Annotated in this window: 91 protein-coding genes, 1 tRNA gene and 3 pseudogenes (2 of these 95 cut by a window edge); 67 read left to right on the forward strand and 28 right to left on the reverse strand. The window is 53.3% G+C overall.

Annotation, left to right across the window (positions count from 1 at the left end; all coding sequences use genetic code 11):
* On the forward strand, positions 1-458 hold the final stretch of the coding sequence (locus ACP3TC_RS02110) for a chloride channel protein (protein ID WP_426817417.1). 1243 nt of this gene lie to the left of the window's left edge; 458 of the gene's 1701 nt are visible here — the last part of the coding sequence; its start codon lies beyond the left edge, outside the window; the stop codon is at positions 456-458.
* A gap of 19 nt (positions 459-477) precedes the next feature.
* Here the strand turns inward: ACP3TC_RS02110 and ACP3TC_RS02115 are convergent, their stop codons facing one another.
* Positions 478-981: a M48 metallopeptidase family protein gene (locus tag ACP3TC_RS02115; RefSeq protein ID WP_313853884.1), complete on the reverse strand. Its 504-nt coding sequence runs from the start codon at positions 979-981 to the stop codon at positions 478-480.
* A gap of 99 nt (positions 982-1080) precedes the next feature.
* On the opposite strand from ACP3TC_RS02115, the gene rlmG reads away from it, so the two are divergent.
* Positions 1081-2208, forward strand: coding sequence for a 23S rRNA (guanine(1835)-N(2))-methyltransferase RlmG (rlmG, locus tag ACP3TC_RS02120; protein ID WP_313853882.1), 1128 nt, complete (start codon positions 1081-1083; stop codon positions 2206-2208).
* 30 nt (positions 2209-2238) lie between these two features.
* On the opposite strand, the gene ACP3TC_RS02125 is transcribed toward rlmG, so the two are convergent.
* Positions 2239-4260 (reverse strand): FAD-dependent oxidoreductase, encoded by a 2022-nt coding sequence (locus tag ACP3TC_RS02125; protein ID WP_426817418.1) that lies wholly within the window; start codon positions 4258-4260, stop codon positions 2239-2241.
* 290 nt (positions 4261-4550) lie between these two features.
* Here ACP3TC_RS02125 and idnD point away from each other — a divergent pair, with 290 nt between their 5' ends.
* The 3 genes from idnD to ACP3TC_RS02140 are packed head-to-tail and all read left to right on the forward strand — an operon-like array spanning position 4551 to position 7725.
* Positions 4551-5582 (forward strand): L-idonate 5-dehydrogenase, encoded by a 1032-nt coding sequence (idnD, locus tag ACP3TC_RS02130; RefSeq protein ID WP_426817419.1) that lies wholly within the window; start codon positions 4551-4553, stop codon positions 5580-5582.
* A 13-nt stretch (positions 5583-5595) separates the two neighbouring features.
* The gene (gene idnO, locus ACP3TC_RS02135) at positions 5596-6360 is read left to right on the forward strand and encodes a gluconate 5-dehydrogenase (protein WP_313853876.1); all 765 of its coding nucleotides are present in this window, start codon (positions 5596-5598) and stop codon (positions 6358-6360) included.
* A 45-nt stretch (positions 6361-6405) separates the two neighbouring features.
* Complete coding sequence (locus tag ACP3TC_RS02140) at positions 6406-7725, forward strand: gluconate:H+ symporter (RefSeq protein ID WP_313853874.1); 1320 nt, start codon at positions 6406-6408, stop codon at positions 7723-7725.
* 45 nt (positions 7726-7770) lie between these two features.
* Here the strand turns inward: ACP3TC_RS02140 and ACP3TC_RS02145 are convergent, their stop codons facing one another.
* The 8 genes from ACP3TC_RS02145 to galB all read right to left on the reverse strand — a co-directional run bounded on the left by ACP3TC_RS02145 (position 7771) and on the right by galB (position 15297).
* Positions 7771-9093, reverse strand: a complete 1323-nt coding sequence (locus ACP3TC_RS02145; protein WP_390902420.1) for a c-type cytochrome — start codon at positions 9091-9093, stop codon at positions 7771-7773.
* 11 nt (positions 9094-9104) lie between these two features.
* Entirely contained in the window at positions 9105-10706 is a 1602-nt protein-coding gene (locus ACP3TC_RS02150) for a GMC family oxidoreductase (RefSeq protein WP_313853873.1), read from the reverse strand.
* Positions 10699-11229: a sugar dehydrogenase complex small subunit gene (locus tag ACP3TC_RS02155; RefSeq protein WP_313853872.1), complete on the reverse strand. Its 531-nt coding sequence runs from the start codon at positions 11227-11229 to the stop codon at positions 10699-10701. Before ACP3TC_RS02155 ends, ACP3TC_RS02150 begins: the two co-directional genes overlap by 8 nt.
* 27 nt (positions 11230-11256) lie before the next feature.
* Positions 11257-11709, reverse strand: a complete 453-nt coding sequence (locus tag ACP3TC_RS02160) for a GlcG/HbpS family heme-binding protein (RefSeq protein ID WP_313853871.1) — start codon at positions 11707-11709, stop codon at positions 11257-11259.
* A gap of 149 nt (positions 11710-11858) precedes the next feature.
* Positions 11859-12740 carry a DUF1932 domain-containing protein gene (locus ACP3TC_RS02165; protein ID WP_426817420.1) on the reverse strand — a complete coding sequence of 294 codons (882 nt, stop codon included), beginning with the start codon at positions 12738-12740 and terminating at the stop codon, positions 11859-11861.
* The gene (locus ACP3TC_RS02170; RefSeq protein WP_313853868.1) at positions 12733-13842 is read right to left on the reverse strand and encodes a 4-oxalomesaconate tautomerase; all 1110 of its coding nucleotides are present in this window, start codon (positions 13840-13842) and stop codon (positions 12733-12735) included. Before ACP3TC_RS02170 ends, ACP3TC_RS02165 begins: the two co-directional genes overlap by 8 nt.
* Before the next feature lies 1 nt (position 13843).
* Entirely contained in the window at positions 13844-14557 is a 714-nt protein-coding gene (locus ACP3TC_RS02175; protein WP_426817421.1) for a 4-carboxy-4-hydroxy-2-oxoadipate aldolase/oxaloacetate decarboxylase, read from the reverse strand.
* Positions 14554-15297 carry a 4-oxalmesaconate hydratase gene (galB, locus tag ACP3TC_RS02180; RefSeq protein WP_313853865.1) on the reverse strand — a complete coding sequence of 248 codons (744 nt, stop codon included), beginning with the start codon at positions 15295-15297 and terminating at the stop codon, positions 14554-14556. Before galB ends, ACP3TC_RS02175 begins: the two co-directional genes overlap by 4 nt.
* Positions 15298-15428: 131 nt before the next feature.
* Between galB and ACP3TC_RS02185 the strand changes: the two genes are divergently transcribed.
* Positions 15429-16655, forward strand: coding sequence for a LysR family transcriptional regulator (locus tag ACP3TC_RS02185; RefSeq protein ID WP_426817422.1), 1227 nt, complete (start codon positions 15429-15431; stop codon positions 16653-16655).
* 32 nt (positions 16656-16687) lie between these two features.
* Here ACP3TC_RS02185 and aroQ read toward each other — a convergent pair whose 3' ends face one another.
* The 5 genes from aroQ to ACP3TC_RS02210 all read right to left on the reverse strand — a co-directional run bounded on the left by aroQ (position 16688) and on the right by ACP3TC_RS02210 (position 21644).
* Positions 16688-17113 (reverse strand): type II 3-dehydroquinate dehydratase, encoded by a 426-nt coding sequence (aroQ, locus tag ACP3TC_RS02190; protein ID WP_052902855.1) that lies wholly within the window; start codon positions 17111-17113, stop codon positions 16688-16690.
* A 9-nt stretch (positions 17114-17122) separates the two neighbouring features.
* The gene (locus ACP3TC_RS02195) at positions 17123-17947 is read right to left on the reverse strand and encodes an amidohydrolase family protein (protein WP_313857812.1); all 825 of its coding nucleotides are present in this window, start codon (positions 17945-17947) and stop codon (positions 17123-17125) included.
* Positions 17948-17952: 5 nt separating this feature from the next.
* Positions 17953-19212, reverse strand: coding sequence for a gallate dioxygenase (locus ACP3TC_RS02200; RefSeq protein WP_426817423.1), 1260 nt, complete (start codon positions 19210-19212; stop codon positions 17953-17955).
* A gap of 19 nt (positions 19213-19231) precedes the next feature.
* Positions 19232-20611: an MFS transporter gene (locus ACP3TC_RS02205; RefSeq protein WP_313853861.1), complete on the reverse strand. Its 1380-nt coding sequence runs from the start codon at positions 20609-20611 to the stop codon at positions 19232-19234.
* Positions 20612-20918: 307 nt separating this feature from the next.
* Positions 20919-21644: a polyphenol oxidase family protein gene (locus ACP3TC_RS02210; protein WP_426817424.1), complete on the reverse strand. Its 726-nt coding sequence runs from the start codon at positions 21642-21644 to the stop codon at positions 20919-20921.
* Between the two features lie 627 nt (positions 21645-22271).
* Here ACP3TC_RS02210 and ACP3TC_RS02215 point away from each other — a divergent pair.
* From ACP3TC_RS02215 to ACP3TC_RS02280, 14 genes are all read left to right on the forward strand, one after another.
* Positions 22272-22907, forward strand: a complete 636-nt coding sequence (locus ACP3TC_RS02215) for a carbonic anhydrase (RefSeq protein ID WP_426818228.1) — start codon at positions 22272-22274, stop codon at positions 22905-22907.
* A complete protein-coding gene (locus ACP3TC_RS02220; RefSeq protein ID WP_426817425.1) occupies positions 22904-24379 on the forward strand; it encodes a SulP family inorganic anion transporter in 1476 nt (491 codons plus the stop codon). Before ACP3TC_RS02215 ends, ACP3TC_RS02220 begins: the two co-directional genes overlap by 4 nt.
* 258 nt (positions 24380-24637) lie before the next feature.
* Positions 24638-26062, forward strand: a complete 1425-nt coding sequence (locus tag ACP3TC_RS02225; protein ID WP_426817426.1) for a diguanylate cyclase — start codon at positions 24638-24640, stop codon at positions 26060-26062.
* Positions 26063-26228: 166 nt separating this feature from the next.
* Positions 26229-26870: a hydrolase gene (locus ACP3TC_RS02230; RefSeq protein ID WP_313853856.1), complete on the forward strand. Its 642-nt coding sequence runs from the start codon at positions 26229-26231 to the stop codon at positions 26868-26870.
* 1441 nt (positions 26871-28311) lie between these two features.
* Positions 28312-29004: an EAL domain-containing protein gene (locus ACP3TC_RS02235; protein ID WP_426817427.1), complete on the forward strand. Its 693-nt coding sequence runs from the start codon at positions 28312-28314 to the stop codon at positions 29002-29004.
* Between the two features lie 401 nt (positions 29005-29405).
* On the forward strand, positions 29406-39569 hold the full coding sequence (locus ACP3TC_RS02240) for an Ig-like domain-containing protein (protein ID WP_426817428.1): 10164 nt from the start codon (positions 29406-29408) through the stop codon (positions 39567-39569).
* Between the two features lie 80 nt (positions 39570-39649).
* Positions 39650-41101 (forward strand): TolC family outer membrane protein, encoded by a 1452-nt coding sequence (locus ACP3TC_RS02245; RefSeq protein WP_426817429.1) that lies wholly within the window; start codon positions 39650-39652, stop codon positions 41099-41101.
* Positions 41098-43287 (forward strand): type I secretion system permease/ATPase, encoded by a 2190-nt coding sequence (locus ACP3TC_RS02250; protein WP_426817430.1) that lies wholly within the window; start codon positions 41098-41100, stop codon positions 43285-43287. Before ACP3TC_RS02245 ends, ACP3TC_RS02250 begins: the two co-directional genes overlap by 4 nt.
* Complete coding sequence (locus tag ACP3TC_RS02255; protein WP_313853847.1) at positions 43268-44488, forward strand: HlyD family efflux transporter periplasmic adaptor subunit; 1221 nt, start codon at positions 43268-43270, stop codon at positions 44486-44488. The genes ACP3TC_RS02250 and ACP3TC_RS02255 overlap by 20 nt, the downstream gene beginning before the upstream one ends.
* 30 nt (positions 44489-44518) lie before the next feature.
* The gene (locus tag ACP3TC_RS02260; protein WP_426817431.1) at positions 44519-46129 is read left to right on the forward strand and encodes a glycosyltransferase; all 1611 of its coding nucleotides are present in this window, start codon (positions 44519-44521) and stop codon (positions 46127-46129) included.
* 16 nt (positions 46130-46145) lie between these two features.
* On the forward strand, positions 46146-47687 hold the full coding sequence (locus tag ACP3TC_RS02265; RefSeq protein WP_426817432.1) for a hypothetical protein: 1542 nt from the start codon (positions 46146-46148) through the stop codon (positions 47685-47687).
* 76 nt (positions 47688-47763) lie between these two features.
* The gene (locus tag ACP3TC_RS02270; RefSeq protein WP_426817433.1) at positions 47764-49488 is read left to right on the forward strand and encodes a thiamine pyrophosphate-dependent enzyme; all 1725 of its coding nucleotides are present in this window, start codon (positions 47764-47766) and stop codon (positions 49486-49488) included.
* Between the two features lie 8 nt (positions 49489-49496).
* Entirely contained in the window at positions 49497-49961 is a 465-nt protein-coding gene (locus ACP3TC_RS02275; RefSeq protein ID WP_426817434.1) for an MEKHLA domain-containing protein, read from the forward strand.
* A gap of 174 nt (positions 49962-50135) precedes the next feature.
* A complete protein-coding gene (locus ACP3TC_RS02280; protein WP_313853842.1) occupies positions 50136-50288 on the forward strand; it encodes a hypothetical protein in 153 nt (50 codons plus the stop codon).
* Between the two features lie 469 nt (positions 50289-50757).
* Here ACP3TC_RS02280 and ACP3TC_RS02285 read toward each other — a convergent pair whose 3' ends face one another.
* The gene (locus ACP3TC_RS02285) at positions 50758-51210 is read right to left on the reverse strand and encodes a hypothetical protein (protein ID WP_426817435.1); all 453 of its coding nucleotides are present in this window, start codon (positions 51208-51210) and stop codon (positions 50758-50760) included.
* Positions 51211-52224: 1014 nt separating this feature from the next.
* Between ACP3TC_RS02285 and ACP3TC_RS02290 the strand changes: the two genes are divergently transcribed.
* From ACP3TC_RS02290 to ACP3TC_RS02310, 5 genes and pseudogenes are all read left to right on the forward strand, one after another.
* A complete protein-coding gene (locus ACP3TC_RS02290; protein WP_313853840.1) occupies positions 52225-53484 on the forward strand; it encodes an aspartate aminotransferase family protein in 1260 nt (419 codons plus the stop codon).
* A complete protein-coding gene (locus tag ACP3TC_RS02295) occupies positions 53484-54557 on the forward strand; it encodes a zinc-dependent alcohol dehydrogenase (protein ID WP_426817436.1) in 1074 nt (357 codons plus the stop codon). The genes ACP3TC_RS02290 and ACP3TC_RS02295 overlap by 1 nt, the downstream gene beginning before the upstream one ends.
* Complete coding sequence (locus ACP3TC_RS02300) at positions 54554-55192, forward strand: HAD family hydrolase (protein ID WP_426817437.1); 639 nt, start codon at positions 54554-54556, stop codon at positions 55190-55192. The genes ACP3TC_RS02295 and ACP3TC_RS02300 overlap by 4 nt, the downstream gene beginning before the upstream one ends.
* 62 nt (positions 55193-55254) lie before the next feature.
* Positions 55255-56400: an MFS transporter gene (locus tag ACP3TC_RS02305; RefSeq protein ID WP_426817438.1), complete on the forward strand. Its 1146-nt coding sequence runs from the start codon at positions 55255-55257 to the stop codon at positions 56398-56400.
* Between the two features lie 67 nt (positions 56401-56467).
* Positions 56468-56611: pseudogene (locus ACP3TC_RS02310) on the forward strand (DUF1349 domain-containing protein); the annotation flags it as partial.
* Positions 56612-56643: 32 nt separating this feature from the next.
* On the opposite strand, the pseudogene ACP3TC_RS02315 reads toward ACP3TC_RS02310, so the two are convergent.
* Positions 56644-56905 (reverse strand): annotated as a pseudogene (locus ACP3TC_RS02315) (phage integrase family protein); the annotation flags it as partial.
* Positions 56906-56989: 84 nt separating this feature from the next.
* A pseudogene (locus ACP3TC_RS02320) lies at positions 56990-57312 on the reverse strand (hypothetical protein).
* 130 nt (positions 57313-57442) lie between these two features.
* Here ACP3TC_RS02320 and ACP3TC_RS02325 point away from each other — a divergent pair.
* Positions 57443-77479 (forward strand): ESPR-type extended signal peptide-containing protein, encoded by a 20037-nt coding sequence (locus ACP3TC_RS02325; protein ID WP_426817439.1) that lies wholly within the window; start codon positions 57443-57445, stop codon positions 77477-77479.
* A gap of 102 nt (positions 77480-77581) precedes the next feature.
* Here the strand turns inward: ACP3TC_RS02325 and ACP3TC_RS02330 are convergent, their stop codons facing one another.
* The 3 genes from ACP3TC_RS02330 to ACP3TC_RS02340 all read right to left on the reverse strand — a co-directional run bounded on the left by ACP3TC_RS02330 (position 77582) and on the right by ACP3TC_RS02340 (position 79889).
* A complete protein-coding gene (locus ACP3TC_RS02330; protein ID WP_313857810.1) occupies positions 77582-77938 on the reverse strand; it encodes a hypothetical protein in 357 nt (118 codons plus the stop codon).
* 338 nt (positions 77939-78276) lie between these two features.
* On the reverse strand, positions 78277-79311 hold the full coding sequence (locus ACP3TC_RS02335) for a phage integrase (protein ID WP_426817440.1): 1035 nt from the start codon (positions 79309-79311) through the stop codon (positions 78277-78279).
* Positions 79311-79889 (reverse strand): phage repressor protein CI, encoded by a 579-nt coding sequence (locus ACP3TC_RS02340; RefSeq protein WP_426817441.1) that lies wholly within the window; start codon positions 79887-79889, stop codon positions 79311-79313. Before ACP3TC_RS02340 ends, ACP3TC_RS02335 begins: the two co-directional genes overlap by 1 nt.
* Positions 79890-80018: 129 nt before the next feature.
* Here ACP3TC_RS02340 and ACP3TC_RS02345 point away from each other — a divergent pair, with 129 nt between their 5' ends.
* The 13 genes from ACP3TC_RS02345 to ACP3TC_RS02405 all read left to right on the forward strand — a co-directional run bounded on the left by ACP3TC_RS02345 (position 80019) and on the right by ACP3TC_RS02405 (position 88181).
* Positions 80019-80282 carry a hypothetical protein gene (locus ACP3TC_RS02345; RefSeq protein WP_045406986.1) on the forward strand — a complete coding sequence of 88 codons (264 nt, stop codon included), beginning with the start codon at positions 80019-80021 and terminating at the stop codon, positions 80280-80282.
* 30 nt (positions 80283-80312) lie between these two features.
* On the forward strand, positions 80313-80822 hold the full coding sequence (locus tag ACP3TC_RS02350; protein WP_015386351.1) for a phage regulatory CII family protein: 510 nt from the start codon (positions 80313-80315) through the stop codon (positions 80820-80822).
* Between the two features lie 7 nt (positions 80823-80829).
* Positions 80830-81030, forward strand: coding sequence for a phage filamentation protein Fil family protein (locus ACP3TC_RS02355; RefSeq protein ID WP_032442472.1), 201 nt, complete (start codon positions 80830-80832; stop codon positions 81028-81030).
* Complete coding sequence (locus ACP3TC_RS02360) at positions 80994-81335, forward strand: DUF5347 domain-containing protein (RefSeq protein ID WP_000963477.1); 342 nt, start codon at positions 80994-80996, stop codon at positions 81333-81335. The genes ACP3TC_RS02355 and ACP3TC_RS02360 overlap by 37 nt, the downstream gene beginning before the upstream one ends.
* A 67-nt stretch (positions 81336-81402) precedes the next feature.
* Positions 81403-81636, forward strand: coding sequence for a DUF2732 family protein (locus tag ACP3TC_RS02365; protein WP_001744223.1), 234 nt, complete (start codon positions 81403-81405; stop codon positions 81634-81636).
* Entirely contained in the window at positions 81636-81863 is a 228-nt protein-coding gene (locus ACP3TC_RS02370) for a TraR/DksA family transcriptional regulator (RefSeq protein ID WP_013098805.1), read from the forward strand. The genes ACP3TC_RS02365 and ACP3TC_RS02370 overlap by 1 nt, the downstream gene beginning before the upstream one ends.
* Entirely contained in the window at positions 81860-82714 is an 855-nt protein-coding gene (locus ACP3TC_RS02375) for a DNA adenine methylase (protein WP_426817442.1), read from the forward strand. The genes ACP3TC_RS02370 and ACP3TC_RS02375 overlap by 4 nt, the downstream gene beginning before the upstream one ends.
* Positions 82705-85113, forward strand: coding sequence for a replication endonuclease (locus ACP3TC_RS02380; RefSeq protein ID WP_426817443.1), 2409 nt, complete (start codon positions 82705-82707; stop codon positions 85111-85113). The genes ACP3TC_RS02375 and ACP3TC_RS02380 overlap by 10 nt, the downstream gene beginning before the upstream one ends.
* Before the next feature lie 161 nt (positions 85114-85274).
* The gene (locus ACP3TC_RS02385) at positions 85275-85463 is read left to right on the forward strand and encodes a hypothetical protein (RefSeq protein ID WP_048977490.1); all 189 of its coding nucleotides are present in this window, start codon (positions 85275-85277) and stop codon (positions 85461-85463) included.
* A gap of 11 nt (positions 85464-85474) precedes the next feature.
* Complete coding sequence (locus ACP3TC_RS02390) at positions 85475-85708, forward strand: DinI family protein (protein ID WP_001217561.1); 234 nt, start codon at positions 85475-85477, stop codon at positions 85706-85708.
* Between the two features lie 286 nt (positions 85709-85994).
* Positions 85995-86213, forward strand: a complete 219-nt coding sequence (locus ACP3TC_RS02395) for a hypothetical protein (protein WP_063812755.1) — start codon at positions 85995-85997, stop codon at positions 86211-86213.
* On the forward strand, positions 86213-87055 hold the full coding sequence (locus tag ACP3TC_RS02400) for a hypothetical protein (RefSeq protein WP_426817444.1): 843 nt from the start codon (positions 86213-86215) through the stop codon (positions 87053-87055). Before ACP3TC_RS02395 ends, ACP3TC_RS02400 begins: the two co-directional genes overlap by 1 nt.
* Positions 87056-87404: 349 nt before the next feature.
* On the forward strand, positions 87405-88181 hold the full coding sequence (locus tag ACP3TC_RS02405; RefSeq protein WP_426817445.1) for a competence protein CoiA: 777 nt from the start codon (positions 87405-87407) through the stop codon (positions 88179-88181).
* Positions 88182-88228: 47 nt separating this feature from the next.
* Here ACP3TC_RS02405 and ACP3TC_RS02410 read toward each other — a convergent pair whose 3' ends face one another.
* Both ACP3TC_RS02410 and ACP3TC_RS02415 read right to left on the reverse strand, forming a co-directional pair.
* Positions 88229-89284, reverse strand: a complete 1056-nt coding sequence (locus ACP3TC_RS02410; RefSeq protein WP_426817446.1) for a phage portal protein — start codon at positions 89282-89284, stop codon at positions 88229-88231.
* Positions 89284-91050, reverse strand: a complete 1767-nt coding sequence (locus ACP3TC_RS02415; RefSeq protein ID WP_426817447.1) for a terminase ATPase subunit family protein — start codon at positions 91048-91050, stop codon at positions 89284-89286. The genes ACP3TC_RS02410 and ACP3TC_RS02415 overlap by 1 nt, the downstream gene beginning before the upstream one ends.
* 142 nt (positions 91051-91192) lie before the next feature.
* On the opposite strand from ACP3TC_RS02415, the gene ACP3TC_RS02420 reads away from it, so the two are divergent.
* The 26 genes from ACP3TC_RS02420 to ACP3TC_RS02545 all read left to right on the forward strand — a co-directional run bounded on the left by ACP3TC_RS02420 (position 91193) and on the right by ACP3TC_RS02545 (position 108563).
* Positions 91193-92026: a GPO family capsid scaffolding protein gene (locus ACP3TC_RS02420; RefSeq protein WP_426817448.1), complete on the forward strand. Its 834-nt coding sequence runs from the start codon at positions 91193-91195 to the stop codon at positions 92024-92026.
* A gap of 15 nt (positions 92027-92041) precedes the next feature.
* Positions 92042-93103 (forward strand): phage major capsid protein, P2 family, encoded by a 1062-nt coding sequence (locus ACP3TC_RS02425; RefSeq protein WP_426817449.1) that lies wholly within the window; start codon positions 92042-92044, stop codon positions 93101-93103.
* Between the two features lie 3 nt (positions 93104-93106).
* Positions 93107-93757 (forward strand): phage terminase small subunit, encoded by a 651-nt coding sequence (gpM, locus tag ACP3TC_RS02430; RefSeq protein WP_426817450.1) that lies wholly within the window; start codon positions 93107-93109, stop codon positions 93755-93757.
* Between the two features lie 93 nt (positions 93758-93850).
* Positions 93851-94315, forward strand: a complete 465-nt coding sequence (locus ACP3TC_RS02435; RefSeq protein WP_426817451.1) for a head completion/stabilization protein — start codon at positions 93851-93853, stop codon at positions 94313-94315.
* Entirely contained in the window at positions 94315-94518 is a 204-nt protein-coding gene (locus ACP3TC_RS02440) for a tail protein X (RefSeq protein ID WP_000868184.1), read from the forward strand. Before ACP3TC_RS02435 ends, ACP3TC_RS02440 begins: the two co-directional genes overlap by 1 nt.
* A 3-nt stretch (positions 94519-94521) precedes the next feature.
* A complete protein-coding gene (locus tag ACP3TC_RS02445; RefSeq protein ID WP_000171565.1) occupies positions 94522-94737 on the forward strand; it encodes an HP1 family phage holin in 216 nt (71 codons plus the stop codon).
* Positions 94718-95227: a lysozyme gene (locus ACP3TC_RS02450; RefSeq protein ID WP_001069919.1), complete on the forward strand. Its 510-nt coding sequence runs from the start codon at positions 94718-94720 to the stop codon at positions 95225-95227. Before ACP3TC_RS02445 ends, ACP3TC_RS02450 begins: the two co-directional genes overlap by 20 nt.
* Before the next feature lie 4 nt (positions 95228-95231).
* Complete coding sequence (locus ACP3TC_RS02455; protein WP_426817452.1) at positions 95232-95609, forward strand: DNZ54_00345 family protein; 378 nt, start codon at positions 95232-95234, stop codon at positions 95607-95609.
* A complete protein-coding gene (gene lysB / locus ACP3TC_RS02460; protein WP_426818229.1) occupies positions 95606-96034 on the forward strand; it encodes an Rz-like lysis system protein LysB in 429 nt (142 codons plus the stop codon). Before ACP3TC_RS02455 ends, lysB begins: the two co-directional genes overlap by 4 nt.
* The gene (gene lysC / locus ACP3TC_RS02465) at positions 95919-96167 is read left to right on the forward strand and encodes an Rz1-like lysis system protein LysC (RefSeq protein WP_223151184.1); all 249 of its coding nucleotides are present in this window, start codon (positions 95919-95921) and stop codon (positions 96165-96167) included. Before lysB ends, lysC begins: the two co-directional genes overlap by 116 nt.
* Positions 96130-96561 (forward strand): phage tail protein, encoded by a 432-nt coding sequence (locus ACP3TC_RS02470; protein ID WP_058111945.1) that lies wholly within the window; start codon positions 96130-96132, stop codon positions 96559-96561. The genes lysC and ACP3TC_RS02470 overlap by 38 nt, the downstream gene beginning before the upstream one ends.
* Complete coding sequence (locus ACP3TC_RS02475) at positions 96554-97000, forward strand: phage virion morphogenesis protein (RefSeq protein ID WP_426817453.1); 447 nt, start codon at positions 96554-96556, stop codon at positions 96998-97000. Before ACP3TC_RS02470 ends, ACP3TC_RS02475 begins: the two co-directional genes overlap by 8 nt.
* A gap of 68 nt (positions 97001-97068) precedes the next feature.
* Positions 97069-97647, forward strand: coding sequence for a phage baseplate assembly protein V (locus ACP3TC_RS02480; RefSeq protein ID WP_062933657.1), 579 nt, complete (start codon positions 97069-97071; stop codon positions 97645-97647).
* On the forward strand, positions 97644-98003 hold the full coding sequence (locus tag ACP3TC_RS02485) for a GPW/gp25 family protein (RefSeq protein WP_045329999.1): 360 nt from the start codon (positions 97644-97646) through the stop codon (positions 98001-98003). Before ACP3TC_RS02480 ends, ACP3TC_RS02485 begins: the two co-directional genes overlap by 4 nt.
* Positions 97990-98898 (forward strand): baseplate assembly protein, encoded by a 909-nt coding sequence (locus tag ACP3TC_RS02490; protein ID WP_426817454.1) that lies wholly within the window; start codon positions 97990-97992, stop codon positions 98896-98898. Before ACP3TC_RS02485 ends, ACP3TC_RS02490 begins: the two co-directional genes overlap by 14 nt.
* Positions 98891-99496, forward strand: coding sequence for a phage tail protein I (locus tag ACP3TC_RS02495; protein WP_023226481.1), 606 nt, complete (start codon positions 98891-98893; stop codon positions 99494-99496). The genes ACP3TC_RS02490 and ACP3TC_RS02495 overlap by 8 nt, the downstream gene beginning before the upstream one ends.
* Complete coding sequence (locus tag ACP3TC_RS02500) at positions 99493-101028, forward strand: phage tail protein (RefSeq protein WP_426817455.1); 1536 nt, start codon at positions 99493-99495, stop codon at positions 101026-101028. The genes ACP3TC_RS02495 and ACP3TC_RS02500 overlap by 4 nt, the downstream gene beginning before the upstream one ends.
* Positions 101028-101624 carry a tail fiber assembly protein gene (locus tag ACP3TC_RS02505; RefSeq protein ID WP_426817456.1) on the forward strand — a complete coding sequence of 199 codons (597 nt, stop codon included), beginning with the start codon at positions 101028-101030 and terminating at the stop codon, positions 101622-101624. Before ACP3TC_RS02500 ends, ACP3TC_RS02505 begins: the two co-directional genes overlap by 1 nt.
* A 133-nt stretch (positions 101625-101757) precedes the next feature.
* Complete coding sequence (locus tag ACP3TC_RS02510; protein ID WP_426817457.1) at positions 101758-102930, forward strand: phage tail sheath protein; 1173 nt, start codon at positions 101758-101760, stop codon at positions 102928-102930.
* A gap of 9 nt (positions 102931-102939) precedes the next feature.
* Entirely contained in the window at positions 102940-103455 is a 516-nt protein-coding gene (locus ACP3TC_RS02515; protein WP_024552851.1) for a phage major tail tube protein, read from the forward strand.
* Positions 103456-103509: 54 nt separating this feature from the next.
* Positions 103510-103812 (forward strand): phage tail assembly protein, encoded by a 303-nt coding sequence (locus ACP3TC_RS02520; protein WP_032233623.1) that lies wholly within the window; start codon positions 103510-103512, stop codon positions 103810-103812.
* A gap of 14 nt (positions 103813-103826) precedes the next feature.
* Positions 103827-103946, forward strand: coding sequence for a GpE family phage tail protein (locus tag ACP3TC_RS02525; protein WP_426817458.1), 120 nt, complete (start codon positions 103827-103829; stop codon positions 103944-103946).
* Positions 103939-106716, forward strand: coding sequence for a phage tail tape measure protein (locus ACP3TC_RS02530; RefSeq protein ID WP_426817459.1), 2778 nt, complete (start codon positions 103939-103941; stop codon positions 106714-106716). Before ACP3TC_RS02525 ends, ACP3TC_RS02530 begins: the two co-directional genes overlap by 8 nt.
* Positions 106713-107198: a phage tail protein gene (locus ACP3TC_RS02535; protein ID WP_025711954.1), complete on the forward strand. Its 486-nt coding sequence runs from the start codon at positions 106713-106715 to the stop codon at positions 107196-107198. Before ACP3TC_RS02530 ends, ACP3TC_RS02535 begins: the two co-directional genes overlap by 4 nt.
* Positions 107195-108295, forward strand: a complete 1101-nt coding sequence (locus ACP3TC_RS02540) for a phage late control D family protein (protein WP_426817460.1) — start codon at positions 107195-107197, stop codon at positions 108293-108295. The genes ACP3TC_RS02535 and ACP3TC_RS02540 overlap by 4 nt, the downstream gene beginning before the upstream one ends.
* 49 nt (positions 108296-108344) lie before the next feature.
* On the forward strand, positions 108345-108563 hold the full coding sequence (locus ACP3TC_RS02545) for an ogr/Delta-like zinc finger family protein (RefSeq protein ID WP_053216766.1): 219 nt from the start codon (positions 108345-108347) through the stop codon (positions 108561-108563).
* Positions 108564-108578: 15 nt separating this feature from the next.
* On the opposite strand, the gene ACP3TC_RS02550 is transcribed toward ACP3TC_RS02545, so the two are convergent.
* On the reverse strand, positions 108579-108953 hold the full coding sequence (locus ACP3TC_RS02550; RefSeq protein WP_426817461.1) for a hypothetical protein: 375 nt from the start codon (positions 108951-108953) through the stop codon (positions 108579-108581).
* Between the two features lie 126 nt (positions 108954-109079).
* Positions 109080-109155 (reverse strand) — tRNA-Ile (locus tag ACP3TC_RS02555).
* 337 nt (positions 109156-109492) lie between these two features.
* On the opposite strand from ACP3TC_RS02555, the gene mug reads away from it, so the two are divergent.
* On the forward strand, positions 109493-110020 hold the full coding sequence (gene mug / locus ACP3TC_RS02560; RefSeq protein WP_313853801.1) for a G/U mismatch-specific DNA glycosylase: 528 nt from the start codon (positions 109493-109495) through the stop codon (positions 110018-110020).
* 60 nt (positions 110021-110080) lie between these two features.
* Here the strand turns inward: mug and rpoD are convergent, their stop codons facing one another.
* The 3 genes from rpoD to rpsU all read right to left on the reverse strand — a co-directional run bounded on the left by rpoD (position 110081) and on the right by rpsU (position 114244).
* Positions 110081-111922 carry an RNA polymerase sigma factor RpoD gene (gene rpoD / locus ACP3TC_RS02565; protein ID WP_313853800.1) on the reverse strand — a complete coding sequence of 614 codons (1842 nt, stop codon included), beginning with the start codon at positions 111920-111922 and terminating at the stop codon, positions 110081-110083.
* Positions 111923-112144: 222 nt separating this feature from the next.
* Positions 112145-113890, reverse strand: coding sequence for a DNA primase (gene dnaG / locus ACP3TC_RS02570; protein ID WP_426817462.1), 1746 nt, complete (start codon positions 113888-113890; stop codon positions 112145-112147).
* Between the two features lie 138 nt (positions 113891-114028).
* A complete protein-coding gene (rpsU, locus tag ACP3TC_RS02575; protein ID WP_001144069.1) occupies positions 114029-114244 on the reverse strand; it encodes a 30S ribosomal protein S21 in 216 nt (71 codons plus the stop codon).
* Between the two features lie 303 nt (positions 114245-114547).
* Between rpsU and tsaD the strand changes: the two genes are divergently transcribed.
* Positions 114548-115343, forward strand: partial view of a tRNA (adenosine(37)-N6)-threonylcarbamoyltransferase complex transferase subunit TsaD gene (tsaD, locus tag ACP3TC_RS02580; RefSeq protein WP_313853798.1) — the 5' portion only. Its footprint extends 218 nt past the window's final position; 796 of the gene's 1014 nt are visible here — the first part of the coding sequence; its start codon is at positions 114548-114550; its stop codon lies beyond the right edge, outside the window.

The raw sequence follows: 115343 nt of genomic DNA on the forward strand, positions 1-115343 counted from the left end.
TGCAATCCACCAGCACTTATCCGGTGGTCAGCCAGCATTTTAGCCGTTCTGATGCCAAGTTCGACTTTGATAACGGCATTATCTCGCAGTTTATCGTCCCGGGTGCTGCACTGTTGCCGGAAGAGTCGGTAGGGAAGGCGCTGGCGGTCAGTTCGTTAAAGCGTGAGCGCTTTGTGTATATCGTTAATCAGCACGGCCAGTTTCTTGGTGTGGTGTCGATTCACGATATCTCGCGCAAAATTCTGGATGGTGACATTCACCTTGATACGCCAGTCAGCGTAGTGACGGACGGTGACTTTCCGTTTATCTGCGCCAACCAGACCATCCGCGAGGGCTGGGAGGCTTTTGCTCAGGTGACGCTGGAGCGTCTGCCGGTGCTGAATAATCCACGGGAAAGAAAGTTTCTTGGCGCGCTGACGAAAACCAGTCTGATTCAGAAAGCGAAGGACTTTATTTAAGCGGGCGCCAGTTCAGTAGTTAAGCCGCGTTACCGCGCAGCGCCTGCTCGGTCAGCCATAAGCGGGTATCAAACTCATACTGATGGTAGTTGGGTTCCATGTGGCAGCAGAGCTGATAGAAGGCTTTGCTGTGGTCCTTCTCTTTGATATGCGCCAGTTCGTGCACCACGATCATGCGCAGAAAGGCTTCGGGAGCCTGTTTAAAGATGGTCGCCACGCGAATTTCCGCTTTGGCCTTTAGCTTGCCGCCCTGCACGCGGGAAATTGCCGTGTGCAATCCCAGCGCGTGTTTCATCACTTTGATTTTACTGTCATAGGCCACTTTATTCAGCGGCGCGGCATTACGCAGATAGCTGTTTTTCAGATCCAGCGCGTACTCATATAACGCTTTATCGCTGGTGATATTGTGGCCGTCCGGATAGCGTTTCTGTAATACTTCCGCTAAACGTTGCTGTTCAATCAGGCTGCGCACCTGGCTGAGGAGTGATTCAGGGTATCCCTGTAAATAGATTAACGATGACATCAGGACTCCTGGATCAATAGAAACTGATCCCATTGTGGGTATATACTGCGCCCCCCTTCAGGGGTTTGAATGCGCAAATATTATCATGCCGGAGATCCAATGAGCCAACTCGAACTGAGCAATCGCACGCTGACGCTGCATCGCTTCCCGCAAATGGATGATGAGAGTCCGCTGCAGGCCTGGGATGCCGCAGATGAATATTTGCTGCAGCAGCCGTTACCGCTGGACGGTAGCGGCCCAATTTTGATTTTTAACGACAGCTTTGGCGCGCTGGCCTGCGCACTGAGCGAGCATCAGGTTTACAGCATCGGTGACTCACTGATGAGCCAGCTGGCGACGCGTAATAATTTACACCACAACCAGCTGGATGAAGATAACGTCACTTTTCTTGATAGCATGTCGGCCCTGCCAGCAGCGCCTTCCTGCGTACTGATTAAAATCCCGAAGACCCTGGCTCTGCTTGAGCAACAGTTGCGCGCACTACGCGAGGTGCTGACGCCGGACACGCTGATTATTGCGGGTGCCAAAGCGAAAGATATCCATAATTCGACGCTGCAACTGTTTGAACGCGTGCTGGGTAACAGCAAAACCTCACTGGCGTGGAAAAAAGCGCGGCTGGTTTACAGCACTTTTAGCAATCCACCGCTGAAAGAGAGTGACGTTATTAACGTCTGGCCGCTGGATGGCACGTCTTATCAGATTCACAATCACGCCAACGTGTTTTCGCGCAATGGCCTGGATATTGGCGCGCGCTTCTTTATGGCGTATCTGCCGGAGAATATCGAGGGTGAGATTGTTGATCTTGGCTGTGGTAATGGCGTAATTGGTCTGCTGGCGTTAGAGCAAAATCCGCTGGCAGAAGTGCATTTTGTTGACGAGTCTGCCATGGCGGTGGCATCAAGCCGACTGAATGTTGAGACTAACCGGCCAGATGATTTAAGCCGCAGCCATTTCGCGGTGAATAATTCGCTAAGCGGTTTCCCATCCGATCGCCTGCATGCGGTGCTCTGCAACCCGCCGTTCCATCAGCAAAGTGCGATTCACGACCATATCGCCTGGCAGATGCTGAATGATGCGCGTCGCTGTCTGCAATACGGTGGCGAGTTACGTATCGTCGGCAACCGCCATCTCGGTTATTACCAGAAGATGAAGAAGCTGTTTGGTAATTGCACCACCGTGGCATCCAACCAGAAGTTTGTGATTCTGCGCTCGGTGAAGTTGCGTTAAGTTATTGTACGGGCGGCGAAAACGCCGCCTCTATATTTCTAACGCCAGTCGCGTTCCCTGCGCAATGGCGCGCCGCGCATCCAGTTCCATTGCCACATCGGCCCCCCCAATAATATGCACCGCAATTCCCAAAGCGCTTAACGGTGCTGCCAGTTCGCGTCTGGACTCTTGCCCGGCGCAGATCACCACATTGTCTATCGCCAGCGTTTGCGGCTGGCCGTTACGTAAAATATGTAATCCATCATCGTCAATACGCTGATACTGCACGTCACCCCACATTTTGACGCCGTGCGCTTGCAGGCTGGCGCGATGAATCCAGCCGGTGGTTTTCCCCAGCGTTGCGCCCGGTTTACCCGCTTTACGCTGCAGCAGATATATTTCGCGCGCGCTGGCTGTTGGCTGCCCACCTTCAGGTGCCAGTCCACCGGGATGTTGCAGTGAACGGTCAATGCCCCATTCGCGGCAGAATGCCCTGGTATCAAGGCTGGCAGAGTGGCCGCAGTGACACAGATATTCGGCGGTATCAAAACCGATGCCGCCCGCGCCGATAATTGCCACGCGTTTTCCTACCGGTTTTTTATCCCGGATAACTTCAAGGTAACTCAGCACGCTGGGATGGTCGATGCCTTCAATGGCTGGCGTGCGCGGCAAAATACCGCTGGCGAGAATCACCTCGTCATACTCAGCTAACAGACGGGTGTCCGCCCACTGATTAAGTCGCAGTGTGACGCCGTTTAACGTCAGCTGTCGGCGATAGTAGCGCAGCGTTTCATTAAACTCCTCTTTGCCAGGGATCTGGCGGGCGATATTGAATTGCCCGCCGATATCACTGGCAGCATCAAACAGCGTGACTTGATGGCCGCGTGCTGCGGCATTAACCGCAAACGCCAGTCCCGCCGGGCCAGCGCCGACTACCGCCAGCTTTTTCAGGCGCTCAGCGGCAATGACGGGCATCAGGGTTTCGTGGCAGGCGCGTGGGTTAACCAGGCAGGAAGTGACTTTACCGGCAAAAATTTGATCGAGGCAGGCCTGATTACAACCGATACAGGTGTTGATCTCATCAGCTCGGTTCTGCTGCGCTTTCAGCACAAATTCTGCATCGGCAAGAAACGGGCGCGCCATCGAAATCATGTCGGCGCAGCCCTCATCCAGCAGGGTTTGCGCCACGTTCGGATGATTAATGCGGTTGGTAGCGATCAGCGGCAGAGTCAGATGCTGTTTCAGCTTTTGCGTAACCCAGCCAAAGGCGGCACGCGGCACTGAGGTGGCAATGGTTGGCACCCTGGCTTCATGCCAGCCAATACCGGTATTGATCAGTGTGGCACCCGCTTGTTCAACGGCTTTGGCCAGTTGAATGGTCTGCTCAAGCGTATTGCCATCTTCCACCAGATCGAGCATCGACAGACGCCAGATAATAATAAACTCGTTGCCGACAGCGTCACGCACCGCGCGCAGGATCTCAATGGCAAAGCGCATTCTGCGCCCGAAATCCCCCCCCCACCGATCGTCGCGCTGGTTGGTGCGGGCGACCAGAAACTGGTTAATCAGATAGCCTTCCGAGCCCATAATTTCAACGCCATCGTAACCCGCCTGCTGCGCCAGACGTGCGCAGCGGGCGAAATCAGCAATGGTGCGCAGGATATCCTGATGACTCAACATCTGTGGTTTAAACGGGTTAATCGGTGCCTGCAACGGCGAAGGAGCCACCAGTCCCGGTTGATAGCTGTAGCGCCCGGCATGCAGGATCTGCATGGCAATTTTGCCTCCGGCCTGATGTACCGCCTCGGTTACCGGACGATGATGCTCAAGCTGTTGCTCGTCATTCAGCACCGAACCGCCGGCGACCACTACGCCTTCAGGCGAAGGCGCAATGCCGCCGGTAACAATCAGCGCCACGCCCGCACGGGCGCGCTCCGCGTAAAATGCCGCCAGCCGCGCGGCACCGTCAGGATGTTCTTCCAGTCCGGTGTGCATGGAGCCCATCAGCACGCGATTTTTTAGCTGGGTAAAACCGAGGTCGAGCGGCGAGAAAAGCGAAGGCGCTGAATGCATACGAATGTCCACCGGAAATTGTTATCAGAATGTTGTGTGGTCGGATGAGTTGAATTTAGCCTTTGCCAACCGCAAAGAGCAACTATCCCGACTGAAGCTGTGAGGCGCTTCAAAGAAACGCACACTTTTTATGTGGAACTGCAATCGTACTCTGGCCACCTGAAAGCCAAACATGGTTCACGTTATGCGTAACATCAATTTCGTAACAGCGTTTTAAGTGATCTTCTTCACAGTTTTGTCCGGACGAAAACTATCTGATGTGCCTCAACGATTGATGTCCAGAGGTAGCAATGAATACAACAACTCAGTCATGCGTGATTAATGGCAAACAGCAGGTCGGGGTGATCAGCCAGCAAGTCAGTTATCAGGGCGAAGGCACGCTGGTGCGTATTACCCGTGGCGGCATTTGCGGCTCCGATCTGCACTACTACCAGCATGGAAAAGTGGGCAGCTATGAAGTCAAAATGCCGATGATCCTCGGCCATGAGGTGATTGGTCAGGTAGTGAAAAGTGACGATCCGGCGCTGAAAGAGCAGCAAAAAGTGGCGATCAACCCGTCAAAACCGTGCGGCAGCTGTAAATATTGCCTTAGTAATGAAGAGAATCAGTGCGTCAGCATGCGCTTCTTCGGCAGTGCGATGTATTTCCCGCACGTTGATGGCGGTTTTACCCAGTATAAAGTGGTCGACAGCGCCCAGTGTGTGCCTTTCCCTGACCACGCCGATGAAAGGGTAATGGTATTTGCCGAACCACTGGCCGTCTGTATCCATGCCGCCAATCAGGCGGGTGAACTCAGCGGTCAGAGAGTATTTATCTCCGGCGTTGGTCCGATTGGCTGCCTGATCGCTGCGGCAGCGAAAGCCAAAGGTGCGGCGGAAATCGTCTGTGCTGACGTCAGTGAGCGTTCGCTGATGATGGCGGAAAAAATGGGCGCGACGCAGATTATTGATGCCACCAGCGGCGATTTTAGCGCTTACCTGGCTGAAAAAGGCTATTTCGATGTGTCGTTTGAAGCATCCGGCCATCCTTCCTCGCTGCAACGCTGTCTCGATGTCACCCGCGCCAAAGGCACGCTGGTGCAGGTGGGAATGGGCGGTGCAGTACCGAATTTTCCCATTATGACCTTGATTGCCAAAGAGATAAATCTGGTGGGTTCCTTCCGCTTTACTGATGAATTTAATACCGCCGTTAAGTGGTTAGCTACTGGCATCATCGATCCGCTGCCGTTGTTCAGCGGCGAGTATCGCTGGGAAGAGATCGATGCCGCATTGCAGTTCGCCGGAGATAAACAACAGGCGGCAAAAGTTCAGCTGACTTTCTGATTTGGGGAAAACCATGAGCACTCTTTTTTCGTTGAATAACCAACGTGTACTTATCACCGGTTCGGGCCGCGGTATTGGTTTCATACTGGCAAAAGGGCTGGCGGAAGCGGGCGCTGAGGTGATTATTAACGCCACTACTCAGGCGGGCGCGGAACAAGCCGCGGCTCAGCTGACGGAGCTGGGACATAAAGCACACGCGCTGGCGTTTGATGTGACGCAGTCAGCGGCAGTTAATGCGGCGATTGAACAGATCGAAAGCCAGATTGGTGCCATTGATGTGCTGATCAACAATGCCGGCATCCAGCGCCGTCGCCCGTTCCTTGAGTTTCCCGAGCAGGACTGGAACGACGTGATTGCGGTGAATCAGACCGCGGTGTTCCTCGTTTCACAGGCGGTGGCACGCAAAATGGTCAGCCGCCAGCGCGGCAAAATTATCAATATCGGCTCAATGCAGAGTGAGCTGGGTCGCGACACTATTACGCCGTATGCCGCTTCGAAAGGAGCGGTGACCATGTTAACGCGCGGCATGTGCGTTGAGCTGGCACGTCACAATATTCAGGTTAACGGTATTGCGCCCGGCTACTTTAAAACCGAAATGACTCAGGCGCTGGCTGACGATGAAGCGTTTACCGGCTGGCTGACCAAACGCACCCCGGCGGCGCGCTGGGGCAATCCGGAAGAGTTAATTGGTGCGGCGGTGTTTTTATCCACCCAGGCCTCTGATTTTGTGAACGGCCACCTGCTTTTCGTTGATGGTGGAATGCGGGTCGCAGTTTAAGCAACTAAACCTGTAGTTACCTGTACCCCTTTTAGGAAAATTTCTATGCCGATTACAATAATAGCAATGGGCGTCATTCTGCTGCTGCTGTTGATGATAGTGTTCAAGGTGAACGGTTTTATCGCACTGGTGTTTGTTGCGGCGGTGGTGGGTATCGCCGAAGGCATGACGCCGCTGGAAGCGGTGGCGTCGATCCAGAAAGGCATTGGCGGCACGCTCGGCAGCCTCGCCCTGATCCTCGGCTTCGGTGCAATGCTCGGCAGGCTGGTCTCTGATACCGGTGCCGCCCAGCGCGTTGCGACTACGCTGATTGCTGCTTTTGGTAAACAGCGCTTGCAGTGGGCGCTGATGATTACCGGCCTGATTGTCGGGCTGGCGATGTTCTACGAAGTGGGCTTTGTGCTGCTGCTACCGTTAGTCTTTACCGTGGTAGCGGCGGCGCAGATGCCGCTACTGTATGTCGGCGTGCCGATGGTGGCTGCGCTGTCGGTTACCCACTGTTTTCTGCCACCGCATCCGGGGCCGACGGCAATTGCCACCATCTTCGGCGCTAATCTCGGTACTACGCTGCTGTATGGCATGATCATCACCATTCCGACGGTGATCATTGCCGGGCCAGTGTTCTCCAGATTTCTGAAAAGTTTCGAAAGAACGCCGCCGGAAGGGCTATTTAATCCGAAAATCTTCGAAGATCATGAAATGCCGGGCTTCTGGACCAGCATCTTTGCCGCGGTAATTCCGGTGATCCTGATGGCGGTTGCGGCGGTATTTGAGCTGACGATGCCGAAAGAGAATCCGCTGCGCCAGTTCTTTGAGTTTATTGGTAATCCAGCGGTCGCGCTGTTTATCGCGGTGGTGATCGCAGTGTTTACCCTTGGCTTACGTAATGGCCGCAAGATGGAACAGGTGATGGACATGTGCGGCGATTCGATTGCTGCCATCGCCATGATTGTGTTTATCATCGCCGGTGGCGGGGCGTTTAAGCAGGTGCTGGTGGACAGCGGCGTTGGTGATTACATTGCGGATATGATGAAAGACTCTTCGCTGTCACCCTTGTTGATGTGCTGGACGGTTGCGGCGATGCTGCGCATCGCTCTCGGTTCGGCGACGGTTGCCGCAATCACCACTGCCGGTATTGTTACGCCAATTATTGCCGTTACCCATGCCGACCCGGCATTAATGGTGCTGGCGGTGGGTTCCGGGAGTGTTATTGCTTCGCATGTCAACGATCCGGGCTTCTGGCTGTTCAAAGGCTACTTTAACCTGACGGTGGTTGAGACGCTGAAAACCTGGACGGTAATGGAAACGTTGATCTCGTTCCTTGGGTTAGCGGGCGTATTGATTTTAGATATGATCATTCACTGATTGATTGTCCGGGCGGTTTTTCCCCCGCCCGGACAATTGCCTGAATTACGGCTTATCGCCCTGCGCGTAGTGGGCAGGTGAAGGCAGTTTCGCATCGCTGCGCAGCTTCGACACCTCTTTCGCGCTAGCCGTTGCCGCGGCCGGATTACCAAACTGCTTACTGATGTAGTTAGTCAGATCGGCAATCTGCTGGTCACTCAGTTCGGTGGCAAACGACGGCATCAGGATTTCACCCTGAGTCATATGACGGCGCACCCCATTGAGGATCACCGACTGGACATTACGACTGTCGGCGGCTCCGGTACTGGTATGGTTAAACAGTGACGGATAAGCATGGAAACCCTTACCGACACCGCTGCCATCCGCGCCGTGACAGCTGGCACAGTTACCGACAAACAGAACTGCACCGGCGTTGTCCGCACGCTGCTGTGCGGTCGCGCCTCGCAGCAACACCGCATCCTGCGTCGGTTTACCCCAGTCGGCGCGCGGCCGCGTCTGCTGTTTATCTGCGATCGGTTTTACCGTACGCAGATAGGTGGCGATATCGTGCAGATCGCTATCCGGCAGATATTGCAGGCTGTGTTCAATTGCCTCGGCCATCGGGCCGGAAGCGCTGGCACGTCCGGCAACATCGCCGGTTTTCAGGTAAGTTACCAGTTCCTGTTCTGACCAGCTGCCGATACCGGCATTGCGATCCGGCGTGATATTAAAGGCGATCCAGCCGCCAAGATCGCCACCGGCCAGCGGCTTATCGTTGTCCATGCCCATGGTCAGATTGCGCGGCGTATGGCAGGTGCCACAATGTCCAAGGGCTTCAACCAGATAGCGGCCGTTATTCCACTGCGCGCTTTGCTCTGGATCGGCTTGCAGTTCTCCTTCATCAAAGTTAAATAACTTCCAGAAGTGCATACCCCAGCGCTGGTTGAACGGGAAGGGCAGATCGGTTTTTGGAGTTGGCTCATGGACCGCAGGCAGCGACATCAAATACGCTTTGATCGCCAGCACATCGTCGCGTTTCATTTTGGTAAATGAGTCATAAGGCATTGCCGGATAAAGCTGCTGCCCGTCTTTACCGACGCCGTCGCGTACCGCAGCGACAAACTCGTCATCACTCCAGTCACCAATGCCATACTGCTTATCTGAGGAGATATTGGTGCCATAGATCTGACCAAACGGCGTGCTGACGGCAAAACCGCCGCCAAACAGCGGGCCATTGGTTGAGGTGTGGCAGGCGGTGCAGTCGGATGCCCGCGCAAGGTATTCGCCGCGCTTAATCTGATCGGCGTTATCAATCGCGCCATCGGCCAGCGCCACGGCACTTTGCGTCAGTGCCAGCGCCATCACTACCGTGTTTAACAGTCGTTTCATGCTGTTCTCCCTTACAAGCTTTTCAGCACGCTGTCGGCCATCCGCAGCGCCAGAGCGGTGCCGGTCAGCGTCGAGTTCACGGTGGAGGCGGATGGCATAATGCCGGTGCCGGCGATAAACAGGTTTTCGTGGTCGTGGGTGCGACAGTTGCCGTCGACCACCGAGTCACGTGGATCGCTGCCCATGATCATGGTGCCGGTAATATGCTGATTGTTGTCATAAACGCCGCGCTTGCTGTAAACCGCTTCGCTGCCGCCCATCTGCTTGACGATACGCTGGAAATCGAGCATTGACTGGTCGTAGCCGCGATGCACGTATTCCGGGAATTTGTACCAGACTTCCAGCTTTGGGATACCCCAGGCATCTTTCTCGGTTTTGCTTAACGTTACGCGGTTTTCCGGCTCCGGCAGCATCTCCAGCAGGCATTTCAGCAGCACGTAACGCTCTGACTGATAAGCCAGTTTTTCGTTAAGCGCCTTGCCGTAGTAACCCTGACGAATCAGGCGTTCGGTGAGATAACGCACCGGTGAGGTATTTGCGAGATCGATACGCAGCGCCGATCGGTCTGCACGGAAGTCGCCGTCGCGTAGATTATTGATGCTGCCCGGACGCATCGGCCCACGGCCAAACCATACCGGTTCATCGGCATAAAACTCGACGGAAGAACCAGGGTGATCCATCAGATTGCGGCCCACCATGCCTGAGCTGTTGGCAATACCGTTCGGGAAGCGATCGCTGGTCGAAAGCAGCAGGATTTTCGGGCTTTCAATACCGTTGGCGGTCAGTACAAAGCGTTTGCCGGTAACGCGGTGGCTGACTTTATTGCGGTCAAGATAATGCACCGCCTGAATGGTGCCGCTATCGTCGGCTTCAATGCGATACACCACCGCATTGGCGACGATTTTTACGCCGGCATCCAGCGCTTTACGCGCGGAAATCCCACCGTGATACTGCGCATCAATCGGGCATACCGGCATACAGTTATTATTGCCGCAGCAGGCTGGACGACCGTCGTAAGGGATGCTGTTACGCGCCTGCGGACCAATGCCCACATCGTAACCGAGACCCGCCACGCGCTGTTTAATGCGTTCAAAACCATACGGCAGCGGAATCCCCGGAATCGGATAAGGACGCGAGCGCGGTGACTGTAAATCGTCATCACCTGAAACGCCCATCTGGTATTCCGCGTCGCAATAGTAAGGCTCCAGATCGGCATAAGAGATCGGCCAGTCACGGCCAATGCCGTACAGCGAGTGAATTTTCATATCGTTCGGTAACAGGCGGAAAGCCTGACCCGCCCAGTGCCAGGTGGTGCCGCCGATGCCGCGCAGATACTGAGCGCGATAGGCATCCGGGCCTTTCTGGATCAGGTAGTTATTATCTTTCGGCACAAATTTTGGCTGTGGCGCCCACGGCTCTGGCGGATAGGGTTCGGTAAAGTCGCCTTTAAACGGTGAATTTCGAAAGTACTCTACCGCTTCATCACGTTTGATTTCCGGGCCGGACTCCAGCATCAACACGGATACACCCGCTTTGGCCATTTTCAGCGCGGCCAGTGAACCGGCAATACCGGCACCAATTACTACCACATCGGCATGTAAAGCATCAGACATTTTTCCCTGTCTCCTTATGTGGCGGTTGCGTCCAGAAATTGGGCTCACCAGGGGCATAACTTGGCGGCGTCAGTGAATCACGCACTAGTGCGTAACTGACGATATTTTCAAAGGCAATGCATTGCGGTTTGCTCTCACCGACCACGCCGAGATACCAGCCGGAGACCAGCGCCTGATAAAGTTCGCGCAGCGGCTGAGGCTGGCTGGCAAGCAGCGACAGCAGCGCTGCGCCCTCGCTTTCCTGCTGCTGATTCAGCAGCGTCGACAGACGATCAATCTGCTGGTCAAGTTGCGGAAATTGCTGATAAAGCCAGCTGTATAAACGCTGTGACAGCAGGGCATCGGGCTGCTCAATGCCGGTCAGCTGCGTAGAGAGGGCGAGAAAATGTTCGGGCATATTAACGGCAGAGGCCAGCGGTGGCGCAGCAAAAGCCTGGCTAAGCGGCAGCAGATTATGCAGCGCGCCAGCCACCAAAAGGCCCGCCGTTCCGGCTAATAGCCGGCGGCGTGTAAGGGTAACCATGGAACTTCCTGTAAGTGAGTGGTGTTATTATTTCAGTGACTGAGCCGCAGCTTCAGACGACTGATTATCCAATTCCTGTTTTGGTGTACTGACGCCGACGGCGCCGACCACTTCACCATTGAGGGTTAACGGGAAACCGCCACCGAGCGCCACCGCATGCGGTATCGCCAGCACAGTTGTTTCGCCGCTTTGCAGACGTTGCATAAATTTCAGTGAGGGAGCGCGATAAAGCGCAGATGTGCGGGCTTTACCAATCGAAGCCTCTACACAGCCGAGCGGTGCGCCGTCAAAACGCTGGAATGCCATCAGCGTACCGCTGGCGTCGACGACGGCCACGCAGCCGACGCTTTTTTGGCTGCTGAGGTTGTCTTTGACGCTGGCAATCACCTGATTAGCCTGAGCATTGTTAAGTTGAGCGGCACTGGCATAGCCAGCACTGAGCGCCAGCAGCGCAAGGGCGAATGGGGCAAGCAATTTCATGGTGTTAATTTCCAGTAGCAATAAAGAAAGGGTCTGTTGTCAGGGCTAATTTTAATTAGCCCGCTATCTATTTATGTACGTTACGCTACGACGTTATCAGGATGTTAACAATGTGATATAAATAAAACTCATACCTTTATTGATGCTTTTCATGCCTTTGCGTAAATTTTATCCAACATCTGTTGCCAGACGAATGGCGTCAGCTCGGCATACTGCAACTCCCGTTGTGCCAGTGCATCGACCAGTCCCTGCTGCGTTGCAACCGTTGCCTGGCTCATGGCAGCGGGTACATTGACGTCATGCAGCGTCTTCACCACTTCCTGCATCTCTTCGGCGCGGCGTTTGCCGTGCTCCGCCACCCGACTGATCAGATAGTGTGGAAAGGCATCATCCCAGCCGAGCGAAGGAAAACTGGCGTGCAGCGAATCCAGCACCGCCTGTTCGACGCCATACTGTCGTGCTGCGCTCAGACATTCGGTAGTCAGCGCTTCCAGCCCTTTGATCATAATGCTGCGGCACATTTTAATGGCGGAGGCTTCACCTACTTCGGTGCTGCGAAACCGTGCATTCAACCCCAGTCCATTCAGCAGTGCAGTGCAGCGCTCAGCGTCCGGCCCGCCGAGCAGCAGCGGTGTTGCCAGCCGTTTTGGCGGCACCGGTGCCATTACCGCGACATCAATATAGTGAGCGCCGTAGCTTTCAATAATTTCTGCTGCGGCACGTTTGGTGTTTGGCGCAACGGAGTTAAGGTCGAAAAAGGTTTGCTGCGGTTTCAGCAGCGGGGCAGCCTGCTGCGCCAGCGTCAACGCATTGGCGGCGGTGACGACAGAAAATATCAGCGCAGCCCCGTTCAGCGCATCGGCCAGTGACGTGGCGGCACGTACGCCGATCTGCTGTGCCTTGCTGTGCATCGCGTGGTTTAGGTCGGTTAACAGTTTGCTGTCCCAGACGGTGACATGATGGTCTGACGCCAGATCCTGCGCCAGAATGCCGCCTGCTTCGCCGAAACCGATAATGGTAATGTCAGTCATCGTTTTCTCCAGAGTTCGTCTCAGTTGATCGCCAGATATCACCTGGGATTTGCACGTTACCGTCAAACAGCGCGCGTGCGCTGCGCAACAGTCCACAGCCGACGATCTGCTGTTGATTATCCAGCGTCAGCAATACGCTGAATTCACCGCTCGGGTGTTCAACACTCAGGCGTTGCTGCTGGCCTGATGCGGTGCGTGCCAGCCCCTGCGCCACGCTGCCGGGAATCAGACAGGCAGTGGCGACGCTGACCGCACCCAGCACGCCAATCGAGGCATGGCATCGATGAGGTATAAAAGTGCGGCTGGTAATGGCGCCACCGTCACGCGGCTCGGCGATCAGCGTCATTTTTGGCACCGTGCGCTGGCTGACATCACCCAGATTCATTTTTGGCCCGGCCTGAAGTCGAATCGATTCCAGCCGCTGCTTGAGTTCGCTGTCGTTATCCAGCTGTTCGCGGCTTTCAAAACCGCTGCGGCCCACGTCCGCCGCACGAACTAACACCACGGGCATACCGTTATCAATACAGGTTACTGCAATGTCATCAAAGCGATCCTGCGGATGACCGGTAGGCAGCAGCGCGCCGCAGCTCGATCCGGCGATATCCTGAAAATTCAGTACTACCTGTGCCGCACTGCCGGGTACGCCGTCGATCTGCAAATCGCCGTCATAGTCGATCTCGCCGTCCGGCGTCGGGATCTGCGCTTCAGCGATCTGCCCGGTGTTCTGCATAAAGATACGCACCGGGGTGGTGCCGGCACGGGCGGCAACCAGCCCGCGTTCAATGGCAAAAGGGCCGACCGCAGCCAGTATATTGCCGCAGTTCTGGCCGTAATCGACCAGGGCCTGATTGACGTTGACCTGGGCGAACAGATAATCGACATCCGCATCTTCACGCTGTGATGCCTGAACGATCGCCACTTTGCTGGTTAGTGGATCGGCTCCGCCGATGCCGTCGATCTGGCGCGGATCGGGCGATCCCATCACCGCCAGCAGCACCCGATCGCGCAGCGCCGGATCGTCGGGCAGATCGCGGGCGAGGAAGCAGGCGGCTTTTGAGGTGCCGCCGCGCATCAACAGACAGGGGATTCGGCGCTGGCGCATATTACTCCTCCAGCTGTTCGAAGCTGTCGACGTAGCGCAGCCCTTTCTCGGCCAGCCGTGGACGCATATTGTAGATATCCAGCCCCAGTTCTCCACGTGCCATTCGGGCGCGTTTGCCTTCTTCCGCATCGGCGCGCTGACGGCTGGCCGCCACCACCTGGCTGGCTTGCTCGCGCTGTACGATAACCACGCCATCGTCATCAGCGACCACCACATCGCCCGGCCAGACCAGCTGACCGGCGCACACTACCGGGACGTTGACAGAACCGATGGTCTCTTTGACCGTGCCCTGTGCGTAGACCGCACGTGACCAGACGGCAAAGCCCATTTCACGCAGGGTGCGGCTGTCGCGAATACCGAGATCGCCGACTAATCCGCGCACGCCACGCGACTGCAATGAGGTCGCCAGCAGATCGCCAAAAAAGCCGTCAATACACGGTGACGTTGGCGCAACGACCAGGATATCGCCCGGCTGACACTGTTCAACCGCGACGTGGAACATCCAGTTATCGCCGGGCGCGACCAACACCGTCACCGCGCTACCGGCAATGCCGCAGTCGCGTTGAATCGGGCGAATGGCCGCATCCAGCAGTCCGTGGCGGCCCTGCGCTTCATGCACTGTTGCAACGCCGAATTCGGCCAGCGCATCAACATCCTGCGAAGCGGCACGGCGAATATTGCGCACCACTACGCCTTTTTTGCCGATGATGCTCATGCCAGATCTCCTGTTACCCGTGGGAAGATGCTCTGATAACCTTCGCCGTAAACAATATTGCGGCTGCTGGTGATGCCGACATTACGCTTGGCCTGCACGCCACGCTGCTGAGCGACGCGCGTGTAGTATTCCCACAGATGTTCCTGACCGGCCATGCACTGAATCGCCTGATATTTTTTGTCCCATACCTCAGTGATATCCAGCAGCACATCAGGCTTCCAGTTGCACTGTTCCGGCTGGTGCGGCTCAAAGCAGTAAACCGGTGGCGCGCCAATAATCGGTTCGCCTGGGCGATAGCCTTCGGCCTGCGCGATAATCCGTGCTTCCTGCGCCAGATTGGTCGCCATCGGGTGATCGTAGTTGTAGGGATCCTGTAGCGAGTGGGTCAGCACAAAGTGAGGCTGAACGCGGCGATAGACATCGGCGAGGCGGAACAGCGTCTCTTTATCGGCACGCAGCGGATAGTCACCAAGATCGAAAAATTCAATGCTGGCACCGAGGATATCGGCAGCAGCATGGGCTTCCTCACGGCGTGAGGCTTTTACCTGCTCTTCGGTCATGCTACTGCCTTTACGCCACAGCTTGGCTGACTCGCCGCGTTCGCCGAATGAAAGACAGACAACATGCACGTCATAGCCCTGGGCGCTATGCAAAGCAATCGCGCCGCCTGAACGCCAGACGAAGTCAGCGGAGTGGGCGCTGACAACCAATGCGGTTTTTTTGGTAGTGTTCTCAGTCATGATCGAATTCCTTCGCTGTTTTTTTCCATGCTGTCACTCTGGCTGAGAAGGCGATAATTCATTTGATTGCAGCAGGTATGCGTTTTATTTATATTCCCCTATCAACAGCACTGAATTTAGCGGGGATAAACATGCAGGATAACAGCACGCACGACCTGATAAATCTTATGCAAATCAGGGCGTTCAGTCAGGTTGTTGCTCAGGGAAGTGTGTCACGTGCGGCCGATGAATTATTCCGCACGCAATCGGCAATTACCCGTTCAATTCGTGATCTGGAACTCACTTTGGCGGTGCCGCTGTTCGAGCGTCACGCCGGGGGCATGATGCTGACCGACTTCGGTAAATGTGTCTTGCCGCGTGCCCATCGTGCCATTGCGGAGCTGCATCAGATTCCACAGCTGCTGGCGAAACTGCTGGGCAAAAGCAGTTCCAGCCGGCTGGATACCGAACCGCTGTATCTGTTTAACGTCCGTCGTCTGCAAATCTTTGTGATGCTGTGCCAGGCACATCACATGCAGACGGTGGCAACGCTGCTGGGGCTGAGCCAGCCGGCGATCAGTGCGGCGCTGAAGGTGCTGGAGAATGGCGCAGGCGTGGCGCTGCTGGAGCGCACGCCGCACGGCATGATGCCGTCGCTGGCCGGGCAGGAGATCGAAGCCAATATTCGTCGTGCGCTTAATGAATTACGCCATATTCCGGCAGATATTGCCGCGCGCCGTGGCGTGCTGGAAGGGACAGTACGGGTCGGCGCGCTGCCGCTTGGGCGTACCCGTCTGCTGCCGCAGGCCATTGTTGCGCTGACTTCGCGCTATCCGGGCGTCAAAGTGGTGACCAATGAAAGTGCTTTTGGGGCGCTGGCCAGTGAGATGCGCGCCGGAGATATCGACTTTATTTTTGGGGCACTGCGCGGCAGTGACTATGCGGCGGATGTGACCAGCGAAACCCTGTTTGCGGAGGATATGGTGATTCTCGCGCGTCACGATCATCCACTGGCGCAGCGCAAAGTCGAAAATCAGGATTTACGCAGTGCGCGCTGGGTGCTGCCGCGCTCGGCAACGCCTGCGCGTCGTCTGCTGAATAACTGCTTCCTGGCGATGGGCATTCCGGCACCGGATCCGGTGGTAGAGACCGGCGATCTGGCGCTGTTGCGCGGATTGCTGTTGAATTCCGATATGCTGGCGGCGGTGTCGGCGCATCAGCTGGAATATGAGATGGCGTCCGGCCAACTGGTGCCGTTGTCGGTGACATTGCCGGATACCGGACGGGCAATAGGGCTGACTTTTCGCGCCGGATGTCTGCACTCTCCGGCGGCCGAAGCACTGATCGGTTATTTACGTGAGGTGGCGGGCGCGGATTAAGCGCCCGTACTTAAGCATCTGAATCCCGGAGATTATCGCGCCGCTTCCATTAATGCATACTGATAGCCGCGAATGCCATAACCGCAAATCACCCCTTTTGCGACATCGGACAAAAATGAGTGATGGCGGAATGGCTCGCGCTTATGCACGTTGGTGATATGCACTTCGTAAAGCGGCAGCGCGACAGCAGTGACCGCATCGCGAATGGCAACCGAAGTATGAGTCCAGGCGGCGGGATTGATCACCAGCGCGTGGCCATCCAGGCGTGACTGCTGAATCCAGTCGATCATTTCGCCTTCGTGATTGGTCTGGCGAAACTCAATCGCCACATCCAGCTGCGCGGCGGTGGTGCGGCACAGCTCCTCGATAGTTGCCAGCGTGTCCGAGCCGTAAGTTTCCGGCTCGCGAGTACCGAGCAAATTAAGATTCGGTCCATTCAGCACATAAATCGTTTTCATCTTTTCTCCTTAAAGTCCAAAGCCAAACAGGCGCTGCGGCGTATGCCATAAAATCTGACGGCGGGTTTGCTCATCGGGGAATAGCTTCTCCAGCAGCAGTAGCTGCGTGCCGATATCCATCCGCTCGCTGGCGCGCAGAAACGGCCAGTCGGAACCCCACATGCAGTTTTCTGCACCAAAAGCTTTCAGCAGCGCCAGCAGGTAAGGATGACCATCGCGATAAGGCCAGGCCTGACGGGAAAACTTCGCCAGCCCGGAAAGTTTTACCGCGCTGCGGCCATCGTCGGCCAGCGACAATAACGCCTGGAAAGCCGGTTGCTGCACACCGGCAGTGACGTCCGGCCGTCCGGAATGGTCGATCAACAAGCGGGTACGGCTGCGTTGCAGCAGCGGCATAAGTGCCAACAGCTGATCGTCCTGCACCTGGATTTGGGCGTACAGATCAAGATCGGCCAGCCGCGCCATCAGTCCATCAAGTTTTAAAAACGGTTCGATGCCGAGCATCGCTACATTAAAGGCAATACCAACAATGCCCTGCGCTTTTAACGTCGCCAGCCGGTCACTGTCGATATCGAAAGGGGTAACCGCAATACCTTTAAACTTGCCGTTGCCCTGTTTCAGCGTATCCAGCAGGCAGCGGTTGTCGGTGTTATACGCCGATGTCGGGCCAACAATCAGCGAGTGCTGAATGTTATAGGCTTCCATTACCGCCTGATAATAAGCTGGCGTTGCCAGCTCATGACCGTCCGGATGGTATCCGCTCTCTGGCGCGTAGGGAAAATGTGCCGGATCGAAGACATGGTGATGGCAGTCGATAATTGGTTGCAGTGAAATACTCATCAGGCTGATTTCCCTGCGACGGAATACAGCACCTGCTGATTACGCGTTTTCTGAAATTCTTCCAGCGAAACGCCGCGCATCGCCGAGTAGATATGCAGGTTGGAAACGCCCACTACTGCTCCGAGTTTCTCCAGTAAGAAGAAGCTGACGCCATAGTGAATCATTCCGCGCCAGTCGAGACTATCCAGCAACTGTTGCTCTTCAGCGGTCAGCCCGGCTTCGGCATACAGCGCCTTCGGTTCGCTGCGGAAGCGTTCACGCCAGGCCGGCTGGATCATCCGGTGCAGGAAGCGGTTAATGCGGATAGCTTTCAGGCTACGCGCATGGGTAAACGGATAGGTGCCGGGTAATTTATCCACGCCATCAAGCTGGGCGTTGATTTTATCACGCTGACGCTGGTGGACATCGACCGGTGCTTCACGTGCCTGGTTTTCCAGAATCAGCGTGGCGATACCGGTCATGGACGGCAGATAATAAGCTTCATGCAGCTTTTCAACGTTCGCCGATAGCGCGCCGCGCATCACTAACCACATAATTATTTCTGCGCCCTCCATGCCGCCCAGGGTGGCATATTCGGCCAGCGTCATTTCGGTAAGACGCTCCGGATCGTTGACCAGCATATCGATAAACTGCGCATCCCATTCCGGATTGTTAAAGCCGCAGCGCTCGCCGTGTACCTGATGTGACACGCCACCGGTGGCGATTACCGCCACTTTCAGATCTTCCGGAAAGCTTTCTACCGCGCGACGCAGCGCCTGACCAAGCTTATAGCAGCGGCGTGCGCTGGGGATTGGGAATTGCAGCACGCCAACCTGTAGCGGTACCACGGTGGTTGGCCAGCCATCCTGACACGGCATCAGTGCGGATAAAGGTGAAAACAGGCCGTGATCCAGCGGCTTATCCTGGAAGAACGACATATCAAATTCGTCCGCCATCAGGCTGGCGCCAATGTGCTGAGACAGCGCAGCGTGGCCTTTAATCGGGGGTAAGTCGCGTGCGCCACCGCCTTCGTCGGCGACGGCATAGCTATCGTCGATCCCCAACACAAACGCCGAGTAGTGATCGAAGAAAAACGAGGTGACGTGATCGTTAAATACATACAGCAGCACGTCAGGTTTTTTCTCTTCCAGCCAGCGCTGCATCGGGGCGAAGCCGTCGAAAATGGGTGCCCATGCGCTCTCTTGCTGCTTGTTATGATCGACTGCGAAGCCGATTGTAGGGGTATGCGAAACCGCCAGACCGCCGATGATTTTTGCCATTGTTGACCTCTTACTTCACTTATCGATTATTCATGGTGCGCGAGAGCGCAGGAAGATCGTTGAGATCGATCCCTTTCATCTGCTGCTGAACGCGCGCTTTTTGATGACGGGTGATCACGATCGCTGCCAGTAAAGCCGGGAGTGACAAAATGATAAAGATGCTTGTCTGACCCGGGAAAACGCCAAGCAGCACGCCGCCAAGCGAGGAACTGAGAATCGCGCCGCTGCGGCCGATGCCGTGCATCCAGCACACGCCGGTAGCGCGCATTTCTGTTGGATAATAAGCAGGGGAGAACGCCTGCAAACCGGTTTGCGCGCCGTTAATGCATACGCCGCTGAAGAACACTAACAGAGCCAGCACTTCCGGACCGAAACCAAAAATGCCTTGTGACAGCAAGCTGCAGCAGCCGAGGAAATAAAAACTGCCAATCACATATTTTGCCTGCAGGCGATCCATCAGGCTGCCGACTAACAGGCCACCGACGGTGCCGCCCAGCTGGAATAAGCCCGCAACGATAGCCGCACGTTCCAGCGACACGCCGCCGGTGCGCATAATGGTCGGTAACCAGCCATTCAACAGATAGATGACAAATAAACCCATAAAATAGGTGGTCCACAGCACCACGGTTCCGCGGGCGTAGCCACGGCTGAACAGCTGCAGCACCGGTGCTTGTTTCGGGATTACCGGCGCGTTAAGCACAAAAGCGGTGCTGGCTTTAAACTGTCCACCGAGTCGCGTCAGTGCGGCAGCAATTTTTTCCCGCGGGCTGTTGCGTACCACCATATACATCGCTGATTCCGGCAGAATCCACACCAGCAGTGGCAGCATCATTAACGGAATAATGCCGCCAAAACAGAGTACGGCTTTCCAGCCATAGTTCGGCAGCATTCCGGCGGCGATAAATCCGCCCAGCCCTGATCCGATATTAAAGCCGCTGTACATCAGCGTGATCATCAGGCTGCGGCGACGCTCCGGCATATATTCAGAAACCAGCGTCACACAGTTGGGCATCACTGCACCCAGCCCTAAACCGGTCAGAAAGCGCAGTAGCGCCATCTCCATTGGTGAGCGGGCAAAGGCGCTAAGAAGGCTAAAGCTGGCGAAGCAGGCTATTGACAGTAGCAGGACGCGCTTGCGGCCAAAACGATCGGACCAGGGGCCGGCAATCAGTGCGCCAAGCGCCACGCCAAACATCGCGCATCCCAGAATCGGGCCCATTTCGGCGCGGGACATTCCCCAGTCCTCAATTAGCGCCGGGGCGATGAATCCCATCACTGCCGCATCGTAGCCATCAAACATGATGATGATGAAGCAGAGGGCCAATACCAGCCATTGGTAGCCGGATATCGGACGGGAATCGATCCACTCCTTTACGTCGACAATTTCGTGGTTGCTCATAGGGTACGCTCTCAATTTTTTTTATTAATACGTGATCGGGTTAAAATTTTTTCCACGTTGCACAAACTGCAGTGCAGATCCTTAACGCCAATACGTGATGCGATTTTATAATTTTTTATTTTTAAAACAATTGTTTATATTGATAACGATGTTTATCGTTGCTACCACGTTAGGGGGCTGATACGGCTTTGTCTGCCATAAAATCGTTATAAAGGTATGAGTTTTGTTTATTCGATGAGCAGGATCGAAAATTTGAATAGGGCAGGGAGAAAGGACGTTAAAAAGATATCTATCCATGACAAGTGGCTCAATTGCAGCGTTGAATCCATGAGTAGCGCGAGGCATAACCGTCGGAAAAGTGAGTGTTACGACGATAGCTGGAGCGCCGCTCGGCCATACAGTAGGTACAAACTTCCAGTATCTCTATCTGCGCGGCCGGAATTCCACGCTGTTGCAGCATTTGGCTGGCTAAGCCCGGCAGATTAAACCAGATGCCTTGATGATGTGCCAGCGCCTGCGGCCGTACTGCCCGCTGATTACGCGGTTGCTGCTGTTGCCACGGCGGTGTTTGCTGCAGTAGCGCATTGTTTTGCATCTCATCCACCAGATCGTGGCCGAGTTCATAGCAGCACGGGCCGATAGCCGGACCGATCGCAATATGCAGGCTGTCGCTACGGGCACCGAGTGCCAGCAGTTGATCGACGGCGCTGAACAGTACACCGGCCAACGCACCTTTTAGCCCGGCATGTACCGCAGCAACGTGATGCATCCGATCATCGGCAATCAGAACCGGCAGACAATCAGCAGTGTAAACCGCTACCGGGCGAGTGGTAACACCAATTACTCCATCGGCATCACAGCTTTTGGCCGGGAACGCCTGCTCATCCTGCACGATCACCGCGCTATGGCGTTGATGCGCGAAAGCACTGTTATCCGGCGGCGCTACTCCTGCGGGCAGGAAAGCATGTTCCAGCCAGCCAAGCCCGGCCAGCAGTGATGAGTAGCGAGAGTTTTCGGTATCCGAAGTTGGCATGTTGAGATCTCAGTTATCACAAACGTCAGCAGGTCTTTAATTATAAATTACTCTACCGACAGTAGGGTAACAATGGGTAAGATTTATCTTAATATTATACCGGGGAAAGATTTAATCTGATTAATTGCGGAAGTAAGCGTTTTCCTAAATATCAACCTTAATACTGTTCAATTGCCCATAATAACTTATCTCGTTTACTGATATACGCAGAATAATTCACTGAAAGAGTAGGGTGAAATAACATGCGAGATATTGGATTGAGACTGGAGTCTTTTTTGAATTGTACTCTTATTAGAAGTGTGGTTATTAATAATATAGGTAAATAAGATGCAACTTTAATATTAACTCAATGAAAACTAAGATTTTTCTTGGTGTGCCCATTAGCATATAAATTACAAGTTTCATTTTTCTTATTTACTAAAGAATACATTTTCTTTAAGTAAAATTACATTCAATTTTTTATTTGTCATTGTGGTCTATTTCCTAATACTCTATTAGTCTGTTAAGTGTTAAAGATTATTCTCCTGACGTTTTCCTGCCGTGAGTAGCTGGGTTATTTCCGCGAGTGCGATTGTGAGATTTATTTATTCGGCCAGATAGAGGCCAGATTGTTGCCACAGAGAGACTATTATTTTGACGACGCTTAAACCCCTGTTAGCTAAAAATCGCAGTTGGGCATTACAACGGCGACAGCGCAATCCTAAGTATTTCGATAAGTATCTGCACCAGCAGAAACCGCATTCGTTATGGATAGGATGCTCTGATAGCCGCGTACCCGCCGAGGTACTGACAGGCTCGCATTCCGGAGAACTGTTTGTGCATCGTAATATCGCCAATATGGTGATTGAGGACGATGACAATTTTATGAGCGTGCTGCAATACGCGCTGGAATATCTCAATGTCTCACGCATCGTGCTGTGCGGTCATTATGGTTGTGGCGGTGTGCAGGCGGCGGTGGCATTACCCAATAGCACGCTGGCGGGTGAAAACTCACCGCTGGCGCGGCGTATTACGCAACTGCGGTCGTCGCTGTCAGACGATTTAGCGGCTTTTCATGCTGATAAGGACGAAGAAAGCGTACGGCAAAACAGACTGGTTGAGGCCAATGTTATCGCGCAGTTCTCCCGGCTGGTGGCCACTGAAGCAGTGAGAAAAGCCTGGCAACAGGGCGTTGAGCTGGATGTCTATGGCTGCGTGTATGATCTGCAGTCGGGGCATCTTACCGAGTTAATTCAGCAATCTACCGAGGAATCCTCACCATGAATCTGAGAACGCTACGCCAGGATCTTCCTGCCGGTCTCGTTGTGTTTCTGGTGGCCTTGCCGCTGTGTCTGGGCATCGCGCAGGCCAGTGGTTTACCGCCGTTTGTCGGACTGTTAACCGGTGTTATTGGCGGGTTGATCGTTACTTCATTAAGCCCGTCGCGCTTTGCGGTCAGCGGACCGGCAGCCGGGCTGGTGACTATAGTGGTCGCCGCCATTGAGACGCTTGGATCGTTCTCCGCTTTTCTGCTGGCACTGATACTGGCCGGTATTCTGCAATTTCTGTTTGGTGTGGTCCGCGCCGGACGTTTTATCTCTCTGGTGCCGGGAAGTGTGATTAAAGGGATGCTGGCCGCGATTGGTATTTTACTGATTATGCAGCAGATTCCGGTGGCGCTGGGGGCGGCTGAAGAGAGCAGCCTCGCGGCGCTGTTCAGCGGAGATTTTATCTTCTCCTCATCGGCTATTGCGGTGGCCGCCACGGGATTATTGATTCTGTGGGTATGGACGACACCGCGGGTAAAACAAATAAAAGGCCTTAGCTGGGTGCCAGGCCCGCTGATTGCGGTACTGGCTGGCTGCATGGCGACGGTGTTTGGCGGAGGAATTCATCCGGAATTTGTCAGCAGCCTACCGCGCATTACACTGCCAGAGTTTGACAGCCTTGGGCAGCTGACCAGTGAACTGGAGCGTCCGGACTGGCAGGCATGGCGTAATCCTTCGGTGTATGTGGTTGCGGTAACGCTGGCGCTGGTCGCCAGCCTGGAAACCTTGCTCAGTCAGGAAGCATTGAATAAATTACGTCCACAAAATCCCTCGCCGTCACCTGATAAGGAGATGCGCGCACAGGGAGTCGGCAATATGCTGTCGGGTTTTTTTGGCGGCTTACCGATTACCGCAGTGATTGTGCGTAGCTCGGTCAACGTCAATGCCGGAGCGCAAAGTAAACTGTCGATTTTACTTCATGGTGCGTTGTTGGTGGTCTGTGGGCTGTACTTCAGTGGCTTGCTTAATGCGATTCCGCTGGCGAGCCTTGCGGCGGTATTGTTATATACCGGATATAAACTGGCAACGCCGCGACTGTTTATTGAACAATTTCGCATGGGGTCGCAGCAGTTTGTACCATTTATGGCGACCATTATTGGAATAATCGTCTTTGGTATGTTGGCGGGTATTGGCCTCGGTATTGCTACTCAAATTCTGTTTAGCGTCTATAAGAGCCATCGCAACGCGTTGCAGCTTACCCGTTATGAAGATCATTACGTGCTGCGCTTTCAGCAAAACCTCACTTTCATGCACAATCCCCGACTGCAAAATTTACTGGCTGAGATTCCGGAAAATAGTGTGGTAATTGTCGATCATGATAATGCGGAGTATATCGATCCTGATGTAAAAGCTGTGCTGAAAGACTTTAGCGAAAATGCCGATGACCGTGGGATCAAGCTAAGCCAGTGGCCAGTTGCAGTTAAATAATTAAGACTCATTCCTTCCTCTGTTAAAAGCGGGTGCCATCGTACAGATAGCACCCGCTTTGTTATAACCGTTGCCGTTTTCCTGTGATAACATCCTGATTAATACAACCAGGAATAATCTCACCAGACAATAATAAACAGAATATTATTTTGCCTTAAGCCGTCTGGCTGGGCACAAATCACTTCAATTAAACGTGTCAGGGCTAACCTCAAACATTATTGAGGTTGAAGCAGTGGAATGTTATGGGTATCAGAGTCTATGCGATTCAATCTGCTTGATGAAAATAATAATAAGGCCAATGCCTTAACGGTGTTTCTCGTGACTGTACTGTTCTGTTTTATTGGCGGGCACCTGCGGCTGCCACCAGAACTGTCACTGTTCTGGCCGGTCAATGCATTGCTGGCAGGAATAATCGTCCGCTTTCCTTTTCTTCATCGCAGCCGAACTTATCTAATTTGCTATCTGGCAATGGTGTTTAATGATTTGGTCTTTTCCGGCTGGGCATCCCGATCTTTTACTATCAACTTTGCCAATATTATTTTCATTCTCATCGTTGCCAGCCTGTTGATTAAACGCAATAAGCCCGTTCCCGGACTGAGCCGTCCGGGCAAAGCGCTGCTGATTTTTCCTGCTTGTTTGCTGGGGGCTTTGGCAAGCGCCACGTGGGGAACGCTGGCTGAAGGGGCGACAGTCGGTGAGAACTTTTTACCGGTATGGAGTGACTGGGTCAGTGAGCAATTCTCGACGGGAGTGCTGTTATTACCTCCCTTGCTGACCCTGCCAGCACGTTTTAGCCTGAATTTATCGTGCTGGCGTCTGAAAAAACTGTTACCTGCTATGGCAGTTTTGGCATCAATTATTGCTGCTGCGTTGATTGGCGGTGCTGGCAGCCTGACATTTCCCCTGCCGGCGCTGATCTGGTGTGCGATTGTTTATCCGATTGCTGTCACCAGTCTGATTACGCTGATAGTTGGCGTCGCCGAAATTATGCTGGTGGTTAACGGGGTAATGAATATTCAGGGTAATGACGAACTGCTGGCTTTGAGTCAGCTGGTTTCTGCGCGACTGGGCATTGCGACGGTCGCCATCAGCCCGTTGATTGTGGCAGTCAGTGTTGATGCCATTCTGCAGTTGAATAAACAGTTGGCGTTGCGCGCCAATTATGATTTTCTCACCCGCTTGCTCTCCCGCTCCGGTTTGTATGAGCAGTTGCGTCAAACAGATGATAGCGGGCAACCCAATGTGCAAAGTGCGGGCGTAATGCTGGTTGATATCGATTATTTTAAAGCGGTCAACGACAGTTTTGGTCACGATTCCGGTGATGCAGTACTGCAAGAGATTGCGAGCCGGATGCGTACCGTGATTGGTGACCAGGGGATGCTGTGCCGTTTCGGTGGTGAAGAGTTTATGGTGGTATTGTTTAATCACGAACAAACCGCGCTGTTTCGGATAGCCGAGCAGATTCGTATTGCCATTTTCATGCGTAAGTTTCTGCTGCAAGGTAATACCGTTAGCATCACCGTCAGTATTGGTATTGCCAACGAAATCCGGCCCCAAAAAAGCCGTGTCGAAACGGTAAATACGTTAATATCGGCGGCGGATAAGCAGCTTTATCAGGCCAAACGTAACGGGCGTAATCAGACCATGCAACCTATTGCGACGGCAGCAGAACCGATACGTTAACCGACGGATCCGCAGTATATCGCTGCGGATGCTCGCTGTTGGCAGACACAAAAATTATTCAACAAGTTGACAAATTCTTTCCGCTATCTGTGAAAACGTTCCTCTCGTATTGTTATCTCCAGCAGCACAACACTAACCGAAAACAATATCCTGAGAGGAAATAATCATGTCTAAATTCGACCTGCTTGATCCACAGAATTCCGCGCTGATTTTCATCGACCATCAGCCGCAAATGTCTTTCGGCGTCGCCAATATCGACAGGCAGCAGCTTAAAAATAACACGGTTGCTCTGGCGAAAGCGGGCAAGGTTTTTAACGTGCCGGTGATTTACACCTCAGTAGAAACCGAAAGCTTCAGCGGCTATATCTGGCCGGAACTGCTGGCGGTGCATCCGCAAGTGAAACCGATTGAGCGCACCTCAATGAACTCGTGGGAAGACGCGGCGTTCGTTGAAGCAGTAAAGGCAACCGGTCGTAAAAAACTGATTATTTCTGCCTTGTGGACCGAAGTCTGTCTGACGTTTCCGGCCCTGATGGCGCTGAAAGAGGGCTATGAAGTGTACGTGGTGACTGATACTTCAGGCGGCACCAGCGTTGATGCCCATGAGCGTTCTATCGACCGCATGGTACAGGCTGGCGCGGTGCCGGTGACGTGGCAGCAGGTGCTGCTGGAGTACCAGCGTGACTGGGCGCGTAAAGAGACTTATGACGCGGTGATGGATTTAGTGCGTGAGCACAGCGGTGCTTACGGTATGGGTGTTGATTACGCTTACACGCTGGTGCACAAAGCGCCACAACGCCAGGCGTAATGTTTTCCATCCGCCGAAGCATTCTCTTCCTTTATAGCAACGCGCTGACTTAGTCAGCGCGTTCTTGATCATTGCTGGTGTCAGATTGGCCGCGATATTGCGCTATCTGCACTGAATCAGCACGTTAGCGGTCGGGCGCTGCAGCTGGAAAGATATCGGTTCGCCGGGCAACAGGCTATAGCTGATAAATTTACCCTAAGGATTGACCGCTTCCGCCAGCGTCTATGCTTCCTGACCACCAATGCAATCCAGCATTGCATCGAGCCCACCCATTACATTCATTGCTTGCACCGTATGCCGATCGTCAGCGCCGCTGCGTGCGCGTGTGTTCAGCTCCCGATAGGGTGATCAGATGTGAAAAGTCAATGGACGACTGATTCATGCGCACTGCAACTTTTCCAGCCTCAGGTGGGCAGGGGAGAGAGTGTTCAAACCCAACACATTCAGCCGCCTGACCATCATTGCGCGCAAAGCGAGGGGTGGCTGCATAGTCATGACATCGTCAGAACAGGAAAAGGGTACTTTAGCAGGGATAATCCAGTAGCACCCTTCTGTCAGAATTTTACGACAGCAATGCTAAATGAAGATATCCGATGTTAATCAGTATGGCTGAAGGGTTTTGGATGAATTCTTCCATTCACAAGCCGTTAACATTTCTGCTGATGTTGCAATCTCATGGTGTTTTTTTTGAATGATAAGTGCTTTTTTGTTTTATTTTTTTAATCAATCGCTGAGAGGGCTTAAAACATTCAGCGTTTTTTTTGCTTCTCTGGGTGCTTTTTTGAGTGTTTATTGAGCGATTAGTCACTTTTTTGCCGCGAGCTTCACTCATTTTTCGTGGTTTCTACGTCATCTGCGCAGTGATCTCCATCACGACAGAAAGTTTCGTTAATGTAATTATTATAATTTTTAATGTTAAAGCCTTTTCGGGAAAAATCTGTAATGAGGTGAATCAGGGGTTTCTGGAGGGGGTTTTTGACCGCAATTAGATGCAATTACATGCATTTTCTTAATTTTTCATTAAGTTTATTGTTAATTTTATATTAACTATTTGGTTGTTGTATCACCAGTTTTATGCGGTGAAATAAGGAGGTAATGCACGAAAACTTCACTTCTAATCGCTTAAATAGCCATGCATTCAAGGTGTTAATTGGACAATTGCTTAAGTGATTTTTGTGCATGCAATGATAAAGAAGAGTCATCTGACGATTTTGACAAACGTAAGCTAAATTTTCTCTTTATTGATAGTTTTTACCTATGATGATTTGAGTTAAGGAAGATTTAACCAATTTTTAATATCTGTTTCTGTAAGCTAGGATTTTGTAAAAGTTTAATTAATAGTGTGTCTGTTCGCCTGCTCTGACTTTGAACGAAAATATTCATAAGTAGTTTTCTGAGGTTCTGGTATTAATCGTACTTGCAGGTGTGAAGGTAATGGGCTATGAATGAAAATAATGATAATTACCAGTTCATTCTGGAACCGATACGTGATTTTTCTGGATCGCTAATTGCCTATGAACTTTTGACTAAGTTTGTCTCATCCAATAGATCTTTTTATTGCAAACAAGACAAAGAAAATGGTTTTTTGCAGATTTCTCAGTCTGAACGTTTGTCAATATTTAATCAGCAGTTGGCTCTGCTTGATAATATTTATCAAAAGAATAATACCCTGCCGAAAATATCTGTTCACATTGATAAAGTCATCGCCAATGAAATAACCAATAATTTCAGGTTGCAACAATTAATCGCACAGATGCCTCTTCTACGTTTTGAAATATGTAATTTTTTCTCACGTGATGCTGATAATGATGAATCCCTATTATTAAGAGAACTGACAAAAGTTTGCCCCCTATGGCTGGATGATTTTGGTGCGGGTAACACAAACTTAATCATGGTGATGAAGGGTAAGTTTGAATACGTAAAGATTGAGAAGAATTTTTTCTGGCAGTATGGAAAAAGTAATGCGTTTCGCGACTTAATCTCTCATCTCAATGCTTTTTGTGACGGTATCATCGTTGAAGGAATTCAGCACGCAAGGCATGAGGAGCAGCTGCGGGCGCTGGATGTTAAGGGGATGCAGGGGTATCACTGGAAGCCTGTGAAAGCTGACGCTATGGTTAAACTACTGCACTAATAATTAAATGAAATAATCAACGAACATTATTATTAATTCTGCAAGGAAGGCGTAATTAAGCGTCTTTCTTATTTGCGTATGTGTTTTTAAATTTATCTGAGTGACTATTTGATGACAGTGCAGGTAAAGAATGAAAAGAACTAACCTTCCTGTATTTTTACTTCATTAGATAATTTACTGCAGAAACTTAATTTCCTGGTCAGATCATAGGGAATGAATCCAAAGTGATGCAGCTTTATACGTATCTCTGGGTGTTGTTAAAAATACGAATAAAACCGCGAGCTCTGGTGACGCCTTACGGCGTTTTTTTGTCTGTTATTACATGAGGAACAGTCAGAAATTATTGGTGTGATTGATTACTCGTAACCGAATGCCTAACCCTTATAGGGAGTGCAAGTTATATGAATGAAATCAAGGTAACCGCAAAAGATAGCGGTTCAGCCTCCAGTATAAATGGAAGTGAAGTTAGTATAACTTCGCCCAGTGTCGTCACGCTCCAACTTAACAGAGAGGACATTGCCTCCCTTACCCGCGATCAAAATAACTTAGTCGTCACTCTCAAGTCCGGAGAGAAAGTTGTTATTCAGAATTTCTTTGTCGCTGATGCGGAAGGAAATATCAGCGATCTGGTGATACAGGATCAGACTGGCGCATTATGGTGGATTGAGAATCCGGGACCGGGTTTTGAATTTACCTCAATCGCTGACATTGAAGGGCTGCTTTATGGCACCGAGACAAGTGCCAGCACTGCGGCCTTCCTTGGAGCCGGTGGTTTAGGTTTTCTCGGTTTGGCTGCGGCGGCTAACTCTTCTGACGGTGATTCACGCGATCTGTCGAACGACAGCGATTCTGACTCCGACAGTGACTCCGATTCCGATTCCGATTCCGATTCCGATTCCGATTCCGATTCCGAGAGCGACTCAGATTCGGACAGTGATTCTGACTCCGACAGTGATTCGGATAACAGCGATTCCGACTCCGACAGCGACTCTGATAGCGATTCTGACTCTGACAGCGATTCTGACTCTGACAGCGATTCTGATTCTGACAGCGATTCGGATAACAGCGATTCCGATAGCGACTCTGACTCGGAGAGTGACTCAGATTCTGACTCAGAAAGTGATTCTGACAGTGATTCTGACTCCGACAGCGACAGCGACAGTGATTCTGATTCTGATTCTGACAGCGATTCAGACACTGATGCACCAGATGCCCCTACAGATCTCAGCGTGTCTGAAGATGGCACCACGTTAAGCGGCAGAGGCGAAGCAGGTGATACTGTTATCGTCAGAGATGCCCTGGGCAATATCATTGGTACCGGTACGGTTGATGAGGATGGTAATTTCACCGTCAACCTGGATCCGGCGCAAACCAATGGCGAAATCCTGGATGTCACGCAGACCGACGCGGCGGGCAATGTTTCGGCGGTCGCTGAGGTGACTGCAGGTGACAGCACCGCACCGCTGCTTCCAACCGATTTGGATGTCTCTGAAGACGGCACAACGCTTAGCGGCCGCGGTGAGCCCGGCACTACCGTGACCGTCACCGATGCAGAGGGTAATACCATCGGGACCGGCACAGTCGATGATGAAGGTAACTTTACGGTCGATCTGAATCCGGCGCAGACCAACGGTCAACTACTCGATGTCACCTTAACTGATGCGGCGGGCAATATTTCTCCTGTCGCTGAAGTCACTGCTGGCGATACCACCGCACCGCTGCCACCAACCGATCTGGATGTCTCTGAAGACGGCACTACGCTCAGTGGACGCGGCGAGCCTGGCACTACCGTGACCGTCACCGATGAGGATGGCAATACCATCGGCACCGGCCTGGTTGATGAAGACGGTAACTTCACAGTCGATCTGGATCCGGCTGAGACTAACGGCGAAATTCTTGACGTCACGCTGACCGATCCGGCAGGCAATATTTCTCCTGTTGCTGAAGTGGTTGCTGACGATACCACCGCACCGCTGCCGCCAACCGATCTGTTTGTTTCTGAAGACGGCACTACGCATACTGGCCGGGGTGAACCCGGTACTACTGTCACCGTCAGGGATCCTAATGGCAACATCATCGGTACCGGTGCGGTCGACGACGCTGGCAACTTCCTGGTCGAACTAAATCCGGCACAGACTAACGGTGAAAAGCTGGGCGTCACGCTGACTGACGCAGCGGGCAATATCTCACCTTCGGCTGAAGTAACGGCTGGAGATACCACTGCGCCGCTGCCGCCGACCGCTCTTGATGTCTCTGAAGATGGCACCATACTGACCGGTAAAGGTGAGCCAGGAACTACCGTTTCTGTAGAGGATTCTGAGGGTAATATCATCGGTAGTGGTTCAGTCGATGATGACGGTAACTTCTCTGTTACGCTGAGTCCGGCCCAGGTAGCGGGGGGGATCCTTGCAGTTACACTGACTGATGCCGCAAGTAATACTTCTGATGCAGCGAATGTAACAGCGCCAATTATTGACGATTCAGACTCGGACAGTGATTCTGATTCTGACAGCGATTCCGATAGCGATTCTGACTCCGACAGCGATTCTGATTCCGACAGCGACTCAGAGAGCGACAGTGATTCTGACTCCGACAGTGATTCCGATTCCGACAGCGACTCAGACAGCGACAGCGATTCCGACAGCGACAGCGACTCCGATTCCGACAGCGACTCAGACAGCGACAGCGACTCCGATTCCGACAGCGATTCAGACAGCGACAGTGACTCTGATAGCGACAGCGATTCCGATAGCGACAGCGACTCCGATTCCGACAGTGACTCCGATAGCGACAGCGATTCAGACAGCGACAGCGACTCCGATAGCGACAGCGATTCTGACTCCGACAGCGATTCCGATAGCGACTCCGATTCCGACAGTGATTCTGATTCCGACAGCGATTCTGATAGCGACAGCGACTCAGACAGCGACAGCGATTCTGACTCCGACAGCGACTCTGATAGCGACAGCGATTCCGACAGCGACAGTGATTCTGATAGCGACAGCGACTCTGATTCCGACAGCGATTCAGACAGCGACAGCGACTCTGACTCCGACAGCGATTCCGATTCCGACAGTGATTCTGATTCCGACAGCGATTCCGATAGCGACAGCGACTCCGATTCCGACAGTGACTCTGATAGCGACAGCGATTCTGACTCCGATTCCGACAGCGACTCTGATAGCGACAGCGACTCTGATAGCGACAGTGATTCTGATTCCGACAGCGACTCTGATAGCGACAGTGATTCTGATTCCGACAGCGATTCAGACAGCGACAGCGACTCTGATTCCGACAGCGACTCAGATAGCGACAGCGATTCAGACAGCGATAGTGATTCTGATAGCGACAGCGATTCTGACTCCGACAGTGACTCCGATAGCGACAGTGATTCTGATAGCGACAGCGATTCCGACAGCGATTCCGATAGCGACAGCGATTCCGATTCCGACAGTGACTCCGATTCCGACAGCGACTCCGATTCCGACAGTGACTCCGATTCCGACAGCGACTCCGATTCCGACAGTGACTCCGATTCCGACAGCGACTCCGATTCCGACAGTGACTCCGATTCCGACAGCGATTCCGATAGCGACAGCGACTCTGACTCCGACAGCGATTCTGATAGCGACAGCGATTCCGATTCCGACAGTGACTCCGATTCCGACAGCGACTCCGATTCCGACAGCGACTCTGATAGCGACAGCGATTCCGATTCCGACAGTGACTCTGATAGCGACAGCGATTCAGACAGCGACAGTGATTCCGATAGCGACAGCGATTCTGATTCCGACAGCGACTCAGACAGCGACAGCGACTCTGATTCCGACAGCGACAGCGACTCAGACAGCGACAGCGATTCTGATTCCGACAGCGGTTCCGATAGCGACAGCGACTCTGATTCCGACAGCGACTCAGACAGCGACAGCGATTCTGATTCCGACAGCGATTCCGATAGCGACAGCGACTCTGATTCCGACAGCGACTCTGATAGCGACAGCGACTCTGACTCCGATAGTGATTCTGATAGCGACAGCGATTCAGACAGCGACAGCGACTCTGATAGCGACAGCGACTCAGATTCCGACAGCGACTCCGATTCCGATTCCGACAGCGATTCAGACAGCGACAGTGATTCCGATAGCGACAGCGATTCTGATTCCGACAGCGATTCAGACAGCGACAGTGATTCTGATTCCGACAGCGACTCAGGCAGCGACAGCGATTCTGATTCCGACAGCGACTCTGATTCCGACAGCGATTCAGACAGCGACAGCGATTCAGACAGCGACAGCGATTCCGATAGCGACAGCGACTCTGACTCCGACAGTGACTCCGATAGCGACAGCGACTCTGATTCCGACAGCGATTCCGATTCCGACAGTGACTCCGATTCCGACAGCGACTCAGACAGCGACAGCGATTCCGATTCCGACAGCGACTCTGATAGCGACAGCGACTCTGATAGCGACAGCGACTCCGATTCCGACAGCGACTCTGATAGCGACAGCGATTCCGATTCCGACAGCGATTCTGATAGCGACAGCGATTCAGACAGCGACAGCGATTCCGATTCCGACAGTGACTCCGATTCCGACAGCGACTCTGATAGCGACAGCGATTCCGATTCCGACAGCGATTCTGATAGCGACAGCGATTCCGATTCCGACAGCGACTCTGATAGCGACAGCGACTCCGATTCCGACAGCGACTCTGATAGCGACAGCGATTCCGATTCCGACAGCGATTCTGATAGCGACAGCGATTCAGACAGCGACAGCGACTCAGACAGCGACAGCGATTCTGATTCCGACAGTGATTCCGATAGCGACAGCGATTCCGATTCCGACAGCGATTCCGATTCCGACAGCGACTCTGATAGCGACAGCGATTCTGATTCCGACAGTGATTCTGATAGCGACAGCGATTCTGACTCCGACAGCGATTCCGATTCCGACAGCGACTCTGACTCCGACAGCGACTCAGATAGCGACAGCGATTCCGATTCCGACAGCGACTCTGATTCCGACAGCGATTCAGACAGCGATAGCGATTCTGACTCCGACAGCGACTCCGATTCCGACAGCGACTCAGACAGCGACAGCGACTCCGATTCCGACAGCGACTCCGATTCCGACAGCGATTCCGACAGCGACTCCGATTCCGACAGTGACTCCGATAGCGACAGCGATTCTGATTCCGACAGCGATTCCGATTCCGACAGCGACTCTGACTCCGACAGCGACTCCGATTCCGACAGTGACTCCGATAGCGACAGCGATTCCGATTCCGATTCCGACAGCGATTCTGATTCCGACAGTGACTCCGATAGCGACAGCGATTCCGATTCCGACAGCGACTCTGATAGCGACAGCGATTCAGACAGCGACAGCGACTCCGATAGCGACAGTGACTCTGATAGCGACAGCGATTCTGACTCCGACAGCGATTCCGATAGCGACAGCGACTCCGATTCCGACAGCGATTCCGATTCCGACAGTGACTCCGATTCCGACAGCGATTCCGACAGCGACTCCGATAGCGACAGTGATTCTGATTCCGACAGCGACTCAGACAGCGACAGCGATTCTGATTCCGACAGCGACTCTGATTCCGACAGCGATTCAGACAGCGACAGCGATTCAGACAGCGACAGCGACTCTGACTCCGACAGCGACTCAGACAGCGACAGCGATTCTGATTCCGACAGCGATTCCGATAGCGACAGCGACTCTGATTCCGACAGCGATTCTGATTCCGACAGCGACTCTGACTCCGATAGTGATTCTGATAGCGACAGCGATTCCGACAGCGACAGTGATTCTGATAGCGACAGTGATTCTGATAGCGACAGCGATTCAGACAGCGACAGCGATTCCGATTCCGACAGTGACTCCGATAGCGACAGCGATTCTGACTCAGACAGCGACTCTGATTCCGACAGCGACTCTGATAGCGACAGCGACTCCGATTCCGACAGCGATTCCGATAGCGACAGCGACTCCGATTCCGACAGCGATTCCGATAGCGACAGCGACTCTGATTCCGACAGTGACTCCGATAGCGACAGCGATTCTGATTCCGACAGCGACTCTGATAGCGACAGCGACTCCGATTCCGACAGCGATTCCGATAGCGACAGCGACTCTGATTCCGACAGTGACTCCGATAGCGACAGCGACTCTGATCCCGACAGCGATTCTGATTCCGACAGTGACTCAGACAGCGACAGCGATTCTGATAGCGACAGTGATTCTGATTCCGACAGCGACTCTGACTCCGACAGTGACTCAGACAGCGACAGCGATTCTGACTCCGACAGTGACTCAGACAGCGACAGCGACTCTGATTCCGACAGCGATTCTGATTCCGACAGCGACTCCGATAGCGACAGTGATTCTGATTCCGACAGTGACTCCGATAGCGACAGCGATTCTGATTCCGACAGCGATTCCGATAGCGACAGCGATTCCGATTCCGACAGTGACTCCGATAGCGACAGCGATTCTGATTCCGACAGTGACTCAGACAGCGACAGCGACTCTGACTCCGACAGTGACTCCGATAGCGACAGTGACTCCGATAGCGACAGCGATTCCGATTCCGACAGCGATTCCGATAGCGACAGTGATTCCGACAGCGACTCTGACTCCGACAGTGACTCAGACAGCGACAGCGATTCTGACTCCGACAGTGACTCAGACAGCGACAGCGACTCTGATTCCGACAGCGATTCTGATTCCGACAGCGATTCAGACAGCGACAGCGACTCTGATTCCGACAGCGACTCAGACAGCGACAGCGACTCTGATTCCGACAGCGATTCTGATTCCGACAGCGATTCAGACAGCGACAGCGACTCTGATTCCGACAGCGACTCAGATAGCGACAGCGATTCAGACAGCGACAGCGACTCTGACTCCGACAGCGACTCTGACTCCGACAGTGACTCCGATAGCGACAGCGATTCTGATTCCGACAGTGACTCTGATAGCGACAGCGACTCCGATTCCGACAGTGACTCCGATTCCGACAGTGATTCTGATAGCGACAGCGATTCAGACAGCGACAGCGATTCTGACTCCGACAGCGATTCTGACTCCGACAGCGATTCTGATTCCGACAGTGACTCCGATAGCGACAGCGATTCTGATTCCGACAGCGATTCAGACAGCGACAGCGACTCTGACTCCGACAGCGATTCCGATAGCGACAGCGACTCTGATTCCGACAGTGATTCCGATAGCGACAGCGATTCTGATTCCGACAGTGACTCTGATAGCGACAGCGATTCAGACAGCGACAGTGATTCCGATAGCGACAGCGACTCTGATTCCGACAGCGACAGCGACAGCGATTCCGATAGCGACAGCGACAGCGATTCTGATTCCGACAGTGATTCAGACAGCGACAGCGATTCCGATTCCGACAGCGATTCCGATAGCGACAGCGACTCCGATTCCGACAGCGATTCCGATAGCGACAGTGATTCTGACTCCGACAGTGACTCCGATAGCGACAGCGATTCTGACTCCGACAGTGATTCTGATAGCGACAGCGACTCCGATTCCGACAGCGATTCCGATAGCGACAGCGACTCTGATTCCGACAGCGATTCCGATAGCGACAGCGATTCCGATTCCGACAGTGACTCAGACAGCGACAGCGACTCTGACTCCGACAGTGACTCCGATAGCGACAGCGACTCTGATTCCGACAGTGATTCCGATAGCGACAGCGATTCTGATTCCGACAGTGACTCCGATAGCGACAGCGATTCTGATTCCGACAGCGATTCCGATAGCGACAGCGATTCTGATTCCGACAGTGACTCAGACAGCGACAGCGACTCTGACTCCGACAGTGACTCCGATAGCGACAGCGACTCTGATTCCGACAGTGACTCCGATTCCGACAGCGACTCTGATAGCGACAGCGATTCCGATTCCGACAGCGATTCTGATAGCGACAGCGATTCCGATTCCGACAGCGATTCTGATAGCGACAGCGATTCCGATTCCGACAGCGACTCCGATTCCGACAGCGACTCTGATAGCGACAGCGATTCCGATTCCGACAGCGATTCTGATAGCGACAGCGATTCAGACAGCGACAGCGATTCTGACTTCGACAGCGACTCTGATTCCGACAGCGACTCTGATAGCGACAGCGACTCCGATTCCGACAGCGATTCCGATAGCGATTCCGATAGCGACAGCGATTCCGATTCCGACAGTGACTCAGACAGCGACAGCGACTCTGACTCCGACAGTGACTCCGATAGCGACAGCGACTCTGATTCCGACAGTGACTCCGATAGCGACAGCGATTCCGATTCCGACAGCGATTCAGACAGCGACAGCGACTCTGACTCCGACAGCGATTCCGATAGCGACAGCGACTCTGATTCCGACAGTGACTCCGATAGCGACAGCGATTCTGACTCCGACAGTGATTCTGATAGCGACAGTGATTCTGACTCCGACAGCGATTCTGATAGCGACAGCGATTCCGATTCCGACAGTGACTCCGATAGCGACAGCGACTCTGATTCCGACAGCGATTCTGATAGCGACAGCGATTCCGATTCCGACAGCGATTCTGATAGCGACAGTGATTCCGATAGCGACAGCGATTCAGACAGCGTTAATGCCGTAGACGATAACGTTACGCTGGATATTGAAACGGAAGAGACAACGGTAAATAACGGACCGTCATCGCAGAGCGGCGCAACACTGGCAACAGTGGGGCTGGGCAATGTGCTGAATCTGTCGGTTGCTGAACTTGACGCACAGTCGACCTTCTCGGTAGCAGAGGGTACATCTCGTACGCTTACCTTCCAGGCATCGTCGTTAGGAGTGTCATTACTCTCAACCTATAACCTCAACATTTATCAGCTCAATCCGGATAGCGGAAATTACGAGCGGATCGATGTTGTGAATAACTGGCTGCAAGTCGGATTGGTAGCAGGAACATCAGGCCAGCTGACGCTGACTCTGCCGGAAGGTGACTATGTCTTCTTGTTGAATGCAGCGAATGGCGTGTCGGTGTTAACTGGTTTCACCCTGAATGTCTTGCAGGACACTACACATGGCTATGTCACTACGGGCAGTTCGGTGACGGGTAATGTGATCGATGGCGATAGTGAAGGGGCAGGTGGCGATACCGCACCGGCCGGCACGTTGGTCAGTGAAGTCGATGGCACCGGAATTAATGCAAGTGGTGTCACCAACATTACCGGTCAGTACGGCACGCTAACCATCGATGCGCTGGGTAATTACACCTATACGCTGAATGCAGGTCTGGCGGCAGGCAGTATTACCGGTGATGAAACCTTCACCTATGAGCTGAAAACGCCAAATGGCTCAACCAGTACGGCAACGCTGACCATCGATCTGCAACCGGGCACGCTGCAAGCGGTTGATGACAGTGTTGATTTGGCAACCAGTGCAACCGTCGTTCAGGAAGTGGAGAACTTCGCGAATATCGCGTCAGCAAGCTGGACCACGGTAGTAGGTACCAACTCAGCGACAGGTTCCGGTGGCTTCACGGTTGAGGCGGATTCGGTACTTCACAATATTACGCTGGGCTTCACCGTCACGGGTGTTGCACTAACCGGTACAAATATAACGTGGGCCATTGTTAACAGTAGCGGAACTTCAGTGCGTACCGGCAGCGTAGCGCCATCTGGAATTATTGGCGGTGCCGCAACGGTTAACGTTTCGGGTCTGGATCTGGAAGCAGGCAACTACACACTGCGCGTTACCGGTAGCTCTTCAGTACTGGGGCTGACAACGGTGAGGGGATCGGTAAGAGGTACTGAGACGCATGTGGATGAGTTCCATACCGGCGCTTCAGCCACGGTAACCGGCAATATCCTCGACGGCTCGGGTGCGGATGGTGTAGCGGATAGTTTGATCTCGGTAGGTACCAGGATCGCTATCAGCAATGCCAACGACTCAGACTCTGCCGCACTGAACCCTTACGACCGCAATGCAACCAGCGCGACGGTAGATGGCCTCTACGGCACCTTAACCATCAATGCAGATGGCAGTTACAGCTATGTGCGTGACGCCAACATTGATCTGTCGACCATGACGCAGAAGGAGGTATTCGACTACACCCTGACGGCAACGGACGGTTCAACATCCAGTGCATCGCTGACTATCGATCTGAATATGCAGATCACCGGTAGCAACTATGCGGATACCGTCAACAGTACGCCGAATGATGACACCTTTACCTTGGGTGGCGGTGGCGACACCGTGGTCTATAACCTGCTGGATAATGCCGATGCGACCGGTGGAAACGGCACCGATACCTGGACTGATTTCTCGCTGGCACAGGATGATCAGATCGATATTGGCGAGCTGTTGATTGGCCTGAATGGAGCGGGCGGCACCATCGGAAACTTCGTTTCAGTCGAGTTTGATGGCGAAAATACCATCGTATCGATTGACCGCGATGGGCAGGGTACGAACTTTGAAAGTACTCAGCTGATTACTCTGGAAGGAGTAAACGTATCGCTGGAAGAGCTGTTGCAACACCTGAATACGGACGTTTAACGGTAGTTGTTATGAACTTATAGGGAATAAACCGGCACAAGGATGTGCCATCTTCACTCTTAATCTGCGGTGGATGATTAATGAATTTAGTTCTGTTACGAGCAATGTTTAGTTATTGCCACCTGGCGAGTGCATTTGTCTTTTGCTTCGCCCTCTTTTTTAGTACCGCGTTGTTTGCTGCGTCAGACAGCGAGGTTTCAGCAAATATGATCCGTGCCGGGCAAATGTTTGCTCAGCAGGAGTTACCCTCTTTAGACGGCACTGTTGCTTCACAACAATCGCCAAATGCTCCCGCCACACTCGATATTACGCAGGCGGTTAATCGCGCGGTGCAATGGCATCCCGATATTGCCGAGGTGGTCGGTAAACTGTATGAGCAGGCTGAAGGCGTCAATGTCGCGCGATCAAAATACTATCCAAAAATAAGTGCCGGCATGAACAACGGCATGACCAATTCCAGTACCAACAGCGGCTATAACCCATCATTTGTACTGTCGTTGTCACAGATGCTGTATGACTTCGGCAAAGTAGACAGCTCGGTAAGAGCGGCTGAAGCCAGCGTGGCCAAAGAGCAGGCCAATGTGCTGGTGAGTATTGATACCATCGCCCATGATACTGCGGCAGCAGTGGTGCAGGTGCAGGGCTATCAGCAACTGGTGAAAATTGCTGAGGCACAGCTTGAAGCACTGAATAATATCGGCAAGCTGGCGCGTCAGCGTAACGATGAAGGTGCCAGCTCATTATCCGACGTGGTGCAAACCGAAACCCGTATTGAGGGAGCGCGGTCTACGCTGATGCAATACCAGGCTAACCTGGATCGCTGGCGTGCCACACTGTCAACCTACCTTGGCTGGCGCGATCTGAAAGAAGTCAGCAATAAATTTCCCGTTACGCTCTCTAAATCTTGCCAGGTGGCACAGCCCGATTATCGACTGATTCCTTCAGTGCTGGCGGCCTGGGCTCAGGTTAATCAGGCGCAGGCTAATCTCGACAACGCCAACTCCCAGATGACCCCAACCATCTCATTAGAGCCTGAAGTCACCCACTATCTGACCAATAACTATTCCAATAATCAGGTACTGGATCGTACCCAGTATGGTGCCTGGGTTAAGGTTGAAATGCCGCTTTATCAGGGCGGAGGCCTGACGGCCAGTCGCAATGCCGCCGCACATACTCTCGAATCTGCCAATGCGGCAGTGCGTAATGCCCAGCTTGATGCACAGCAAAAACTCAGCGAATCGCAAAATGAAGAGATGAGCCTGGCGCGTACGCTGGTGATTCAGAGTCGTCAGCAGAAATTGGCAGAGCGAACCCGCGAATTGTATCAGGATCAGTATCTGCAACTGGGCACGCGCCCACTGTTGGATGTACTCAACTCCGAGCAGGAGATTTATCAGGCGCGCTTCACCGAACAGCAAACCATTAGTCAGATACACACCTTACAGCTTGACTGCCTGTACAGCACTGGCTTTATGCGTTCAGCCTTCGCGCTGAACAATCAGACGATTCAAACGGTGGAGATTCAACCATGACCCAACTTCAGGCGGTCACTCCGTCAGAAACCCCCGATACTCCTGAAGGTCAGCCGCTGTCATCGTGGACCGCCGCAATTATTCAGATTGCCACCCACTACCGGCTGGCTTGCTCACCCGGCATGTTATATGCCACAACTGAATGGCAACATGCGCTGCCACTGGAGCGGGCATTAACCAACCTGTCACGCCAGGCGGGTCTGTCTGCGCGCATGCTGGACGATCCGGCACGAGAAATGTCGGCATGGCGACTGCCACTGGCAGTGGAATTGTCTGACGGCCAGGTAGCAGTGATTAGCCAGTTTGATGGTGAGGATACGCTGACGCTTAACTTCGCTAACGATCCGCAACTGACGCCTGTGTCATTTAAACAGATGCTGCCGCAAATTCGTCATGTTGTGGCGTTCCGGCCGGTTGCGGCGGCGAAAGACAGCCGGGTCGATCGTTATCTGGAGCAAAATAAGCCCGACTGGCTGCGCAAGCTGGTGCTGCGCGACATTAAACCTTACGGCTATGTGATGCTGGCTTCACTGCTGGTGAATATTTTGGCGCTGTCCGGCATTCTGTTTTCCATGCAGGTTTATGATCGGGCGATTCCGGCGCAGTCTTATCCGACGCTTTATGTATTGTTTGGCGGAGTGTTAATCGCCGTACTGTTCTCGTTCTTGCTGCGGCTTGGCCGCTCACATATTACCGACGTGCTGGGTAAACGCGCCGATATGCGCGTCTCCGATCGGGTATTTGGTCACGCGCTGCGGCTGCGTGAAAGTGCCGTCCCACGCTCTACCGGCAGCTTTATTTCACAGCTGCGCGAACTTGAGCAGATTCGCGAGATGATCACCTCAACCACCGTCACCGCAATTGTCGATATGCCATTTTTTTTCCTGTTCCTGTTTGTTCTGGCGATTATCTCGCCGCATCTGGCATGGATCGCGCCAGTGGCGGCGGTGATTATGATTGTGCCGGGCCTATTGCTGCAGAAACGGCTCGCCACGCTGGCGCGCAGGTCGTTACATGAATCCACACTGCGTAACGCCGTGCTGGTTGAAAGCGTACAGGGGCTTGAGGATATCAAGCTGATGCAGGCGGAAGATCGCTTCCTGCAACAGTGGAACAGCTATATCCAGATCACCGCGCAGTCCGGTGTGGAGACCCGTCGTCTGACTCAGGGCCTGGTCAACTGGGGAGTGACGGTACAAAACCTGGTGTATGCCTCGGTGGTGGTGATTGGTGCACCGATGGTGATGGATGGCGATATCACTACCGGTGCGATCGTCGCTGCCTCACTGCTTTCCTCGCGCATGATCTCGCCAATGACCAAGTTATGCGGCGTACTGGCGCGCTGGCAGCAGGTGAAAGCGGCCAAAGCCGGTCTGGACAGCATCATGAATCTGCCGGTTGAGAACAGCCGGGAAGAGACGCGGGTGCACTGCCCGGTGCTGCACGGCCATTACCAGTTTACCGATGCCTGTTTCCGTTATCGCACTGAAGATACCGTATTCCCGCTGAAAATTGGTCGCCTGACCGTCCAGCCCGGCGAGCGTATCGCGCTGTTAGGGCGTAACGGTGCCGGAAAATCTACCCTGCTGAAAGCAATGGCTGGCGGTATGGAGCTGGTCAGCGGCGAAGTGCGGCTGGATAACCTGAGTCTGTCACATATCGATACTGCAGATATCCGCCGTAATATCGGCCTGCTGACGCAAAACGCGCGCCTTTTTCACGGCACTCTGCGTGAAAACCTGATGCTGGGCGCACCTAATATCGACGATGAGGCGCTGTTTGAGGTGCTGGAAGTCAGTGGTGCCGCCAACTATGTGCGGCGATTGCCGCTGGGGCTGGATCATATAGTGATGGAAGGGGGTATCGGATTATCCGGAGGACAGCGGCAGTCGGTATTGCTGGCGCGTATGCTGCTGCGCGATCCAAATATTGTGCTGCTGGATGAGCCAACCGCCTCGCTGGATGAGCATACCGAGCGTGAGTTTATTCAGCGTCTGGGCCAGTGGCTGGCTGGGCGAACGTTGATTGTTGCGACTCACCGTGCTGCGGTACTGGAACTGGTGGATCGCGTGGTGGTGCTGAAAGAGGGGCTACTGGTAATGGATGCGCCGAAAGATAAAGCGATTAAAAACTCACGTAACCCGACTTCCCAGCAGGAGGCGTCCGATGAAAAACCTGCCCGCTGAAACCACCACTACCGCACCTTCACCCTTTAATCTTGACGATCTGGATGATGAGAAGGGTAGCCGCAGGAGTTATACCGGCTCGGCGCGGATCATTATTATCACCTTTTTCCTGCTGTTGTCGGCGGGCGTCTGGGCATGGTTTGGCGTACTGGATGAGGTTTCTACCGGCAGTGGCAAGGTGATTCCCAGCACGCGTGAACAGGTGGTGCAGTTGCTGGATGGCGGCGTGCTGACCGAACTCAGCGTGCATGAAGGCGCGATGGTGCAGGCAGGGCAAGTGGTGGCACGGCTTGATCCGACGCGTTACGAATCGAATGTTGGAGAGAGCGCCGCGCGTTACCGTGCTTCACTGGCCGCGACTGCGCGTTTGCGTGCAGAAGTGAATAATCAGCCCTTAACATTTCCGCAAGAGTTAGAGGCTTTTCCTGAACTGCTGGCTTCGGAAACGCGTTTATACAATACGCGCCGCGAGCAGCTCACTGAGTCAGCTGCCCGGATTAAAGAGTCGCTGTCGCTGGCGAGTCGCGAGTTGGCGATTACGCAGAAACTGGCAAAAAGCGGTGCGGCCAGTAGCGTTGAGGTGTTACGTCTGCAGCGGCAAAAGGCCGACCTCGATCTGAAACTGACCGATCTCTATTCGCAGTATTATGTGCAGGCTCGTGAAGAGATGGCGAAGGGCAACGCTGAAGTTGACTCGCTGAGCGAGGTGATTAAAGGCCGCGCTGACTCGGTTACCCGTCTGACGGTGCGCTCGCCGGTGCGCGGCATTGTAAAAAATATCAAGGTGATGACCATCGGCGGCGTCATTCCACCGAATGGCGAACTGATGGATATCGTGCCATTAGACGATCGCTTACTGATTGAGGCGCGCCTGTCGCCGCGCGATATCGCCTTTATCCATCCCGACCAACGCGCGCTGGTAAAAATCTCGGCTTATGACTATGCAATTTATGGCGGCATGGAAGGCGTTGTAGAAGGAATTTCCCCCGACACGATCCAGGATGAGGTCAAACCGGAGATTTACTACTATCGCGTGTTTATCCGCACCAACGTCGACTATCTGCAAAACGCAGCCGGCCATCATTTTTCGATTGTGCCGGGGATGGTGGCCACGGTGGATATTAAAACCGGCCAGAAAACCATCATGGAATATCTGGTGAAGCCTTTCAATCGGGTAAAAGAAGCGCTGCGCGAGCGTTAATGCTTCTGTGGTAACAGGAATAACGTAGAAATGATGATGTACAGCACATTCAATAATGCAAAAGAGACGGGTGACAATATGAGCGACCGCAAAGCATACGAGAAGAAAGAGATCATCATGCTTTATCCCCGGTTGGGATTAAAGAAAAATGGCCTGGTCATGGCGATGCTGAAAAGAGCTAATATTCTCGCTCAGCGCGACTATATTGTCACCATTCTTACGGTTGAGTATGATGCTGAGCTTAGCCACGTCTATAACAATATGATTGAGAACGGCGTGCTCAGTAAACAGGTTCGCTTTCAGAATGTGTACTCACTGTTTCAAAAAATTCAGCCTGGCGATGTCGATGCTGGCGGAGAGATTAAGCCGTATACTCCGGTTGCCAGTGAAGGTTATGTGCAGGATACTAATAACAATTTTATCTTTAAGAAAGGCAAGTTTGAGAAGCGATATGAGATTACGCGCAGTGACGGTTCGCTGTCCTATATAAATTATTTTAACGATAATAAAATAATTATGCGCGCTAAATACGATGCCGCGCAGAAATTAAGCTGTATTCAACATATCAGCGAAGGAAAAATAACCTCAGTATCACTGTTTGATGCCGACGGTAAACTAAAAATAATTAATAATTATAAGGTGGATGACAAGTCCAGTGAACTGCAAAGTATCATTCTGTTTAATCCGCAAGGGTTCATTGAAACCACGCTGACGTCAGAAAAAGAACTGTTTCTGCATGCACTGGACACCTTCTACAATCGCGATGACACGCTTTACTACTTTATTATTGATCGGGCGATTTATTTTAGTCAGGCATTATTTTCGCATAAAAAACCGAACTATGTTTATATCGGTACTATTCATGCTGCTCATTATGTTAACCCAGCGGACAGTCATTCGCGGGTAAACAGCCACTATAAGCACTATTTTGACAATGCCCATCAACTGGATGCGCTGGTTTTTCTGACTAAAAAGCAGAAGCAAGAGGCTGAGGAACGCTTTAAATTCAATAATGTCAGCGTTGAAATACCACATGTTTATGATAAAAAAATCGCAAAATATAATGCCGAACGTAAGCCCTTTAGCTGCATCTCTGTCGGGCGCTTTGATCCGGTTAAAAGGTTGCCGGAGTTGATCCGCATCTTCTCCCGGGTGGTGCAGGCGATCCCGGAAGCCTCGCTAAAGCTGTACGGTTATGGTTCCGAGCTGGCAAAAATGCAGGCGGCAATAGAGCAGTATGATTTGTCGAACCATGTTGAGATCTGTGAATACACCGAAAGTGTTGATTTAGTCTATCAGTCAGCCGATCTGATGCTGTTTACCAGTCGCTCTGAGGGTTATGGGCTGGTGATAATGGAAGCACTGGCAAATCAGTGTCCGGTGGTTTCCTACAAAATTAATTACGGCCCCGAGGAAATGATTGTTGATGGTGTTAATGGTTTTCTGGTCGAAGATAAACAGGATGAGCAATTCGCACAGTCGGTGATTAGCGCTTTAAAAGATCGTAAAGGCCTGAAGGCGATGCAAAAAAATGCCGCTAAACTGGCAAAGAATTATACGGCTAATGACTTCTCCCAACGTTGGAGTGAGTTATTTATGCAGGTTGAGATAAGTCGCAATAATAATAACTCAGCGGTATAACGGAGAAGGTGCTTTGATGAAAATTTTAATCTTAGGAACATCGAATTCAGTTCGCCGCAACGGCTGGGTCAAAGGATTGTCCGATCGTCTGGTCGATTCTGAGGTGAGTAACTTATCTATCGGTGCGTCTCCCGGCTTACAGTTTTCAGTGTTTGCCCGTATGGATTTCTCCGTTTACGACTATGTATTTTTTGACAGTTTGCCGAATGATGAAGAGTACTTTTTAAAAACGAATTCATTTAAAAATTATAATTTCTATAATGATATCTATTTTGAATTCCTCTCGACCATTGCCAGCCAGACCAAACTGGTTATTATTGCCATTCCTTTGCTGGCGACATTGCATAATACCACTATCATTTACCGTACCCGCGAACTGCTGGCCAGGCGGCTGGGAGCACAGTTCTTATGTTTTAAACATATCATTGAAAATATTAACGCATTCTCAAATTCGCTGATTGATAATTTATATGATATGGATCCGCATCCCACCGAGTTTATTGCCAACTTTATTGGTAGTATGGTTGCACAGGTGCTGGAAGACGAGCAAAGTAAAAGTTCTCTGGGCTTTATGAGTGATAATATTAATTACAGTGAAAATTTCATTATTCGCAATGTCTCAGAAGAGTATGCTGAAGATAAAAAATATGAAATAAAAAACTCGTTATTCCAGGAAACTTTTGCATTTCTCAATCAGGACGATGAGATTAAAATTTCTGAACCAATGACGCTGATCGGATTTTATATTAATAAGAAAAACACCAAATCACATCTGAAATTGATGAGTGGTCATGAAACCGCTGCATCTATTTCGCTGTATCGTGATATTGATTTATCCAGCTTTCTGAAAATATTTATTCCCTCTCCGGTCAACACGCAAATCGACAGAATTGTGATTGACTACGAAGCGCCGACGGATAGCAGCGTACCGCTGACTTATCATCCGCAGGTCAGCAAGAAAATTGCAGAACATCCGGTACTATCGATCTCAACGCTGTGCTTCTGGCGGCCTTCCGGCACTAAATGGGAAAAAGATGTGCGTCAGACTTTCGATGCTCGCAGAATTACCCACCTGGTAAACCTGAAAATTAATAAAGCGGTGATTGACGGATTGAAAGCATCCCTTGATGATCAATTGCTTATCACATCTTCGCATGGCTATGTGATGCTGTACGATACGGTTTTGCAGAAATGCATCAGCATTGATAAAAATCTGACGGCAATTTATCCCAATCCGCTGCTGCCAGTAACAATCGCCATGGTTGACCATCAGCAGGTGGTTTTCAGCGTGAAGTTGGCGGGGATTAGCGTGCCGTTAAGCTGCTATAAAAATGGTATTGGCCTTGCCGAAAATCACGTATTAAGAGAGAACAAACGTTTCGATCTGGGTGACTATATCGCGGATAAGGTCAGCCTGTTCGGATTAAAAGGCAATAAATACGCGTTTGGCATCAATGACGTTTATCTGAGATGTTACAAAGTGAACGTAAATAACGGCTTTAGTTTTAATGCCGCTAAAATAAGCCTGTGGGAAAGGTTCAGTCTTGGCAGAGAATAAAAACACGGCTATTTCAGCACTATTATAATTGATGGTGATAATCAGCTGTTGAAGTCTGATTCAGCCAGGAGGTTCGATGAATTCGACATCCGCAACACCAACAGGTAATGGCTATGATCTTTTAGTCAGTCGTTTAGATGAATGGGGCATAACACTTTACAGTGGTGTTACTGGCGGCGGTGTAATTCATTTTCTCAAGCACTTTCCGCCATTTGATGCGGACGTTGATGGAAGAGCAGCATTATTCACCCTTGGTGAATACAGCGCGGGATTTGTCCCTCTTGGACACTACTTAGCCAGTGGAAAGATGGCAGCTGCGGTTGCAACCAGTGGTGCCGCCACAAAGCTGCTGACTTGCGGGCTAAGTGATGCAAAACTTCATGATATTCCTGCTGTTTATTTAGTGCCCTTATCGGGTGCAGCGACGGAAGGATTGGCCCCACTGCAGGATACCACGCGCCATGGCAGCAATGTGCCAGAACAGCTGCGCGCGGAGTGCCCTGATGGCGTATTCCTGCTTGATAATATCAGTACGCTGGCGAGCACTTTGACCCAGGCGCGCCGCCAGCTTGATAATGCAAAACCGGTAGTGTTAGTGCTGATGCATGAGGCACTTGTCGAACGGGTGCCTGCCTCATCTCCCCCCTTGTCGCCTCCTGAACCGGCAGAGACTGATGATATTGCCGTGTTTCTTACTCAATTCCGTCAGGCGGTATCCGATAAGCATCTGGTTATTCTGGTTGGCGAGGAGATGGCGCGCTATAAGCAGGCGTCACAGATGACTGAGCAGCTGTGCCAGGTGTTACACGCTAAAGCCATCTGGAGCATTAACGGTGCGAATGCGGTGAGCAGATCTAACCCTTACGGCTATGGCTATATCTCCTTTGGTGGCAATGACAGCAGTCTCTCGCTGTATGAAAATCTGGGTGAGAATGATGTGCTGATGATTTTGGGTGCCTGCCCGGATGAATATACGGCCAATCTAAAAAAATTCAGTGCCGCCAACACTTTTTACCTCAGTAATATTCGCGGCGCCTACGGCCAGATAGACAACAGTTTCAGCCATTTCGCAACGGGCGAATATCATCATGTCCATGCTCCGCTGGATAGCCTGCTCCGTTCCCTGACTGATGAAGGGCGCAGTGAGCCATTTGGCAATATCCCGGCTGATATCGCCCCTGATTATCTGAATGCCCTTCCTCTTACTCAACCGGAAGCGGGGTATGTCAATATGGCCGAACTTTATCAGCGGCTTGATGCCTGGTGGCCGGAAAACTCACTCGGATTTGATGATGTGTGTCTGGCCTATAAAGATCGCCAGTATGTTACACAGCGCCCTAACGATCGCATTCGTTTTTTCTCTCTCTATCGGGGTTCAGCGATGGGGGGAGCTTTCGGCGCGGCGATTGGAGCCCGGCTGGCCAGCCCGAACAGTGCCGTATTTGTGTTTACCGGAGATGGATGTTTTCGAATGTTTGCCGGTTCAATGGGAGAGGCACGCGATCTTGGCTTAACTCTCTTTCTGCTGAATAACTCTCGATTTTCCATCGTCGAACAGGGATTAACACAAATTTTGCCGGACGTTGATCCTCGAAACTATCATGCAGAAGTGCGGCCGCTGGATTACTGTGCACTGGCTCGCGCCTCAGGCTGGCAGGCGGAGCGCTTGGCGGTTGACCTGTCTAATCTGCATTCGCTACTTGCTAAATGTCGAACACCCGGCAGCGTTTCTATGTTGATTGAAGTTCTGGTCGACCCTGCGCATGTGCTGGGTACTAATCCCCGGGTAAAAAACCTATAGGACAAATTATGACAGAGGAAATGCGTGCACTACTGATACTGATTGATAACAGTTTCCGCGTTCATCGTGGTGCTCCGTTGCTCACTCCTGCAGGGATAGCCGATCGACTAAGCTGGTTGCACACTGATGCTCCTTACAGCTTACTGGCCCATGACGGCAGTGAGGATCCACGATTTATCTATGCTAATCATTGCGCACTACGCTGCTTTAATTATACGCAACCACAGATGCTTGGCATGCCTTCGCGCTTCAGTGCATCGGAAGAGGATCGGGAAGAGCGGAAGAGGTTACTTGATATTGTTGATCAAAACGGTATCGCTGATAACTACCAGGGGCCGCGTATCGACAGTCAGGGTAAGCGCTTTATGATTTATGATGGCATCGTCTGGCAGGTGTACGATGAGCAGAGAGCCTCACGAGGCCAGGCCGCACTGTTCTGGCCGCAGCCGCACGACGGGCAATGGCTTATTTAAGCTTTACCTTGGGAAGAGGGGCACTTCTGCCGCGCCTCTCTTTGGCTGTCGCTGCGTTTATAACGCGTGGGTAATGAATAACGGCGGGTCAAAAGCGGTAATAGGTGTAGATATTTCTTTTAAGCTGCAGGTTTAATTGGACTTAAACCGAATTGTTGATAATGAAGATATATTATGATTGATAGTGATATCGAAAAAGCTGTTTTTGATTTGGTTGAGGAATATAACGGTATCAGTTTACTGACGTTTACGCGCTTTGCGTTAAAAAAAGATTTGAATAAAGATTTCAGGATGGCAGAGGATGCGGCGAAAGTCTCGATTTCCTGATTGCATGATTACACCCCAAATTATCAGTCAGGGCAGCGATACCTTCATATAACCGCCGGAGCCTGTATTCGGAGTGAAGGTTTGACGCATTTACTATCTTCCTCAAGGCGAGTTTTGTATTGAGTGTTTCACTGCCAGAGTGAATTTATTTACCACATCAAATTTTAGGATGTGTTGGACTATCTCTTTGTGAGAAATCAGACCGGAAAAAACTGAAGGAGATAGTTTACGATGTCAGGCTCTGGGTAGCAGATCGGTTCAGGCTGGGCACTTACTGTGCGCCTGAGAATTAATCCGTTATAACAATAAACGCCGACAGTGCTGACTGTTGCTTTCAGTGCTGGCGGCGTTGAACAATGAGCTCCGTGAGGCGCTAATTAATATGATATGATATGATATGATATGATATGTGGGTATTAATCTGCTGGCCGCGTATCGAATAACTGATAATGTCACTTAGCGAATAAACTTATCCTCTATATTTGACACTAAGGTTGCCATTTTCAACAAAACTTATTTTACTTATGCTGCCACTTCCTACAAGAAATGGTACTTCATTATTCAATTTTTTGATAATTTTCTTATCGTTTCCTGTAATTTCACCGCTCACATAAAAGCGATATATAATGGGTGCGGTAGCGTCACCCTCTCTGTTTTTAGTGGTATAAAGCCACAGGCAGTCATTAATCTTATAGACATGTTGTAGCTCGTCCTCTGAGCGCGTATCGTCTGTACGATTCAGATACACGAAACCAACGACCAGAATTAATAAAAACATAGTCAAAAGACTATGCATCCATTTAATAACCGTTCTGGCGCGCATACTCAATCCCTTCACTGATATAACGTTGGTCGGTTGGGTCATCACCATAAGGAGGCTTTTAATACCAGTTTCCCCACTCGGGCTTAGATGTTCCTGCATGGCTTTAAGCTCATCCAGCGCCCATCAGCAAGATGTTCTCTGGTATTCCCGCAGCGATACCTGCTGCCCCAAAATTAAAATTTCCAAAGTTGGCGAAGTAGGGATTGAATTGCTTGTAATCCCATCTGCCTCGATTTCTGACCATTTGATAAAACCAATAGTAAGTCGATGTTGATGCCATATTTGTAATACCAGCGTACCGCCCGCAGGGCTTTAGCTGAAAATGCGGCCTTTGAATGGGTTCATGTGCTGCTCCGCCAGCAAAAGGAGTCGAAAAATTTTACCACACCCATTTATTTACAGCAGCGCCAGATCAACTCCCTGTCGATCAATGGCGTATAAAGCTTAATCACATCGTCAGAGAAGCGACTCCCAAGGGAACATCGGCGCCAGCGGGTATCGTTAACTTAAGATACAAAAGCTGTCTGGAGATGGCGGGTCAAGTTCAGTCTATCTCTCCTCCCCTTAGTCACAAATCAACAGAATAATTAAAGAAATAAGAATTAATTATACATAAACGCTTCGTAAACGAAGTCGATAAACCCTTTCAAAATTGTGGTTATGATCGCATAATGATCAAATACAAGAAGTTATTAAAAAACAAAGCGTGAAAAAGGGGGTGGGGATGGAAAAAATGCGCAATCAAAAGTTAAGTGAATGTAACTAGTTTCGTTGGTTGATATTCGCTGGCGGTCGCCTACTCAAGGCGGGACACGCCGCACAGATTGCGCAGCAGTACAGTGTTAACGCTGCGGCAACACGGCGTCAAACATCAACGTATGCTGGAGAGGGCAATTTTCCGTCAGGAATAATACGATGCTAACAGCAAGATTGTTCGCCGCCTTAAATCCGGACTTTCAGGGAAATTGCGCTTGATAATAAGTATAAGACACTTAGCGTGTAACGAATGATATAGCTATAAAAATAATAGCAATCCGGTTAGAACGCCGCTTCTTACACCTCATACCCTGCAGGTGAATAATGTTGATAATATAATTATACGGGATGGTTAATATGAAAAATAATCGTGATAACTTCGATGCAATGATCGGCCGTTTTAAGGGAGATGGGCCATATTTGCGTGATGGCGAAGTCATTTTAATTGATGCAGCTTCAGGGACGTTCAATCTGCCTTTTGGATATACACATCCGCGCTTGACAAATAAGCTCAAAGAGCAAATAGAACGCTGTGCGCATTTAAGCTCAGCCTATACCAAGCCGATGGCAGAAAATATTCTGGCGCAATTAAAACCCTATTTACCAGTCGGAATTAATCGTATTTGGCTGAGGGATGTTTCGGGCTCGGGGGCGGTAGAAGGAGCAATCCGCATGGCACAAAAATATACCGGCCGCTCAGGCGTAATCTCACTATTCGCCTCACATCACGGCCAGTCGCTGGCTACGGCAAGCATCTCTGGAAATGCTTTCCGCCTGGCACATTTTGCTAACCATATCGAAGGGTCATTTAAAATCCCTACGCCTGATAGCGTGCTGGCCGACGCGGCCGATGCCGAAAGCGCGAGTGCAGAATTTATTACTGAGCTGGAGGATTCTTTCTGTTACGGCTCAAGTGGGAAAGTGGCATGTCTGATCATGGAGCCCGTGCTGGGTAATGGCGGTAATATCGTCCTGCCGGTAACGTTCTATCGCCAGATCCGCGAGTTTTGTACCCGACATGACATTGTCCTGATTGCAGATGAAGTTCAGACCGGATTTGGTCGCACGGGAACATTCTTTGCCAGCACAGGCTACGCCAACGCTCTTCAGCCCGACATAATTGTCTTTGCCAAGGGCGCCGGCGGAATCGGTATTCCGACGGGAGGCATCCTGATGAAAGAGAAGCTCGACGTCCTGGCCGCTTATGAGCACTCTAATACCTCCGGTGCTAACCCGCTGTCGCTGACGGCGCTGCATGAAACCATTGCGATCATTGAAGACGAACAGCTGTTAGACAATGTGCAGCGTCACGAAGCATATCTGCGCAATGCTCTGCTGGGTTTGCAGAAAAAGCATCCGTTAATCAGCCGCGTCCGGGGATTGGGATACATGTTTGGTTTTGATACTCCCAGCCCGGAAATCGCCGCACAGGCGATTGAGCTGGCTGCAAGCCAGGGATTGATCATTCGGGGATCGCGCTACGGTAAAGGCAGCGCAATTAAGATTCGCCCGCCGCTTGTCTGCGAACGCCGTCACCTCGACGAAATTATTCAAAAACTGGACCTCGCTTTCACCGCGTTGGAAAGCGCGGATCGTGCTATGCAGGAGGCCATTTGATGAAAGCCCTGAAATTTAACGCCGTATGGGATATTACTCCCGTTGAAGTGCCCTCGCTTTCATGCATTGATGCTGATGACGTCATCGTCGCGATTGAAGTCTGCGGTATATGCGGTACCGACGTTGGTATCATCACCGGCGACTACCCGGTTGCCGTGCCCGGTACCACATTGGGGCACGAATCAACCGGCACGGTCCTGGCGATCGGACCCGATGTCAGCCGTTTCAAACCGGGTGATCGGGTGGTGATCAATCCGACCTACTCCTGCGGTACCTGCCGCATGTGCCAGATTGGCAATATGAATCACTGTGAGCAAAAACACGGCACAGAAGCCGGTGTGTCTTACGATGGTACGTTTGCCGACCAATATCGCACCAAAGAGAGTGCCTTGCTGGCGCTGGATGATAACGTCAGCTTTGAAGCGGGCGCCCTGACTGAACCTCTGAGCTGTACCCTGACCGGCGTGGATAAATTGAATATCACGCACAGCGCCCTGCGCGCTGCCGTCATCGGTGCCGGCCCAATGGGGCTGCTGTATCTGTGGAGTCTGTACTTGCGCGGCATCACAGCTTTTATGGTGGAAAAAAACCCCCATCGCCTCGCGTTTGCTCGCGGTGTTTTACCAGATGGATGCCGCCTGTACACGGACTTTGCCGAAGCAATGGCCTGCGAATATGGCAACGACGCGCTGTTGGATCTCTGCGTCGACACCACGGGTTATCTCGCTGAAACCGTTTTTGCCCGACTGGCTCCGGGAGGAAAACTGCTGAATGTTGCGCTGAAAGACGCAACGGCAAACCTGGACGTGCTGAAAATCGCCGATAAAAGCCTCTCGATAATCGGATCGATCGACTCTCTGAATAACAGTTTTGAACGAGCCTATGCGTTAATCCGCGACGGAAAAATCCCGGCTGAGAGACTGGTCAGCCACCACTTTACTTTTGATGACTATCGTCAGGCTTTTGCCACCGTCGGCTGCGACATAGACGGAAAAACGCCGCGACCGATTACCGAACCGGGCTGCAAAGTGATGCTGCGCATTCGTTCCCAGGCAAGGGAGGAACAGGTATGAGCACACTGAGTGTTATTTTCGATATCGACGGCGTAGTGGTCGACAGCGAACAGCTGCACTTTGACGTCCTCTCCGGGCTGCTTCCTGATCACACCCGCGGGGTGACGGCTGAGCAGCTGATCGGCCTCAGTCTGGAAGAAACGCTATTGAAGATCGGAATTGATGCCGCACAGCATGGCAATCTGACACGCCGTATTGTCGAGGCATATCAGGCCTCGCTGGGGCCTCGCTATCTGCGACCGGGGATTCGCGGTCTCGTTCATGGACTGAGCGAACGAGGTATTCCGTTCGGCTTTGTCTCTACCGCGCCGCGGGATATTTGTCTGGCTAATCTGGCCACACTGGCGCTGCCACAGGAGCCACCGCTGGTTGCCGGCGACGATATCACTCGCACCAAACCCTGGCCCGATCCCTATCTGGCCATGCTGGCGCACCTTGATGTCGCCGCCGCACAGACAATAGTGGTTGAGGATACTGACTTAGGAATTCAGTCCGCCACAGCAGCCGGCATCACGCAAGTCTATGCCTGGCCGCACGCACTGTCCGGGAGCGAGCGCTATCATCAGGCACACGCAGTGATCGAAACGCTGAATGATATCGCACCCTTAAGGGCAATACAGGCGGTCTCCGCCTGATGCTCATCCCTATCCGGCGCGCTTAGCGCCGGATACTTTCGTTTGCAGAGCGCGTACCTATCATGATGAAAGATGCAACATCCTATTCACTTACAAACGCCATCGGGGCAACGCGAAGGGCTTTTTTTATCGCCGGCTTTACACTGGCCGCCTGGGCCCCTTTAATTCCGTTGGCCAGAGACCGAATGATGGCAGACAATGGCACAATGGGCCTGGTGCTACTGGCTTTTGGCCTCGGTTCCCTGCTGATGATGCCTTTATCTGGCATGCTGGCAGCACGTTTTGGCTGCCGCCTGGTTTTCACTACCGCTGCGGGGCTGGTGCTGGCCACACTTCCGGCGCTGGTGCTCACTGACGAGCCCTCCTCGCTGGGCACGTCCCTGTTTATTTTTGGTGCCGGTATCGGCGCTATGGACGTGGTAGTCAACATTCACGCCGTGCGGGTTGAAAAACTGGCTGGGCGCCCTATCATGTCTGGCTTCCACGCCTTATTCAGCATCGGCGGTATCGCCGGCTCTGGCATTGCCAGCCTGCTATTGAGCTATGGTTTTACGCCGCTGCTCACGGTAAGTCTGCTGATCGCAGGCGTCCTGTTGCTGCTGCTACGCACCGCCGGCCGTCTGCTTCGGGAACCGGAATCCACCGACGCTCCGCTGTTTGCGTTACCAAAAGGGATTGTTATTCTCCTCGGTTTCCTGTGCTTCATTGCCTACATTATGGAGGGAGCGATGTTGGACTGGAGCGGTATTCTGCTGACCAGCGAAAATCACATCAACGCCCAACATGCGGGTATTGGCTATATTCTTTTTGCCTGCGCCATGACGGCAGGCCGACTGTCCGGAGACCGCTTGATCAAGGCCTTTGGCCGCTTTCGGATTTTTCTCTTCAGCTCACTAATCGCTACACTGGGCTATGGCTGCGTCATCGTCGGCGGACACCTGATGATTATGCTGGCTGGTTTTTTCCTGATCGGTTGTGGATTATCCAATCTGGTACCCATTCTCTTTACCGCGGCGGGCCGGCAGCAAGTGATGCCCGGCGCGTTGGCCGTTGCAGCGATCTCCAGCATTGGCTACTCCGGCATTCTGCTGGGACCAGCGCTGATTGGTGCCGTGGCTCATCTTTACAGCCTCGCCTGGGCATTCATGCTGGTCACGATAATGTCCCTCTGCCTGCCGCTGTGCAGCAATATTATGCGCCAGAGATAGCAGCCTGAGGCGTCAGCGCGTGGCATCATTTGAAAAAAGGAAACGATATGCCGATCAGGCCGGGTTGATGATTGAACAGGATACCGAACATTGGTGCAAATCCGGCATCGAGTACGCCGATGCTCTCTGCATAATGAGCAGCGTATTAACCGATATGCGGTCGGACTGGTCTACCGGCGTTTTTCACGGTAATCCCCATCGATTCTGGATGCGAGCCACGCTGGAGAACGGGGTGTTGCGGCGCCAGGGAAATATCACTCCGGGTCAGCGCAAGGGCCTCATTAAAACGCGCGCCCGTGTTCCAGAGTGTTGCCAGCAGCATCTTGCGGTGCAGATCGGGTACGTAATGGAGCAGGGCGCTCACTTCTGGTGCCAACAGGTATTTCGGCAGTTCGTCCTGAACGAGGGGCATCTGACGCAGGGCCAGCGCGGCAGGATAATCGATGGTCACCGGCCGCTGCGCGGCGGAAAACGAAACGCCCTGGTCTGGTACTGCCGGCATCATTGCTTGTTGTCCTTAGTGGACAGGTATTGCTCTGTAAGCTTCAGCAGCGAAACCATCTCATCGGTTACCTGCGCAGCCACTGGGTCATGGTTTATCCTGGTTCATTCTCTTTTCGCCAAACCGCTCTGGCACTTCATCAAATATAAGCATATGGCGGGTACGCTTTCCGCTAAAAATACGGCGCATCATCGGCATATAATCCGCAGGCTCCCTGTAGTAAATCCCTTACTTCAGCGTCTTATTCCGTCGCTCAGATCCTGCAACGATGCGCCAGATCTCCCTGCTAATCGCTTCACCTCGCAAACCGTGCTGCCCGAGATAGCGGCGCGGCCGCGTTCTTGCCACCCTTGGGGCTGATTTACGTAAGAATTAACATTCATATGCTGCGTGGCAACATCACAGGCCATTTTTTTGTAATGATAATTATCAATGGATTTTAAACATCTTTAATTTTTTATAAGAATATTCCTATTTTTGTAAATAAAACGACTACAATTTATGACAGAAAATTTTATTCTGTAAATTGTGCGGGGCGTTATGAACAAGGTTTACAAGGTTATCTGGAATACATTGCTGGGTATATGGGTTGTCGCCAGCGAGTTAGCTAAAGGTAAACAAAAATCTTCCAGTCAGGGGCAAGGTAGCCGCGCACAAAGAAAAACGGCGAAAAGGCTGGCAAACGCATTTATGCTTGTAGGATTATTCGCCGCCCAGCCTGTTTTTGCCGCCGATGCCTGCGAAGTCGGTACAGCAAAGGAGTTAGGCGCCGCATTAAACAACAATGACTGTACTGATATTACCCTGACAGCAGATATTAACCTTGCAGACTACCGTGACGGAGCGCTCTATTCAGGTGCCAGTAATGTTCCTGGCGGTACCGGATTAAATAATAATACCACTAAATTTGATTTTGGTACCCGTACGGCGATTACCCTTGACGGCGGGGCAGCTAAGTACGGTATCAGTAACGGTAATAACCAAGCTTATCGTTTTGCGGTACGCGGTGGCGATGCTGATAACCAGGTTACTTTTACAATCAAAAATGCGAACTTGACCACTACGGCCGCCGCCAATAATGCTAACCACTTTTTCGCCAGCGTTGGCGATAGTGGTTCTAACGTGAATGTTATCTTTGATAATATCCAGGGTATTCCTAATTCGACGCTGGCCTTAATGACCTATGGTTCAGGTGCCAATGATGGGGTTGCCTATCGCAGAACGAGTACCAGTTATTCTACCAGCTCTTCCGGTAATACATTAAACGGATATGATGCAAATTATAAACGTGGCTATACCTACAACCAGAATATTTATAGCAAAGTCACTGTTGGAACATTTTTAGGGAATAATGCCAGCAATCCATTTAATAGCGTAACTTATAAACAGTGGATAAATGGCAGTAAAATTGATTTTACCGGGACGCTGGATTTTTACGGTACGGGTGCTAATAATGCCTATTCTTATGTTTTTTGGAATAATACCAATGACTTACTGCAAAACCAGCTAACTTTCAAAACCGGTTCTGATGTTTCTTTTAATCTTGATGCCAACACCAAACTGACGACCGGGGATGGAAATGGCCAGGGTTATTCATATGCTTTTGAAGATGGTTCCAGTTTCAAATTATGGAGCAAGCAGAACGTATTTGGCAGCGTCACTGGTAATAATGTTGGCCTGGAAATTGGTAGTTACAATAAAGACACCAAAGAATTTGGTTCCGGGGCGAAAATTATCTATGCTGGAGTTAATGGTGCCCAGCTTGCAGGTGACGGCATTACTAACTTGGGTGGAAAAAACTACAGAATTAGCAACTCTCTCTATACTCACAGTATTATCAATAATGGCCAGTACAATGCCGGTGACATTATCTTTAACCTTGCTGAAGGTTCGCAGTTTAATGTGACCGGTATAGGTATTAATGTTCTCAAAAGCCAATATCTTAATGATGACTTAGACAAAGCAACAACGAATATTAACAACAGTGGAATCTATATCCGATCTGCCACGAATATTGACGCGGCAACCGGGATGAATATTGTCCACGATGGTAACGGTGAGGTGGTGATTAAAAATACCGGGGCTCTCACTACAACAACTTCGGGTATTACTATCAGCTCCGCATCTGGCAACAACATGAATGTTGATATGAGCAAAGGTGCAACGGATTCCAATTCTGGCCTGATTAACGCAACTTCTGGTACCGGCATTACCGCTGGGAGTTCGGCAACCGATAAGGTGGTATTAAATCTGACCGGAGGGGAAATTAATACCTCAGGCACCGCCAGCGCGGTAACCTTAAGTAATCCAACCAATACCGCAACCCATACCCTGAACGATCTCATCGTTAACCTCGGTGGCAGCGGTAATATGCTGGCTAAAGCCGATGCCGTTAAGGTTGCTCTCAGCAATGTGGTATTAAATATTAATAATCGTGTTGGGCTCAATAACCTGGCCGGCATTAACTTCCTCAGCAGCGAAAAAGGCAGTAATACCATCAACGTTGGCGGTACCGGAACCGGTATTGAGACGACTAACACTGCCATCTCAAATCTTAACAGCGAAGCGTTGCAAATTAACGTCAATGGCGCAGGTGTAGGCGTGGCAACGACCGGCGGCGGCGTTGATTTAACCGATCCGGGGCTGAATATCACGGTAAATAGTCCAGATGGAACGGCACTGACTATTGCCGATGGTGGCTCTAATACCACGACTATTGGCAGTAATGTCGCGCTGAACGCCACGGGTGCCACAGCGATTAAATTTTCCGGCGATGCTGCCAAGACTTTTGTTAACCAGGGCACAGTAAAAGGAACCGTCGACTTTACTGGCGATAAGGCGCATACCCTTACCAATAATGGCATCTTAGACGGCGCGCTGACGGCAGGAAATGGCAATAACTCTCTGGTGTTGGGAGAAGGCTCGCAAAGCCTCGGCACCCTTACTTTCGGCAACGGTAATAATAATGTCACCATTAATAATGGTGCGCTGGTTAAGTCCATTTCCACCGGAAGTGGAAACGATACCTTTACGCTTAATGATTTAACCGGCAGTAATACATATTTAGGTACGATTGATGCGGGTACCGGGACCAATACGCTGAATATGAATCGCTCGCAAAGTGCACTCCAGACGGATACTGCGTTGCGAGGATTTACTAATATTAATCTGAGTGAGAATACCGATCTTACCCTGACATCGCAGAATAATATTACCGGTGGTACGGTGTTGCTGGATAACAGCAGTAAGCTGCAGTTTGGCAACGGTTATAACGGCAACTTCAGCGCAACTCTCGGCCATGTATCCGACGGCGACGGCAGTATTATCGTCAACAATGGTGCTGCTGTGACGCTCGCCAATTCCGGTATTAATGCCTTTACCGGCGGCTGGAGCGTTAATAATGGTGCTTCACTCACCGCTACCCGTGGCGATCAAATTGCCAACAGCAGCGGCTTCGCTTTATCCGGTGTGCTGAATCTGAATGGACTCACGTCCCTGAATAACGCCCTCACCGGGGCAGGCACATTGAATATTAATGCTGTTAATCAGGCATTTAACTTCGGCAGCACCACAGGTAATGCGTTTACCGGTAATGTTAGCCTGAAAGATACGGCACTGGCCTTATCCGGTACCAATACTGCGGCTTTACAGCGCGCCACGTTGACCAGCGGTAGCGGCAGTGTTGTGACGGTAGGTGCAAGCGATCAGACCATCGGGAATATGACCCTGAATGGCGGAACCACGGCTTTCGATACCGGTAATATCAATACCAGCACGCTCTCTGTGGCGCAGCAAAGTGCCGTTCAGGTCAATGCGGATGGCATTCTGGAAGGGAATCTGCTGGATCAGGATGAAAGCAGCACGCGTAAGATAATCAACAGCACCAATACCTTGACCGCAGGCCAACTGGCTCTCCTGACATTGCAAAATGCACAGGGCGATGCACTGGGTAATGGTACGCAGCTGGCGATTAGCCAGAATGGCGATGAAGTTGCCAACGGGACCTATAACTATGCTTTGTCCGGCAGTGGGGGCGGTCTTACGGTTACTGCTCAGCTGATTAAACTGGCGCTGGCGGCAAACAGAACGCTGGTGCTTGATACAGAAAATGCGGCAAAACAATTTGGTGCACAAATTACCGGTAGCGGTAATCTGGAGTTAAATGCGGGTACGGGCGCACTGACGCTGAGTAGCCAGACCAATAACTATACCGGTAACACGGCAATTAACAGCGGTACGGTCGTGGCTGGTGAAAATAATGCGTTGGGAGCGACAACCGGGCTGGGTACTAAGTCCGGGGCGACATTTAATCTGAATGGTAAAAGCCAGACGATCGATGGAGCGCTCGCAAACGCAGGTCAGATAATTGTTGGTAACAGTGGTTCTCTTACTAGCGGTATATTATCTAATACCGGTGTAGTGAATATCGGCGGCGGCATGCTGACGCTGAATAATGGCGGTAGCTCCAGCGCCGCTGGCGGACTGACCGGAAACGGTAACCTGGTGGTATCGGGCGGCGAGCTTGCTGTTTCCAAAGCTAACGCCGGTCTTGCCGGTAATACCACGATTAATCAGGGCGCGGCCGTAACCTTAACGGATACCGGAACGCTTGGCAGCGCGGCGGTTGGCATTGCCAGCGGCGGTACGCTGAACCTGAATGCGGATCAGACGCTGGCGAACGTGCTGAGCGGTGGTGGGGCGATCAACACCGGTGGCAAAGTCATTCTCAGTGCAGATAATACCTTCAGTGGTACCCATACCATCGGCAAAGGTGCCGAACTCACCATTTCCAAATCCGCTAACTTAGGTAGCGAAGCGGCAACCGTCAACCTGAGTGATGCTGACTCGCAGTTTGTATTAAATGGGCTAAGCGGCGCTATCAGAAATGTTTTGTCCGGCACGGTAGGTAGCACCGTAACCTTAAACAACGCGGCCAATGCCACGCTGGCAGGTAATAACGTCAATTTCCGCGGGATTTATGCCGTTAATGAAAACAGCACGCTGACGATTGGCGAAGCGAATAATCTCGGAGCGAGTAATGCTTCGGTACTGCTTGGCGGAACGGGTAATGCGCTGAATTTGGCCAGGTACGGCGGTGTATTTAATCATAAGGTGAACGGAACCGGTATTCTGTCCCTGACCGATACCTCAAATGTGACCTTGAATAACGCGGATCTACTGGCGGCAGGCGTTGGTATTAATATTGGCGATGACAGTGAACTCAGCCTGGTAAATTTAAACACCTTCAACCAGGCGCTTAGCGGCGATGGCGTGCTGAATATTAACAATAATAAGCAATCATTTAATTTCGGCGCTGATACCGGCAGCGCCTATGCCGGTACGGTCAATCTGACTAATGTACTGTTCGGTCTTTCGGGCAATAACGCCACCGCTCTGACAGATTCAACCCTCAATGTTGGCGATGGCTCGACGCTCAGCGTGGGTGCTGGTACGCAGACTATCGGCAATATGACGCTTGCCAGCGGAACAACCGTATTTTCCTCAGGCAATATTGCCACCGATAATCTCGATATTACTGATAACAGTGTAATTCAGGTCACGCCCGGCGAGGTAATGCCCGGCAATCTGATGGATCAGGATGAAGAGATCTCGCGAAAGCTAATTAACAGCAGCAATAGCTTGTCGTCGGAAGAACTTGCCAGACTGACGCTGCAAAACGCCCAGGGAGAAGCACTGGGGAATGGCGCTCTGATTGCGATAACTCAAAATGACGATACGGTTGCACAAGGGACCTACAACTACGACCTGTCGGGCATCGGCGGCGGCCTGAGCGTTACGGCGCAGCTGGTTAAACTGGCGCTGGCGACGGGCAAAACGCTGGCGCTGGATACCGCGGGGGCCACCTCGAAGAACTTCAGCGCGCTGATCACCGGAGCGGGTAACCTGGCGCTGAATGCCGGTAGCGATACGCTGACGCTGAATAACGCCGGTAACGACTATACCGGCAGCACGACAATCAACAGCGGTACGGTGGTGGCGGGCAGCAATAATGCTCTGGGGAAAACCTCACTGCTGAGCACGCTTGCCGGTACGGCGTTTAACCTTAATGGTAAGTCGCAAACGCTGGGCGGGCTGAGTAATGCAGGCCAGATCACCACCGGCCAGAACGGTGCGCTGACCAGCGGCGCGCTGGCCAACACCGGCACGGTGAATATCGCCGGCGGTACGCTGACGCTGACAAATGGCGGCAGCTCCAGCGCCGCTGGCGGGCTGACCGGCAACGGCAGCCTGGTGGTATCGGGCGGCGAGCTTGCTGTCTCCAAAGCCAATGCGGGCCTGGCGGGGAACACCGCTATCGGATCGGGCGGGACGATAACCCTGAGCGACAGCGGAACGCTCGGCAGCGCGGCGGTTGGCATTGCCAGCGGCGGTACGCTGAACCTGAACGCGGACCAGACGCTGGCGAACGTGCTGAGCGGCGGTGGTAACATCAACACCGGGGCTAACGTCACCCTGAGTGCGGACAACACCTTCAGCGGGTTACACAACGTGGGCGCGGACGGGGCGCTGACGATTTCGAAAGCGGGCAACCTCGGCAGTGAAGCGGCCACGGTCTCGTTAAGCAGCGCGGGCTCGCAGCTGGTGCTGAATGCGCTCAGCGGGGCGATTAACAATGCGTTGTCCGGTGTGGCGGGCAGCACCGTCAGCCTGACCGGCGGCAGCGAGGCGGCGCTGGGCGGCAACAACAGCAACTTCCTCGGCACCTATTCGGTCGGCGGCGACAGCACGCTGAGCGTGGGCAGCGCGAATAATCTCGGCGCGGGTAGTGCTTCCGTCCTGCTGAACGGCGCGGGTAACACCCTGAACCTGGCGGGCTACAGCGGCGCCTTCGGCAACCAGGTCGGCGGCGCGGGCCTGCTGTCGCTGAGCGACAGCGCGGATGTCACCCTGAACAGCAGCGGTAATCTTTCGTCGGATATCGGGGTGAATATTGCTGGCGGCAGCGCCCTGACTCTGGCGGGTCTTAATGCGTTTAATCAGGCGCTGACCGGCGGCGGCGCGCTGAACATCAATGGCAGCACGGGCTTTACCTTCGGCAGCAACACCGGAGATGCGTTTGCCGGGCGGGTTAACCTGAGCAACAGCCAGTTTGGCCTGACGGGCAACAATACCGCCAGCCTGAAGTCGGCGACGCTTGACGTCGGCGGCGGAGCGTCGGTGATCGTGGGCGCGGGCGCGCAGGCGGTGGGCAATCTGACGCTTGACGGCGGCATCACGCAGTTTACCGACGGCAGCAGCATCACCAGCGGCACGCTGGCGGTGGCGCAGAACAGCACCATCCGGGTGACCCCGGACGATGTCACCACCGGAAACCTGCTGGATCAGGATGACGGCACGCAGCGCAGGCTGATCGGCAGCAGCAATACGCTGAGCGCGGAAGATCTGGCAAAACTGACGCTGCAGGACGCCCAGGGCCAGGCGATTAAAACCGGCGTGGAGGTGGCGATTGACCAGGGCGATGGCACGGCGGCGACCGGGACCTACAACTACGACCTGTCGGGCATCGGCGGCGGCCTGAGCGTCACGGCGCAGCTGGTTAAGCTGGCGCTGGCGACGGGCAAAACGCTGGCGCTGGATACCGCGGGGGCCACCTCGAAGAACTTCAGCGCGCTGATCACCGGAGCGGGTAACCTGGCGCTGAATGCCGGTAGCGATACGCTGACGCTGAATAACTCCGGTAACGACTATACCGGCAGCACGACAATCAACAGCGGCACGGTGGCGGCGGGCAGCAACAATGTGCTGGGGAATACCTCGCTGCTGAGCACGCTTGCCGGTACGGCGTTTAACCTCAATGGCAAGTCGCAGACGCTGGGCGGGCTGAGTAATGCAGGCCAGATCACCACCGGCCAGAACGGTGCACTGACCAGCGGCGCGCTGGCCAACACCGGCACGGTGAATATTGCCGGCGGTACGCTGACGCTGACAAACGGCGGCAGCTCCAGCGCCGCTGGCGGGCTGACCGGCAACGGCAGCCTGGTGGTATCGGGCGGCGAGCTTGCGGTCTCCAAAGCTAACGCCGGTCTTGCCGGTAATACCACAATTAATCAGGGCGCGGCCGTAACCTTAACGGATACCGGAACGCTCGGCAGCGCGGCGGTTGGCGTTGCCAGCGGCGGTACGCTGAACCTGAACGCGGACCAGACGCTGGCGAATGTGCTGAGCGGCGGGGGTAACATTAACACCGGGGCTAATGTCACCCTGAGTGCGGACAACACCTTCAGCGGATCACACACCGTGGGCGCGGACGGGGCGCTGACGATTTCGAAAGCGGGCAACCTCGGCAGTGAAGCGGCCACGGTCTCGTTAAGCAGCGCGGGCTCGCAGCTGGTGCTGAATGCGCTCAGCGGGGCGATTAACAATGCGTTGTCCGGTGTGGCGGGCAGCACCGTCAGCCTGACCGGCGGCAGCGAGGCGGCGCTGGGCGGCAATAACAGCAACTTCCTCGGCACCTATTCGGTCGGCGGCGACAGCACGCTGAGCGTGGGCAGCGCGAATAATCTCGGCGCGGGTAGTGCTTCCGTCCTGCTGAACGGCGCGGGTAATACCCTGAACCTGGCGGGCTACAGCGGCGCCTTCGGCAACCAGGTCGGCGGCGCGGGCCTGCTGTCGCTGAGCGACAGCGCGGATGTCACCCTGAACAGTACCGGCAATCTTGCGTCGGATATCGGGGTGGATATTGCTGGCGGCAGCGCCCTGACTCTGGCGGGTCTTAATGCGTTTAATCAGGCGCTTACCGGGAGCGGCGCGCTTAATGTTAATGCCGCGACAGGAAACCAGGCATTTAACTTTGGCGACAACACCGGAAACAACTTTGCCGGTCAGGTAAATCTCAGCAATGCGCAGTTTATGTTGTCCGGCAACAATACCGCCAGCCTGAAGTCGGCGACGCTTGGCGTCGGCGGCGGGGCGTCGGTGACCGTGGGCGCAGGCGCGCAGGCGGTGGGCAACCTGACGCTTGACGGCGGCACCACGCAGTTTACCGACGGCAGCAGCATCACCAGCGGCACGCTGGCGGTGGCGCAGGACAGCACCATCCGGGTGACCCCGGACGATGTCACCACCGGAAACCTGCTGGATCAGGATGACGGCACGCAGCGCAGGCTGATCGGCAGCAGCAATACGCTGAGCGCGGAAGATCTGGCAAAACTGACGCTGCAGGATGCCCAGGGCCAGGCGATTAAAACCGGCGTGGAGGTGGCGATTGACCAGGGCGATGGTACGGCGGCGACCGGGACCTACAACTACGACCTGTCGGGCATCGGCGGCGGCCTGAGCGTCACGGCGCAGCTGGTTAAGCTGGCGCTGGCAACGGGCAAAACGCTGGCGCTGGATACCGCGGGGGCCACCTCGAAGAACTTCAGCGCGCTGATCACCGGAGCGGGTAACCTGGCGCTGAATGCCGGTAGCGATACGCTGACGCTGAATAACGCCGGTAACGACTATACCGGCAGCACGACAATCAACAGCGGTACGGTGGTGGCGGGCAGCAATAATGCTCTGGGGAAAACCTCACTGCTGAGCACGCTTGCCGGTACGGCGTTTAACCTTAACGGCAACACGCAGACGCTGGGCGGGCTGAGTAATGCAGGCCAGATCACCACCGGCCAGAACGGTGCGCTGACCAGCGGCGCGCTGGCCAACACCGGCACCGTGAATATCGCCGGCGGTACGCTGACGCTGACAAACGGCGGCAGCTCCAGCGCCGCTGGCGGGCTGACCGGCAACGGCAACCTGGTAGTATCGGGCGGCGAGCTTGCTGTCTCCAAAGCCAATGCGGGCCTGGCAGGAAACACCGCTATCGGGTCGGGCGGGACGATAACCCTGAGCGACAGCGGAACGCTCGGCAGCGCGGCGGTTGGCATTGCCAGCGGCGGTACGCTGAACCTGAACGCGGACCAGACGCTGGCGAACGTGCTGAGCGGTGCCGGGGCGATCAATACCGGCGGCAAAGTCACCCTGAGTGCGGACAACACCTTCAGCGGGTCACACAGCGTGGGCGCGGACGGGGCGCTGACGATTTCGAAAGCGGGCAACCTCGGCAGTGAAGCGGCCACGGTCTCGTTAAGCAGCGCGGGCTCGCAGCTGGTGCTGAATGCGCTCAGCGGGGCGATTAACAACGCGCTGTCCGGTGTGGCGGGCAGCACCGTCAGCCTGACCGGCGGCAGCGAGGCGGCGCTGGGCGGCAATAACAGCAACTTCCTCGGCACCTATTCGGTCGGCGGCGACAGCACGCTGAGCGTGGGCAGCGCGAGTAATCTCGGCGCGGGTAGTGCTTCCGTCCGGCTTGGCGGCGCGGGTAATACCCTGAACCTGGCGGGCTACAGCGGCGCCTTTGGCAACCAGGTCGGCGGCACGGGCCTGCTGTCGCTGAGCGACAGCGCGGATGTCACCCTGAACAGTACCGGCAATCTTGCGTCGGATATCGGGGTGGATATTGCTGACGGCAGTGCCCTGACGCTTGCGGCCATAAGCGGGATAAATCAGGCGCTGACCGGCGGCGGTGCGCTGAACATCAATGGCAGCACGGGCTTTACCTTCGGCAGCAACACCGGAGATGCGTTTGCCGGGCGGGTTAACCTGAGCAACAGCCAGTTTGGCCTGACGGGCAACAATACCGCCAGCCTGAAGTCGGCGACGCTTGGCGTCGGCGGCGGGGCGTCGGTGACCGTGGGCGCGGGCGCGCAGGCGGTGGGTAACCTGACGCTTGACGGCGGCACCACGCAGTTTACCGACGGCAGCAGCATCACCAGCGGCACGCTGGCGGTGGCGCAGGACAGCACCATCCGGGTGACTCCGGACGATGTCACCACCGGAAACCTGCTGGATCAGGATGACGGCACGCAGCGCAGGCTGATCGGCAGCAGCAATACGCTGAGCGCGGAAGATCTGGCAAAACTGACGCTGCAGGATGCCCAGGGCCAGGCGATTAAAACCGGCGTGGAGGTGGCGATTGACCAGGGCGATGGCACGGCGGCGACCGGGACCTACAACTACGACCTGTCGGGCATCGGCGGCGGCCTGAGCGTCACGGCGCAGCTGGTTAAGCTGGCGCTGGCGACGGGCAAAACGCTGGCGCTGGATACCGCGGGGGCCACCTCGAAGAACTTCAGCGCGCTGATCACCGGAGCGGGTAACCTGGCGCTGAATGCCGGTAGCGATACGCTGACGCTGAATAACATCGGCAACGACTATACCGGCAGCACGACAATCAACAGCGGCACGGTGATGGCGGGCAGCAACAATGTGCTGGGGAATACCTCGCTGCTGAGCACGCTTGCCGGTACGGCGTTTAACCTCAATGGCAAGTCGCAGACGCTGGGCGGGCTGAGTAATGCAGGCCAGATCACCACCGGTCAGAACGGTGCACTGACCAGCGGCGCGCTGGCCAACACCGGCACGGTGAATATTGCCGGCGGTACGCTGACGCTGACAAACGGCGGCAGCTCCAGCGCCGCTGGCGGGCTGACCGGCAACGGCAACCTGGTAGTATCGGGCGGCGAGCTTGCGGTCTCCAAAGCTAACGCCGGTCTTGCCGGTAATACCACAATTAATCAGGGCGCGGCCGTAACCTTAACGGATACCGGAACGCTCGGCAGCGCGGCGGTTGGCATTGCCAGCGGCGGTACGCTGAACCTGAACGCGGACCAGACGCTGGCGAACGTGCTGAGCGGCGGGGGTAACATTAACACCGGGGCTAACGTCACCCTGAGTGCGGACAACACCTTCAGCGGATCACACTCCGTGGGCGCGGACGGGGCGCTGACGATTTCGAAAGCGGGCAACCTCGGCAGTGAAGCGGCCACGGTCTCGTTAAGCAGCGCGGGCTCGCAGCTGGTGCTGAATGCGCTCAGCGGGGCGGTAAACAACGCGCTGTCCGGTGTGGCGGGCAGCACCGCCAGCCTGACCGGCGGCAGCGAGGCGGCGCTGGGCGGCAATAACAGCAACTTCCTCGGCACCTATTCGGTCGGCGGCGACAGCACGCTGAGCGTGGGCAGCGCAAATAATCTCGGCGCGGGTAGTGCTTCCGTCCTGCTTGGCGGCGCGGGCAATACCCTGAACCTGGCGGGCTACAGCGGCGCCTTTGGCAACCAGGTCGGCGGCACGGGCCTGCTGTCGCTGAGCGACAGCGCGGATGTCACCCTGAACAGTACCGGCAATCTTGCGTCGGATATCGGGATTGATATTGCTGGCGGCAGCGCCCTGACTCTGGCGGGACTCACCGATTTTAATCAACTGCTGAGCGGTAGTGGGGCATTTATTGTCGACGGCAATGATCAGAGCTTTAATTTTGGCGCCGGTACCGGAAGTGCGTTTAGCGGCAACATTATGCTCAACGATGTCACCTTTGATATTGCAAATAACAGTGGGGTATTGGGCAACGCTACCCTGACGTTGAATACTGGCAGCCTTTCAGATGTGGGAGAGAGTGACACTACCGTCGGTAACCTTAATCTCAATGGTGGAGAGCTGGCGTTCAGTGTTGTCGGGCCGCAAAGCGCAGCAGATGGCACGATTAAGACAGACAATCTGGCGTTGAATAGCGGCACGATTGCCGTAAATGGTGGAAATAGCTGGGAGAACTACGGGCCTGATGATTTAAAACTGATGCCTATTCTCGCCCAGGACTACGGCAATGTTCTGATGACATTAGTCGACGCCGATATCTTAACCGGCAAGTTAAAAGATATTGCATTAAAAATTAATGATGTCCTGGTGGTTACCCACGATCAGCGTATTTCAGAAACCATAACCCAGGACGGTGAAACGGCAGCAACTGCATACTATAACTTTGGGTTATCAGATAGCAGTGTGGCCGACGATCCGGGGCTATATGTGAAGTTCAGCATGGTCGGGCTGGATTTGATTTCTGATGGTGACAAAGGATTGCTGATTAAGGTTGAGGACAACCGTAGCGATCTTCAGGAACTTCGTTCACTCCTGAGCGGTAGCGGTGGATTAGTCATCGAAGGCGGCGATTATGGGCTGACTATCTCCAATAGCGATAACAGCTACAGTGGTACCACCATTCTGAAAAACGGACAGTTAATCCTGGGTGATAACAACGTCCTGGGTAATACCTCGCAGCTTGAGGTTTATCAGGGAGCTTCAACGTTGTTAAACGGTCATAGCCAGACGGTGGAAACGCTGGCGAACAGCGGTACGGTAGATATTACCGACGGCACGCTGACGCTGACGAACGGCGGCAGCTCCAGCGCCGCTGGCGGGCTGACCGGCAACGGCAACCTGGTGGTATCGGGCGGCGAGCTTGCTGTCTCCAAAGCTAACGCCGGTCTTGCCGGTAATACCACGATTAATCAGGGCGCGGCCGTAACCTTAACGGATACCGGAACGCTCGGCAGCGCGGCGGTTGGCATTGCCAGCGGCGGTACGCTGAACCTGAACGCGGACCAGACGCTGGCGAACGTGCTGAGCGGCGGTGGTAACATCAACACCGGGGCTAACGTCACCCTGAGTGCGGACAACACCTTCAGCGGGTTACACAACGTGGGTGCGGACGGGACGCTGACGATTTCGAAAGCGGGCAACCTCGGCAGTGACGCGGCCACGGTCTCATTAAGCAGCGCGGGCTCGCAGCTGGTGCTGAATGCGCTCAGCGGAGCGATTAACAATGCGCTGTCCGGTGTGGCGGGCAGCACCGTCAGCCTGAGCGGCGGCAGCGAGGCGGCGCTGGGCGGCAACAACAGCAACTTCCTCGGCACCTATTCGGTCGGCGGCGACAGCACGCTGAGCGTGGGTAGCGCGAATAATCTCGGCGCGGATGCAGGCGTGCTGCTTGGCGGCGCGGGTAACACCCTGAACCTGGCGGGCTACAGCGGCGCCTTTGGCAACCAGGTCGGCGGCACGGGCCTGCTGTCGCTGAGCGACAGCGCGGATGTCACCCTGAACAGTACCGGCAATCTTGCGTCGGATATCGGGGTGAATATTGCTGACGGCAGTGCCCTGACTCTGGCGGGTCTTAATGCGTTTAATCAGGCGCTTACCGGGAGCGGCGCGCTGAATGTTAATGTCGCGACAGGAAACCAGGCATTTAACTTTGGCGACAACACCGGAAACAACTTTGCCGGTCAGGTAAATCTCAGTAATGCGCAGTTTATGTTGTCCGGCAACAATACCCTGGCGCTGACTGATGCCAACCTGAATGTTGGCGGCGGCACGACGGTGAGTGTCGATGTGGATCCGCAGGCTATTGGTGGTCTGACGCTGGGTGGCGGTACGGCCAGGTTTACTTCCGATGGATATATTGAATCCGGCTCGCTGGATGTGACCGATAGCAGCATCATTCAGGTGCAAAACAACCTGTCGCTGGGCGATAACTTACTGGAGCAAAGCAACGGCGAATCGCGCGTGCTGGTGAACAGTAAGGCGTTGAGCGCTGAGGAGCTGGCAAAACTCTCATTACAGGATTTGGATGGCAATTCGCTGACGAACAATACCGAAGTGGGTGTTATTCAGAGTGGCGCGACGGTGGCTGAAGGCTTCTATAATTTTGCCCTGAGCGCTGACAGCGGCTTAAGCGTAGTGGCGAGGCTGGTGAAACTGGCTCTGCTCGCTGATAAGACCCTGGAACTTAATACTGCCAATACTTCCGAAGCGGCAAAAACCTTTACTGCCCAAATTACTGGTAACGGTAACCTTGCGCTTAATGCCAATAGCGAAAGTCTGACGCTGAGTAATACGGAAAATGACTATACCGGCAGCACACTCATTAAGAGCGGAACCCTGGTCGCCGGAAGTAATAATGCGCTGGGGAACACCTCACAACTGAGCGCGCTTGCTAATACTCTCTTTGATCTCAACGGTAAATCCCAGTCCCTGGGGGCGCTGATTAATGCCGGTACGATTAAGGTGGGTGCGGATGGTGCGTTGACGATTAATAAAGACGACACCACAGGCAAAACCGGCGAATTCAATAATACGGGAGTGGTCGATATTGGCGACGGCACGCTGACGCTGAATAACGGCGGAGCCTCTACGGTGGCAGGCGGACTTACCGGTAACGGCAATCTGGTGGTGTCCGGCGGTGAGCTTGCGATATCACAGGCGAACGCAGGGCTTGCTGGTACCACGTTGATTGATGAAGCGGGAACCCTCACGCTCAGCGATAGCGGTACGCTGGGTAACGCCGAGGTAGCCGTCGACGGGATGCTGAATCTGAACGTTAACCAGACGCTGGTAAACGTTCTGAGGGGCACTGGCGATATCAATACTAATGGCAACGTGACGCTTAGCGCAGAGAGTTCGTTCAAAGGAACACACCGCATTAATAGTAACGGCATGCTGACGATATCTCAGGCTGCCAACCTGGGGAGTAGTGAGGCAAATGTCGCCCTGCAGGATGCAAGCTCTGCGCTGGTATTTGATGCCCTGAATGGTGAGCTTGGCCAGTCGCTTTCTGGCGTTTCCGGTAGCCAAATTAATGTCACCAAGGGCTCCGGCGCTATTCTGACCGGCGATAATGACGCGTTTAAAGGCACCTATAACGTTAGCGGCGAGAGTAGCCTGACGGCCAGTTTTACCAGCCAGCTTGGTGAAGAGGCCAGCGTGTCACTGGAAGCCGCAGGTGACGCTTTAAACCTCTCAGAATACCGCGGTGATTTTGCTAATCAGGTCGCTGGCAAGGGGACGATATCGCTGACCGGGGGTTCATTGGTGGCGATGAACAGCATGGCGAATATCGGATCCGATATCGCCATGAGCATCGACAATAACAGCGAGCTGCAATTGTCCGATGTAGCCGAGTTTAATCAGGCGCTAAGCGGTAACGGTTCGCTGAATGTGAATGCCGGAAATCAGACGTTTAACTTCGGGGCGAATACCGGGGGAGCATTTACCGGTAGTGTCACTCTGCAAGATAGCACCTTCAATCTTAATCAAAATAACGTAACAGCCGTGGCTAATGCGGCGTTGACTCTGGGCCGGGACAGCATCACTAATGTTGGCAGTACCGACAGGTCGCTGAAAGATATCGATGTTAACGGCGGTAAGCTGGCATTCGAAGTCGATGCACCACAGTCAAAAGCGAATGGCATTATTAATGCTGAAACGCTGGCGCTGAACAGCGGCGATGTTGCTGTGACCGGTGATGCCGAGTGGGAAAACGTTGGCGTACCAGCGGCACCGGGTGTCTCGATTCTTGACCAGGATAGAGGCGAGGTGCTGATGACGCTGGTGAATGCCGGGGCGGTGACCGGTAATGTTAACAACATAAATTTGAGCATTAACGGTACGCCGGTTATCTCAGGCGATCAGGCGGTGCTCTCTGCCATTACTCAGGGCGATAAAACGGTTGCTAATGCCACCTATAGCTACGGCCTGACCAGTAACAACGGTGATGATACCGGGCTGTATATTAAGTATGGCCTGACGGCGCTTGAATTAGTGACTGATGGTACTGATGCGCTGTTGCTGGAAACCGGTGAAGCAGGTTCTAACCAGAGTTTAAATGCGTTGTTATCCGGCAAAGGTGGCCTGAATATCAATGCATCGAACGGGGCATTAACCCTCGCTAACGGTAAAAACAGCTACACGGGTGTTACGACGGTGAATCAGGGGGCGTTGCTGTTAGGGGCTGACAATGCGTTGGGCCAGACCTCTGAGCTAACTATTAAACAAGGGGCGACCACTTCCTTAAACGGTTTTAAACAGACCGTCGGGGTATTGAATAACAGCGGCACGGTCTCACTGGATAACGGTGAACTGGTGTTAAGCAACGGCGGCCAGTCTGGCTCTGACGACGGATTAAAAGGTGAGGGCGCGATCACCGTAGCCGGTGGTGACCTGAGCATTTCTGGCGCGAATGACAATCTTAAAGGTAATACCTCAATCAATAGTGGAGCATCCATTACGCTTAGCGATAAAGGTAACCTTGGCAGCAGTAAAGTCGGCGTTGATGGCTCACTGAATCTGAATGCGGCTGGCTTAACGCTCGGAAATGCATTGAGCGGTGATGGGCGGGTGAATGTTAATGCGGCGACCACGCTAAATGGTAACAGCACCTTTACCGGTGAGCATCACGTTAGTAGGGATGGGTCGTTAACCATCACTCAGTCGAATAATCTGGGCGCAGATAAAGCCGGAGTTAATCTGGATGAAAGCGGTGCGTCTTTAGTGATGAACGGGCTGAGCGGTGCAATCAGAAATGCGTTGTCTGGCGTGCAGGACAGCGTTGTTGCGCTGACGAACAGTGCAAATGTGCAACTTACCGGAAATAACGATGGCTTCACAGGAAGCTATGCGCTTAACGGTAACAGTGCATTGACGGTGGGCTCGCTGAGCCAGCTGGGGAAAAACGCCAGCATCTCGCTTGCGGGTGCCTTTGATAAGCTCGTCCTGTCAGGCTATCAGGGAGTATTTAGCAATAAAGTAGCCGGAAATGGTGTGCTGACTCTTGCCGATGAGGCGAATGTTACATTCGGCGTTGGCTACCAGCTTGATAAGGCTGTTGGCGTGAACATTAACCGCAATAGCGCATTAACGCTTTCCGGTTTGAATCGCTTTGATCACGCGCTTGCAGGTAATGGCGCGCTGAATGTGACGTCAGGTGGTCCGCTGTTCTCGTTTGGTGAAGCAGCAGGCACGGCATTCGCCGGTAAGGTCGATTTGTCCGGCACCGGGTTGATATTAGGCAATAGCAATACCCTCGCGCTCACTAACGCTAACCTGACGCTTTCTGAAAATGGTCTGGTTAATGTGTCTGATGGCGTGCAGAAAATCGGTGGGCTGACCCTGAATAACGGCACGCTGAAGTTCGATAACATTGTTGATAATAACGGGCAATTTGTCTCTGAGGGAGTCATTGAGGCGGGCAGCATCGATGTGACCGGCGGCGGTGAAGTGCAGGTGAATCTTCCGGCGAACGTCACGCCAGGGCTTGAAGGTAAGTCCTTGTTAGAACTCGATGAAGGGGAAATTATCGTCGATTTAGCGCGCGGTGATGCCAAAGGAAGCGGGCAGGAGTTGACGCTGACGGATGCGAACGGCCAGCCGATAACCCAATCTGTTCAGGCCGGGCTGACCAATGACGGGGCCAGCGCACCATCAGCCGTGGGATCGTTCGACTATGGCTTAACTACGGGTACCCGTCAGGATGGCCTTTATGTTAACTACGGCCTTAAAGCGATTGATCTGCTTGCGAAAGGCGTCGATGCGCTCAGGTTACAGGCTCTGGAAGCAAACAATGCTCTGCAATCCAACGGCATGTCGGCGAAGATTTCCGGTAGTGGCGACCTGGCTATTGAGGGCTTAACCGATGGCGCAATCCTCTCTTTAAGCAATGGCAATAATGACTATACCGGCGCGACGCTGTTGCGCCAGGGTGGCTTACGGCTTGAAGCCAGCAATGCTCTGGGCTTAACCTCAGAGCTGGCGATGTCCGGCGGCACGCAGGTGGATATCAATGGTACCCGTCAGACCATTGGTCAGTTAAATGCCCAGGCTGACAGCCGGTTTAATCTTAATGGCGGTAACGTCACAATTAAAAATGGTGGTCAGGTCGATGGGCTTCTTACGGGGGCCGGTCAGCTGAGTCTGTCTGCGGGCACGCTTAACGTCAGCCAGGCAAACCGTTCATTTACCGGTAATACCGCGATTAGCAGCGCCGCCAGCGTGGTGCTGGCAGATGTCACAGGGCTGGGTTCCGGAAATATTGCCAACAAAGGCACGCTGACGCTTAACGGCGCTCAGGGTACCTTCGCCAATAGCCTGAGCGAGGCGGGTAACCTGCAGTTGCAGAACAAGGCAACGGTTCAACTGAGCGGTAACAACGCGCAGTACACCGGAGCATTTACTCTGGCAGGGGACACCACGCTTGCCGCCAACAAGGCAGAGCAATTGGGAGCCGGACGCGTAAGTAATGACGGCAAATTAATTCTGGATGTGGCCAATGACTGGAGCCTGAAAAACCTGATCGGCGGCAGCGGTGAGCTGATTAAACAGGGTAGCGGTACGCTGAAGTTGCTTGAAAATGTGGTAACGGCGGGTAACACCATTATCGAAAATGGCATTATCCAGCTGGGTGAAGGCACGGTGAAAAATCAGGATGGGCAAACGATTTACGTTGCTGATACCCGGGCCAGAGCCCGCAATACGCAGGTTCCGGTTGTTCTTAACAGTAACGTGACCATTCAGGAAAATGGTGCGCTCGGTGGATTCGGGCGTGTCTCGGGGAATGTAGATAACGCCGGCCGTCTGATCATGTCCCACGCGCTAACCGGAGATAATTACGCAGACTTTACTGTCAACGGTAACTACGTTGGACAGAAAGGCAGCCGGATTATCTTTGATACCGTACTTGCCGGGGACGAGAGTACGACGGACCGTCTGGTGATTAACGGGGATACCAGCGGAGTCAGCAGCATTAAAGTCAACAATATTGGTGGACAGGGAGCTTATACCAATAACGGTATCAGAATTATTGATATCTCAGGAAAATCTGGCGCTAACTTCGAGCTGGAAGGCCGCGTGGTTGCAGGCGCGTATGACTATAAACTGTATCAGGGTGGGGTGACGAATCCGTCCGACGGCGACTGGTATCTGCGCACCGAGAACCCGGATCGTCCGGAAGCGGGAAGTTATATTGCAAACCTCGCGGCGGCGAATACCATGTTCAATACCAGCCTCGAGAATCGTTCAGGAGAAACCTGGTATACCGATGCGATGACGGGTGAGAAGAAAGCGACCTCAATGTGGCTGCGTACCACCGGCAGCCACAACCGCTCTCGTGATTCCAGCGGGACCTTTAAAACGCAGGATAATCGTTTTGTGACGCAGTTGGGTGGCGACGTTTTCCGCTTCAGCAGCAACGAAAACGATCTGTGGCGCGTAGGGCTGATGACGGGCTATGCCAATAGCAGCAATAACACCATAACGTCGGGTTCAGGCAGCCGTTCTAAAGGCTCAGCGAAAGGTTACAGCGTGGGTACCTACGGAACATGGTTTGCTGATGAGAAGGCTCATACCGGTGCTTACGTGGATAGCTGGCTGCAATACAGCTGGTTTAAAAACGAAGTGAATGGTGAGGGACTGGCTCAGGAGAAATACGACTCAAAAGGCTTCACTGCTTCACTTGAAACCGGATATACCTTCTTTGCCGGTGCAAGTGAGCATTATAACTTCTACCTCCAGCCGAAAGCGCAGGCTATCTGGATGGGCGTAAAAGCGGATGATCACAGAGAAGCCTCGAATACGCTGGTCTCAGGAGAAGGTGACGGCAATGTGCAAACGCGGCTGGGTATGAAAGCATTCCTTACCCAACCTTCTCAGGAAGAAGAGGCGCAATCTCAGAAATTCAAACCGTATATCGAAGCCACATGGATTCATAACAGCAAAGACTTTGCTGCGAAAATGTCCCATGAAACCACCGGTAGCCATACCTTTAAACAGGGCGGCGCAGGTAACGTTGCGGAGATGAAACTGGGTCTTGAAGGGGATCTCACCAACCGCCTCAATATGTGGGGCAATGTCGGCCAACAGGTCGGCAGTAAAGGTTACAGTGATACCACCGTAACATTTGGCGTGAAATATAATTTCTAAAACTGTCCGGCTTTTACGGCGGTGATTAAATGGCGGGAATTATCCCGCCATTTTTTTTAATGATGCTAACGTGAGGATTACGGAATGTTTTAAATGTTTTAATTACCAACTCAGCGTTTCATTACTGGCTTTAAGATTCTGATCGTACATCATGCTTAGAGTTGAATAATTACACATATCAATCGCTCCCTCGCAATAATCTGCAATCACCTTATCGAGGATCTTTTTGTTATTAGCCTGCGTTAGTTTTTTAAAAGCGTTAAGGTTTTGTTTTTCCATCATGCGGAGGGTCGTGTCCTGGCACATATCAATGGCCCCCTCGCAATAATCTTTTTTGACTTGAGTCTGAATAAAATCGATTACCTCCTGCTTCTGCGCTTCTGAACCATCAAAATCCATCGGATTTACAAAGCCCGCGTTTGCGTAGAAAGTGGCAGTCAACAGTACAAAACCCAGCATATTTTTCACTCAAATTTCCTTTTTAAAGAAGTAAAACATGTATCAGCGCGTAATAATTTTAGCATTAACATGTTTTGTAATCATTGATCTGCACAGGCACGCTGGAGTGTTGGAGGGGGTGGCATAAAGTGTGCGGAGAGATATCGCTACTCAGAAATGGGGGAAATAAGAATCATTCATTAGACTGGCTTATTATAGGATTTCAAATCTAAACTTTGGTGGTCCTTCTGCTGGACTTGAACCAGCGACCAAGCGATTATGAGTTCATACAGCATCAACCGAAAATCAATAGTTTGCATTATTTATCATTGACATAGGTTGTCATTGTTTGCCACTAATTACCCATTATCCGCCATTTCTACCGCCACTTTATCGCCACTCATCGCCAATGGGTTTAGCTTAACAGCATCTTCTAAATGGTCAGGGGCAAAGTGGGCATATCGCATCGTCATTTTAATATCAGTATGGCCGAGGACGCGTTGCAGGACCAGAATATTACCACCATTCATCATAAAGTGACTGGCGAAGGTGTGACGCAGAACGTGGGTCAGTTGCCCTGCCGGTAATTCGATGCCTGTTCTCTCAAGAGCAGACCTAAACGCGCCATAACAATCACTAAATAGCCGACCTGCTCGGTCATCTGGTAGGGTATTAAATAGCTCCTTGCTAATAGGGACGGTGCGGTTTTTTTTGCCCTTCGTGTTGATATAAGTGATTTTGAAATTTGTGAGCTGACTTTTTTTTAATTGTTCGGCTTCAGACCAACGTGCGCCAGTCGCAAGGCAAATTTTTACCACATTGACCAAATCCTGATTTTCATGGCGCTGGCATTCAGCAAGCAGTACGGCGATCTGTTCCTGATTTAGCCAGGCCATTTCCATTTCTTCAGTGCGGAAAGGGCGCATATTTTTTAGCGGGTTTTCTCCTTTCCATTCGCCAAGCCGATTAAGCTCATTGAACACTGCGCGAAAGTAGGCCAGCTCAAGATTAAGTGTTCGAGGCGATACCTCTTTAACCCTATTTGAACGGGCATATTCACCCTTTAGCCTCTTTTCCCTGTAGCGGGAAAACATCTGCGCATCGAAATCGCGTGCGAGCGGTTCGCCCATACACTCAAAAGCATGTTGCATCGCTAACTGGCGTTTGAGACCGTCTTTGAGGGTAATACCGTGAGCGCTATACCATGAGTCAATTAGGTCTTTTAACGTGCGTCTGTCTTCCTTTTCTTCCTGCCACGGGTTTTGTACTGTGTACTGTTCAAACGCCAGCGCCTCGCCTTTGGTGGCGAATTTCTTTCTGATGCGTTTGCCTTTTGCCCCGTTCGGATAAAGCTCGCAAATCCAACCGCCAGCAGGGTTTTTACGGATCGCCATCAGTTAACCTCACTGTAGATACCCACCACTCGACCAATCAGTTTTATCTCATCAAAGCCGCATTCAAAGGGCACTTTCCCACCTGCAACGTGGAGTTTCTTACCGGGGAGAATGGTTAACTCGCGAATGCTGTTTGCTCCTTCAATATCTACCAACCATAGGCCATCGGAATGTGGGGAATCTTGATCAACAAAATGCAACTTTCCTTCTGCTCGAACTGCAATCCCTTTTGATATCTGCGTACTCAAAATATTAGGGTCAATGCTCAATATGGAATTTTTCTCAAGAACACCATCCTTGAGAATATAAAGATCCATTTTTTTAGGATCAGTGATTGAAGGGCTGGTTTCGAATTGTTCCCCCTCCCCGGTCAGAATCCACCTGAGACTTGCACCAGTTTCAAGCGAGCAGAACGCCGCTAGATCGTAAGAGATAGTGCCGCGTGTGTATCGGTTCTGCAGGGAACTTGGTGACATTTCAAAGTGATTTGCGAGCTGCAATTTTTGGGTGAAGCCATAAACAGAGATGATCCTGTTAAGGATAGTTAGAGGCTCAAAAGTGTTTTTGTTTATGCTCATTAGTGTTTTCCATGTTGACCAATGCTCAAAAGTTAATTACATTGCTCATCAGTGAGGTGTGTATGTTGGCAAACATTGGGGAATGAGAGGCCAACATTGTCTAAAACAGTAAATAGGGAATCATGCATCATGGCTTCTGAAATCGCAATCATCAAAGTACCAGCCCCCATCGTTACCCTGCAGCAGTTTGCTGAGCTGGAAGGTGTCTCCGAGCGTACTGCTTATCGCTGGACAACTGGTGATAATCCTTGCGTGCCAATTGAACCGCGCACAATACGTAAAGGTTGTAAAAAAGCCGGTGGTCCCATCCGCATTTACTACGCACGTTGGAAAGAAGAGCAAATGCGTAAAGCTCTGGGTCATTCACGTTTTCAACTTGTTATTGGTTCGTAATTCACTTTATGGCAAAGGTAAGGGGGGATCATGTTTGATTATCGTGTTTCCAAACATCCGCATTTTGACGAAGCCTGCCGGGCTTTTGCGCTGCGTCACAACATGGCGAAGCTGGCAGAACGCGCGGGAATGAACGTCCAGACGCTGCGTAACAAGCTGAACCCGGAGCAACCGCATCAGCTCACGCCGTCGGAAATCTGGCTGCTTACCGATCTTACTGAGGACTCCACGCTGGTTGACGGCTTTCTGGCTCAGATTCACTGCTTGCCATGCGTGCCGATGAACGAAGTGGCAAAAGAGAAGCTACCGCATTACGTCATGAGCGCTACTGCTGAAATCGGACGTGTTGCCGCTGGTGCCGTATCGGGTGATGTGAAAACCACCGCAGGCCGCCGCGATGTTATCAGCAGCATTAACTCTGTTACTCGTCTGATGGCACTGGCTGCCGTTTCGATGCAGGCGCGTTTGCAGGCTAACCCTGCGATGGCAAGCGCGGTGGATACCGTGACGGGCCTCGGCGCTTCGTTTGGTCTGATCTGAGGTGGTTATGCTGACTAAAGAACCATCTTTCGCGTCACTTCTCGTAAAGCAAAGCCCGGCAATGCACTACGGTCACGGATGGATCATGGGCAAGGATGGCAAACGCTGGCACCCGTGCCGCTCTCAGGATGAACTGCTGGCTGACCTGTCCACAACCAAACAGGGGAAATCATGGCTATTGAAGGCGCTACGGCGACTGTTCCATTAAGCCCCGGTGAACGCCTGGACGGACTAAACCATATTGCGGAATTGAGGGCTAAAGTGTTTGGTCTGAATATTGAGCCGGAGCTTGAAAGGTTTATTAAAGATATGCGCGATCCACGCGACGTAAATAATAAACAGAATGAGCGGGCACTGGCAGCCATTTTTTATATGGCAAAAATTCCGGCAGAACGTCACGGCGTCAATATTAGTGATCTGACTACTGACGAAAAGCGGGAACTGGTGAAAGCAATGAATCATTTTCGTGCAGTGGTGAGCTTATTTCCAAAGCGGCTAACCATGCCGAATTAATCCACAACAGAAATTAATGGCGTAAACCCGCCGGGCTTCTTATTGCCCCAATTCAGGAGAAACAACTATGCGAAATATTGAAACCCGTACCACTAAAACAGGACCAGATGATGCTGGACTCAACCTGCTGCTGACTGAGGCACGCAAAGAAGAACGCCGGGGACGCGCAGATGTGATGGCTGCGCGTCTGGATTCTTTAGCTGCCCGTATCGTGTCACGTCAGCTTAACCACACGGAAGCGGCTGAGCTGCTGCGTCAGGAAGCTGTGAAGATTCAGAACGAAGCGCAGGAGATCCACTAATGGCTGATTCAATGGACCTCGTACAGCAGCGCGTTGAAGAAGAACGCCAGCGCCACATCCACACCGCCCGCAATAAAGCACCGGGCGTTTCCCGTGTTCTCTGCATTGATTGTGATGCGCCGATCCCGCCAGCTCGCCGCCGCGCCATTCCGGGCGTGCAGTGCTGCGTCACTTGTCAGGAAATCGCAGAGCTGAAAGGCAAACACTACAACGGGGGTGCTGTATGAGCACTATCCTGAAATGGGCGGGAAATAAAACCGCCATCATGCCGGAACTGATTAAGCACCTTCCTGCTGGCCCGCGACTGGTTGAACCTTTCGCGGGTTCATGCGCTGTAATGATGGCGACAGACTATCCTCATTATCTTGTCGCGGATATTAACCCTGATTTAATAAATCTATATCGTGACATAGCAACAGACGCATCTGCTTTTATTGAGCGTGCCAAACATCTGTTTAAAGTCTTTAATAGTGAAGATGGTTATTATGATAGCCGTGATTCATTCAATTACGATAAAGACCCTGAATGGCGCGCGCCGCTTTTTTTATTCTTAAATCGTCACTGTTACCGTGGGCTTTGCCGTTATAACAAAAAGGGAGAGTTTAACGTCCCTTACGGTAATTATAAAAATCCTTATTTCCCGGAAAGCGAAATCCGCGCTTTTGCAGCGAAAGCCATTCGCGCAACGTTCATTTGTGCCAGCTACGACGAAACGTTGGCCTTATTGGTGCCTGGCGATGTTGTTTATTGCGACCCGCCTTATGACGGTACTTTCACTGATTATCATACCGCCGGGTTTACTGAGGATGATCAGTATCATCTGGCGTCTATTCTTGAGCGCCGGTCATCAGAAGGTCATCCGGTTATCGTGTCCAACAGCGACACGTACCTGACCCGTTCGCTTTATCGTAATTTTACCCGCCATCGCATCACTGCAAAGCGCAGCATGGGTGTGGCTGCCGGTGAGAGTAAATCTGCAGCAGAAATCATCGCCACAAAATCAGCAGGCTGGTTTGGCGTCGATTTGGCATCCGGCCCAGATATCTCGGTGGAAACTGAGGTGCGGGTGTGGCAGTGAGTAAATTCACATTACATATTGCACCAACCGCCGGCGGCTCGAATGAGGCCGCCGTGGCCTTTTCATGGAATAACCCCAAAAAAGCGGTTAACCCATATCTGGACCCGGCGGAAGTTGCGCCGGAGTCCGCGCTTTCAAACCTGATCGCTCTTTACGCTGCGGATAACGAGCAGGAACAGCTGCGCCGTGAGGTGTTGAGTGATGAGGTCTGGGAACGCTATTTCTTCAATGAATCCCGTGATCCAGTCCAGCGTGAAATGGAGCAGGACCGGCTGATTAGCCACGCCAAAATGGCGCGCGAGCAGCAGCGTTTTAATCCCGATCTGGTCATTCTGTCTGACGTTAACGCCATGCCGTCCCATATCAGCAAGCCTCTGCTGGAGCGGATTAAATATTTCCATAGTCTGGGCAGAGCAAAAGCCTATTCCCGCTACCTGCGCGAAACCATCAGGCCGTGTCTTGAGCGGCTGGAGCGCGTGCGTGACAGTCAGGTGTCTGCCTCTTTCCGGTTCATGGCGAGTCATGACGGGCTGGAGGGGCTGCTGGTACTGCCTGAAATGAATCAGGATCAGGTCAAGCGCCTTTCCACGCTGGTTGCGGCACATATGAGCATGTGTCTCGATGCGGCCTGCGGTGATCTGTTTGTCAGCGATGATGTAAAACCAGAGGAAATCCGCCAGGCATGGGAAAGGGTTGCTGCAGAAGCCATGCGCCTTGAGGTCATCCCGCCAGCGCTTGAGCAGTTACGCCGCAAAAAGCACCGCCGCAGGCCGGTGCCTTATGAACTGATCCCATCATCGCTGGCGCGTATGCTGTGCGCGGACTGGTGGTATCGCAAATTGTGGCAGATGCGCTGCGAGTGGCGGGAGGAACAGCTGCGTGCCGTTTGCCTGGTCAACAAAAAAGCGTCCCCGTATGTCAGCTATGAAGCCGTGATCCACAAACGCGAGCAGCGCCGCAAATCGCTGGAGTTCTTCCGCTCGCATGAGCTGGTCAACGAAGACGGCGACACGCTGGACATGGAAGACGTGGTGAACGCCAGCAACAGCAACCCGGCACACCGCCGTAATGAAATGATGGCCTGCGTTAAGGGGCTGGAGCTGATAGCGGAAATGCGCGGAGACTGCGCGGTGTTCTATACCATCACCTGCCCGTCACGCTTCCACGCAACGCTCAACAACGGCAGACCTAATCCGAAGTGGACCAACGCTACCGTCCGGCAGAGCAGTGACTATCTGGTTGATACGTTCGCCGCTTTCCGCAAGGCCATGCACAAGGCCGGGATGCGATGGTATGGCGTCCGCGTGGCAGAGCCGCACCATGACGGCACCGTGCACTGGCATCTTCTGTGCTTCATGCGCAAAAAAGACCGCCGTTCAATCACTGCGATGCTGCGCAAGTTTGCCATCCGTGAAGACCGCGAGGAACTGGGCACCAATACCGGGCCGCGCTTCAAGTCCGAACTAATCAACCCGCGCAAGGGCACGCCTACCAGCTACATCGCCAAATACATCAGCAAGAACATAGACGGGCGCGGGCTGGCTAAAGAAATCAGCAAAGAAACCGGCAGATCACTGCGTGACAGTGCCGAGCATGTAACCGCCTGGGCGTCACTGCACCGTGTCCAGCAGTTCCGTTTCTTTGGTATTCCGGGGCGTCAGGCATACCGCGAGCTGCGCTTGCTGGCTGGTCAGGCGACGAGAGTGCAGGGCGAACGCAAAGCGGGCGCACCGGTACTAGATAACCCGCGTCTGGATGCGGTACTGGCGGCTGCAGATGCGGGCTGCTTTGCCACCTACATCATGAAGCAGGGCGGTGTACTGGTTCCCCGCAAACATCACCTTGTCCGCACGGCATATGAGCTTAACGACGAACCGAGCGCCTACGGCGATCACGGTATTCGTATCTATGGCATCTGGTCCCCGATTGCAGAGGGCAAGATTTGCACGCACGCGGTGAAGTGGAAAAAGGTTCGTAAGGCCGTTGACGTTCAGGAGGCGGCAGCCGACCAGGGCGCTTGCGCCCCTTGGACTCGTGGCAATAACTGTCCCCCTGTTGAAAATCTGAACAAATCAGGGGGGGATTTACCCGATATGAAAACCATGGATGAGAAGGAGCTGCAGGAATATCTCCACAGCATGGGCCAGAAGGAACGGCGGGAGCTGACAGCCAGGCTAAGGCTGGTAAAACCGAAGCGGAAAAAAGCATACAAACAGACTATTTCGGATCAGCAGCGCCTGCAGCTTGAGGCAGAACTGAATTCCAGAGGGTTCGATGGTAGCGAGTCAGAGATTGACCTGCTTCTGCGCGGCGGCAGTATTCCGTCAGGTGCCGGGCTGCGTATTTTTTACCGCAACCACCGTCTGCAGGAAGATGACAAATGGCGTCAGTGGTACTGATGCCGCAGCTTTAACAATTCTTGCGCTTATTGATCCGCATCAGAGCGATCTAATTGACAGATAAAAAACGTTTTACATTCGCTAAAACCCATTATACTGTATTTATAACCAGTGGGTATACATACAGTTATTGTGTGTCCGTAGTAGTGATAGGAGGGAAAATGCAGGATTATCTTTTGGAGTCGTTGAAACTCCAGCGCATTGATTTTTTTATCAAGCTTGTAGCGGCTAGTGAGTGTAGCGACGAAGAAAAGCGGCTGGCTATCCAGTGGGTGTCCGAAATGACCGACGAGCTGATGGCGAAAATCCGCAGCCATGAATACTGTCGGTCAATGGACGTCACCAGTTAAGGGGGATCTGTATGCGCATTGAAATAATGATCGATAAAGAGCAGAAGATTAGCCAGGCTACACTGGACGCCCTTGAATCCGAGCTTTACCGTAATTTGCGCCCTCTGTATCCCAAAACAGCAATTCGTATCCGTAAGGGCAGCGCCAATGGCGTTGAGCTGAGCGGGTTAAAGCTGGATGAAGACAAAAAGCGAGTGATGGAAATAATGCAGCAGGTCTGGGAGGACGACAGCTGGTTACATTAGCGAACGTTGCGGACGATAAAACTGGTTTTTACCGTCCGCAAGGTTGAACAACGAGCCACGCGAGGCGTTAGAAATTGTCTTTGTTAGTGCCTACTTCTCATAAGAGGCACTATATATGCTAAATGCAGTGGTTTAAGGCAGAAACATCTTGCGCGATTAGGGGCAATGAACTTAAGTTAAGTAACGCAACCAACAGTTAAAACGGTTGTCTTAGTTATAAGGAATTTGCAGTTGTGGTTGCTGGTGACGAAGTGTACACTTCCGCGCCATATAAGAAGGAGGGGTTATGTCAAGTATCGCCGCATTGAGGCTGGGTAATCCAGTTGAACGTTTGGCACGGGTTCTGAAAGAGAACCAGGACAAGCTCAATCTGAGTAAAGATGGTTTTGTGTCCGTAGATTTGTCCAACGAAGAAGCTATGAAAGCCATCAGAGATCAGATGGATAAGCTTGAAGGCATCAAAACGAGCACTGTCAAAGCAAAATATTATTACAGAACCCGATAATGGCAACATTACTTTTAGCAGTGATTTTGGTTAGTGGTTTTATATATGTAAACCTATCACTTTCAACACGTTACAGATATAAGCGTTCCAATGGCTGGGACGCTTATTTTTTTGTGGCTGCATGGGGAATTGTATTTTTCCTCGCTGGCGGCTTCCTTACCTTCGCTCTTAACATCAGTGGTGGGTTTCGCTGGCTTTCCAATGCGCTGAATCTGACTCCAGACAGCTTTAACGGGATGTTATCCACCACAACCGATAAACCGCAGCGCATCAATGAAATTAAGCAGATCGCGTGGGTTGTGATTTCAATAGTTCTGGCGGCCCTGTTCGGTTGGCTAAACAAACGGCGTACTTCAAAGGGGGATCGCCGTTGGGATGCACTGGCAAAGGCAGTGGGAAACAATGCTTTTGAATCACTGCTCATGGAAGCATCAGCTCGCCAGTTTCCTATCATTGCTACGCTTTCATCACGCAAAATCTATGTAGGGCTGGTGACGTGTCCGGCGCTGGAAAATGGATTGTCGGAACACCTTGAAATTCTACCCATGCTGAGCGGATATCGTGACAAAGACGACCTAACGATAAATATCACGACAAACTATCATCAGCACTATCTCGAAAGCGGTGTTATCGGTGGGATGTCGCGCCTGAATATCCAGGATTTCCGTGTGCTGATCCCTAAAGACGAAGTTGAAACCATCTCGTTTTTTGATACTGAAACGTATAACAAATTTAAAGAAGACGAAGCGCGTGACCGGAAAGACTGCCGCAAGTTGGGTGGTAAAAAGCCATCCACACGCAGGAGAAGGACTGCTGGCGACGCAGAGCAGGGTAGTGCATGACTATGCTGCATGAATCCGCATGATCGTTTGAGGATCGTTTTTGCTGAGGCCCGCCAGAACTGGCGGGCTTTTGCTTATGTCATGCAGGTGCATGAAAACCACTACACAAAGCGGGCAGGCGTGGCGGGGATACGAGCGCGCGCAACGGGGTGAAATGGCAAAAATCCGGCGCAATCTCCGGCACGCTGTCGGCTTTAATTGGTGAGGGGGAGGAATGGGCGCAAAAAAAGAAATGCCCCGCAGAATGCGATCTATACACGCAGAATCGCGTATAACTCTTAAGCTATGATTGACGTACAATTTTACAGGAAGTATTAAAGTCTCATGTTCATTTTTTCAGGATGATGACATGCTAGCTGGTACGCGAAGTGCGACGAACGGAAAGGTTTTTGCGAAAGACTGCGAAAAAGAGGAAGGGCCATTTTTTTGCATTGGATGCAAGAAAGAATTGGTTTTAAAGAAGGGGCGAATTAAGGTTCATCACTTTGCCCATAAACCCCCATTTTCTTGCAACAGAGGTCAGGGTGAGACTGAAAAACACCGAGAGTGCAAAGAATCTATTTATAAATTGTTGCTTTCAATGCCGAATGTTAGAGATGTTGACATAGAGCATGATCTTGGTAGTGCGGTAGCTGATGTGTATGCTGTGATAAACAATGTTCCAGTCGCTATTGAAGTACAGCGCAGCATTCTTACAGTAAATGAAATAACAAGACGCACCAAAGAATATCAACGTTTAGGTGTACATGTGCTGTGGCTGTCACTGTTCAGCACGCGACTTGTTGAAGATCGCTTTAGCCCGTCAGCGTGGGAAAAGTGGTGTCATGCTACCTATTATGGCAGGGTATATTATTGGGTTTCTGGATTAGATGTGATCCCATATCATTTTTCTGATTATAAATTATATGTTGAAGAAAGCACATGGTATGAGTCGGGTGGGAATGAGAGAAGCGCAGGTGGATACTATAAATTTTCAAAACGTTATAAAACGCCACTCGCTGGGCAAACAGTAAATATAGCGAAAGACTTTTCGCCAAAAAGAAAAACTGCATGGAATAGTAAGACTATTTATATACCAGAATGTAGTATTTACTTGGATGGACAGTCAGCGTGGTGGAGTAAATAAGAATTGTTAATATAAAGGCAGCAGCAATTGCTGCTGCCTTTATTATATTAATCGTTGCGCTTGTCTTCTGTCAGGCCCAGCGTGTACGGCTCAAAGCGGATCACTTCTTCGCCCAGCCAGTCGTTAAGTTCCTGCAGTCGCTTCTGCAGCGGCATCAGCTCGTTGCGGACAAAGACGCGGCTGGCCTTTTCCACATCACCAAAGCCGCCGGTATTGTTGGGAATAATGCCCATCATCTGCGGCGGTACGCGGTGCGCTGCCATCATGTCATCGCGGCTCACGTTCTTGATGTTCAGAAACTCATCTTTCGCCGCAACCTCTGATAACGGGATGATCTGGATGCCGTCCTTTTTGCCGTTGGGCGAATACATAAACAGGTTGCGGAAGTTGCCCGGCCCTTTGGCGCTTTTCATTGCCTGGCGGATGTTGTTCACGTCCTCCTGATTCTGTGCTGCGTCGGTCATGTACATGATGAAACCCGCGTGGCTGCCGTTGATGTAATACTTCCGGCGGAACAGCGTTGCGGACTCGTTGAGCAGGGTTGACGGAATGGCGGAGAGATAGCCGGGCAGCCCGTAAATCTCCTGGTTAATATCCGGCTCAAGCAGATGAAAGATGTTGCCCTGCGTAAATTCATAGGGCTGCGTGGTCAGGCCATACTGCACAAACCAGTAGGTGTCGAGGTCCACGCCTCGCCGTGTGTACTTCGCAAGTGCTGGCTCCAGCGATAGAACGCCACCGAGCCGGTTGGTGCGCTTTTCCAGGTAGGCATTGCCGAATACCAGATAGTCCTGGACGAAACGGGCAAAAGCCTGCTGGCTGAGCAGGCGGTGCGGGATGTAAGTACTGCTGAGAATGTCACGCTTCACAGCAATTGGTGAGCTGTGGTGCACGGCGGCGCGATAGGTGCGCGCCAGGCCGTCAAAACTAACCGGCGGCTCATACCAGCGGTCCATCTGCACGCATTCCACATAGTCCAGCAGCTCTCGGCGGTCCAGTACCGGGATCGGGTCGCCAAAGCTGAATGCTTCTGCAGATACGCCGCTGCTCTGTTGAACGTTGCTCTGTTTAGCTGCAGCGCGGTTTTTATTCCTCTTTCCCATCAAAAAATCTCCACAATGTTGCTGGTATTGGCGGCTTCGCCCTGCAGCGGTTCGTTAAACAGTGCGTGCATCGTTGCCCAGGCCAAATCTGCGTGGCTGGCTTCTTCGCTGCGGCTGGCTTCATAGGTCGGGCGGTTGCCGCTGGCGGTGGTGGCCCGGCGGATAGCCATAAAGGACTGAGCAATGTCGGTGTGTCCGGCGTCAAACTCCAGACGGCGGTGGCTGATAATGTCGTATGCCTTGAGCACCAGGGCGTTTTTGACGTTGGGGTTGTAGACAAACTCCCGCACCGCAGGAAAGAACGCTTTCACGTTCTCGTAGACACCGTGACCGACACCGGTCGAATCGATGCCGATATAGGTCACGTTGTACTGCTGCGTCAGCTTTTTGATGGCGTCAGCCTGGGCGCGGAAGTCCATCCCGCGCCACTGGTGCCGCTCAAGAATGCGGAACTTGCCGCCCGGTACGGCTGGCGGTGCCACCACCACGCACCCGGCACTGTCACCGTTCTGCGTGCCTTTCGCCGGGTCGTATCCGATCCAGACTTCGCGCCAGCCAAACGGGCGGAGCGCCAGCGCCTGAAAATCTGCCCACACTTCCCAACTGTCCACCATGCACGCCTGCAGTTCGCTGAGCGGGAACACCGACGCCAAATCGTCAATAAATTCGCACATCAGCAGGTTCTGGTATTCGTCCGGGCTGTACTCCATGCGCAGCTGGTCGAGGTCGAACAGATTACAACCGCCGCACACCGCATCCTCCACGGTGACGATCTGGCGATACTGTCCGTCCGGGCAGAGCACGCCGCGCGCAAGGTTGCTGTGGGTCAGGTCAATGTCCACCTTGTCCGCTTTGGCGCGGCCCCTGTTGAACAGCGCGCCGGACCAGAACGGATAGGCGCTGTGGGTCAGGCTGGACGGCGTGGAGAAGTAGGTTTGTCGCCATTTCTTGTGAATGGCCATGCCGGAGGCAACCTTGCGCAGCTCCTGGAATTTCGGTATCCAGAAATACTCATCAAGGTACAGGTTGCCGTGGTAGCTCTGCGCCGTGCGGGCGTTGGTGCCGAGGAAGTACAGGCACGCACCGTTGCTGAGGGTCATCGGGTCGCCTTTCAGCTCAACATCCACCTCTTTTGCAAAGTCGATGATGTACTGCTTAAAGACGTGCGCCTGCGCCTTACTGGCTGAGAGGAAAATCTGGTTGCGCCCTGTGGTGATGGCATCAATCAGCGCCTCACGGGCAAAAAAGTATGTTGCCCCGATCTGGCGTGATTTAAGCAGGTTGCGAATGCGGTGTTTTACGCCCGCCTGCCACCAGTGGCGCTGATATTCAAACATGCCGTTGCGGAAGATTTCTTCCAGCTTTTCGGTCTGTTCATCAGTGAAAACATTCTTTTCGGGCTGGCGGCGTGGTCCTTTGTTACGGTTGGCAACGTTCGGGTTTAAGTCTGCTTCGTTCCCGCCATCGTTAAATTTACCGATTCGGGCGTGGCGCTCTGACTGACGCGCCAGCAGGTCAATTTCCTTGAAGTCTTTCCCTTCTTTCTGCTCCTTCATAATGAGCTGGCAGTAACGTGCGGCGGTGGTGAGCTGCATCTGATCCAGCGGCCCATAGTCGCCCCACTTGTCGCGCTTCTTCCAGCTGTGAACGGTTGCAACTTTCTCGCCCAGCATTTCAGCAATGCGGGCTACGCGGTATCCCTGAAAGTACAGCAGCATGGCCTGCCGACGGGGATCGAGGTCTGCGGGGGTCAGTGTCGTGTTCATGGCCCAAACATACGGCCTTGCCTGACGGCTTTCCCCGGCTGCGGTTTGTGTGGTTTACCGTACAAGTGCCGCGCGTTGTTTCACTCCCCCCATCACCGCAAACATAAGGCTCCAGTAAGTTATTTCTAACGGAGCACGGCTCATGACAGTGAAAGCAAAGCGTTTCCGTATCGGGGTGGAAGGTGCCACCACTGACGGGCGCGAAATCCAGCGTGAATGGCTGGTACAGATGGCTGCCAGCTATAACCCGACGGTCTATACCGCGCTGATTAACCTTGAGCACATCAAGTCTTATCTGCCGGACAGCACCTTTAACCGCTACGGCAGGGTGACGGGGCTGGTAGCAGAAGAAATCAAGGACGAGCCGCTGGCGGGCAAGATGGCGCTTTATGCCGATATCGAACCCACGGACGCCCTGGTGGAACTGGTGAAAAAAGGCCAGAAGCTTTTCACCTCCATGGAGGTCAGCACAAAGTTTGCCGACACCGGCAAAGCCTACCTTGTGGGGCTGGGTGCGACGGACGATCCGGCGAGCCTTGGCACCGAAATGCTGGCATTCAGCGCCAGCGCCGCGCATAACCCGCTGGCGAACCGTAAGCAGAACCCTGAAAACCTGTTTTCGGAAGCGGTTGAAACGCTGATCGAACTGGAAGAAGCCCAGGACGAAAAGCCGTCCCTCTTTGCCCGCGTCACCGCGCTGTTCACCAAAAAAGAGCAGACCGATGAGGCGCGTTTCTCCGACGTGCATAAAGCCGTGGAACTGGTCGCCACCGAGCAGCAGAACCTGAGCGAGCGCACGGATAAATCCCTGTCAGAACAGGACAAGCGCCTTTCTGAGCTGGAGTCCTCCCTGCAGGAGCAGCAGACCGCCTTTGCCGAGCTTGAGAAAAAGCTGAGCAGCGAAGACAGCCGTAAAGACTACCGCCAGCGCGCGCCGGGCGGTGACGCACCGGCAGGCACCCTGACCAATTGCTGATGGAGCAAAAACCCGATGAAAAAGAAAACCCGCTTTGCCTTTAACGCTTACCTGCAGCAGCTGGCGCGCCTGAACGGTGTGGAGATTGAAGAACTCTCCAGTAAGTTCACCGTAGAGCCGTCCGTGCAGCAGACTCTGGAAGACCAGATCCAGCAGTCCGCCGCTTTCCTGACGCTGATTAACATCACGCCGGTCACTGAGCAGTCCGGGCAGCTGCTGGGGCTGGGCGTTGGCAGCACCATTGCCGGAACCACCGATACTACCACCAAAGAGCGCGAGCCTACCGATCCGACGCTGATGGAAGACGTGGAATACAAATGCGAACAGACCAACTTTGACACGGTGCTGACCTACGCAAAACTGGACCTGTGGGCGAAGTTCCAGGACTTCCAGGTGCGTATCCGCAACGCCATCGTCAAGCGTCAGGCGCTGGACCGCATCATGATCGGCTTTAACGGCGTGAAGCGTGCCAAAACCTCCAGCCGTGCTGAAAACCCGCTGCTGCAGGACGTCAATAAAGGCTGGCTGCAGAAAATCCGCGAAGACGCGCCTGATCACGTCATGGGCAGCACCACAAAAGACGGTGCAACGACTGCAGGCGCGGTCAAAGTGGGCAAGGGCGGCGACTATGCCAACCTGGACGCCGTGGTGATGGATGCCGTCAACGAGCTGATCGGCGCGGTTTATCAGGATGATGACGATCTGGTTGTCGTCTGCGGACGTGAACTGCTGTCTGACAAGTATTTCCCGCTGGTCAACAAAGAGCAGGACAACAGCGAGAAAATTGCCGCCGATCTGATCATCAGCCAGAAACGTATGGGCGGCCTGCAGGCCGTGCGTGCGCCTTACTTCCCTGCAAATGCCCTGCTGATCACCCGTCTGGATAACCTGTCCATCTACTGGCAGGAAGATACCCGCCGCCGTTCTGTTATCGACAACCCGAAACGTGACCGGATTGAAAACTTTGAGTCCGTCAACGAGGCGTATGTGGTCGAGGACTACCGCTGCGCGGCGCTGGTTGAAAACATCGAAATCGGTGATTTCAGCGCACCTGCCGCACCGGAAGGTGGGGAATAACGCATGAGCCTGAGTCCCGCACGGCAGCACCGCCTGCGCATTCAGGCCGAACAGGCCGCCCGTGAGGGTGGCAGTGTTCGCCATGCATCGGGCTATGACCTGATGCTGCTGCAGCTGGCAGAAGACCGTCGCCGCCTCAAGGGCGTCCAGTCCACGGTGAAAAAGGCGGAAATCAAGGTGGAGCTGCTGCCGAAATATTCCGCCTGGGCGGAGGGCGTGCTGGCTGCCGGAGGTGCGCAGCATGATGACGTGCTGATGTACGTGATGCTGTGGCGTATCGACGCCGGTGATTATGCCGGTGCGCTGGAAATCGGGCGTCATGCGCTGCGCCATGGCTGGGTGATGCCGCTGGGCAACCGTAACGTGCAGACCGTGCTGGCAGAAGAAATGGCAGACGCGGCGCAAAGCGCCCTGCTTGCCGCTGCTGGTTTTGATGCCGATCTGCTCCTGCAGACGCTGGACCTGACAACCGATCTGGATATGCCGGACCAGTCGCGGGCGCGCCTGCATAAAGCCATCGGCGCTGTACTGAGCGAAAGCAACCCAGCATCTGCCCTGAATCACCTTACCCATGCGCTGCAGCTCGATCCCCGCTGTGGCGTGAAAAAAGAAAAGCAGCAGCTGGAGCGCAAACTGCGCAATGACAGCCGCTAAAGAACGTGCCCCGCGCACGGGCGGCACGGGGTGGCGAAAGGCACTGCCACATCAAAACCCCGTCCACCGCCCACTTATTCAGGAGAAAGCCGCATGAAGTTTGTTGCGCCCGAACAGGCACCGGAACAGGAGGAGGTCATCAAAAATACGCCGTTCTGGCCTGATGTGGACCTGTCGGAATTTCGCAGTGTGATGCGCACTGATGGCACGGTGACGCAGCCGCGTTTAAAGCAGGTCGTGCTGACGGCGATCTCTGAGGTTAACGCTGAGCTGTACGACTTCCGCAACCGTCAACAGATGCTGGGCTGGCGGACACTTGCTGAGGTTCCCGCAGAAATGCTGGATGGCAAAAGCGAGCGTATCCAGCACTACCACAACGCTGTTTTTTGCTGGGCGCGCGCTGTGCTCAATGAGCGTTATCAGGACTATGACGCCACGGCGGCAGGCGTGAAGCGAGGGGAGGAGCTGGCGGAGGCCAGCGGCGATCTGTGGCGTGATGCCCGCTGGGCCATCAGCCGGGTGCAGGATGCACCGCACTGTACGGTGGAGCTTATCTGATGAAAGTGCGTGCGCATCAGTATGACACGGTGGACGCGCTTTGCTGGCGTCATTACGGGCGCACGCAGGGTGTCACTGAGCAGGTTCTGCAGGCAAATCCGGGGCTGGCTGAGTACGGCCCATTTTTACCGCACGGGCTGCAGGTGGAGCTGCCGGACATTACGGCGTCAACCACGGCGCAGACCGTCCAGCTATGGGACTGAATTATGACGCTTGAACGAATCAGCGCCTTTATCACTTACTGCATCGCCGTGCTGCTGGCATGGCTGGGAGATCTGTCGCTCAAGGATGCGTCAACGGTTGGCGGCGTACTGATTGGTGTGCTCATGCTGGCTATCAACTGGTACTACAAACACCAGTCTTTCAAATTGTTACGTGGCGGCAAAATTTCCCGGGGGGAATATGAATCCTTCAATCGTTAAGCGCTGCCTTGTCGGGGCGGTGCTGGCTATCGCCGCCACGCTGCCCGGTTTCCAGTCGCTTCATACCTCCGTCGAGGGGCTGAAACTGATTGCCGATTACGAGGGATGCCGCCTGCAGCCTTATCAGTGCAGCGCGGGCGTGTGGACCGACGGGATCGGCAATACATCTGGTGTGGTGCCGGGCAAAACCATCACGGAACGGCAGGCGGCGCAGGGACTTATCACCAATGTGCTGCGCGTAGAGAGGGCGCTGGATAAATGTGTGGTGCAGCCGATGCCGCAAAAGGTCTATGACGCGGTGGTGTCGTTTGCTTTCAACGTGGGCACCGGCAACGCCTGCAGCTCCACGCTGGTTAAGTTGCTGAACCAGCGGCGCTGGGCGGATGCCTGCCATCAGCTGCCGCGCTGGGTGTATGTCAAAGGTGTGTTTAATCAGGGGCTGGACAACCGCCGCGCGCGGGAAATGGCCTGGTGCTTAAAAGGAGCATAACGGAATGAAAAAGAAAGTCATGAGCGTTTTTTTCCAGCTGGCATGGGCTGCGCTGTTGGTTATCAGCCTGCTGTATCCGCGCAGCGGTGCGCCGGTTCTGGTTGGTGCGTCTGTCTGGGTGTCATGCTTCCTCGCCTGGCTGCTTGCTGCGCTGTGCACCGTCGGGTGGTTCGCCGGAGAGAGGGCGCGCGATGAGGTCAGGGCGGCATTGCTGAAATTCAGGGCGCACCCTGTGAAACTCGTGCGTACATGGGTAATCAGGTTGCTTATTGTTCTGTGCCTGGCGTTTTCGGGATGGGTGATCACCCTGGTGTTTTACCTGCTGACGCTGGTTCTGTATCAGATTGCACGCGCGCAGCTTCATGAACCGATGGCGGCCTGATGCGTGCGCTGGCGATAGTGCTGGTGCTGGCACTTGCGGCGCTGGGCTGGCAGTCGTGGCGGCTAAGCAATGCCAGCCACACCATCGAAACGCAGGGTGCGGCGCTTAAAAGCAAAACGCAGGAGCTGTCGAAGAAAAACAGCCAGCTGATCGGCCTGTCCATTCTGACCGAAACCAACAGCCGGGAGCAGACGCGGCTTTATGCGGCAGCGGAGAAGACCACCGCACTGTTGCGAAGCCGTCAGCGCCGGATCGAGGAGCTAAAACGTGAAAACGAGGATTTGCGCCGCTGGGCTGATACTCCTTTGCCTGCTGACATTATCCGGCTGCGGGAGCGTCCGGCCCTCGCCGGAGGTGCAGCTTACCGTGAGTGGCTGTCCCAGAGTGACGCAGTGCCGCCTGGAAAGGTCAGCGCCGCGCAGTAACGGCGATCTGAATGCGGTGCTGGATGAAACCGAGGCCGCCTGGGCGGTCTGTGCTGACAAAGTGGACACGATTATTGCGTGTCAGGAGCGAGACAGTGAACAAACCGCAGTCCTTACGCAGCGCCCTGAATAAAGCGGTTGCCTATGTCCGCGACAACCCGGACAAGCTGCACCTTTTCGTTGATAACGGCTCACTGGTGGCAACCGGTGCCAGCTCCATGTCATGGGAGTACCGCTATACCCTGAACGTGGTGATCGAGGATTTCAGCGGCGACCAGAATCTGCTGATGGCTCCAGTCCTGCTGTGGCTCAGTACCAGCCAGCCGGACGCCATCAATAACCCTGATCTGCGCGAAAAACTGTTCACCTTTGAAGTGGATATTCTGCGCAACGATGTGTGCGATATCAGCCTGAACCTGCAGCTGACGGAGCGCGTGCTGGTCAGCACTGATGGCAGCGTGTCGAGCGTTGAAGCCGTGCCGGAGCCGGACGAACCCGAAGAAATGTGGACGGTGAAACGTGGATGATCTGCAGAGGGTGGATGACTGGCTGACGGCGCTGCTGGCAAATCTGGAGCCTGCCGCACGCAACCGTATGATGCGGCAACTGGCGCAACAGCTGCGCCGGACGCAGCAGCAGAACATCAGGCTGCAGCGTAATCCTGACGGCAGCGGCTATGAGCCGCGCCGGGTGACAGCCCGCAGCAAGAAGGGACGCATCAAGCGTCAGATGTTTGCAAAGCTTCGTACCACAAAATACCTGAAAACCGCCGCTAGTGCGGACTCCGCCAGCGTGCAGTTTGATGGCAAGGTGCAGCGCATTGCCCGTGTTCACCATTACGGCCTGCGCGATCGCGTCAGCCGAAAAGGCCCGGAGGTCCGCTACGCAGAGCGCCGCCTGCTGGGCGTGAATGATGAAGTGGAAACCATCACCCGTGACACCCTGCTGCGCTGGCTGGCGGGGTGATCTTTGTGCCACCGCTGGCACAAGCGCCCGCGCTGCCTCCCTTTTCCCTCTGATGGCAACCTTTCGTTATGAATGCACAACTGACCGAAATTATGCGCCTTATCACCAACCTGATTCGCACCGGCACCGTGACCGAAGTGGACCGGGAAAACTGGCTGTGCCGGGTGAAAGTGGGCGAGCTTGAAACCAACTGGATTAACTGGCTGACGTTGCGTGCCGGTGGTGCCCGTACATGGTGGTGTCCGTCGCCGGATGAGCAGGTGGTGGTGCTGAGCATGGGCGGCAATCTGGAAACCGCTTTTGTGCTGCCTGCCATCTATTCCAATCAGTTTGCGCCGCCGTCAGATTCCGTGGACGGTTGCGTGACGGAGTACCCGGACGGGGGCTGGTTTGAGTATGAACCCGCCACCGGGCGGTGGCATGTCCGGGGTATCAAATCCATGGTGATCGAGGCGGCGGACAATATCACCCTCAAAACCGGTGAGTTTGTGGTGGAGGCTGACACCACGCGCATCAACAGTGAGGTGGTGATCAATGGCGGCGTCACCCAGGGCGGCGGCGCGATGAGTTCCAACGGGATCGTGGTGGATAAACACGGTCACACCGGCGTGAAGTCCGGCGGCGATACGTCAGGAGGCCCGGTATGACGCTGTATATCGGCATGGGCCAGGGCAACGGCAAGGCCATTACTGATACGGATCATCTGCGCCAGTCAGTGCGGGATATTCTGCTGACCCCGCAGGGCAGCCGGATCGCCCGCCGGGAATATGGTTCCCTGCTGTCCGCCCTGATTGACCAGCCGCAGAACCCGGCGCTGCGCCTGCAGGTCATGTCTGCGGTCTATGTGGCGCTGAGTCGCTGGGAACCACGACTTACGCTGGATTCCATCACCATCAGCAGCAATTTTGACGGCTCCATGGTGGTTGAGCTTACCGGGCAGCGCAACAACGGCGCGCCGGTTTCCCTTTCGGTATCAACAGGAGCAGACAATGGCAGTGATTGACCTTTCCCAGCTGCCCGCGCCGCAGATAGTGGACGTGCCGGATTTTGAGACGCTGCTTGCTGAGCGAAAGGCCGCTTTTGTGGCCCTTTATCCTGAGGATGAGCAGGACGCGGCACGGCGCACGCTGGCGCTGGAATCTGAACCCGTCACCAAGCTGCTGCAGGAAAGCACCTACCGCGAAATACTTCTGCGCCAGCGTATTAACGAGGCCGCGCAGGCGGTCATGGTGGCGTATGCCATCGGTGGCGATCTCGATCAGCTGGCAGCCAACTACAACGTGAAGCGCCTGACGGTAACGCCTGCTGACAACGACGCGGTGCCGCCGGTCGCAGCCGTCATGGAAAGCGATGAGGCGCTACGCCTGCGTGTTCCGGCTGCGTTTGAGGGGTTGTCCGTTGCGGGACCGACGGCGGCCTATGAGTTTCACGCCAAAAGCGCAGACGGGCGCGTGGCAGACGCCAGCGCAACCAGCCCGGCACCGGCGGAGGTGGTGCTTACCGTGCTGAGCCGTGAGGGTGACGGTACGGCAGGGGCTGATCTGCTGGCGGTGGTGGAGCAGGCGCTTAACAGCGAGAACGTGCGCCCGGTGGCAGACCGCCTGACGGTGCGCAGCGCCGAAATTATCCCGTACAGCGTGGATGCAACGATTTTTCTTTATCCGGGACCGGAAGCTGAGCCGGTGATGGCGGCGGCAAAAGCCAGCCTGCAGAAGTACATCGCCAGCCAGACGCGGCTGGGTCGTGATATCCGTCGCAGTGCCATTTATGCCGCGCTACATGTTGAGGGTGTTCAGCGTGTGGAGCTTGCCTCCCCGCTTGCAGATGTTGTGCTGGATAAGACGCAGGCGGCGTCCTGTACGGAATGGAGCGTGACCAACGGGGGCACGGATGAATAGCCTGCTGCCGCCCGGTTCATCGCCGCTTGAGCGCCGACTGGCGCAGACCTGCAGCGGCATTTCCGATCTGCAGGTGCCGCTGCGCGATTTGTGGAACCCGGCAACATGTCCGGTCAGCTTTCTGCCGTATCTGGCGTGGGCGTTTTCCGTTGACCGCTGGGACGAAAGCTGGACGGAGAGCGTCAAGCGCCGGGTGGTGCAGGACGCTTTCTATATCCATCAGCACAAGGGGACAACCAGCGCCGTGCGGCGCGTGGTCGAGCCGTTCGGCTTCCTGATCCGCATCATTGAGTGGTGGCAGACCGGCGAGCAACCGGGCACGTTTCGCCTGGACATTGGCGTGCAGGACCAGGGGATTACGGAAGAAACCTATCTGGAGCTGGAGCGCCTGATCGGTGACGCTAAACCCTGCAGCCGCCATCTGATCGGCATGTCCATCAACCTGCAGACCAGCGGCCCCTATTTTGTGGGCGCAGCTACCTATACCGGCGAAGAAATCACGATCTACCCGTATATCAACGAAACCATTATTTCAGGCGGCACCGCTTATGAGGGCGGAGCGGTCCATGTTATTGACACAATGAGAGTGAATCCATGAGCGCAAAATTTTATACCCTGCTGACGGATATCGGCGCGGCGAAACTGGCAAGCGCCGCCGCGCTCGGTGCCCCGTTGAAAATTACCCAGATGGCTGTGGGTGACGGTGGCGGCGTGCTACCAACTCCAAGCGCGCAGCAGACAGCGCTGGTTGCTGAAAAACGCCGCGCTTCCCTCAATATGTTGTACATCGATCCGCAGAACAGCAGTCAGATTATTGCTGAGCAGGTGATCCCCGAAACTGAGGGCGGTTGGTGGATTCGTGAGGTTGGTCTGTTTGATGAAACCGGCGCACTGATTGCTGTGGGCAACTGCCCGGAGAGCTACAAGCCGCAGCTGGCTGAGGGCAGCGGACGCACGCAGACCGTGCGCATGGTGCTGATTACCAGCAGTACCGATAATATCACCCTGAAAATTGACCCTGCAGTGGTGCTGGCAACCCGCAAGTATGTGGATGACAAGGTGCTGGAGCTAAAGGTGTATGTCGATGACCTGATGGCAAAGCATATCGCCGCTAACGATCCCCATACGCAGTATGCGCCAAAAGCCAGCCCGACATTCACCGGCACGCCGAAAGCACCGACGGCGGCGGCAGGTAACAATACTACACAGCTTGCCACCACGGCCTTTGTGCAGGCTGCGTTGATTGCCCTGATTAACGGTGCCCCAGCCACGCTGGACACGCTTAAAGAAATCGCTGCGGCTATTAATAATGACCCCAATTTTAGTTCCACGATTAATAACGCGCTTGCACTGAAAGCGCCGCTTGCAAGCCCGGCTCTGACCGGGACGCCAACAGCGCCCACTGCGGCACAGACGGTTAACAATTCACAGGTTGCCACTACCGCTTTTGTAAAATCAGCTATTGCTGCACTTGTGGATTCTTCGCCAGGTGCGCTGGATACGCTGAATGAGCTGGCTGCCGCTCTGGGTAACGATCCTAACTTCGCTACCACGATGACAAATGCACTGGCGGGGAAGATGGAGATCAGCAAAAACGGTGCGGATATTGCTGACGTTGCCGCATTTTTGAATAACCTCGGCCTGGGGGCGGGTTCGGCCCTGCCGGTTGGAGTGCCAGTCCCATGGCCTCTTGCTATAGCTCCGGCGGGGTGGCTCAAATGCAACGGTGCAGCTTTTACTGCGTCGCAATATCCAAAACTGGCTCAGGCGTATCCTGCTCTGAAATTACCTGATCTGCGTGGTGAGTTTATTCGTGGCTGGGACGATGGTCGTGGCGTGGATACTGGTCGTGGATTACTGTCAGCACAGGGGGGAATGTCATTCGATCACAGGCACTGGTTGCCCACTACAAACGGGACGGGTGGAGATGGCGCGATGACAGCGGTATTTATTGATGGAAATTCAGCAATGGCTTATTACCCGGATGGAACCAACGAATATAACCCGAACCCGTCCACGGGCACATTGTTGCAGACATATACCGCAAAAGCCGCGCTTGGCTCTGCAATGTTTGGCAGTGAAACGAGGCCGCGTAACGTTGCATTTAACTATATTGTGAGGGCCGCATAATGCAGAACGCTGTACTGGAATACGGTTTTGCCACAACAGCAGGTAATGTTGTGGTGTTCAATTACGATAGTGAGACGCGGGAAATTCTGTCTTCAACAACAGAGTATATTCCTGTTGGTGTGGGACTCCCCGCGAATGCGTGTACTGATGCCCCACCTGAGGGAAAAGATGGTTTTGTAGTATGTCGAACGATTGCGGACGATAGCTGGGAATATTTAGCGGATCATCGCGGTGAAACTGTATGGAATACGGAAACCGGCGAGCCTGTTGAAATAACCCTGCCGGGAGGTTATCCAGTGGGGACGACAACAATCGAGCCTGCGACACCTTATGATACATGGGATGGTGAGCAATGGGTGACGGATGAAGCCGCTAAAAGCATTGCCGATGTTGAAAATGCGGAGTTAAAAAAGGGAGAGTTACTCCTTGTCGCAGGGGCATCAATCAACCCTCTACAGGATGCCGTTGAGCTGGGTATGGCAACCGATGAAGAAAAGAGCCGCTATGATGCCTGGCGAAAATACCGCGTATTGCTGACGCGCGTGGATACATCGCTGGCACCGGATATTAACTGGCCCGATCCGCCCGAAGATTAATCCTGTCCCCGCACCTGCGGGGATTTTTTTATCCCTTCCATTGTTCCATTCCCCACACACAGCTCGGCGCGTGCGCCGCACGCATATCAACCAGAACATAGACACACCCCCTGTAAACCGGAGAGACTGCCTTATGGCTCAGGATTACCACCACGGGGTGCGCGTTGTTGAAGTCAACGAGGGCACCCGATCCATTACCACGGTGAGCACCGCCATCGTGGGCATGGTCTGCACCGGCGATGATGCTGATGCGTCCATGTTCCCCCTCAATAAGCCGGTCCTGCTGACTGATGTGCTGACCGCCAGCGGTAAAGCGGGAGAGTCCGGCACGCTGGCCCGTTCGCTGGATGCGATTGCAGACCAGGCTAAACCCGTGACCGTCGTTGTACGTGTGGCGCAGGGCGAAACCGAAGCGGAAACGACCTCCAACATTATCGGCGGCGTGACCGCTGACGGTAAAAAAACGGGCATGAAAGCGCTGCTTTCGGCGCAGTCGCAGCTGGGCGTCAAGCCGCGCATCCTCGGCGTGCCGGGACACGACACGCAGGCGGTTGCTACTGAACTGCTGAGCGTGGCGCAGAGTCTGCGAGGGTTTGCCTACCTGTCCGCCTACGGCTGCAAAATGGTGGAAGAAGCGATTGCCTACCGTGACAATTTCAGCCAGCGCGAGGGGATGCTGATCTGGCCTGACTTCATCAACTTTGACACCGTGCTGAATGCGGATGCGACGGCTTACGCCTCCGCCCGTGCGCTCGGCCTGCGCGCCAAAATTGACGAACAGACCGGCTGGCATAAAACCCTGTCCAACGTGGGCGTGAATGGCGTCACCGGCATTTCCGCTGATGTTTTCTGGGATCTGCAGGACCCGGCAACCGATGCGGGATTGTTGAACCAGAACGACGTCACGACGCTGATCCGCAAAGACGGCTTCCGCTTCTGGGGTTCCCGCTGCCTCAGTGACGATCCGCTGTTTGCCTTTGAGAACTACACCCGCACGGCGCAGGTGCTGGCTGACACCATCGCAGAAGCGCACATGTGGGCGGTGGATGGCGTGCTTAACCCGTCGCTGGCCCGTGACATTATCGAAGGTATCCGCGCCAAGCTGCGCAGCCTGAAAACGCAGGGCTACATTATCGGCGCAGACTGCTGGCTGGATGAATCGGTGAACGATAAAGACTCCCTGAAAGCCGGGAAACTCACTATCGACTACGACTACACGCCGGTGCCGCCGCTTGAAAACCTGATGCTGCGCCAGCGCATCACCGATCAGTACCTGCTGGATTTCTCCAGCCAGGTCAGCGCGTAAGGGGACACCATGGCTTTACCACGCAAGTTAAAACACCTGAACCTGTTCAACGACGGGAACAACTGGCAGGGGATCGTTGAGTCTCTGACCCTGCCGAAATTCACCCGCAAGTTTGAGAAGTATCGCGGCGGCGGTATGCCGGGCGCGGTGGACGTGGACATGGGGCTGGATGACGGCGCACTGGACACGGAATTTTCAATCGGCGGCACCGAACTGCTGTTATTTAAGCAGATGGGCAAGGCCACGGTTGACGGAATCCAGCTGCGTTTCACCGGCTCCATTCAGCGTGACGATACCGGCGAAGTGCAGGCTGTTGAGCTGGTTGTGCGCGGGCGTCATAAAGAAGTGGATTCCGGCGAGTGGAAAACCGGCGAGAGCAGCACAACCAAAGTCAGCAGCACCAACAGCTACGCGAAGCTGACCATTAACGGTGAGGTGCTCTATGAGGTCGATCTGGTCAACATGGTAGAAATCGTTGACGGCGTGGACCTGATGGAAGAACACCGTAATGCCCTCGGCCTCTGATTAACCTTAACGGCGCGGGCAGCCGCGCCAGTATTTCATTAACAGGATACGAACATGAGCGACAAGCTGACTGAAAAGACCGTAAAACTGGATACCCCCATCATGCGCGGTAAAACTGAAATTACCGAAATTGTGCTGCGCAAGCCGCAGTCCGGCGCACTGCGTGGCACCCGTCTGCAGGCCATTATGGATATGGACGTGGGCGCGATGATGACTGTGATCCCGCGAATCTCCACTCCGACGCTGACTGCGCAGGAAATGGCAGAGCTGGACCCCGCCGATCTGACAGCAATGGCTGTAGAGGTGGTGACTTTTTTGTTGCCGAAGTCGGTGCTTGCCGATTTGCCGACAACCTGACGGTTGATGATCTGGTGGCAGATATTGCCACCATCTTTCACTGGTCGCCGTCCATCACTGACGTTATGCCGCTGACTGATGTGCTGGAGTGGCGGCATAAAGCGATTCAGAGAATCGGGGCCAGCGATGAGTGATAATAACCTGCGACTGCAGGTAGTTCTGGGGGCGGTGGATAAGTTAACCCGCCCATTTAAAAATGCACAGGCTGGCTCTAAGGAGCTGGCATCAGCAATTCGACAAACCCGCGATCAGATTAAAAAGCTGAGTGATGCTGGAGGTCAGCTTAAATCTTTCGATCAGCTAACTAAAAGTGTTAGCCGTACTGGTGCCGAACTGGATCAGGCGAGGCTACGCGCTCAAATGATGACGCGCGAAATGTCATCTTTGGAATCCCCGACAAAAAAACAAACGCAGGCGCTTGAAGCTCAGTGGCGTGCTGTTTCACGTCTTGAACAAAAACAGCAACAGGAAACTCGCCAGATGGCGGCAGCCAGGGCTGAGCTTTATCGGCTGGGGTTATCTGCTGGGGGCGGAGCGCGTGAGACGGCACGGATTGCACGAGAAACTGAGCGGTATAACCGACAGTTGGCTGAGCAGGAGCGCAGGCTGCGTGAAGTTGGCGAGCGTCAGCGAAAGCTCAACGCCATCAAAGCCAAGGCTGAAAAGACCCGCGAGTTAAGGAACTCTCTGGCAGGTAATGGTGCAGGGGCGATGGCGGCTGGGGTAACTACTGGCATGACGTTGTTGGCTCCAGTAAAAGCCTATTCAGAATCAGAAAATGCAGCGAATCAGCTCGCCGGTTCTATGATGGGACCGGGCGGAAAGGTAGCGCCTGAATTTGAAAAAATTAACCGGCTTGCAGTTGCTTTGGGCGATAAGCTGCCGGGAACAACAGCCGACTTTCAGAACATGATGACTATGCTACGCCGTCAGGGTATGTCGGCGCAGGTCATCCTGGGCGGCTTGGGAGAGTCAGCAGCTTATCTTGGCGTGCAGTTACAGATGGCTCCCACTGCAGCAGCTGAGTTTGCGGCTAAGTTACAAGATGCTACTCAGACCTCCGAAAAAGACATGATGAATCTGATGGACGTGATCCAGAAAGGATTCTACGCGGGGGTAGATTCAGGAAATATGCTGCAGGGGTTCTCAAAAATCAGCAGCGCGATGGATATTATTCATAAAAAGGGATTGGACGCGGCTAAGACATTTGCTCCTCTATTAGTTATGGCTGATCAGGCTGGTATGGCTGGAGAGTCAGCTGGTAATGCCTACCGAAAAGTATTTCAGTCCGTCATGAATACGGAAAAAGTGAAGGATGCTAATGATGAACTAAAAGGCACTGGCGTTAGGTTCGATTTTACTGATGGAAAGGGGGAGTTTGGCGGGCTGGAGAAAATGTACACGCAATTAGCTCAACTCCAAAAGCTTAATACTGAGAAAAGGTTAGCTACGTTAAAAGGTATTTTTGGGGATGATGCGGAAACGCTGCAGGTGCTAAATATTATGATTACCAAAGGCATCTCAGGGTATCGTGAAACGGCTTCAAAGCTACAAAATCAGGCTTCTCTGCGCGAGCGTGTTGATGCCTCCTTGAATACTCTTGGTAATAAATGGGAAGCCGCTACAGGTTCCTTTACCAATGCTATGGCTAGTATCGGTGAAACAGTTGCCCCTGCATTAAAGAAGCTGGCTGACTGGTTGGGTGAACTGGCTTCGCGTCTGGATGGTTTTGTTAAACGACACCCACAATTGACCTCTGTGCTGTTTAAGCTGGCAGCTGGCTTTGCCATTGTTGCCACCGCAGCTGGGGTTGTTTCACTGGCGCTGGCGTCCGTGTTAGGGCCGATGGCAGTAGTGCGAATGAGCGCAGGGGTGATGGGGCTAAAATTTTCATCTGCATTTGGTCTTATTGGGAAAGCAATAAGTTCTGTTGGCAAGTCAGTTATATGGCTGGGCCGATTGATGTTTGCAAACCCTATACTGGCTGTCATAGGGCTGATCGCTGCTGGTGCTATTTATATCTGGCAGAATTGGGACACTCTTGGGCCAAAGTTCAAGGCCATGTGGGATGCCGTATGTAATGCCACAGGTACGGCATGGGATTGGATTAAAGAAAAGGCCAGTGCCGCATGGGAGGGGATTAAGTCACTGTTCTTTAATTATACCTTGCCGGGATTAATAGCTAAAAATTGGGATGCAATAAAATCTGGCGTTTCTGACGCGTGGGCCAATATCAGACAATCTATTAGTGAAAAATGGAATTCGATCCTGGCTGATGTTGCCGCGCTTCCTGCGAAGTTTCAGGACATGGGCAGCGCCATTATTGACAGCATTCTCGATGGAGTTAATGCCAAATGGGAGACACTCAAAAGCAAGCTTTCCTCAGTCACCGATTATCTGCCTGACTGGATGACCGGAAATAATAAAACACAAGGTAAAGCACAGGTGCAGGTGGTTGGTGGAGCAGCAGCTGCTGCCGTTCCGTTTGCCGGGATGTATGACAGTGGTGGGATTATTCCGCGCGGTCAGTTTGGTATTGTTGGGGAGAACGGCCCTGAAATTGTGAACGGCCCCGCAAATGTGACCAGCAGGCGGCGCACTGCCGCGCTGGCTTCCGTCGTTGCAGGTGTCATGGGCGTAGCGGCAGCACCTGCAGAGGCTGCTCCACTACATCCTTACAGCCTGCCTACTGTGGCATATAAACAAAGCCAGCCTGCGAAATCTGCCAGTGCGCCGCCAGTGATGCACTTTGAAACTCACGCACCGATCACTATCTATGCTCAGCCAGGGCAGAGTGCGCAAGATATTGCCCGTGAAGTTGCCCGACAGCTTGACGAACGCGAGCGCAAGACCAGGGCTAAAGCGCGCAGTAATTTCAGTGATCAAGGGGGATATGAATCATGATGATGGTGCTGGGGTTATATGTCTTTATGCTGCGTACAGTGCCATATCAGGAGCTGCAGTATCAGCGAAGCTGGCGACACGCCGCCAACAGTCGGGTGAACCGACGACCATCAACGCAGTTTATTGGCCCGGATAATGACTCGCTGACGTTATCTGGCGTACTGCTGCCGGAGGTCACCGGGGGCAGGCTGTCATTACTCGCGCTGGAGCAAATGGCAGAGCTGGGCAAAGCATGGCCCCTGATTGAGGGAAGCGGGACCATTTACGGCATGTTTGTAATCGAGAGCCTGAGTCAGACAAAAACGGAATTTTTTGAAAGCGGAATGCCTCGCCGTATTGAGTTTACACTGACCCTGAAAAGGGTTGATGAATCGCTGTCTGATATGTTCGGCAGTCTCAGCGATCAGCTCAGTAACCTGCAGGACTCAGCAACGTCTGCGATAGGTAATATTAAAAATACGGTTGGAGGGTTGCTGCAGTGAATTTTAGCTCTGATCTTTTTGACCTGAACAGCAAAAGCCCGGCTTTCAGTATCACCATTGAAGGTAAGGACGTGACCACCGCGCTGGATGCGCGCCTGACGAGTTTGACGCTGACCGATAACCGGGGTTTTGAGGCTGACCAGCTTGATCTGGAGCTGGACGACGCCGACGGGCAGATTGTTCTGCCGCGACGTGGTGCTGTTATTCAGCTGGCGCTGGGGTGGAAAGGCCAGCCGCTTTTCCCTAAAGGGGCGTTTACTGTCGATGAGATTGAGCACAGCGGTGCTCCTGATCGTCTGACTATCCGTGCCCGTAGCGCTGATTTCCGTGAAACCCTCAATACTCGGCGCGAAAAGTCATGGCACCAGACAACCGTTGGCGATGTGGTAAAGGAAATTGCAGCACGGCATAACCTAAAAATGGCGCTGGGTAAAGACCTGACGGACAAGGCGCTGGATCACATGGACCAGACCAATGAAAGCGATGCCAGTTTCCTGATGAAGCTGGCACGACAGTATGGGGCGATTGCTTCCGTTAAGGATGGAAACCTGTTGTTTATCCGGCAGGGGCAGGGAAAAACGGCGAGCGGTAAGCCGCTGCCGGTTATCACCATAACCCGCCAGGCCGGTGACGGTCATCGTTTTACCCTGGCTGATCGTGGTGCCTATACCGGCGTTATTGCCAGCTGGCTGCATACCCGCGAACCCAAGAAAAAAGAAACAACCAGAGTTAAGCGCCGTCGGAAGAAAACCACCCAATCCAAAGAGCCGGAAGCAAAACAGGGTGATTATCTGGTGGGAACGGATGAAAACGTTCTGGTTCTTAACCGCACTTACGCAAATCGCAGCAATGCTGAGCGTGCGGCAAAAATGCAGTGGGAGCGTCTGCAGCGTGGTGTTGCGTCATTCTCCCTGCAGCTCGCAGAGGGCCGGGCAGATCTCTACACCGAAATGCCAGTAAAGATGAGCGGCTTTAAGCAGCCTATCGACGATGCCGAATGGACCATTACAACGTTGACGCACACGGTCAGCCCGGATAATGGTTTTACTACCAGTCTGGAGCTTGAGGTTAAAATTGATGATTTAGAACTCGAATAGTAGTAAATTCACTAAAGTGAATTAAAAAACGTCAAATGAGGTTCTGATTATGATGAATTGCCCTAAATGTGGACACGCAGCGCATACAAGAAGCAGCTTTAGGGTATCGGACCAGACAAAAGAACGTTATTGCCAGTGCCAAAATATTAACTGTGGTGCTACTTTTGTTACTCATGAAACTGTTGTGAGATACATTACTACTCCCAATCTAATTGATCATGCCCCACCACACCCATCGACGGGAGGGCAGGGCCATATGAACTTTTAAAACCACTGATTAGGTTTACATTTTTTCGATTAAGCTGGTTCTGTATTCTTCTGCTTGCTTGAAGTCCATGGAACCAGTTTTTTTACACTCAATCCCACCGCCATTTATTTTGTAACCCTGATCGGACGTGACATTCCATAGAGTGATTTTTTTTATTGTCTCTGGATTCCACTTGTTCATAAAGTAGTCATCACATATAGCGCTGAACATGGATTTTGCAGCGTCTATCATTAGTACTTGCTTGTTGTATCTGACGGTCAGCTCACCATCTTCCAGTACATGAGTCCTGATATCATAACCAGCTATCAGATTGTCGATAGAGTTGGGTATTTTGTCCGCGAATGCGCTCTGAGAAGTGATTAGTAACAGAGCTAATAAAGGTTTTTTCATGAGAGATCGCCCTTTAAAAGTAAAAGTATGTGAAAAACCACCGCCATTTCATCGCCACTAAAAAATTAACCAACAAAAAAGCCACTCGCTAGAGTGGCTTAATCATATGATTTTAAAGCTAAAATTTGGTGGCCCCTGCTGGACTTGAACCAGCGACCAAGCGATTATGAGTCGCCTGCTCTAACCACTGAGCTAAGGGGCCTGCGGGGCAGGATTATAATGTAACTCTGGTGCGCAATCCAGCGATAAGCGTCCGGTTGCCCTTTTTTTAAGCAAACCTCATGCAGCGCAAACCATCTGAATCTCAAGGAATTAATGATGGCCCGCTACCAATGCATCCAGAATGAGTCGTCGCCGCGTTGTATCAGGTGAGCAGCGGTTTGAATATGGCGTCCATAATAATTAATATCCACAGTGACTTCGGTGCCCATTTCTCCTTGCGCGATAAGCGGGTAGCCGGGGCCTTCAGCAGAGTTTTAGCGGCAAGGCGGTTGAGGCCAGCGTGCGCCTGCATGTGCTGTCACTTTCACAGGAAAATTATGAGCGATAATACTGAACAGCCGATTACCGATATTCTCGCACCGGGCCTGCGCGTGGTGTTCTGTGGGATCAATCCGGGTAAGTCGTCGGCGCACACCGGCTTTCACTTTGCCCATCCCGGTAATCGTTTCTGGAAGACTATCTGGCAAGCGGGATTTACCGCGCAGTTGCTGAAACCAGAACAGGAGCAGCGGCTGCTGGAGACCGGCTGTGGTATCACTATGCTGGTGGAGCGCCCAACCGTGCAGGCTAATGAGCTGTCGGCGCTGGAATTGCGTGATGGCGGTAAAGCGCTGATTGAGAAGATTCAACATTATCAGCCGAGGGCGCTGGCGGTATTAGGTAAAGAGGCGTTTAAGCGCGCTTTTCGTCAGAGCAAAGTGGAGTGGGGCAGGCAGGCGATTACCATTGGTGATAGCGAAGTCTGGGTGTTGCCAAATCCCAGCGGGCTGAATCGCGCTTCGCAGGAGCAGATGGTCGCCAGTTATCAAGAGCTGGACAGCGCGCTGGCGTTGCGCGGGCTGTAATTCTTCAGGCAATAAAAAACCCCGGCAGACCGGGGTTTTTTCACTGCAAGCCCGGCGAAATTAATCGTCGAGGAAGCTGCGCAGTACTTCAGAGCGGCTTGGGTGACGCAGCTTACGCAGCGCCTTCGCTTCGATCTGACGAATACGCTCACGCGTTACGTCAAACTGCTTGCCGACTTCTTCCAGCGTGTGGTCGGTGTTCATATCGATACCGAAACGCATACGCAGTACTTTCGCTTCACGCGCGGTCAGACCAGCCAGAACATCATGCGTCGCAGAACGCAGGCTTTCTGACGTGGCAGAGTCCAGCGGCAGCTCCAGCGTGGTGTCTTCGATAAAATCGCCCAGATGTGAATCTTCATCATCACCAATCGGCGTCTCCATGGAGATCGGCTCTTTAGCGATTTTCAGCACTTTGCGGATTTTATCTTCTGGCATCAGCATGCGCTCAGCCAGCTCTTCCGGCGACGGCTCGCGGCCCATCTCTTGCAGCATCTGGCGCGAAATACGGTTGAGTTTGTTAATGGTCTCAATCATATGCACCGGAATACGGATGGTACGCGCCTGGTCGGCGATAGAACGGGTGATAGCCTGACGAATCCACCAGGTGGCATAAGTCGAGAACTTATAACCACGACGATATTCAAACTTATCTACCGCCTTCATCAGGCCGATGTTACCTTCCTGAATCAGGTCAAGGAACTGCAGACCACGGTTGGTGTATTTCTTGGCAATCGAAATAACCAGACGTAAGTTTGCTTCCACCATCTCTTTCTTCGCACGACGCGCTTTCGCCTCGCCGATTGACATGCGACGGTTGATATCTTTTACCTGCTCGATGGTCAGGCCGGTTTCTTCTTCGATCTGTGCCAGTTTCTGTAAGCTACGCTGTACGTCATCAGAGACGTCATTCAGCTTTTCAGACCACGGCTTGTTCATTGCCAGTGCTGCTTTAAACCAGGTCTCGCTGGTTTCGTTGCCGGTGAACAGGGTAATAAAGTTCTTTTTCGGCATTTTGCACAGTTCAACACACAGCTTCATGATCAGGCGTTCCTGAGTACGAACGCGGTCCATCATGGTACGCATGCTGTTGACGAGGAAATCAAACTGCTTCGGTACCAGGCGGAACTGTTTGAACACGTCAGACAGGTTCTGAATCTCAGCCGCGGCTTTCGCATGGCTGCGGCCGTTAGCCTTGATTACGGTACGCGTAACTTCGTACTGGGTACGCAGCTCAGTAAATTTCTCGCGCGCCAGTTCCGGGTCGATGCTGTTGTCGTCGTCGGAACTGTCATCGTCATCGTCTTCTTCTTCGTCGTCATTATCACGCTCTTCCTCAGAGAGTTCAGAGCCGACGTGCGTTGCCGTTGGTGCAATATCTTCTTCGGCGTTAGGATCGACAAAACCAGTGATCAGGTCAGACAGGCGAGCTTCACCCGCTTCAACACGGTCGTACTGCTCAAGCAAGTAGGTAATCGCTTCCGGATATTCAGCAACAGAGCACTGCACCTGGTTGATACCGTCTTCGATACGCTTGGCGATGTCGATTTCGCCTTCACGCGTCAGCAGCTCTACGGTACCCATTTCACGCATGTACATGCGAACCGGGTCGGTGGTGCGCCCAATTTCAGATTCTACGCTGGATAACACCTGAGCAGCGGCTTCAGCAGCGTCTTCGTCGGTATCGGAACTGTTTTCGTTCAGCATCAGATCGTCGGCATCAGGCGCTTCTTCTACAACCTGAATGCCCATGTCGTTGATCATCTGAATGATGTCTTCGATCTGATCGGAGTCGACGATATCTTCCGGCAGATGGTCATTGACCTCGGCATAGGTCAGATAGCCCTGCTCCTTACCACGGGTGACAAGTAGCTTAAGCTGTGACTGCGGGTTTTGCTCCATAAGACGGTATCCACACTTCTGTTAATTAGATTGGTGTCGGTCGGCCATGCAGCCAACAATAACAGTTGAAGGCTTTTAGATTATTGCCGCTGCCCTCGTGGCGGCTGTCGGGTCCGGCCCGAACGATATTCGGCACTTAAGCCGCTGAGTCTTGCGTCGGGCTGTCTTGCTTGCCCAAATTCAATGTTCGTTGCGTCCGGCCGTGGCCGAATGCAAAATCTGTTACTTACGCGCCAGCGCCTGGTTAAGTGACCACAGTTCGCGGCGTTCTTCGGCATTCAGACCCTGGGTCCGATCGCGCGCAATCAATTCTTCCTGACGCTGTTCCAGCGCTGAGTCGTACATGCTGGCCAGTGAATCCTTAAACATGGTTTCTACTTCGTCATCTACTACCATGTGGTTCCATGTTGCCAGCGTTTCAAGGTGCTGGCTAAAATTTGTTCCACGATATAACTCTAGTAGCTGTCCGGTGGTCAGGCCAGGATGAGCTGTGCAAGTATTCACTAACTCTACAAACAGCGGCAATCCTGCCATTTTTGACTGCCCCAGACCTTGCAGAGACGGCACCATCGCGGACAGTTGTGGATTCTGCACCAGCAATCCAATCAGTATACGCATGGTTGTGCGTTTTAGCTGAGGTGCCAGCGTTGGCGTGGCATTTTCCGCTTTCTTCGGTAACAGCTTTTCCAACTGGCTGTCATCGAGAATACCTAAGTACTTTCCCAGCTCCTGACGCAGATAGATACGCAGCGTTTCACCGGGTATCTGGCTAATCAGCGGCAGTGCCAGAGTACTGAGCCGCGCACGTCCGTCACGTGAGGACAGATCCACCTGCGGCATCAGCGAGTCAAATAAGAAGCTGGAGAGCGGCATTGCCTGCTCCATCCGTGCTTCAAACGCCTCTTTGCCTTCTTTACGCACCAGCGTATCCGGGTCTTCCCCGTCCGGCAGGAACATAAAGCGTAGCTGACGACCGTCGGTCATGTAAGGCAATGCTGTTTCTAATGCACGCCATGCGGCTTCACGACCTGCACGATCGCCGTCATAACAACAGATTACGTTTTCCGTCGAGCGGAAAAGAAGTTGAATATGGTCGGCGGTTGTTGAGGTGCCAAGCGAGGCGACGGCATAATCAATGCCAAACTGCGCCAGCGCCACCACATCCATATAACCCTCCACAACCAGCAAACGTGCAGGCTCTGGATGGTTCTTCTGAGCTTCATACAGGCCATACAGCTGGCGGCCCTTATGAAAAATATCGGTTTCCGGTGAGTTCAGGTATTTCGGCATACCATCGCCTAATACGCGGCCACCAAAACCAATAACTCGCCCGCGCTTATCGTGAATAGGAAACATCACGCGTTCACGGAAGCGGTCATAGCTGCGACCTTTGTCGTTGGTCACCAGCATTCCGGCATCAATCAGCGACTGACGATTTTCCTCGTCGCGACCAAAGCGTTTTAATACGTTGTCCCAGCCTGGCGGCGCAAAACCAATCGCGAAGTGTTTGATTACTTCGTCGCTCAGCCCACGTTTTGCCAGATAGTCGCGCGCAGGCGCGGCAGGGCCTTGTGGTAGTGCTTGTTGATAAAAGCTGCTCAAGCCTTCCATTAACTGATACAGGCTTTGACGCTGATGACGTTCCAGCTGACTCGGCCCACTCCCCGCCTCATACGGCACTTCAAGTCCGTACAGCGTGGCCAGCTCTTCAATGCTTTCGACAAACTCCAGGCGATCATAGTTCATCAAAAAGTCAATTGCGTTGCCGTGGGCACCACAGCCGAAGCAGTGATAGAACTGCTTTTCACCATTCACGGTAAACGAAGGGGTTTTCTCGTTATGAAAAGGACAGCACGCATGATAGTTCTTACCCTGCTTTTTCAGCTTCACACGTGCATCGATCAGATCCACGATGTCTGTGCGAGCTAACAGGTCATTGATAAATACGCGTGGGATTCGTCCAGCCATAAGCCCCGATTGTTCTGCCTATAAAAATGGTTCAGCTCATAAACGAGAACAAGCCGCGCATTCCTTTCGGAAAGCACGGCCTCTTATAATGACTCTGTCTGCGTGTAATACGCGATGGAGGCGGACCTCCAGAAGAAATTAGTACAGACGAGTGCGGCGTGCGTTTTCGCGAGCCAGTTTCTTCGCGTGGCGTTTTACTGCAGAAGCTTTAGCGCGCTTACGTTCGGTCGTTGGTTTTTCATAAAACTCACGACGACGGACTTCAGCCAGAACGCCTGCTTTCTCACAAGAACGCTTGAAGCGACGCAGTGCTACGTCGAAAGGCTCGTTTTCACGTACTTTAATTACCGGCATGTAACTCTCACCTCGATAAATTCGGTTTTGCGGCTGGCGTCAGTGCCAGCTCATTTCAAAATGGTGCGGAATTTTACTCCAACATACGCTGCGTTGTAAAGCACCATGAGCTAATGAAACCAACAGAAGCGCCTGTGCGGCTGCCGGTTTTTTTCAGGGGGCTGATTATACAACAATCAACTTGTCCACGTTGGAAAATTTTCTGCTTATTGTTCATGGAGTAACCGCTTAGCCGTCAAAATAGCCGCTGCGCAATCGGCGGTTGTGATAAACTGCGCGCCGCGAGAAAGAGGTAAAAAATTAATGCGTGTACTGGGAATTGAAACATCCTGCGATGAAACCGGCATCGCGATTTATGATGATGCCACCGGTTTGCTGGCTAACCAGCTGTACAGTCAGGTGAAACTGCATGCGGATTACGGCGGCGTGGTGCCTGAGTTGGCGTCACGCGATCACGTGCGTAAAACCGTGCCGCTGATTCAGGCGGCGTTAAAAGAAGCCGGGCTGACGGCGCAGGATATTGACGGCGTGGCTTACACCGCGGGCCCAGGCCTGGTCGGTGCGCTGCTGGTCGGCGCCACCATTGGCCGTTCACTGGCGTTTGCCTGGGGCGTGCCTGCGGTGCCGGTACACCATATGGAAGGCCACCTGCTGGCACCGATGCTGGAAGACAATCCACCGGACTTTCCGTTTGTGGCACTGCTGGTGTCGGGTGGTCACACCCAGCTGATTAGTGTTACCGGCATTGGTGAATATACCTTGCTCGGCGAATCGATCGACGATGCCGCTGGCGAAGCTTTTGATAAAACGGCCAAGTTACTGGGGCTGGATTATCCTGGCGGGCCAATGCTGTCGAAAATGGCACAGCAGGGAGAAGCGGGGCGTTTTACTTTCCCGCGCCCAATGACCGATCGTCCGGGGATGGATTTCAGCTTTTCCGGGCTGAAAACTTTTGCTGCCAATACCATTCGTGAAAACAGTAACGATGCGCAGACTCATGCGGACATCGCGCGTGCCTTCGAGGATGCGGTGGTCGATACGCTGGCCATTAAGTGCAAGCGCGCACTGGAAAGCACCGGATTTAAGCGTCTGGTGATTG

The organism is Winslowiella sp. 2C04 (assembly GCF_050037805.1).
GTDB classification, from domain to species: domain Bacteria; phylum Pseudomonadota; class Gammaproteobacteria; order Enterobacterales; family Enterobacteriaceae; genus Erwinia; species Erwinia toletana_A.

Coding starts and splice junctions, on each gene's coding strand:
- ACP3TC_RS02420 (WP_426817448.1), top strand. CDS start 91,193: ATGACAGTGAAAGCAAAGCGTTTCCGTATCGGGGTGGAAGGTGCCACC.
- ACP3TC_RS02220 (WP_426817425.1), top strand. CDS start 22,904: ATGAATCTGAGAACGCTACGCCAGGATCTTCCTGCCGGTCTCGTTGTG.
- ACP3TC_RS02445 (WP_000171565.1), top strand. CDS start 94,522: ATGACGCTTGAACGAATCAGCGCCTTTATCACTTACTGCATCGCCGTG.
- ACP3TC_RS02165 (WP_426817420.1), bottom strand. CDS start 12,740: ATGACTGACATTACCATTATCGGTTTCGGCGAAGCAGGCGGCATTCTG.
- ACP3TC_RS02500 (WP_426817455.1), top strand. CDS start 99,493: ATGAGCGCAAAATTTTATACCCTGCTGACGGATATCGGCGCGGCGAAA.
- ACP3TC_RS02280 (WP_313853842.1), top strand. CDS start 50,136: ATGATTGATAGTGATATCGAAAAAGCTGTTTTTGATTTGGTTGAGGAA.
- ACP3TC_RS02260 (WP_426817431.1), top strand. CDS start 44,519: ATGATGATGTACAGCACATTCAATAATGCAAAAGAGACGGGTGACAAT.
- ACP3TC_RS02285 (WP_426817435.1), bottom strand. CDS start 51,210: ATGCAGGAACATCTAAGCCCGAGTGGGGAAACTGGTATTAAAAGCCTC.
- ACP3TC_RS02325 (WP_426817439.1), top strand. CDS start 57,443: ATGAACAAGGTTTACAAGGTTATCTGGAATACATTGCTGGGTATATGG.
- ACP3TC_RS02425 (WP_426817449.1), top strand. CDS start 92,042: ATGAAAAAGAAAACCCGCTTTGCCTTTAACGCTTACCTGCAGCAGCTG.
- mug (WP_313853801.1), top strand. CDS start 109,493: ATGAGCGATAATACTGAACAGCCGATTACCGATATTCTCGCACCGGGC.
- ACP3TC_RS02200 (WP_426817423.1), bottom strand. CDS start 19,212: ATGGCAAAAATCATCGGCGGTCTGGCGGTTTCGCATACCCCTACAATC.
- rpoD (WP_313853800.1), bottom strand. CDS start 111,922: ATGGAGCAAAACCCGCAGTCACAGCTTAAGCTACTTGTCACCCGTGGT.
- ACP3TC_RS02225 (WP_426817426.1), top strand. CDS start 24,638: ATGCGATTCAATCTGCTTGATGAAAATAATAATAAGGCCAATGCCTTA.
- ACP3TC_RS02545 (WP_053216766.1), top strand. CDS start 108,345: ATGATGAATTGCCCTAAATGTGGACACGCAGCGCATACAAGAAGCAGC.
- ACP3TC_RS02455 (WP_426817452.1), top strand. CDS start 95,232: ATGAAAAAGAAAGTCATGAGCGTTTTTTTCCAGCTGGCATGGGCTGCG.
- ACP3TC_RS02140 (WP_313853874.1), top strand. CDS start 6,406: ATGCCGATTACAATAATAGCAATGGGCGTCATTCTGCTGCTGCTGTTG.
- ACP3TC_RS02290 (WP_313853840.1), top strand. CDS start 52,225: ATGAAAAATAATCGTGATAACTTCGATGCAATGATCGGCCGTTTTAAG.
- ACP3TC_RS02185 (WP_426817422.1), top strand. CDS start 15,429: ATGCAGGATAACAGCACGCACGACCTGATAAATCTTATGCAAATCAGG.
- ACP3TC_RS02450 (WP_001069919.1), top strand. CDS start 94,718: ATGAATCCTTCAATCGTTAAGCGCTGCCTTGTCGGGGCGGTGCTGGCT.
- ACP3TC_RS02240 (WP_426817428.1), top strand. CDS start 29,406: ATGAATGAAATCAAGGTAACCGCAAAAGATAGCGGTTCAGCCTCCAGT.
- ACP3TC_RS02390 (WP_001217561.1), top strand. CDS start 85,475: ATGCGCATTGAAATAATGATCGATAAAGAGCAGAAGATTAGCCAGGCT.
- ACP3TC_RS02170 (WP_313853868.1), bottom strand. CDS start 13,842: ATGCGCCAGCGCCGAATCCCCTGTCTGTTGATGCGCGGCGGCACCTCA.
- ACP3TC_RS02335 (WP_426817440.1), bottom strand. CDS start 79,311: ATGGCGATCCGTAAAAACCCTGCTGGCGGTTGGATTTGCGAGCTTTAT.
- ACP3TC_RS02520 (WP_032233623.1), top strand. CDS start 103,510: ATGAGCGACAAGCTGACTGAAAAGACCGTAAAACTGGATACCCCCATC.
- ACP3TC_RS02300 (WP_426817437.1), top strand. CDS start 54,554: ATGAGCACACTGAGTGTTATTTTCGATATCGACGGCGTAGTGGTCGAC.
- ACP3TC_RS02480 (WP_062933657.1), top strand. CDS start 97,069: ATGAATGCACAACTGACCGAAATTATGCGCCTTATCACCAACCTGATT.
- gpM (WP_426817450.1), top strand. CDS start 93,107: ATGAGCCTGAGTCCCGCACGGCAGCACCGCCTGCGCATTCAGGCCGAA.
- ACP3TC_RS02370 (WP_013098805.1), top strand. CDS start 81,636: ATGGCTGATTCAATGGACCTCGTACAGCAGCGCGTTGAAGAAGAACGC.
- ACP3TC_RS02395 (WP_063812755.1), top strand. CDS start 85,995: ATGTCAAGTATCGCCGCATTGAGGCTGGGTAATCCAGTTGAACGTTTG.
- aroQ (WP_052902855.1), bottom strand. CDS start 17,113: ATGAAAACGATTTATGTGCTGAATGGACCGAATCTTAATTTGCTCGGT.
- ACP3TC_RS02405 (WP_426817445.1), top strand. CDS start 87,405: ATGCTAGCTGGTACGCGAAGTGCGACGAACGGAAAGGTTTTTGCGAAA.
- ACP3TC_RS02345 (WP_045406986.1), top strand. CDS start 80,019: ATGGCTTCTGAAATCGCAATCATCAAAGTACCAGCCCCCATCGTTACC.
- idnO (WP_313853876.1), top strand. CDS start 5,596: ATGAGCACTCTTTTTTCGTTGAATAACCAACGTGTACTTATCACCGGT.
- ACP3TC_RS02330 (WP_313857810.1), bottom strand. CDS start 77,938: ATGCTGGGTTTTGTACTGTTGACTGCCACTTTCTACGCAAACGCGGGC.
- ACP3TC_RS02270 (WP_426817433.1), top strand. CDS start 47,764: ATGAATTCGACATCCGCAACACCAACAGGTAATGGCTATGATCTTTTA.
- ACP3TC_RS02155 (WP_313853872.1), bottom strand. CDS start 11,229: ATGGTTACCCTTACACGCCGCCGGCTATTAGCCGGAACGGCGGGCCTT.
- ACP3TC_RS02510 (WP_426817457.1), top strand. CDS start 101,758: ATGGCTCAGGATTACCACCACGGGGTGCGCGTTGTTGAAGTCAACGAG.
- ACP3TC_RS02505 (WP_426817456.1), top strand. CDS start 101,028: ATGCAGAACGCTGTACTGGAATACGGTTTTGCCACAACAGCAGGTAAT.
- ACP3TC_RS02550 (WP_426817461.1), bottom strand. CDS start 108,953: ATGAAAAAACCTTTATTAGCTCTGTTACTAATCACTTCTCAGAGCGCA.
- ACP3TC_RS02175 (WP_426817421.1), bottom strand. CDS start 14,557: ATGAGCATCATCGGCAAAAAAGGCGTAGTGGTGCGCAATATTCGCCGT.
- ACP3TC_RS02235 (WP_426817427.1), top strand. CDS start 28,312: ATGAATGAAAATAATGATAATTACCAGTTCATTCTGGAACCGATACGT.
- ACP3TC_RS02485 (WP_045329999.1), top strand. CDS start 97,644: ATGACGCTGTATATCGGCATGGGCCAGGGCAACGGCAAGGCCATTACT.
- ACP3TC_RS02410 (WP_426817446.1), bottom strand. CDS start 89,284: ATGGGAAAGAGGAATAAAAACCGCGCTGCAGCTAAACAGAGCAACGTT.
- ACP3TC_RS02490 (WP_426817454.1), top strand. CDS start 97,990: ATGGCAGTGATTGACCTTTCCCAGCTGCCCGCGCCGCAGATAGTGGAC.
- ACP3TC_RS02360 (WP_000963477.1), top strand. CDS start 80,994: ATGGCTATTGAAGGCGCTACGGCGACTGTTCCATTAAGCCCCGGTGAA.
- ACP3TC_RS02125 (WP_426817418.1), bottom strand. CDS start 4,260: ATGCATTCAGCGCCTTCGCTTTTCTCGCCGCTCGACCTCGGTTTTACC.
- ACP3TC_RS02275 (WP_426817434.1), top strand. CDS start 49,497: ATGACAGAGGAAATGCGTGCACTACTGATACTGATTGATAACAGTTTC.
- ACP3TC_RS02375 (WP_426817442.1), top strand. CDS start 81,860: ATGAGCACTATCCTGAAATGGGCGGGAAATAAAACCGCCATCATGCCG.
- ACP3TC_RS02145 (WP_390902420.1), bottom strand. CDS start 9,093: ATGAAACGACTGTTAAACACGGTAGTGATGGCGCTGGCACTGACGCAA.
- idnD (WP_426817419.1), top strand. CDS start 4,551: ATGAATACAACAACTCAGTCATGCGTGATTAATGGCAAACAGCAGGTC.
- ACP3TC_RS02295 (WP_426817436.1), top strand. CDS start 53,484: ATGAAAGCCCTGAAATTTAACGCCGTATGGGATATTACTCCCGTTGAA.
- rpsU (WP_001144069.1), bottom strand. CDS start 114,244: ATGCCGGTAATTAAAGTACGTGAAAACGAGCCTTTCGACGTAGCACTG.
- ACP3TC_RS02495 (WP_023226481.1), top strand. CDS start 98,891: ATGAATAGCCTGCTGCCGCCCGGTTCATCGCCGCTTGAGCGCCGACTG.
- ACP3TC_RS02535 (WP_025711954.1), top strand. CDS start 106,713: ATGATGATGGTGCTGGGGTTATATGTCTTTATGCTGCGTACAGTGCCA.
- ACP3TC_RS02255 (WP_313853847.1), top strand. CDS start 43,268: ATGAAAAACCTGCCCGCTGAAACCACCACTACCGCACCTTCACCCTTT.
- ACP3TC_RS02210 (WP_426817424.1), bottom strand. CDS start 21,644: ATGCCAACTTCGGATACCGAAAACTCTCGCTACTCATCACTGCTGGCC.
- ACP3TC_RS02250 (WP_426817430.1), top strand. CDS start 41,098: ATGACCCAACTTCAGGCGGTCACTCCGTCAGAAACCCCCGATACTCCT.
- ACP3TC_RS02205 (WP_313853861.1), bottom strand. CDS start 20,611: ATGAGCAACCACGAAATTGTCGACGTAAAGGAGTGGATCGATTCCCGT.
- ACP3TC_RS02305 (WP_426817438.1), top strand. CDS start 55,255: ATGATGAAAGATGCAACATCCTATTCACTTACAAACGCCATCGGGGCA.
- ACP3TC_RS02150 (WP_313853873.1), bottom strand. CDS start 10,706: ATGTCTGATGCTTTACATGCCGATGTGGTAGTAATTGGTGCCGGTATT.
- dnaG (WP_426817462.1), bottom strand. CDS start 113,890: ATGGCTGGACGAATCCCACGCGTATTTATCAATGACCTGTTAGCTCGC.
- ACP3TC_RS02515 (WP_024552851.1), top strand. CDS start 102,940: ATGGCTTTACCACGCAAGTTAAAACACCTGAACCTGTTCAACGACGGG.
- galB (WP_313853865.1), bottom strand. CDS start 15,297: ATGACTGAGAACACTACCAAAAAAACCGCATTGGTTGTCAGCGCCCAC.
- ACP3TC_RS02230 (WP_313853856.1), top strand. CDS start 26,229: ATGTCTAAATTCGACCTGCTTGATCCACAGAATTCCGCGCTGATTTTC.
- ACP3TC_RS02530 (WP_426817459.1), top strand. CDS start 103,939: ATGAGTGATAATAACCTGCGACTGCAGGTAGTTCTGGGGGCGGTGGAT.
- ACP3TC_RS02415 (WP_426817447.1), bottom strand. CDS start 91,050: ATGAACACGACACTGACCCCCGCAGACCTCGATCCCCGTCGGCAGGCC.
- ACP3TC_RS02365 (WP_001744223.1), top strand. CDS start 81,403: ATGCGAAATATTGAAACCCGTACCACTAAAACAGGACCAGATGATGCT.
- ACP3TC_RS02435 (WP_426817451.1), top strand. CDS start 93,851: ATGAAGTTTGTTGCGCCCGAACAGGCACCGGAACAGGAGGAGGTCATC.
- ACP3TC_RS02350 (WP_015386351.1), top strand. CDS start 80,313: ATGTTTGATTATCGTGTTTCCAAACATCCGCATTTTGACGAAGCCTGC.
- ACP3TC_RS02340 (WP_426817441.1), bottom strand. CDS start 79,889: ATGAGCATAAACAAAAACACTTTTGAGCCTCTAACTATCCTTAACAGG.
- ACP3TC_RS02160 (WP_313853871.1), bottom strand. CDS start 11,709: ATGAAATTGCTTGCCCCATTCGCCCTTGCGCTGCTGGCGCTCAGTGCT.
- ACP3TC_RS02385 (WP_048977490.1), top strand. CDS start 85,275: ATGCAGGATTATCTTTTGGAGTCGTTGAAACTCCAGCGCATTGATTTT.
- ACP3TC_RS02355 (WP_032442472.1), top strand. CDS start 80,830: ATGCTGACTAAAGAACCATCTTTCGCGTCACTTCTCGTAAAGCAAAGC.
- ACP3TC_RS02440 (WP_000868184.1), top strand. CDS start 94,315: ATGAAAGTGCGTGCGCATCAGTATGACACGGTGGACGCGCTTTGCTGG.
- ACP3TC_RS02265 (WP_426817432.1), top strand. CDS start 46,146: ATGAAAATTTTAATCTTAGGAACATCGAATTCAGTTCGCCGCAACGGC.
- ACP3TC_RS02400 (WP_426817444.1), top strand. CDS start 86,213: ATGGCAACATTACTTTTAGCAGTGATTTTGGTTAGTGGTTTTATATAT.
- rlmG (WP_313853882.1), top strand. CDS start 1,081: ATGAGCCAACTCGAACTGAGCAATCGCACGCTGACGCTGCATCGCTTC.
- ACP3TC_RS02245 (WP_426817429.1), top strand. CDS start 39,650: ATGAATTTAGTTCTGTTACGAGCAATGTTTAGTTATTGCCACCTGGCG.
- ACP3TC_RS02115 (WP_313853884.1), bottom strand. CDS start 981: ATGTCATCGTTAATCTATTTACAGGGATACCCTGAATCACTCCTCAGC.